Source organism: Paenibacillus algorifonticola, assembly GCF_000971975.1.
Classification (GTDB): domain Bacteria; phylum Bacillota; class Bacilli; order Paenibacillales; family Paenibacillaceae; genus Pristimantibacillus; species Pristimantibacillus algorifonticola.
Map to the genome: position 1 here is coordinate 461371 of NZ_LAQO01000001.1, position 111614 is coordinate 572984.

The 111614-nt window shown below is 47.4% G+C and carries 141 protein-coding genes, 2 tRNA genes and 1 pseudogene (2 of these 144 only partly in view); 23 read left to right on the forward strand and 121 right to left on the reverse strand.

What is annotated here, in order from left to right; genetic code table 11:
* Positions 1–309: the 5' portion of a winged helix-turn-helix domain-containing protein gene (locus tag WH37_RS08815; RefSeq protein ID WP_046230151.1), read on the reverse strand. Its footprint begins 2256 nt before the window's first position; the window shows 309 of its 2565 coding nt (coding positions 1–309); its start codon is at positions 307–309; its stop codon lies off the left edge, out of view.
* Between the two features lie 362 nt (positions 310–671).
* Entirely contained in the window at positions 672–1382 is a 711-nt protein-coding gene (locus tag WH37_RS37235; RefSeq protein ID WP_046230152.1) for a tautomerase family protein, read from the reverse strand.
* Between the two features lie 131 nt (positions 1383–1513).
* Here WH37_RS37235 and WH37_RS08825 point away from each other — a divergent pair, with 131 nt between their 5' ends.
* Both WH37_RS08825 and WH37_RS08830 read left to right on the forward strand, forming a co-directional pair.
* Complete coding sequence (locus tag WH37_RS08825) at positions 1514–2389, forward strand: LysR family transcriptional regulator (RefSeq protein ID WP_046230153.1); 876 nt, start codon at positions 1514–1516, stop codon at positions 2387–2389.
* Between the two features lie 130 nt (positions 2390–2519).
* Positions 2520–2981, forward strand: coding sequence for an Lrp/AsnC family transcriptional regulator (locus WH37_RS08830; protein WP_046230154.1), 462 nt, complete (start codon positions 2520–2522; stop codon positions 2979–2981).
* Between the two features lie 6 nt (positions 2982–2987).
* Here WH37_RS08830 and WH37_RS08835 read toward each other — a convergent pair whose 3' ends face one another.
* Positions 2988–4199, reverse strand: coding sequence for an MFS transporter (locus tag WH37_RS08835; RefSeq protein WP_046230155.1), 1212 nt, complete (start codon positions 4197–4199; stop codon positions 2988–2990).
* Between the two features lie 265 nt (positions 4200–4464).
* A complete protein-coding gene (locus WH37_RS37025; RefSeq protein WP_269431286.1) occupies positions 4465–4596 on the reverse strand; it encodes a hypothetical protein in 132 nt (43 codons plus the stop codon).
* Positions 4597–4626: 30 nt separating this feature from the next.
* Here WH37_RS37025 and WH37_RS08840 point away from each other — a divergent pair, with 30 nt between their 5' ends.
* A complete protein-coding gene (locus WH37_RS08840; protein WP_231594174.1) occupies positions 4627–5004 on the forward strand; it encodes an EcsC family protein in 378 nt (125 codons plus the stop codon).
* A gap of 314 nt (positions 5005–5318) precedes the next feature.
* A complete protein-coding gene (locus tag WH37_RS08845) occupies positions 5319–6170 on the forward strand; it encodes an aldo/keto reductase (RefSeq protein ID WP_046230156.1) in 852 nt (283 codons plus the stop codon).
* 92 nt (positions 6171–6262) lie between these two features.
* Here WH37_RS08845 and ppsA read toward each other — a convergent pair whose 3' ends face one another.
* The 42 genes from ppsA to WH37_RS09055 form a co-directional block, all read right to left on the reverse strand.
* Entirely contained in the window at positions 6263–8857 is a 2595-nt protein-coding gene (gene ppsA, locus WH37_RS08850) for a phosphoenolpyruvate synthase (RefSeq protein WP_046230157.1), read from the reverse strand.
* A gap of 92 nt (positions 8858–8949) precedes the next feature.
* A complete protein-coding gene (gene helD, locus WH37_RS08855) occupies positions 8950–11367 on the reverse strand; it encodes an RNA polymerase recycling motor HelD (protein WP_046230158.1) in 2418 nt (805 codons plus the stop codon).
* Between the two features lie 407 nt (positions 11368–11774).
* Positions 11775–11987, reverse strand: coding sequence for a helix-turn-helix domain-containing protein (locus WH37_RS08860; protein ID WP_046230159.1), 213 nt, complete (start codon positions 11985–11987; stop codon positions 11775–11777).
* Between the two features lie 10 nt (positions 11988–11997).
* Positions 11998–12480 carry a DUF2975 domain-containing protein gene (locus WH37_RS08865; protein WP_046230160.1) on the reverse strand — a complete coding sequence of 161 codons (483 nt, stop codon included), beginning with the start codon at positions 12478–12480 and terminating at the stop codon, positions 11998–12000.
* A gap of 176 nt (positions 12481–12656) precedes the next feature.
* The gene (locus WH37_RS08870; RefSeq protein WP_046230161.1) at positions 12657–13124 is read right to left on the reverse strand and encodes a DMT family transporter; all 468 of its coding nucleotides are present in this window, start codon (positions 13122–13124) and stop codon (positions 12657–12659) included.
* Positions 13121–13843 (reverse strand): Crp/Fnr family transcriptional regulator, encoded by a 723-nt coding sequence (locus tag WH37_RS08875; RefSeq protein ID WP_046230162.1) that lies wholly within the window; start codon positions 13841–13843, stop codon positions 13121–13123. Before WH37_RS08875 ends, WH37_RS08870 begins: the two co-directional genes overlap by 4 nt.
* A 37-nt stretch (positions 13844–13880) precedes the next feature.
* Positions 13881–14306, reverse strand: coding sequence for a DMT family transporter (locus tag WH37_RS08880; protein ID WP_046230163.1), 426 nt, complete (start codon positions 14304–14306; stop codon positions 13881–13883).
* A gap of 278 nt (positions 14307–14584) precedes the next feature.
* Entirely contained in the window at positions 14585–15193 is a 609-nt protein-coding gene (locus tag WH37_RS08885; RefSeq protein ID WP_046230164.1) for an ABC transporter substrate-binding protein, read from the reverse strand.
* 90 nt (positions 15194–15283) lie between these two features.
* Complete coding sequence (locus WH37_RS08890; RefSeq protein ID WP_052736889.1) at positions 15284–15847, reverse strand: helix-turn-helix domain-containing protein; 564 nt, start codon at positions 15845–15847, stop codon at positions 15284–15286.
* A 159-nt stretch (positions 15848–16006) separates the two neighbouring features.
* Positions 16007–17191 (reverse strand): NAD(P)/FAD-dependent oxidoreductase, encoded by a 1185-nt coding sequence (locus tag WH37_RS08895; RefSeq protein WP_046230165.1) that lies wholly within the window; start codon positions 17189–17191, stop codon positions 16007–16009.
* Between the two features lie 209 nt (positions 17192–17400).
* Positions 17401–18441: an ABC transporter substrate-binding protein gene (locus WH37_RS08900; RefSeq protein ID WP_074904680.1), complete on the reverse strand. Its 1041-nt coding sequence runs from the start codon at positions 18439–18441 to the stop codon at positions 17401–17403.
* Positions 18442–18525: 84 nt separating this feature from the next.
* The gene (locus WH37_RS08905) at positions 18526–19725 is read right to left on the reverse strand and encodes a helix-turn-helix domain-containing protein (protein WP_046230166.1); all 1200 of its coding nucleotides are present in this window, start codon (positions 19723–19725) and stop codon (positions 18526–18528) included.
* Between the two features lie 585 nt (positions 19726–20310).
* Positions 20311–20847 carry a sigma-70 family RNA polymerase sigma factor gene (locus WH37_RS08915; RefSeq protein WP_082110715.1) on the reverse strand — a complete coding sequence of 179 codons (537 nt, stop codon included), beginning with the start codon at positions 20845–20847 and terminating at the stop codon, positions 20311–20313.
* 135 nt (positions 20848–20982) lie between these two features.
* Positions 20983–21735: a putative metallopeptidase gene (locus WH37_RS08920; RefSeq protein ID WP_046230168.1), complete on the reverse strand. Its 753-nt coding sequence runs from the start codon at positions 21733–21735 to the stop codon at positions 20983–20985.
* Positions 21736–21738: 3 nt separating this feature from the next.
* On the reverse strand, positions 21739–22188 hold the full coding sequence (locus tag WH37_RS08925) for a winged helix DNA-binding protein (protein ID WP_046230169.1): 450 nt from the start codon (positions 22186–22188) through the stop codon (positions 21739–21741).
* Positions 22185–22652: a hypothetical protein gene (locus tag WH37_RS08930; protein ID WP_046230170.1), complete on the reverse strand. Its 468-nt coding sequence runs from the start codon at positions 22650–22652 to the stop codon at positions 22185–22187. Before WH37_RS08930 ends, WH37_RS08925 begins: the two co-directional genes overlap by 4 nt.
* Positions 22645–23121: a YopX family protein gene (locus tag WH37_RS33450; RefSeq protein ID WP_052736890.1), complete on the reverse strand. Its 477-nt coding sequence runs from the start codon at positions 23119–23121 to the stop codon at positions 22645–22647. Before WH37_RS33450 ends, WH37_RS08930 begins: the two co-directional genes overlap by 8 nt.
* Before the next feature lie 2 nt (positions 23122–23123).
* Positions 23124–23303, reverse strand: coding sequence for a hypothetical protein (locus tag WH37_RS08940; protein WP_046230171.1), 180 nt, complete (start codon positions 23301–23303; stop codon positions 23124–23126).
* Between the two features lie 12 nt (positions 23304–23315).
* Positions 23316–23468 carry a hypothetical protein gene (locus WH37_RS35440; RefSeq protein WP_156182269.1) on the reverse strand — a complete coding sequence of 51 codons (153 nt, stop codon included), beginning with the start codon at positions 23466–23468 and terminating at the stop codon, positions 23316–23318.
* Positions 23469–23562: 94 nt separating this feature from the next.
* Positions 23563–24006: an XF1762 family protein gene (locus tag WH37_RS08945; protein WP_046230172.1), complete on the reverse strand. Its 444-nt coding sequence runs from the start codon at positions 24004–24006 to the stop codon at positions 23563–23565.
* A 396-nt stretch (positions 24007–24402) separates the two neighbouring features.
* Positions 24403–24663: a hypothetical protein gene (locus WH37_RS08955; protein ID WP_046230174.1), complete on the reverse strand. Its 261-nt coding sequence runs from the start codon at positions 24661–24663 to the stop codon at positions 24403–24405.
* A 12-nt stretch (positions 24664–24675) separates the two neighbouring features.
* A complete protein-coding gene (locus WH37_RS08960) occupies positions 24676–25359 on the reverse strand; it encodes a dUTP diphosphatase (protein WP_046230175.1) in 684 nt (227 codons plus the stop codon).
* A gap of 42 nt (positions 25360–25401) precedes the next feature.
* Complete coding sequence (locus WH37_RS08965; RefSeq protein WP_046230176.1) at positions 25402–25638, reverse strand: hypothetical protein; 237 nt, start codon at positions 25636–25638, stop codon at positions 25402–25404.
* 33 nt (positions 25639–25671) lie between these two features.
* Positions 25672–26469: a DNA adenine methylase gene (locus tag WH37_RS08970; protein ID WP_046230177.1), complete on the reverse strand. Its 798-nt coding sequence runs from the start codon at positions 26467–26469 to the stop codon at positions 25672–25674.
* 29 nt (positions 26470–26498) lie between these two features.
* Positions 26499–26678, reverse strand: a complete 180-nt coding sequence (locus WH37_RS08975) for a hypothetical protein (RefSeq protein ID WP_046230178.1) — start codon at positions 26676–26678, stop codon at positions 26499–26501.
* A gap of 44 nt (positions 26679–26722) precedes the next feature.
* Positions 26723–27094 carry a hypothetical protein gene (locus WH37_RS08980; protein ID WP_046230179.1) on the reverse strand — a complete coding sequence of 124 codons (372 nt, stop codon included), beginning with the start codon at positions 27092–27094 and terminating at the stop codon, positions 26723–26725.
* Between the two features lie 58 nt (positions 27095–27152).
* Positions 27153–28862, reverse strand: coding sequence for a DNA cytosine methyltransferase (locus WH37_RS08985; RefSeq protein ID WP_046230180.1), 1710 nt, complete (start codon positions 28860–28862; stop codon positions 27153–27155).
* A 166-nt stretch (positions 28863–29028) separates the two neighbouring features.
* Positions 29029–29208: a hypothetical protein gene (locus WH37_RS35450; RefSeq protein WP_074904682.1), complete on the reverse strand. Its 180-nt coding sequence runs from the start codon at positions 29206–29208 to the stop codon at positions 29029–29031.
* Positions 29209–29286: 78 nt separating this feature from the next.
* Positions 29287–29832 carry a DUF1064 domain-containing protein gene (locus WH37_RS08990; RefSeq protein ID WP_052736891.1) on the reverse strand — a complete coding sequence of 182 codons (546 nt, stop codon included), beginning with the start codon at positions 29830–29832 and terminating at the stop codon, positions 29287–29289.
* A complete protein-coding gene (locus WH37_RS35960) occupies positions 29825–30253 on the reverse strand; it encodes a hypothetical protein (RefSeq protein WP_063838007.1) in 429 nt (142 codons plus the stop codon). Before WH37_RS35960 ends, WH37_RS08990 begins: the two co-directional genes overlap by 8 nt.
* The gene (locus WH37_RS09000) at positions 30250–30645 is read right to left on the reverse strand and encodes a hypothetical protein (protein WP_046230181.1); all 396 of its coding nucleotides are present in this window, start codon (positions 30643–30645) and stop codon (positions 30250–30252) included. The genes WH37_RS35960 and WH37_RS09000 overlap by 4 nt, the downstream gene beginning before the upstream one ends.
* Before the next feature lie 12 nt (positions 30646–30657).
* Positions 30658–32067: a replicative DNA helicase gene (gene dnaB, locus WH37_RS09005; RefSeq protein WP_082110717.1), complete on the reverse strand. Its 1410-nt coding sequence runs from the start codon at positions 32065–32067 to the stop codon at positions 30658–30660.
* Positions 32064–32339, reverse strand: coding sequence for a hypothetical protein (locus WH37_RS09010; RefSeq protein ID WP_046230182.1), 276 nt, complete (start codon positions 32337–32339; stop codon positions 32064–32066). Before WH37_RS09010 ends, dnaB begins: the two co-directional genes overlap by 4 nt.
* 28 nt (positions 32340–32367) lie before the next feature.
* Positions 32368–33261 (reverse strand): replication protein, encoded by an 894-nt coding sequence (locus tag WH37_RS09015; RefSeq protein WP_046230183.1) that lies wholly within the window; start codon positions 33259–33261, stop codon positions 32368–32370.
* A 12-nt stretch (positions 33262–33273) separates the two neighbouring features.
* Entirely contained in the window at positions 33274–33921 is a 648-nt protein-coding gene (locus WH37_RS09020; RefSeq protein WP_046230184.1) for a hypothetical protein, read from the reverse strand.
* Positions 33922–34680, reverse strand: coding sequence for an MBL fold metallo-hydrolase (locus tag WH37_RS09025; protein WP_046230185.1), 759 nt, complete (start codon positions 34678–34680; stop codon positions 33922–33924).
* Entirely contained in the window at positions 34680–35579 is a 900-nt protein-coding gene (locus WH37_RS09030) for a RecT family recombinase (RefSeq protein WP_052736892.1), read from the reverse strand. The genes WH37_RS09025 and WH37_RS09030 overlap by 1 nt, the downstream gene beginning before the upstream one ends.
* The gene (locus WH37_RS09035) at positions 35579–37159 is read right to left on the reverse strand and encodes a hypothetical protein (RefSeq protein ID WP_046230186.1); all 1581 of its coding nucleotides are present in this window, start codon (positions 37157–37159) and stop codon (positions 35579–35581) included. Before WH37_RS09035 ends, WH37_RS09030 begins: the two co-directional genes overlap by 1 nt.
* A gap of 63 nt (positions 37160–37222) precedes the next feature.
* Positions 37223–37495 carry a hypothetical protein gene (locus WH37_RS09040; protein ID WP_046230187.1) on the reverse strand — a complete coding sequence of 91 codons (273 nt, stop codon included), beginning with the start codon at positions 37493–37495 and terminating at the stop codon, positions 37223–37225.
* A 104-nt stretch (positions 37496–37599) separates the two neighbouring features.
* Positions 37600–37854 (reverse strand): hypothetical protein, encoded by a 255-nt coding sequence (locus tag WH37_RS09045; protein ID WP_046230188.1) that lies wholly within the window; start codon positions 37852–37854, stop codon positions 37600–37602.
* A 45-nt stretch (positions 37855–37899) separates the two neighbouring features.
* On the reverse strand, positions 37900–38100 hold the full coding sequence (locus tag WH37_RS09050) for a hypothetical protein (protein WP_046230189.1): 201 nt from the start codon (positions 38098–38100) through the stop codon (positions 37900–37902).
* Positions 38097–38414, reverse strand: coding sequence for a hypothetical protein (locus WH37_RS09055; RefSeq protein ID WP_046230190.1), 318 nt, complete (start codon positions 38412–38414; stop codon positions 38097–38099). The genes WH37_RS09050 and WH37_RS09055 overlap by 4 nt, the downstream gene beginning before the upstream one ends.
* A gap of 90 nt (positions 38415–38504) precedes the next feature.
* Between WH37_RS09055 and WH37_RS09060 the strand changes: the two genes are divergently transcribed.
* The gene (locus WH37_RS09060; protein WP_052736893.1) at positions 38505–39122 is read left to right on the forward strand and encodes a hypothetical protein; all 618 of its coding nucleotides are present in this window, start codon (positions 38505–38507) and stop codon (positions 39120–39122) included.
* Here WH37_RS09060 and WH37_RS09065 read toward each other — a convergent pair.
* The 5 genes from WH37_RS09065 to WH37_RS09085 all read right to left on the reverse strand — a co-directional run bounded on the left by WH37_RS09065 (position 39119) and on the right by WH37_RS09085 (position 41299).
* Entirely contained in the window at positions 39119–39448 is a 330-nt protein-coding gene (locus WH37_RS09065; RefSeq protein ID WP_046230191.1) for a hypothetical protein, read from the reverse strand. The genes WH37_RS09060 and WH37_RS09065 overlap by 4 nt on opposite strands.
* Positions 39445–39765, reverse strand: coding sequence for a hypothetical protein (locus WH37_RS09070; protein ID WP_046230192.1), 321 nt, complete (start codon positions 39763–39765; stop codon positions 39445–39447). The genes WH37_RS09065 and WH37_RS09070 overlap by 4 nt, the downstream gene beginning before the upstream one ends.
* Positions 39755–40135 carry an ORF6C domain-containing protein gene (locus WH37_RS09075; protein ID WP_082110718.1) on the reverse strand — a complete coding sequence of 127 codons (381 nt, stop codon included), beginning with the start codon at positions 40133–40135 and terminating at the stop codon, positions 39755–39757. The genes WH37_RS09070 and WH37_RS09075 overlap by 11 nt, the downstream gene beginning before the upstream one ends.
* Positions 40071–41006, reverse strand: coding sequence for a DUF3102 domain-containing protein (locus WH37_RS09080; RefSeq protein ID WP_052736894.1), 936 nt, complete (start codon positions 41004–41006; stop codon positions 40071–40073). The genes WH37_RS09075 and WH37_RS09080 overlap by 65 nt, the downstream gene beginning before the upstream one ends.
* Before the next feature lie 62 nt (positions 41007–41068).
* Complete coding sequence (locus WH37_RS09085) at positions 41069–41299, reverse strand: helix-turn-helix transcriptional regulator (protein ID WP_046230194.1); 231 nt, start codon at positions 41297–41299, stop codon at positions 41069–41071.
* Positions 41300–41466: 167 nt separating this feature from the next.
* On the opposite strand from WH37_RS09085, the gene WH37_RS09090 reads away from it, so the two are divergent.
* Positions 41467–42117, forward strand: coding sequence for a LexA family protein (locus tag WH37_RS09090; RefSeq protein WP_052736895.1), 651 nt, complete (start codon positions 41467–41469; stop codon positions 42115–42117).
* A 38-nt stretch (positions 42118–42155) separates the two neighbouring features.
* Here the strand turns inward: WH37_RS09090 and WH37_RS09095 are convergent, their stop codons facing one another.
* A complete protein-coding gene (locus WH37_RS09095; protein ID WP_046230195.1) occupies positions 42156–42422 on the reverse strand; it encodes a LexA family protein in 267 nt (88 codons plus the stop codon).
* A gap of 43 nt (positions 42423–42465) precedes the next feature.
* On the opposite strand from WH37_RS09095, the gene WH37_RS37360 reads away from it, so the two are divergent.
* Positions 42466–42702: a helix-turn-helix domain-containing protein gene (locus WH37_RS37360; protein ID WP_046230196.1), complete on the forward strand. Its 237-nt coding sequence runs from the start codon at positions 42466–42468 to the stop codon at positions 42700–42702.
* Positions 42703–42923: 221 nt separating this feature from the next.
* On the opposite strand, the gene WH37_RS09105 is transcribed toward WH37_RS37360, so the two are convergent.
* From WH37_RS09105 to WH37_RS09125, 6 genes are all read right to left on the reverse strand, one after another.
* Positions 42924–43322, reverse strand: coding sequence for a hypothetical protein (locus WH37_RS09105; RefSeq protein WP_046230197.1), 399 nt, complete (start codon positions 43320–43322; stop codon positions 42924–42926).
* 171 nt (positions 43323–43493) lie between these two features.
* Positions 43494–43883: a LytTR family transcriptional regulator DNA-binding domain-containing protein gene (locus WH37_RS09110; protein ID WP_046230198.1), complete on the reverse strand. Its 390-nt coding sequence runs from the start codon at positions 43881–43883 to the stop codon at positions 43494–43496.
* A 12-nt stretch (positions 43884–43895) separates the two neighbouring features.
* A complete protein-coding gene (locus WH37_RS34540) occupies positions 43896–44027 on the reverse strand; it encodes a cyclic lactone autoinducer peptide (protein WP_074904683.1) in 132 nt (43 codons plus the stop codon).
* Positions 44024–44551, reverse strand: a complete 528-nt coding sequence (locus tag WH37_RS09115; protein WP_231594170.1) for an accessory gene regulator ArgB-like protein — start codon at positions 44549–44551, stop codon at positions 44024–44026. Before WH37_RS09115 ends, WH37_RS34540 begins: the two co-directional genes overlap by 4 nt.
* Entirely contained in the window at positions 44514–45173 is a 660-nt protein-coding gene (locus WH37_RS09120; RefSeq protein WP_046230200.1) for a hypothetical protein, read from the reverse strand. The genes WH37_RS09115 and WH37_RS09120 overlap by 38 nt, the downstream gene beginning before the upstream one ends.
* Positions 45174–45332: 159 nt before the next feature.
* Positions 45333–45548 (reverse strand): helix-turn-helix domain-containing protein, encoded by a 216-nt coding sequence (locus tag WH37_RS09125; RefSeq protein ID WP_046230201.1) that lies wholly within the window; start codon positions 45546–45548, stop codon positions 45333–45335.
* Between the two features lie 355 nt (positions 45549–45903).
* On the opposite strand from WH37_RS09125, the gene WH37_RS09130 reads away from it, so the two are divergent.
* The 4 genes from WH37_RS09130 (at position 45904) to WH37_RS09140 (ending at position 47273) form a co-directional block, all read left to right on the forward strand.
* The gene (locus WH37_RS09130) at positions 45904–46137 is read left to right on the forward strand and encodes a hypothetical protein (RefSeq protein WP_046230202.1); all 234 of its coding nucleotides are present in this window, start codon (positions 45904–45906) and stop codon (positions 46135–46137) included.
* Between the two features lie 45 nt (positions 46138–46182).
* Entirely contained in the window at positions 46183–46359 is a 177-nt protein-coding gene (locus WH37_RS35455) for a hypothetical protein (protein WP_156182273.1), read from the forward strand.
* A gap of 66 nt (positions 46360–46425) precedes the next feature.
* On the forward strand, positions 46426–46674 hold the full coding sequence (locus WH37_RS09135) for a hypothetical protein (protein WP_046230203.1): 249 nt from the start codon (positions 46426–46428) through the stop codon (positions 46672–46674).
* Positions 46675–46886: 212 nt separating this feature from the next.
* Positions 46887–47273 (forward strand): hypothetical protein, encoded by a 387-nt coding sequence (locus WH37_RS09140; protein ID WP_046230204.1) that lies wholly within the window; start codon positions 46887–46889, stop codon positions 47271–47273.
* 328 nt (positions 47274–47601) lie between these two features.
* Here the strand turns inward: WH37_RS09140 and WH37_RS09145 are convergent, their stop codons facing one another.
* The 13 genes from WH37_RS09145 to WH37_RS09205 all read right to left on the reverse strand — a co-directional run bounded on the left by WH37_RS09145 (position 47602) and on the right by WH37_RS09205 (position 58299).
* Positions 47602–48267: a M15 family metallopeptidase gene (locus tag WH37_RS09145; RefSeq protein ID WP_046230205.1), complete on the reverse strand. Its 666-nt coding sequence runs from the start codon at positions 48265–48267 to the stop codon at positions 47602–47604.
* Positions 48239–48730 (reverse strand): phage holin family protein, encoded by a 492-nt coding sequence (locus WH37_RS09150; protein ID WP_231594171.1) that lies wholly within the window; start codon positions 48728–48730, stop codon positions 48239–48241. Before WH37_RS09150 ends, WH37_RS09145 begins: the two co-directional genes overlap by 29 nt.
* A 57-nt stretch (positions 48731–48787) precedes the next feature.
* Positions 48788–49012, reverse strand: coding sequence for a hypothetical protein (locus WH37_RS09155; protein WP_046230207.1), 225 nt, complete (start codon positions 49010–49012; stop codon positions 48788–48790).
* Positions 49013–49080: 68 nt separating this feature from the next.
* Positions 49081–50730: a hypothetical protein gene (locus tag WH37_RS33455; RefSeq protein ID WP_052736897.1), complete on the reverse strand. Its 1650-nt coding sequence runs from the start codon at positions 50728–50730 to the stop codon at positions 49081–49083.
* Positions 50731–50754: 24 nt separating this feature from the next.
* On the reverse strand, positions 50755–51321 hold the full coding sequence (locus WH37_RS09165; RefSeq protein WP_046230361.1) for a baseplate wedge 1 family protein: 567 nt from the start codon (positions 51319–51321) through the stop codon (positions 50755–50757).
* An 18-nt stretch (positions 51322–51339) separates the two neighbouring features.
* Positions 51340–52515: a baseplate J/gp47 family protein gene (locus WH37_RS09170; protein WP_046230208.1), complete on the reverse strand. Its 1176-nt coding sequence runs from the start codon at positions 52513–52515 to the stop codon at positions 51340–51342.
* Complete coding sequence (locus tag WH37_RS09175; RefSeq protein WP_046230209.1) at positions 52515–52874, reverse strand: contractile injection system sheath initiator; 360 nt, start codon at positions 52872–52874, stop codon at positions 52515–52517. Before WH37_RS09175 ends, WH37_RS09170 begins: the two co-directional genes overlap by 1 nt.
* A 14-nt stretch (positions 52875–52888) precedes the next feature.
* Positions 52889–53431, reverse strand: coding sequence for a Gp138 family membrane-puncturing spike protein (locus tag WH37_RS09180; protein WP_046230210.1), 543 nt, complete (start codon positions 53429–53431; stop codon positions 52889–52891).
* A gap of 13 nt (positions 53432–53444) precedes the next feature.
* A complete protein-coding gene (locus WH37_RS33460; RefSeq protein WP_052736898.1) occupies positions 53445–54926 on the reverse strand; it encodes a phage protein in 1482 nt (493 codons plus the stop codon).
* A gap of 12 nt (positions 54927–54938) precedes the next feature.
* Positions 54939–55283, reverse strand: a complete 345-nt coding sequence (locus WH37_RS09190; RefSeq protein WP_046230211.1) for a phage baseplate plug family protein — start codon at positions 55281–55283, stop codon at positions 54939–54941.
* Between the two features lie 15 nt (positions 55284–55298).
* Entirely contained in the window at positions 55299–55901 is a 603-nt protein-coding gene (locus WH37_RS09195) for a phage baseplate protein (protein ID WP_143088424.1), read from the reverse strand.
* Between the two features lie 21 nt (positions 55902–55922).
* Positions 55923–57674 (reverse strand): phage tail tape measure protein, encoded by a 1752-nt coding sequence (locus WH37_RS09200; protein WP_156182275.1) that lies wholly within the window; start codon positions 57672–57674, stop codon positions 55923–55925.
* A gap of 172 nt (positions 57675–57846) precedes the next feature.
* Positions 57847–58299, reverse strand: coding sequence for a phage tail assembly chaperone (locus tag WH37_RS09205; protein ID WP_046230213.1), 453 nt, complete (start codon positions 58297–58299; stop codon positions 57847–57849).
* Between the two features lie 67 nt (positions 58300–58366).
* Between WH37_RS09205 and WH37_RS09210 the strand changes: the two genes are divergently transcribed.
* Positions 58367–58894: a stalk domain-containing protein gene (locus tag WH37_RS09210; protein WP_046230214.1), complete on the forward strand. Its 528-nt coding sequence runs from the start codon at positions 58367–58369 to the stop codon at positions 58892–58894.
* Positions 58895–58928: 34 nt separating this feature from the next.
* Here the strand turns inward: WH37_RS09210 and WH37_RS09215 are convergent, their stop codons facing one another.
* The 25 genes and pseudogenes from WH37_RS09215 to WH37_RS09325 all read right to left on the reverse strand — a co-directional run bounded on the left by WH37_RS09215 (position 58929) and on the right by WH37_RS09325 (position 75939).
* A complete protein-coding gene (locus WH37_RS09215; RefSeq protein WP_046230215.1) occupies positions 58929–59366 on the reverse strand; it encodes a tail tube family protein in 438 nt (145 codons plus the stop codon).
* An 18-nt stretch (positions 59367–59384) separates the two neighbouring features.
* Positions 59385–60497, reverse strand: a complete 1113-nt coding sequence (locus tag WH37_RS09220) for a DUF3383 family protein (RefSeq protein WP_046230216.1) — start codon at positions 60495–60497, stop codon at positions 59385–59387.
* A 15-nt stretch (positions 60498–60512) separates the two neighbouring features.
* On the reverse strand, positions 60513–61037 hold the full coding sequence (locus WH37_RS09225; RefSeq protein WP_046230217.1) for a phage neck terminator protein: 525 nt from the start codon (positions 61035–61037) through the stop codon (positions 60513–60515).
* Positions 61038–61041: 4 nt separating this feature from the next.
* The gene (locus WH37_RS09230) at positions 61042–61401 is read right to left on the reverse strand and encodes a hypothetical protein (RefSeq protein WP_046230218.1); all 360 of its coding nucleotides are present in this window, start codon (positions 61399–61401) and stop codon (positions 61042–61044) included.
* Positions 61398–61976 (reverse strand): hypothetical protein, encoded by a 579-nt coding sequence (locus WH37_RS09235; protein WP_052736899.1) that lies wholly within the window; start codon positions 61974–61976, stop codon positions 61398–61400. The genes WH37_RS09230 and WH37_RS09235 overlap by 4 nt, the downstream gene beginning before the upstream one ends.
* A gap of 15 nt (positions 61977–61991) precedes the next feature.
* Complete coding sequence (locus tag WH37_RS09240) at positions 61992–62486, reverse strand: DUF4054 domain-containing protein (RefSeq protein ID WP_197091353.1); 495 nt, start codon at positions 62484–62486, stop codon at positions 61992–61994.
* Positions 62486–62734: a hypothetical protein gene (locus WH37_RS09245; protein ID WP_143088426.1), complete on the reverse strand. Its 249-nt coding sequence runs from the start codon at positions 62732–62734 to the stop codon at positions 62486–62488. Before WH37_RS09245 ends, WH37_RS09240 begins: the two co-directional genes overlap by 1 nt.
* A 63-nt stretch (positions 62735–62797) precedes the next feature.
* Positions 62798–63751, reverse strand: coding sequence for a DUF2184 domain-containing protein (locus WH37_RS09250; protein WP_197091354.1), 954 nt, complete (start codon positions 63749–63751; stop codon positions 62798–62800).
* Between the two features lie 78 nt (positions 63752–63829).
* Positions 63830–64348 (reverse strand): structural cement protein Gp24, encoded by a 519-nt coding sequence (locus tag WH37_RS09255; protein WP_046230221.1) that lies wholly within the window; start codon positions 64346–64348, stop codon positions 63830–63832.
* Between the two features lie 15 nt (positions 64349–64363).
* Complete coding sequence (locus WH37_RS09260; protein ID WP_156182277.1) at positions 64364–65713, reverse strand: DUF2213 domain-containing protein; 1350 nt, start codon at positions 65711–65713, stop codon at positions 64364–64366.
* 40 nt (positions 65714–65753) lie between these two features.
* Positions 65754–65849, reverse strand: a pseudogene (locus WH37_RS37635) (head fiber protein); the annotation flags it as partial.
* Between the two features lie 539 nt (positions 65850–66388).
* The gene (locus WH37_RS09270) at positions 66389–66931 is read right to left on the reverse strand and encodes a hypothetical protein (protein ID WP_046230224.1); all 543 of its coding nucleotides are present in this window, start codon (positions 66929–66931) and stop codon (positions 66389–66391) included.
* Positions 66932–66970: 39 nt separating this feature from the next.
* On the reverse strand, positions 66971–67102 hold the full coding sequence (locus WH37_RS37030; protein ID WP_269431287.1) for a hypothetical protein: 132 nt from the start codon (positions 67100–67102) through the stop codon (positions 66971–66973).
* Positions 67103–67117: 15 nt separating this feature from the next.
* Entirely contained in the window at positions 67118–67885 is a 768-nt protein-coding gene (locus tag WH37_RS37240) for a phage minor head protein (protein WP_331458041.1), read from the reverse strand.
* Positions 67821–69383, reverse strand: a complete 1563-nt coding sequence (locus WH37_RS34545) for a phage portal protein (RefSeq protein ID WP_074904685.1) — start codon at positions 69381–69383, stop codon at positions 67821–67823. The genes WH37_RS37240 and WH37_RS34545 overlap by 65 nt, the downstream gene beginning before the upstream one ends.
* Before the next feature lie 16 nt (positions 69384–69399).
* The gene (locus WH37_RS09285; protein WP_046230226.1) at positions 69400–70683 is read right to left on the reverse strand and encodes a PBSX family phage terminase large subunit; all 1284 of its coding nucleotides are present in this window, start codon (positions 70681–70683) and stop codon (positions 69400–69402) included.
* A 157-nt stretch (positions 70684–70840) separates the two neighbouring features.
* Positions 70841–71065: a hypothetical protein gene (locus tag WH37_RS09290; protein ID WP_046230227.1), complete on the reverse strand. Its 225-nt coding sequence runs from the start codon at positions 71063–71065 to the stop codon at positions 70841–70843.
* Positions 71034–71870, reverse strand: a complete 837-nt coding sequence (locus WH37_RS09295; protein WP_046230228.1) for a terminase small subunit — start codon at positions 71868–71870, stop codon at positions 71034–71036. Before WH37_RS09295 ends, WH37_RS09290 begins: the two co-directional genes overlap by 32 nt.
* 117 nt (positions 71871–71987) lie before the next feature.
* Positions 71988–72128: a hypothetical protein gene (locus WH37_RS35465; RefSeq protein WP_156182279.1), complete on the reverse strand. Its 141-nt coding sequence runs from the start codon at positions 72126–72128 to the stop codon at positions 71988–71990.
* 422 nt (positions 72129–72550) lie between these two features.
* Positions 72551–72799, reverse strand: a complete 249-nt coding sequence (locus WH37_RS09300; RefSeq protein ID WP_046230229.1) for a hypothetical protein — start codon at positions 72797–72799, stop codon at positions 72551–72553.
* A 153-nt stretch (positions 72800–72952) separates the two neighbouring features.
* A complete protein-coding gene (locus WH37_RS09305; protein WP_046230230.1) occupies positions 72953–73417 on the reverse strand; it encodes a hypothetical protein in 465 nt (154 codons plus the stop codon).
* A 9-nt stretch (positions 73418–73426) separates the two neighbouring features.
* A complete protein-coding gene (locus tag WH37_RS09310; RefSeq protein ID WP_046230231.1) occupies positions 73427–74836 on the reverse strand; it encodes a polysaccharide deacetylase family protein in 1410 nt (469 codons plus the stop codon).
* Positions 74833–75312: a hypothetical protein gene (locus WH37_RS09315; protein ID WP_046230232.1), complete on the reverse strand. Its 480-nt coding sequence runs from the start codon at positions 75310–75312 to the stop codon at positions 74833–74835. The genes WH37_RS09310 and WH37_RS09315 overlap by 4 nt, the downstream gene beginning before the upstream one ends.
* Positions 75313–75366: 54 nt before the next feature.
* Positions 75367–75439: transfer RNA gene (locus WH37_RS09320), tRNA-Lys, on the reverse strand.
* Between the two features lie 185 nt (positions 75440–75624).
* Entirely contained in the window at positions 75625–75939 is a 315-nt protein-coding gene (locus WH37_RS09325; protein WP_046230233.1) for an ECF-type sigma factor, read from the reverse strand.
* Between the two features lie 108 nt (positions 75940–76047).
* Here WH37_RS09325 and WH37_RS35470 point away from each other — a divergent pair, with 108 nt between their 5' ends.
* On the forward strand, positions 76048–76212 hold the full coding sequence (locus WH37_RS35470) for a hypothetical protein (protein ID WP_156182281.1): 165 nt from the start codon (positions 76048–76050) through the stop codon (positions 76210–76212).
* Between the two features lie 167 nt (positions 76213–76379).
* Here WH37_RS35470 and WH37_RS09330 read toward each other — a convergent pair.
* Positions 76380–76451, reverse strand: a tRNA-Ala gene (locus tag WH37_RS09330).
* Positions 76452–76570: 119 nt separating this feature from the next.
* Between WH37_RS09330 and WH37_RS35475 the strand changes: the two genes are divergently transcribed.
* Complete coding sequence (locus WH37_RS35475; RefSeq protein WP_177217918.1) at positions 76571–78277, forward strand: recombinase family protein; 1707 nt, start codon at positions 76571–76573, stop codon at positions 78275–78277.
* Between the two features lie 357 nt (positions 78278–78634).
* Here the strand turns inward: WH37_RS35475 and WH37_RS09340 are convergent, their stop codons facing one another.
* Positions 78635–79306, reverse strand: coding sequence for a TetR/AcrR family transcriptional regulator (locus WH37_RS09340; protein ID WP_046230234.1), 672 nt, complete (start codon positions 79304–79306; stop codon positions 78635–78637).
* Positions 79307–79475: 169 nt separating this feature from the next.
* Here WH37_RS09340 and WH37_RS09345 point away from each other — a divergent pair, with 169 nt between their 5' ends.
* Together WH37_RS09345 and WH37_RS09350 are read left to right on the forward strand one after the other, a co-directional pair.
* Positions 79476–80444 carry an aldo/keto reductase gene (locus tag WH37_RS09345; protein ID WP_046230235.1) on the forward strand — a complete coding sequence of 323 codons (969 nt, stop codon included), beginning with the start codon at positions 79476–79478 and terminating at the stop codon, positions 80442–80444.
* Between the two features lie 29 nt (positions 80445–80473).
* Positions 80474–81379, forward strand: a complete 906-nt coding sequence (locus tag WH37_RS09350) for a nuclear transport factor 2 family protein (protein WP_046230236.1) — start codon at positions 80474–80476, stop codon at positions 81377–81379.
* A 94-nt stretch (positions 81380–81473) separates the two neighbouring features.
* Here the strand turns inward: WH37_RS09350 and WH37_RS09355 are convergent, their stop codons facing one another.
* The 7 genes from WH37_RS09355 to nrdR all read right to left on the reverse strand — a co-directional run bounded on the left by WH37_RS09355 (position 81474) and on the right by nrdR (position 85673).
* On the reverse strand, positions 81474–82010 hold the full coding sequence (locus WH37_RS09355) for an NAD(P)H-dependent oxidoreductase (protein ID WP_046230237.1): 537 nt from the start codon (positions 82008–82010) through the stop codon (positions 81474–81476).
* Positions 82011–82248: 238 nt separating this feature from the next.
* A complete protein-coding gene (locus WH37_RS09360; protein ID WP_046230238.1) occupies positions 82249–82647 on the reverse strand; it encodes a winged helix-turn-helix transcriptional regulator in 399 nt (132 codons plus the stop codon).
* A 180-nt stretch (positions 82648–82827) separates the two neighbouring features.
* Complete coding sequence (locus WH37_RS09365; protein WP_046230239.1) at positions 82828–83181, reverse strand: winged helix-turn-helix transcriptional regulator; 354 nt, start codon at positions 83179–83181, stop codon at positions 82828–82830.
* Positions 83182–83246: 65 nt separating this feature from the next.
* Positions 83247–83804, reverse strand: a complete 558-nt coding sequence (gene hxlB, locus WH37_RS09370) for a 6-phospho-3-hexuloisomerase (RefSeq protein ID WP_046230240.1) — start codon at positions 83802–83804, stop codon at positions 83247–83249.
* Between the two features lie 5 nt (positions 83805–83809).
* Positions 83810–84442, reverse strand: a complete 633-nt coding sequence (hxlA, locus tag WH37_RS09375; protein WP_046230241.1) for a 3-hexulose-6-phosphate synthase — start codon at positions 84440–84442, stop codon at positions 83810–83812.
* 144 nt (positions 84443–84586) lie between these two features.
* Complete coding sequence (locus tag WH37_RS09380) at positions 84587–85033, reverse strand: GNAT family N-acetyltransferase (protein WP_046230242.1); 447 nt, start codon at positions 85031–85033, stop codon at positions 84587–84589.
* Between the two features lie 160 nt (positions 85034–85193).
* Entirely contained in the window at positions 85194–85673 is a 480-nt protein-coding gene (gene nrdR, locus WH37_RS09385; protein WP_046230243.1) for a transcriptional regulator NrdR, read from the reverse strand.
* A gap of 110 nt (positions 85674–85783) precedes the next feature.
* Between nrdR and WH37_RS09390 the strand changes: the two genes are divergently transcribed.
* The gene (locus tag WH37_RS09390; protein WP_046230244.1) at positions 85784–86002 is read left to right on the forward strand and encodes an alpha/beta-type small acid-soluble spore protein; all 219 of its coding nucleotides are present in this window, start codon (positions 85784–85786) and stop codon (positions 86000–86002) included.
* A 76-nt stretch (positions 86003–86078) separates the two neighbouring features.
* Here WH37_RS09390 and WH37_RS09395 read toward each other — a convergent pair whose 3' ends face one another.
* From WH37_RS09395 to WH37_RS09465, 15 genes are all read right to left on the reverse strand, one after another.
* The gene (locus WH37_RS09395; RefSeq protein WP_331458039.1) at positions 86079–86621 is read right to left on the reverse strand and encodes a lytic transglycosylase domain-containing protein; all 543 of its coding nucleotides are present in this window, start codon (positions 86619–86621) and stop codon (positions 86079–86081) included.
* Between the two features lie 38 nt (positions 86622–86659).
* Positions 86660–87259 carry a dephospho-CoA kinase gene (coaE, locus tag WH37_RS09400; RefSeq protein WP_046230246.1) on the reverse strand — a complete coding sequence of 200 codons (600 nt, stop codon included), beginning with the start codon at positions 87257–87259 and terminating at the stop codon, positions 86660–86662.
* Positions 87260–87276: 17 nt separating this feature from the next.
* Positions 87277–88068, reverse strand: a complete 792-nt coding sequence (locus tag WH37_RS09405; RefSeq protein WP_046230247.1) for an MntP/YtaF family protein — start codon at positions 88066–88068, stop codon at positions 87277–87279.
* Between the two features lie 144 nt (positions 88069–88212).
* Positions 88213–89070 carry a DNA-formamidopyrimidine glycosylase gene (gene mutM, locus WH37_RS09410; protein WP_046230248.1) on the reverse strand — a complete coding sequence of 286 codons (858 nt, stop codon included), beginning with the start codon at positions 89068–89070 and terminating at the stop codon, positions 88213–88215.
* Between the two features lie 48 nt (positions 89071–89118).
* Positions 89119–91794 (reverse strand): DNA polymerase I, encoded by a 2676-nt coding sequence (polA, locus tag WH37_RS09415; RefSeq protein WP_046230249.1) that lies wholly within the window; start codon positions 91792–91794, stop codon positions 89119–89121.
* A gap of 216 nt (positions 91795–92010) precedes the next feature.
* Positions 92011–93246 (reverse strand): EAL domain-containing protein, encoded by a 1236-nt coding sequence (locus WH37_RS09420; protein ID WP_143088427.1) that lies wholly within the window; start codon positions 93244–93246, stop codon positions 92011–92013.
* On the reverse strand, positions 93197–94744 hold the full coding sequence (locus tag WH37_RS33465) for a GGDEF domain-containing protein (RefSeq protein WP_052736901.1): 1548 nt from the start codon (positions 94742–94744) through the stop codon (positions 93197–93199). The genes WH37_RS09420 and WH37_RS33465 overlap by 50 nt, the downstream gene beginning before the upstream one ends.
* 154 nt (positions 94745–94898) lie before the next feature.
* Positions 94899–95558: a phosphate signaling complex protein PhoU gene (gene phoU, locus WH37_RS09430; RefSeq protein WP_046230369.1), complete on the reverse strand. Its 660-nt coding sequence runs from the start codon at positions 95556–95558 to the stop codon at positions 94899–94901.
* 75 nt (positions 95559–95633) lie between these two features.
* Positions 95634–96389 carry a phosphate ABC transporter ATP-binding protein PstB gene (gene pstB / locus WH37_RS09435; RefSeq protein WP_046230250.1) on the reverse strand — a complete coding sequence of 252 codons (756 nt, stop codon included), beginning with the start codon at positions 96387–96389 and terminating at the stop codon, positions 95634–95636.
* A 30-nt stretch (positions 96390–96419) separates the two neighbouring features.
* Positions 96420–97295 (reverse strand): phosphate ABC transporter permease PstA, encoded by an 876-nt coding sequence (gene pstA, locus WH37_RS09440; protein WP_046230251.1) that lies wholly within the window; start codon positions 97293–97295, stop codon positions 96420–96422.
* A 1-nt stretch (position 97296) separates the two neighbouring features.
* A complete protein-coding gene (pstC, locus tag WH37_RS09445; RefSeq protein ID WP_231594176.1) occupies positions 97297–98160 on the reverse strand; it encodes a phosphate ABC transporter permease subunit PstC in 864 nt (287 codons plus the stop codon).
* A 210-nt stretch (positions 98161–98370) separates the two neighbouring features.
* On the reverse strand, positions 98371–99375 hold the full coding sequence (locus tag WH37_RS09450) for a PstS family phosphate ABC transporter substrate-binding protein (RefSeq protein WP_046230252.1): 1005 nt from the start codon (positions 99373–99375) through the stop codon (positions 98371–98373).
* A gap of 101 nt (positions 99376–99476) precedes the next feature.
* Entirely contained in the window at positions 99477–100664 is a 1188-nt protein-coding gene (locus tag WH37_RS09455) for a methyl-accepting chemotaxis protein (protein ID WP_046230253.1), read from the reverse strand.
* 289 nt (positions 100665–100953) lie between these two features.
* On the reverse strand, positions 100954–103065 hold the full coding sequence (locus WH37_RS09460; RefSeq protein ID WP_046230254.1) for a methyl-accepting chemotaxis protein: 2112 nt from the start codon (positions 103063–103065) through the stop codon (positions 100954–100956).
* A 176-nt stretch (positions 103066–103241) separates the two neighbouring features.
* Positions 103242–105308 (reverse strand): beta-galactosidase, encoded by a 2067-nt coding sequence (locus tag WH37_RS09465; protein ID WP_046230255.1) that lies wholly within the window; start codon positions 105306–105308, stop codon positions 103242–103244.
* 142 nt (positions 105309–105450) lie between these two features.
* Between WH37_RS09465 and WH37_RS09470 the strand changes: the two genes are divergently transcribed.
* From WH37_RS09470 to WH37_RS09490, 5 genes are all read left to right on the forward strand, one after another.
* Positions 105451–106278, forward strand: a complete 828-nt coding sequence (locus WH37_RS09470; RefSeq protein WP_046230256.1) for an AraC family transcriptional regulator — start codon at positions 105451–105453, stop codon at positions 106276–106278.
* Between the two features lie 124 nt (positions 106279–106402).
* Complete coding sequence (locus WH37_RS09475; protein WP_046230257.1) at positions 106403–107578, forward strand: M20 family metallopeptidase; 1176 nt, start codon at positions 106403–106405, stop codon at positions 107576–107578.
* 570 nt (positions 107579–108148) lie between these two features.
* Entirely contained in the window at positions 108149–108649 is a 501-nt protein-coding gene (locus WH37_RS09480; RefSeq protein WP_143088429.1) for a GNAT family N-acetyltransferase, read from the forward strand.
* A 242-nt stretch (positions 108650–108891) separates the two neighbouring features.
* Positions 108892–109338 (forward strand): hypothetical protein, encoded by a 447-nt coding sequence (locus WH37_RS09485; RefSeq protein ID WP_046230259.1) that lies wholly within the window; start codon positions 108892–108894, stop codon positions 109336–109338.
* A gap of 1 nt (position 109339) precedes the next feature.
* Positions 109340–109564: a helix-turn-helix transcriptional regulator gene (locus tag WH37_RS09490; protein WP_046230260.1), complete on the forward strand. Its 225-nt coding sequence runs from the start codon at positions 109340–109342 to the stop codon at positions 109562–109564.
* A gap of 202 nt (positions 109565–109766) precedes the next feature.
* Here the strand turns inward: WH37_RS09490 and WH37_RS09495 are convergent, their stop codons facing one another.
* Entirely contained in the window at positions 109767–110735 is a 969-nt protein-coding gene (locus tag WH37_RS09495) for a 2-hydroxyacid dehydrogenase (RefSeq protein WP_046230261.1), read from the reverse strand.
* Between the two features lie 136 nt (positions 110736–110871).
* Between WH37_RS09495 and WH37_RS09500 the strand changes: the two genes are divergently transcribed.
* On the forward strand, positions 110872–111614 hold the 5' portion of the coding sequence (locus WH37_RS09500) for an AraC family transcriptional regulator (protein WP_046230262.1). The gene runs 124 nt beyond the window's last position; only the first 743 of its 867 coding nucleotides appear in the window; its start codon is at positions 110872–110874; the stop codon falls past the right edge of the window.

Sequence of the window (111614 nt, forward strand, 5' to 3'; positions counted from 1 at the left end):
CACCGATGGCCCTTTTTCGATCAAGGATCGAAGGGACGGAGCAAAGCCGGCAATACGGGCCTGAATGGAAGCTGTCACATAGCTCCAAAATGTAATCCAATCATTGTCATGCACATCCAGTGAAACCCATGCCACTGGCGAGCTGCATAATTTTGCCCACCCGCTTAAGGCTGTCGTTTTCCCATAGCCAGCTTGCGCTGCAACTACGGTCAACTTCGCTTTCATTCCCTCGTCGAGCTTGCTCATCAGCTTCGGCCGAAATAGCAAAGAGCTGCGAATGGGAGGAACATGAAGTTTAATGCTTGCCATTACTAATGGACACCTCCGAAAATGCCTATGTATCGATACTCATTATTTCAGGCCACGCCCTAGTATAGCAGAAAATTGGGCAATAAAAATACGGCCCATACTGTTTGACCAGTACCCGCCGTATTTGATAGGTTAGCGTATGAAATAACGATTGTTGAGGTGTCCCACAGATGGACAGCGCCTCCAAGCGGAAGCGTTGCCGCCATCTGTAGTATAGGCTGGCACCATTGGAGCTGGGCAGCTCGGCTGATGCCTTGAGAGGCAAAATGCGTCATATTGTGTCACTAAAAAAAACAGTGCTGTATTCTTGTTTATCATAATATGAAGCAAGCGATTAGAAAATCCCCCGTTTGGGGGGGGAATCAATTCGTTTCTTGAAACAGCTGCTTCGCTGCTTGAATAGCAGCTGCGGCACGCGGCCAGCCCGCGTAAAAAGCAAGATGGGTTAATGCCTCCACGATCTGCTCCTCCGTCAGGCCATGCTGCCTCCCTAGACGAATATGGAAGGGCAGCTGCTCCGTCGATCCGCCGGCCACTAATGCGGATATCGTAAGCAGGCTGCGATCCCGAAGCGACAGCTGCTCTCTTTTCCAAACCTCTCCGAAGAGCACCTCCTCCGAATATTGGACAAATGCGGGCGCTATATCTCCGAACGTTTGCCGGACATTTGAAGCGATAGCTTCTGGAGGGTTAATCATTTGGGCGATCCCGCTGCCGAACGTCCAATCCGCAAGCTCCGTCCCGACGAGCATGATGAATACATCTTCCTCGCGAATGGTCAGCTCGCTCGCCAAACGCTGCGCTACCCTTTTATAAAAATGCTGCTTTTGCACCGTGCTTCTACCAGATTTCAAAGTAATTTGGATAAAAAGCAACTCATCGGTCCGCCTAATATTTAGATAATGGGGACTATAATAAAATTCGCTTGCCCGATGCCCATGGAATACTTGAAAAAAATCATCCTCCGGCACATGGAAATGCTCCATAAGTGCACCCATAATGACCTGACTAATGGCTGACAGCTGTGGCTCATCATATTTATTTTCCAAATAACTGACTCTGACGAATGGCATGCTGGCTTCCTCCTTCAATTGGATGCCCTCATTGTACGCCTTCCCCATTTATTTGTATAATTGAATAAAATCATATTCTTATTCAGTTTTATCGAATAAGATTATTAGCTATAAACAAGGAGCTGTTCAGCATGGATTTGAAGGAGTTAACAACGTTTCAAACGATTGTTCAAGAAGGAAACTTTTCCAAAGCCGCCCTCAAGCTGCATTATGCCCAGTCTACCGTCACTAATCAGGTTCAGCGGCTGGAGAAAGAGCTTGGCATTCAACTGTTCAAACGGGGCTGGGACGCCGAGCTTACGGCCTCAGGGCAGCTGTTCGCCGCCGAGGTAGGCAAGCTAATTGGACATTGGCATTATGTAGCGGAGCAGGCGAAGGCTTTGCAGCAAGAAGAAATCGGGACGGTCAGCGTAGGAGCGTTAGAATCGCTCGCAAAGCAGGTACTGCCTGCTTCACTCCGGCGCTTCCAAGCGCATAAGCCTCGTGTTTCCTGCCATTTTGTTATAGGCAACACCGATACTTTGTCTCACGCAGTGCTGCAAGGTAGGCTCGACTTTGCCATTTGCGGGGAACCTGCTGATTCGACTTCCTTTCGCTTTGAGCCCTTGTTCGAGGAAAAAATCGTCTTTGTGGCAGCGAATGACCATCCATTAGCAGAAAGGGGAGGCATAGATTTTGCTGAGCTGCTTGCTTATCCTCTTCTCATTGGAGGGGCTACATGCCTTTATTATTTGCGATTATCCAAGCAGTTTTCACGCTATGACGAATCCCCCCTCCTGCATACGGTCAGCCAAATTTCTGCGATTCCGGCATTTATCCAGCAGACAGACGGTATAGGCGTTGTTCTTGCTTCGACACAGCTGGCTCCAAATCTTGTTGCCCTTAATGTACAGCTCAAGGATGCTTCCATTCCCATTGGCTTGCTGCAGTTGCGAAATGAGACCTATGCGGCCACATCGAAGCATCAATTGATGCAATATATCAAAGAGGAGCTGCCACTTGCTTAAAGTAAGCTTATAGGTTTATGATAGTCATATAAATGGCTTACTCACCTATAATTATTAAGCAAAAATTCATATATCTTATAAATTCATTGTTTCTACTTATAATAACTTTAAAAATAAAGGAGGCATTTTCGTGGATCATGTGGACAAACAAATTTTATTCCATTTGCAAAATCAAGCGAGAATTTCCATGACGGAGCTTGGCAAAAGTGTGGGCCTGTCCCAACCCGCTGTAACGGAAAGAGTCAGGCGGCTGGAGGAAAAAGGCATTATCGAGGAGTACCGCACGATCATTTCTCCGGAAGAAATTGGCAAGCAATCCGTCGCCTATATGCTGTTTCAGACGCGGGATTGCCATGCCTTTCTTGATTTTGTCCATTCCTCTCCCGATGTCATGGAGTGCCACCGCATCAGCGGCCAGCACAATTACTTATTGAAAGTGATGACCGACTCCACCCGCTCTCTTGAAGAGTTCGGCAATCAATGCGATAAATATGGCACCTATACCATTTTGATCGTGATGTCGTCACCCATTGATCATAGGCATCTTATCCCTGCTCTTGCGGAGGCACCGTACCTCACGGATTTAGGCTGATACAGCTCAGCTTCTGTTCGAACGAAAACCATGTTCCTTGGCAAGCCACGCGATGAGCAGAGCTACGATTACCAGCAGGAACAGTGCCCATGGGAAGGTAATAACACCAAGCGTTTCGAGCAAAATCGCACCGATTAATCCGCCACCGCCAATCGCCAAATTCCAGGCCGTCACCAGCATCGATTGCGCTACATCTGCGTGATCGCCAGCGGCTTCGGCCACCGCTGTCTGCAGCAGCGTCGCCGCCCCGCCGAATGTCACCCCCCACAAAGCAATGGCTATATAAATGATCATCGGCTCGCTGCTGCCTATGCCCAGAAGTACGGATGCGATGGCGAAACCCGCAAGGCTTATTAAGACCATAGTCCGCAGCATGCGGTCAATCAACAGGCCAATGAGTACGATGCCTGCAACCGATGCCACTCCAAAAACAAGTAAAATGACATCAACGCGCTCCACAAGCCCGACCACAGCCAAATAAGGCGCTATATACGTATAAAGAATGTTATGTGCAAGCATCCAAGCCAGAACGACGGCTAAGACGGGCCTTACTCCCGGGATTAGCATTACGCTGTAGAGGGAACGTCTCTTGGCAGAAGGTTGCCCTGCAAAGTCGGGCATCTTCCACATAATCCACAAGATTAGCAGCACGGCAAGCAGCGACATCATTCCAAAAACAAACCGCCAGCCCGCAAACACTCCAAGGAAAGTACCTGCCGGAACACCAAGTGCAAGCGCGATCGGTGCACCGAGCATCGCTACAGCCATGGCACGGCCCTTCAGCGCATCAGGCACCATGCGGCGAGCATAGCCTGCTGACATGCCCCATAATATGCCGGAGCTAACACCCGCCATAAAACGGGCAATTATGGTCAGCCCATAACTGGAGGAAAACGCCGTTACGCTGTTGAACAGCAAAAAGCCGAACATACATAGCAGAAGCAGAGGCCGCCTACGCCAGTTGCTCGTAGCCGCGGTCAAAGGAATGGCTGTCAATAAGGTGCCCAGCGCGTACGAGGTGACCAGTTGACCCGCAAGCGCCTCTGAAATATGGAGTCCCTGACCGATTTGCGGCAGCAGGCCTGCGGGAATCGTCTCCGTCAGAATACATATAAATCCTGCCATAGCGAGCGCCAATAATGCGCCCCAAGGCAGACGATCAGATGCTGGAGCACTGGCTGCCGCACTGCGAGCAGAAGTAAGATGATGCTTGTTCAATGTAAAACCACTCCCTTAATAAAATGTTAACTCGCCAGCAAAGCCATCCATCGTTTTGCTGCTTTAAGTTTACATAAACAGGAGCGTGATTTACATGCACCGAACAAGGTATATGAGTCATTTTTCAATGGAATTACATGTAGATGTCCATCTATACCGTTAATTTAAAAGTTCATTTAATCCAGCTTTTAATAAAAACGCTGCATGCGATTAAATTGGTCAAGCTGCAAAAACAGCTCCTTCATAAATGCCTCGCTTGCTGCGGTCAGCTTTTTTTCTGATGCACCCAATATAAATGCACGACGGGCTTTTCTTTAATCGGTATCGGAATGATTTGTCCTGTAGCCACATAAGGGTCCATTTTCAGCGACATATCCATATAAAAGCAAATAGCCATTCCTTCCGCAGCTACACATTTTGCTTGGTCATGAGTCTCCTGCTCATTGGCGGGCTAAGATTTCGTGTCTATGGGTATGACACGAAGCATTTTTCCGAGCGAGTTTTCATTCTTAAGGTATTCCAAATGGCATTCTCCGGAGCCGAGCAACGTGCCAAGCTGTTAAACTCGATTAAATGCTGGGATACTGAAAAAGAGCTGTTCTTCTCAGAAACCGAGTACTCCAAAAACATGGACTGGGAAACGTTCCAGAAGGAATACCGCGACTCCATCGACTTTAGGAAAATGCTGCAAATGGTGCCGGGGATTGGAGCAGTGGCGGGTGCTTGGGCGAATTACACCATTCTTGAGGAGTTAGGCGAAGCCGCAATGAACGCTTATCGGTTGCGAAGATTGAACGATGGCTAGTGAAGCTTGGGTTATATGTTTCCTTCTGTCGTTTTATATCTGCCTCAGTGGCATCCAGTGATGCCTTTATAACCTGCACGATCACCGGAAGGTTCATCGATGTTATTAGGTTATTTGGATGGACCATATTCTAGACGTTCCTCACAGCGAGAGGAATAGGCAATCATTTAAGACAAATTAGATATCCGTTTTATGATTAGGAATGCATAATAAAGTTATGCCGCAGAGTACTCCTGTTAAAACTCAGCTTATTTTTCGGAGAAAATACAGATGTATTAAAGAGACGTCCAATTATAAAAACTGGAGGGTTTTAAATGCAGAAGGTCATTTTGAACAATGGTGTTGAGATGCCTATATTGGGCTTTGGTGTATTTCAAATTGCAGATCAAACGGAGTGTGAACAAAGCGTTTATGATGCTATTACGGCAGGCTACCGGCTGATTGATACGGCTGCCTCATATTTAAATGAAGAAGCAGTTGGCAGAGCGATTAAACGGAGTGGCGTAGCAAGAGAGGAATTGTTTATTACTACGAAGCTTTGGGTTCAGGATGCTGGTTATGAACGTACAAAAAGAGCATTCGAAAAGTCACTGGAAAGATTGCAATTGGATTATTTGGACTTGTATTTAATTCATCAGCCATTTGGCGATGTGCATGGCTCATGGCGTGCTATGGAGGAATTAAATCGTGAAGGTAAAATTAGAGCAATTGGCGTAAGCAATTTCCACCCGGACCGTTTGATCGATTTAATGATTCATAATGAAGTAGCTCCTGCCGTTAACCAGGTTGAAACGCACCCTTTCAACCAGCAAATCGAAAGTGCAAAATTCATGAAAGAGAACAATGTGCAGATTCAATCCTGGGCCCCATTTGCTGAAGGGAAAAATAACTTGTTCCAGAATGAGGTATTGGTATCTATAGGCGAAAAATATAATAAATCCGTTGCTCAGGTGGTTTTACGTTGGTTGACACAAAGAGAAGTTGTTGTGATTCCAAAGTCTGTTCGCAAAGAAAGAATAATCGAAAACTTTAATATCTTTGACTTCGAATTAAGACAAGAGGATATGGAATCGATAAGTATGTTGGACACAAAACAGAGCCTGTTCTTTTCACATCGCGATCCTGAGATGGTGAAATGGCTCGCTACCCGTAAACTAGATATTTAATGGATACGAACATGAGGCTGCAGCAACAAACTAGCTGCAGCCTTTTTTTCCATTCAATTAGCGTATTCTCACCATTACTTTAATCTCAGCAATTACAATATTTCGATATACCCTTCTGTTCCATGCACCCGAATTCGCTGCCCATCTTTTATCAGTTTGGTAGCATTCTCCACCCCGACAACTGCTGGCAAGCCATATTCACGTGCGATAACTGCACCATGGGTCATCAGTCCACCAACTTCGGTGACTAGTCCTTTAATGGATACAAACAATGGTGTCCAGCCAGGGTCGGTAAAGGCGGTGACTAATATATCTCCATCTTCTAGATCAGCATCTTCCATTCGTAAGATGACACGTGCGCGTCCCTCAATCATACCGGAAGAAACAGGAAGACCTACAATAGCTTCGGCTGGGAGATTTTCTCGTTTGTACTTACCCGAAATGATTTCACCATCAGACGTAATAACACGTGGAGGAGTAAGTTTTTCATATAAGTTGTACTCGTCTTTTCGTCTGCTGATGATTGGGTAATCCAGTTTATTTGTGCGTATGACATCGCGAAGCTCTTCAAAAGTGAGAAAGTATATATCTTCTTTTTCATGAATAACGCCCGCTTGTACGAGCTGTTCGGCTTCTTTCAGTAAAGCTTGCTTATATACGAAGTAGCGATTAATCATGCCGTATTTTGGATATTCACGATAACCGATAAAATTCCGAATGAGGCTGATCATTCGTTTTGTCTCTTTGGCTTTTCGTTCACCATCCGGCAATTGTTTCAATCGGTCTAATAACTCTTGTTCTTTTTCTAAAGCTTCCTGTCGCCCTTGCTCAAATTTCCGCTTGCCAGCATCAGGCTCAAAGTTTTTGATGTTACCCAGAATCATCGGGATAAGTGTAATTGGTTTTTCACTCCAACGCGTTTTAGTCATATCGATTTCTCCGGCACATCTCATTCCGTATTTATGGAGATAAGCATAGATAGCATCTAGCGTTTCCTGTCCACCATTAAACTTAACGAGTTCATCCAAAAAGTTATCCTCTTTTACATGCTGTAAATAAGCAATTACTTCTGGATAAGGACGAATCGCATCTGCGACATCCATTAGCTCCAGGCCCATTTCCGAAGTAATATTGTTTGGTACAGATTGAGAAAGTATATCTGCTACGTTTTTTTCACCTAACCACTCGCTCATTTTTTCATTGATCCATGATGAAGCATTCATAGCAGCCATAAACACACTCGAACTTTGTGGGTCAAATAAAATCTTCTTTAATTCTAGGATATCTTCTAGAATAAAATCAAACAAATCCGATCCCGATTTCGCTTGGATGTTTTGTTTTAACTCTTCTATCGATGTTTGACTTCGCTTAATCAAATCAGAAACGATTGCCCAATCGTTCTCGAATTGTGCCAGCATATCTGTATGACTTCTGCCCAGAATCGGTGCTGTTTGATCATTTGGTAACAATTTTATAAAATCCCGCTCTATTAGGGTCATGAGTGCGCCTTTTATGAGCGGATCGGATCCCAAGGCATTTAATAAGGTTTCCCGGCCGACAGGTGTAGCCATCCTAGGTGCAATATCAACAAACAACCTTCCACCAGCTGTACGCATGGGTGCAGGAGTCGTTAACAGATAAAAAGACAAGCCTAATGGTCTTATCGGATCGGTCATCATTTGTTGATGACCGACCGATACATAGATGTGATTTTCTTGATCATTCGCTTCAGGGATCGGGTATAAAGTAGTGATTGGCCGGCTCTGGACAATATAGAAGGTATCCTGGTCCAAGCACCATTCGATGTCCTGAGGGCAGCCGAAATGTTGTTCGAGCTTTCTTCCTAAGCGTGCAAGTTGTAAAATTTGCTGATCAGTAAGGGTTTGAGTCTTTTGCTGATCAGGATCGAGCTGCTGTGTCTCTGTTCCGCCTGCTTTTAGTCCATAGATAGCCAGTTTTTTGGTTGCTATCTGCTTTTCGACGATTTTCTCTTCCTGTACTTTATAACTATCGGCAGATACTAAGCCAGAGACCAGTGCTTCTCCAAGTCCAAAACTGGCATCGATGGATAGCAGCTTTCGGTTGGAAGTGATCGGATCAGCGGTAAATAAAATTCCTGACGCCTGTGGGAAAACCATCCTTTGAACGATAACGGATAAATAAACTTGGCTGTGGTCAAATTTGTTTTGCATGCGGTAGATTATCGCACGCTCCGTAAAAAGGGAAGCCCAGCATTTGCTGATATGCTGCAAGATGGCTTCTTTGCCGATGATATTTAAATAAGTGTCATGTTGACCCGCAAAAGAGGCATAGGGTAAATCTTCAGCAGTCGCACTAGAACGCACTGCATAAGCATGTTCATCACCAAATTTGGACAGATAGTGAGTAATAGCCTTCACAACATCAGAAGGAATTTCTACTTCCCTAATAATTTGTCGAATCATTCGGCTGATTTCACTAATTTGATCTCGATCTTCTACTTTGAGCATCGCTAGTCGATTGAGCAAAGCATGATACGTTTTGTTTTGCCCGATGGCTTTTTGATATCCCGCAGTTGTAACACAAAACCCTTCTGGTACTTGAATCCCTTCCATTTTTGATAATTCCCCTAAATTCAACCCTTTGCCGCCAACGAGCAACAGCTGCGTTTTTTCCGATTCCTTAAAACCGAGAACGAAAGAACTCATACCCACCTCTCCTAACCATTAAATTGAGAAAAAACAATTGACCAATGCTATTTGCACACGAGCGAATCGGAGTCGAAGTCACCCCCGACCTGTCAATATGGCGCTTTCTCGTACAAATTCGCAGGCAATGCCTGCACGAACGGCGACCAATTGCCCGTCGTGTAAAGATGAAGCCGGTGCATCGCCCGCGTACAAGCCGTATAAAGAAGCTTGCGTTCGTTGTCCCGGCCGTAAGCTTCGGGCGAAGCGTCATAGACCAAAACTGCATCGAACTCGACACCTTTGGCGAGATACACAGGAATAACCATCTCCGCTTTTTCAAAGCGCAGCGTCTCCTTCGTGATGAGCTGCAGAGCTTTGCCTCCTTGAATCCGTAACGCTTCATAGGCCTCCCGGCTTTCGGCTGCTGTCTTCGTAATGACGGCGATGGAATCGAAGCCCTCGGCCTTGAGCGCCGCAATGTCTGCCACAATTTGCGTAGCACGCTTCTCCCCGCTGTCCAGTCTCGTCAGAAGAGGCTTTTGGCCTCCCCTTTCAAAAGGCACAATCGCTTCTCCGCCCGGAAGCATCGATTTCGCAAATTCAACAATCTCCCTCGTTGAACGATAACTGCTTACAAGGCAGAAAAGGCTTGTTTCGGCTTCACCGAAAAGCTGGACCAGCGGCGAATTGGATGCAGCCAAACTTGTAGCCTGCATGAAGATCGCCTGCCCGAAATCGCCTAGCACCGTCATCCGGGCACGGGGAAACAGCTTTTTTAAATATTCATATTGAAACATCGAATAATCCTGACCTTCATCAACGAAGACATACCGGATTTCCGTGTTCTTCCGGACGCCTTCGATCATTTCTTTTACATACAAATACGGAGTCGCATCCTCATGAAACAACTCGCTTCGAAGCAGCCTTTCCTTAGTTTGCCTGCATATTTCTGGCCATAGCGAGGGGATATCGGCCCCATTCGTTTTCTCCTGATAAGCGGCTTCGTCAACAAACAGTTGGCCGTATATGCCTTTGACATCTACAAACGAGAATTTCTTCACACTTTTCCTTAGCGGTTTAAAGCTTTCTTTCACGATCCTTCGGCGAAGCAGCTCTTCCTCCCTCTGCGCGAAGTCAAAGTCTCCTTCATCTTCCCGCCTCTTGTTGTTCATTTTCTCGCGAACTGCGGCTATTTGTTCCGTAAGGTCAAATACTTCCTTCTCCTTATGCAGCATTTCGAAAACTTCCGCGTAATGCTCGGTGTCTAGATAATTCATTTCTTCCTGCACCCAAGGCGCTTGCCGTTCCATGCGTTCCAGCGAGGCCAGTTCATCGAGCAGCCATTCCTGCAAGAGAGCGACACGATTGAATAGCGGCAGGGAACGGTCATAACCGTAAAATTCCGCTCTCATTCGCTCCGCGGTGATTAACCCGCTGTCCCGAATCCGAATACCGTTGAATTGTATGCCCTCCCTTCCCAACCACATTCCATAGTTCTGCAGGGCTTGCAGGAAAGCCTCAGAAGCTTTATACTCGATCCCCTGAAGACGAGCCTCATACCCCCGCGATCCTTGTGCGGTCAGTACAAATTCGATCTGATCAAAGGCATCCTCCGGTCGTAACGAGGAACCTAGCCAATAGTCGAGATATTCTTGAAAAGTCGTCTGCTGCATATTCTCTTCACCGAGCTCCGGAAGGACGGTGGAAATATAACTGGTAAACATCGGATTCGGTGAGAAAAGTACGATTTGATCGGCCCTGATTGTCTGGCGATGTTTGTACAGCAAGTACGCCACCCGCTGCAATGCCGCAGAAGTCTTACCGCTGCCGACCGCCCCCTGAACGATAAGCATCTGGCTTTTATCATCGCGAATGATGGCGTTTTGTTCCTTCTGGATGGTTGCCACGATACTCTTCATTTGCGAGTCCGCAGCTTTACCAAGCACTTGCTGCAGCAATTCGTCTCCAATCGTTTCGCTTGTGTCAAACATGTTGAGAATTTGCCCATTTTGAATCTGAAACTGCCGTTTAAGCTCCATCGTCCCTTCGACTCGTCCGGTCGGCGTGACATAAGATGCCTGTCCGGGGGAGTGATCGTAGTATAAGCTTGCGATTGGCGTACGCCAGTCATAAACCAGGAAGGTTAATCCGTCATTGTCAACGAAGGAAGATACGCCTATATAGATTTGCTCACTGAGGCTCAGGCCGTCTTCTTGAAAGTCGATGCGTCCAAAATAAGGAGACGGAAGCAGACGGTTCATGCTTTTCCATTGCTGCGTCAACAGCTTGTATCCGCGCTCCCGTTCGGCCAATACCGCTGACTGCTGGTTAATCGTGTAGAAGGTCTCTTCGAAATCTTCATACGTGCTTGTATTGATCGTAACCTCCTCCCAAAATCGCTTCCGGATGTCCGCTGCCTGATCGTACAGTCCGGCAACCTCTGGCTCCAGTTCATCGATTCTCGCCTGCAGCTTGTTCCTGACCTGTTCCATCTGCTCCTGTTCTTGTCGCCAAAGCTTCGCTTCCATCTTTTCAGAACACACTCCTTTTTCCGTTTTTTAGGAATAAAAAGAGCATTGACAAATCAAAGTTCCAGATGTACAATTAAAGTGGGAATGAAAATGAATATACTCTTTGATTAAATTTATCAATAGCGCTATCGATTATATCATAGTGTTATTTTTCGTTCAATTTATTTTTTTGCCCTCCGGTAAAGTTGAACATTGCCCCGGATTGTAGACAGATTTATACAAATTACTTTGGCGTTAAGCTATTAGGAGATGGCTCTTGGATTTAACAGCGTTCATCTTTTTTTATACCTGCCCATTGCTTCAACGCAAAACAGCCGATCATTTCGATCGGCTGTTTTGCTGCGTCCTTATGGTTCAACTATAGCTTCCCCTTAGTTCGACACGGTCGATTATTCCATTACTCCTTAAGTTTCGTCGCTTTTATATTCTAAAATATCTCCAGGCTGACATTCTAAAGCCTTACAAATCGCCTCTAAAGTCGATATCCGAATCGCTTTTGCCTTTCCATTTTTCAGTATAGAAAGGTTAGCCATCGTTATTCCAACCCTCTCCGAAAGCTCTGTTACGCTCATTTTCCTCTTCGCCAGCATTACATCAATATTAATGATTATCGCCATTTCATTCACCTCAGACCGTCAAATCATTTTCTGATTTTATATCAATAGCCTCTTGCAAAAGCCTCTGGAGAACTGCAGCAAACACAGCAATCACCAATGAGGCAAAAATGATGACCAGTCCGATTACCATGATGCCTGGGGCATCGACTTTTTGCGTTATCAGATAGAAGAATGGCATGCCTGCCACATACAGGCAGCTGATTAGGATTGCACAAAATTTTATGTTCTTTAAGACACGTACAGATAATTCCGAGAAAGCTTTATTGTGGTCAATATAGCTTAAAAGTTTTAAAGCTTGAAACAGTGCAAAGTAAAAAGGGATCGCTGCTGCATATAAATCGATGAAAAAGAGATATTTCAAATAAGCATGATCTGGATATGACTCTGCTATAAAATTCGCAATTTCTGGCACCAAAAATACGCATAAAGCAAGAACTGGAATGCCCATAAAAATAACCGCTGCCTTTAAAAAGAGTGTTGTTCCACGTTCCATAAAAAGCCCCTCGCTTAGAATTAAATTTAATTCGACTTTAACACGAAATTTATCGTTTTACAATAAAAATTTCATCTTATTTAATATATTATTGTTGTTGTGTAGAAATCCATTTTCAATTGAAAAAGAGCATTCTTCTATGCAGAGAAACGCTCTTTCAATCCTATTGCAGGAGGCTAAGCCGCCTCACTCACTTTCTGACGTTCACGCTTACCACCAAATTTCAATACAAATATGCCGCCGATAATGACCAGCACGCCCAGAAGCTTGTTGATCGTAAACGGAACCTGTTCCAGCCCCATCCAGCCAAGCGAATCCCATAATAGGGCAAATAAAACCTCCGACGTCATGACAATGGCAATTGCAATCGTCGGGCTAAGCCGCTTCATCGCCTGCACCAGGCTCATGACTACACCTACCCCGATCAAACCGCTGAACCAAAACCATGGCTGCATCTCCTGCCACGCAAACAGCTGCTTCCCTTCTAAAATAAAGCCAATCGTCAGGGAAGCCAGAAACCCGAGTCCCAATACGAGCGTCGTTGTCGCCCACGTTCCTGCCCGTTCATTTACCTTGCTGTTAAAAATCGCTTGTATGCTGACGAGCGAGCCCGCCATAAGCGAAAACAATATGCCTGTCATCATTGGCCCTGCTCTCCCTTCTGATCCGTATAAATATGATGATTGGCCCGTTTGCTTAAGGCGTCCTTATTTTTAATGACAATCCATTGCTTCGTACGCTCGACGAGGCCTTCCTCACAAAACTGCCGAATAACCCGGTTCAGGTGTCGATAGCTTGTGCCAATCAAATTAGCGACATCCTTCAAATTGTCCGTGCTGAGCTCCCCTTTAAATTGCGCATCGGATTCGTCGTAGGAGACCGACAGCAAATAGCTTGCCAGGCGTACTTCCACAGGCTGCATTACATTCAAGCTCATGGAATTGGATTTAAAATAAAACTTCCGCGTAATTTTCTCCAATAAAAACCGCAGCAGCGGCGCATAGTCCCTTCCATGCTTATCTAGCCAGCGATGCTGAACCCCTATCATTATAACGGGAGATACAGCCTCCACTGTATTGAGAAACTCCGTCCCACGTATATATTCCACATCGCCAATGACCTCAAGGGGCGTCTTAAAGGAAATAATGAGCGTCTTTCCCTCCGGCGAGTTCGTATATACTTTAATTTTCCCCTTCACCAGCACGTACATATGCTGAGGCGTTTCCCCCTGGCCGCATATGAGCTCCTCTTGTTCAAAGCTGTACAAGGTCAAATGAGGAAGCAGCGGCTCATTAAATACAGACTCCAGCTGGTGCAGCTGCAAATAATGACCCAGCAGCTCGCGGTCCTTTATTTCAATCATTTCTCCACTTCTTTCATGGCTTTGTTCGCCTTCGGCATCAACCTTTTAATAAAAACACACCACTAATCATCATGCCAATGCCGATCAATTGCGCCCCGCTTATTTTTTGCTTCTTCAAGCCGAAAAAGCCATTCGTCTCCATTATGACCGTCATGCCGAGCTGGGCAATCAGCAGCATCGATACCATAAGCGTGACGCCAATCTGTTGAATAGCTGTTACATTGCTGAAAATAATAATAGCTGCAAAAGAGCCGCCTGCCAAATATAAAGGCTTCACCTGCTGAAATTCACGCCATTTTCCGGCACCTACGCACATCAAAATAATCAAGGCCACGATAAAGCCGGTAAATTGGGTAAGCGTAGCCGCCTGCCACGTTCCGATGCTTCCGCTAATTCGGGTATTCGCTATTCCCTGCAGCGTAATACATGCCCCGCCTAATATCGCAAACAAAATGCCTTTCATAAGTCCTCTCCGTCCTCTTCGTTTCCTTAATTAAACGGCACAACGCCGCATATTGGGAAGGACATATGTCCCGAGCGAGAAAAAGACCGATTTTTGCATAGAGGTTATAACAGTCAAAAATAATAAAAGGCCCGTCCTCAATGAGGAACGGGCCAAGCTTACTGCTGCAAGTATTTTCACTTGTTGTTATTAAGAAGCATTTCCGTCATCAGCTCAAGCTGCTTCGTTACAGCTACCGGATCACTTTGCAAAAATAAATCGTAATCGAGCATGTACACCTAATTACTTTTCACAGCCTCCAGCTGATCCCATATGGCCGTACCTTTAAAGCTTTCAAAGGCTTCATTGTTGTCAGCATTTGTTGTTACTACAAGATGATCACCAACAAAATCAGGAATAACCTCGGCCGAAATTTCCATATATGGCGCAGTCTGTGCTTCGTTATTAATAAAATCGCTTACTATTCTTTCCTGAGGTTTTAATCCTAAATACTTATAAAGGACATTGCCTCCCATATTCTGATCTTTATAAACCCGGGTAGCTTTATCGAATACGCTCATAATGGTGAACGTTTCATCCGGCGCAATGACTTCACTTACTTTTTGTTTTGAAACAGCAACCTTCTCTTCGAAATTCTTGATCCATTGCTGTGCTTCGTCTACTTTCCCCAAAATATCACCCATTAGTTTAATATCCTTCACTGGGTCATAATAAGGCTCAATGACGATAGTAGGCGCTATTTTGGCAAAAGCATCATAACCGCCGCTTATCTCTACATACGCATCGATCAAAATAATTAAATCCGGCTCCAGCTCCAAAATTTTCTCCAAATCATGTTCAGCTGATTTCCCCCCGTCTGGCAAGCACTGATTAATAAGGTCAAACATAACAGCATGACTGCGGCAAAAGATAGCTTCGTGTTTCTTGACATAGCTGAATGTACCTCTCCTCTTTCGCAATAATGATTTTCATTATCACTATAGAGGAATCGATTTCCTGGAACAATAGACATCGTCATAGCCTACAGACTGGGCAATGCTCTGCAAGCTCAATTCTGACGAGCTGAGCCTTTTTTTCGCCTGCTCCACACGCACCTGAATTAAATAATCATGGGGGCTCGTCCCCACCTTCGCCTTAAATATCCGGGATATATAACTAATGCTGCAATCGAGCAATTGGGCCAGACTCTCCATCGTTATGGCTTCCTGGTAATGCTCATGCAAATAGCGAATCGTTTGTTTGACGAGATCTGGGCTGCTCTCCAGCGATCCATTGACGGACAGCTGCCGCAATAGCTCATGAACAAAATCATAAAACAACGATTTCACCTTAAGCTGATCCAAGGCTTGCCCATTATGCCATAGACGGTTCATTTGATTTAATTTGTCGTACAATGACAGCGGTTCATGGGGAACTGCGTGGAAAGGAGAGTGAAACGGCTTTCGCTCATCTGCTAAACGGTGAAGAGCATTGCCAATTGGAAATGGAAGAATCGCCTTATAGAAAACCAGATAAAATGCGAATTCTCCTGCAGCAGGCATAATCTCCAGGTTCGCTCCTTTGCCGCCGTGCAGCACATGAAACTGGTGGAGCCTGATTCCATAGTAAAACGTATTCGTTCCAGTTCATCATGAGACCCTCTTCCAAATCATTTGTACCGTTTGGTTATACTTTCATTATACCACGTACCCGGCACAAGCCTACTTAATGGAGCTGGCTAAATTCCATGTTAACTGTTTGATCCGATAACCCATTTTGCCAGTTATCATAAAATCAATCCCCCATTTGTGTACCCATGTTAACCCTTTCTCCGGTCCTAGGCCAATGCTGAAGCTATCCATATAGCCCGTATGCAGAGGAGCAGGCTTCCCTTCAAGATCAGCTGCTATAACTTTGCCGAGTCTAACCGCTTGCGGAATAGCCTCCTTGCAGGTCATGCCATCTGAACGGCCAGTATCCGGATCAATCACTTTCGCACAATCCCCAATACTGTATATGCCGCTAGCAGCCTTAACCCGATAGCTTGCATCAATTTTTACAAACCCGTCCTCTGTTGTCGGCAAGCCCAGCTGTCTTAAAGCCGGGTTTGGCATAAGACCTAATGTCCAAATGCACAAGCCAGCGGGCACCTCCTCTCCGCTGGACAAACGCAGGCGCCCGGCTGCTTCCGACAGCACTCGGCTTCCATGAACGACTGCTACTCCATTATCCGTTAGCATCTGCTCTAATTTCGAGGCCACTTTGCCTGGCCCATCCAAAAATAATCTTTCATGCGCATTAAACAAGCGAATGTGTACTTCATTCGGATTTAATCCCAGCTGCTTCGCATCTGTCCGAACATAATGGGCTAATTCGGCGGCCGTTTCAATGCCGCTAATACCAGCTCCCGCTACAGCTATCGTCATGAGGCGCTCTCTTTCGACCGGATTGGCTTCGATTGCAGCTTGCTGTAAATTGGCACGCCATGCTTTCCTAATGTTCATCGCATCCTCCAGCGTAGCAAGCGGCAATCCGCCTTTTTCCTCGCCGAGACGCCGTATGATACTACCAATAGCCACTACAAGCACATCGTAACTTATCGCCTGTTCATCTCCATTCGCATTCCGCAGCAGCAGCTGTTTTTCTGCTTTCTTAATTTCTGTAACGGTCGCCTGAAGCAGCTCAACACCTTCAGGAAACAATTGGTTAAGAGGTATGCAAATATTTTCGTCCGTTACCGCTGGCTTGAACAAGATAACCTTACGCAAGTGATAGCTATTTTTGTCGATTAGTACGAATCGGATAGGCTGGCTTCTTTTTCCGATATTTAAATTTTTGCGTAATTCTTTCATAGCATGGATACCAGCATATCCCGCTCCAATTACGATATAGGTCAACGTTTCCATTACATCCACTCCCTTTAAGTTCATTTGCTTATTTGTCTGTATGACGATAAAGGAGTGTTTTCTGTGACAGTGCCGTACCTTCAAGTACCTGACTGTAAAAAAAAGCCCCTCATGATGTAAATCCATCGTAAGGAGCCGTTTATTCATGCATCATTAAAAATGTCCCATAACTTTTTTAACGTTCAATATATGAGCCTCGCCCTAGGCGATCATTGTATTTTGCCGCCTGTAAGCATCTTTAATGTTTCCTTCATTGTCTCACGAATAGTCGTAATATCTGAGCCATAATACTTTTCTGTCTCCAGCTTGTGAACACGTTTATTTTTGACTGCAGGCAGGCTTCTCCACAGCTCCAGCTGTTCGATTTCCTCCATTGCACTCTTGTCGTCTCCCTCATCACGAACGATGAGCAGCATATGGTCAGCCGCATATTCCGGAAGCATCTCAAGCGAAATTTCGATGGCAGAGCTGAATGGATTTTTCTCAATTTCAGCCTTTACAGTTTCAGGAGCATTGGCTTGCAGTCCACTGTGGAGCATATAACCAGCGAAATTACGGTTTAAGTAAATACGCAGGCGGCCTTTTTCCACACGGAAAATGGAGACCGTCTCTTCACCTAACGACTCCTTTAATTGCGCCCTTGCTGTATTAGCTTCTTCCTCATAGCCCTTAATCCATGTATCGGCTTCCTGCTCCTTGCCTACCAGGCTGGCCAGTTTGGTAAAAATGCCGTAGATCGGATCTTGCTCAAAAGAAAGATAAAAGACTGGCGCAATTTTATTCATTTGCTCCATTTGCTCTGGGTAAATTTCAAAAAAAACAGTTGGTGCTACGATGAGATCCGGCTGCAAATCTAATATTTTCTCAATATTCGGCGGATCTCCAATCGGCTCTACGCCTTCCATTTGATCGAGCGTATACACGATTTTAAAGCTGTTGTCGCCTGCTCCAATCGGTTTCAAGCCAACCGCAAGCAGTTCACTTGCAAACTCGCCCGCAATAATTCGCTGCGGATCAACAGGCACTTCTACTTCTCTTCCTAAATCATCTGTCACCTTCTTGGTCGTTGCCGATTCGGATGCCTCAGCGCTTTCAGCTTTATTGTTCTCCGTCTGCTGCGTATTCGCTGGTTTATTTTCCCCCGCCTGTTCTTGCACATTCGTGCCGCCACATGCCGAAATGATTAGCAGCACCAGCAATACAGCACTCACAAGCAGCATTGCCTTAAAATTTTTAAATAGCTGTACCATTTTATCCTCCCGCCATATCTTTGATAATGATAATTAAGATCATTACAAATTGTATCCTAGTCCTGCTGCTGCCTCCATAGGCCATTATTGCATCCATGATGGATAATTCCGACGCCGACTCCCCTTCATTAGCAGCTCTGCTGCTTCATGCATCTGCTTCAGGATCGAAATGGGATCATTGTTGAGCCAATTTGCCACATCAATGTGATGAACATTACCCATGCGGACCGCGGGAAAATTATGCCATGCCTCCGTTTGCGTAATTTCCTGCCACTCGCTGCGGGCCCCGTTGTCTGGCTGAACAACAACAAGCAGATGCTCCGCCTCATAGAAAGGCAATTCCTCAATAGAGATGACACTGGAATGAAAATGTGCATTAAAAATGCTTTGCATTGAAATTTTATCAGGGGGTGCCAGCTGCAAGGAGTGATAAATGGGATAGCCCATATTAAGCATGCCGTATACTTGCAATAATTGCTCCCTCACACGCAAAATCGCAACCCGTTCACCACCAATACTGCCAAATAAACGTGACCGCAGCTCCGTACACTGCGCCTCATAGCTCTTTACCCAAGCAGCAGCCTCTTTCTCGCGGCCAAGTGCAGCAGCCACTGCAAATAATTGCGTATAGATAGGGTCTTCCAGTACATCAAGCTTAATCGTCGTAGCCACCGTGCTCAGCTGCTGCTCCAGCTCTGAATTTGCGGTCACAATCATCTGGGGATGCAGCGCTATAAGCTGTTCGAGATCCGCTTTCGGGGTCACTAAAGGGCCGATATTCAGAAGCTGATTTGATGCAGATACATGCACATAACCTCCTGCTCTATCCAAATCGGCCGCAATTGGCTCCATACCAAGAGCTTGGCAGTGGCCCAGTCCGTCCAAAGCTACTATTCGAGGTAAATCCTGTTCCTTAAAATGAGTAGGCGCCACGCCAATCAGTTGCTTAAAACGACGGCTAAAATGATAGGGATCTGAATAGCCAACCAGTCTGGCGATCTCCGCGATTGAATAGTGTGAATGCTTTAGAAGCGTCTTAGCCTTCTCCATTCGCAAACCCGTCAAATAGCCTATGGGACTGGTCCCTTTATATTTACGGAACATGCGAGAGTAATGATCGGGGTTAAGCTCTGCAATTTCTGCAAGCTGCTCGCGTGAAATGGTATGCTGAAAATGATCTTCCATATGGATGACCGTTTTATCGATTTTATCCTTGGAGTCCTGAACATATTGGGTACGAACACGTGCCTGCTCAAGGGGTTTTTGTGTGGATTGCCTTTGCATGAATGATCTCTCCGCCTTAATTGAGAATAATTATCAATAACAATATTATTATAGCATAATTAGTTGAATTCTTTGCTTCTAGTGTTGAGGGATCTATGCTTTTTTATAACGGGGCTTCTGATGACTTATATATTTGTTTCTAATCATCTTGCGCGGAATGCTGGTTCTATGTATAATAATAAAAGTGTCACTCGGGGCCTTAGCTCAGCTGGGAGAGCGCATCGCTCATCTTCACTACCATATAAAATTATTGAGACGCGTCTTGAATACCGCCAAGGAAAAGCTTCGTCTCCACAAAATTCATAATATAAAAACCCCGTAGAATAATATCTACGGGGTTACTTTTTTTATTTGAACGAATTCAGGAACTCGACCGATAGCATTTGTGTGACGCGCTCATTTACATCGAATTCGCTGCATCCTGTTACCTCGGAAAAATTTATTGTAACCCACATCTTCGCTTTTTCGTTAAACCGTCGTAACGAGACGATTTCTCCTGTATCATTTTTGAATCCATCATATTTATTACCGTTTATAATAATTTCGTTTCCCATAATGTCACCTCAGTTATGCTTGCACAATCACTCAAAACAATGTCCCTTCCCAGCCACGGGATACCTTTTCATGTGCCCGCTTAATGTATGTGGAAACCGTACCTTCTGAAAGCTTAAGCATCCGAGCAATCTGCTGATGCGGTATCGCATGCCCGTGAGCCATTACATAACACTCACGCTCCTGCGGGCTTAAAATCTCCAATACTTCCTCCAGCGCCTTTTTCTCATCCTCAGTGAGTGACGAACCGCTCCGACTGTTAACCGGATTTGCAAAGCTCTGCATAATCATCGGGTCCAGCAGCACGGTGTTTTGATACACGCTGCGCCGTTCGATGCCTCTGCGAGTGCCTGGCTGCTTGCCTGTATGCAGCCACATGATTGCATAGTTGACATCGGATATGGCCTCTTTGATCGTCTTGTAATCAGGATGCTGTTCGCCGGCATCTATCAATGAGCGCCGCAGCAGCCAGTAAGTGTTGCGATAGGACTGTTTGAGCTCCCTGAGATCGGTAAGAAATCCGTCAGTGCCAATTTCGGGAACTTTGCCTGCCCGTTGTGACTTGCCCACCCTCTCACGTCCCTTCTATTAGTAGCCCCAGCCGAAGCCGGGGCATTGATTAAATCCTGCTAAGCAGCACGATGAGCGTTACCCAAAATGCTGCACATGCTGCCAGCGCTGCGATGAGCCACCAGTTGAGGCGCATTAAAAGTCGTCCTCGCCGCCTGACTCTTCATGCTCATCGTGCTCCTCGTCCTCTTCTGGATCAGTGAATAGCAGACCGCCTTCTCGCTTCATGTCGTGCATCGGATCATCCTGCCTAGCTGCTTCCTCCGCCAACGCTGCAGCATGCGCCTCTTCAAGCGTCATTTGGTTCTTTTCGTCATATTCTTCAACTGTTTCAACTACTCCATCCTGTCCGACCGTTACCTTAACACCTTCATGTGGCTGTTCTGGCGGTTGCTCCTGAATATCGTCAATGGTAAGCTGATTCATTTCTTTCATCGACTTCGCCAGCCGCTTCACGTCCTCCGTAACAGCTCCGTGACGTTTGATTACTTCGGCATAAGCTTCAATGTCCGGCGGCACTGTCGTAAGCAATGGGCGACCGTCAGCAGCTTCCTTGACGTCTTTGTGGCGGTCGTATTTGAAGTCGAGCCCGAACAGCGCGTGGTCGAGAACATACACCTTTTGTGCTGGGGCCATCTGCTTCCACATGTCAGCGTTGAGGTACAAAATCGCATCTTTCCCCCATGTGCTGCGGAGGTCATCGCCGAGAACCTTGAACTTGCCGAAAACCACCTTCCCCTTCGACTTCCAGCCGCCATGCTTGAACAGGATCAAGAATTCCGAGTCCGCAAAGTCCCTATGATGCTTATTAATGATGTCATTCAACTGCTCGTAATCCTCTTCCCTGCCTACGCTATGAAACTTTTCTGCCGCTTTTGCTTTTGCCATGGATTATTTCCCCTTTGGTTTTGGATTTTTAATGCGATCAATCGCTAGATTCAGGTCAAACTTGCTTATTTTTAAGAGCCTCGCCAGCTGCGTGCGGGGCATGCCCGGATTAGCCGCAATCGTGTCCCATTGCTCCTGCGTCAACTCCAGAGTCGTTGCATGCTCGAGCAGCAAATCAGGTTCGCGGACTATGAACCCCTTTGCGTAATCCTCTGGAGTGGCGCGCCCGGTCTTATATGCTTTGTCCGTGGCATGCAGGAAGTGACCTTGCGGCGCCTGCTCTTTGCGGATCAAACCTAGATCGCACAGTATGGATATCACGTTGCTCGCGCTATTATGGTTGAGACTCATGTTCTGAATGATCGAGTTTTTAGTCACCTTATCGTTAGCACGGATATGCTCCAGCACTAAAGCCTGCTGTGGTGATATCTTGACAGGCTTGATTGTGGTCATGTCGCTTCCCCCTTACCCCCGTATAGGACTATAAGGTCAAGACAAGCTTTACCAGCGGTATTTAGCACCCGCTTGAGGCTATCAGCGTTACTGTAAAACCCTGACATGGCGATTGTATGTTTTATGTCTTGTAGCCCTTCCAGCAGCGCGGCGTTGGCTGCCATTGCTTCGTTCAGTTCTGAACGTGCTTCGTCTCCCTCGACTGATATCCCATACACACTATCTCTGCTTGCTTGAAGTTTTTTGCTCAACTTTGTGTTATCCTGTTGCAGCCTCTCTACCTCTGCCAGCAGCTGCTCCGTATTGCCGCTAGGCTCAACGTCAAACTTGCCTGCCTTAATCGCATCTCTGATGTATTGATGAGCCACTACAGCAGCAGGTATCAAGCCACCTTTGTATTTGGAAAAGTCGGCATCCGGACCCAGCCAGTCCAATAGTTTAGCGCGGTCCAAATGTTTAGTCATTACCGCTCACCCCTTCCAACAGTTCTGGATTATCCCAAACATTGCCCACGATGACCATACGCTCGTTATCAGGCACACCATGCTCGTCCACAAGCGGAAACAGTTTGAATCCCTGCCACTCAAAATAAACGCCTGTAATGGATGCTCGCGCCGTCTCATCCGTAAATGATGGATGACTGACGATATCACGTACTACCGTTCCAACTTTAACGACAAAGCGCCGAATCTCTCCGTCCACTTCCAACTCGGTAATGTCGCCGCCGAACATTTCTAAACCTTTTCCATCCGGAAGGCCCGTACATTGTCTGACTGTCTCTGGGCGAACCTGGAAAGCAAAAGGCAATCCTGCCTTATTCGAAATATAGCAACCCTTCTTAACATCTTTAACGTCAACTTGGAGAACGGTGAGATTCCCACTGTGCCAGTTGCCGTTTACGTCCTTGCCTTTAAATCTGTTTCTTTTTCTCATGCTCACACGCCCTCCTTAAGGTTAACAAGTCGTCCTGTCGTATCGCTGACATGATCTACGTCAAACCCCGAATCCGCTGCTCTCTGCTTAAGTTCTGCTTCGGTGAATTTCTGGTACCACTCCGCGCGCCATACTGCTACGCCATTTTCATAAAATGTGTGAACTACGATATTTTTGCTCATGTTCATCTCTCCCTATCGAGTTTTAATCGCTACAACTCTTTGACCATAATCATTCGTAGTTAATTCAACCTCTAAGATTTCCAAAAACTCATCGCCTACTTTGATGACTGCATCTTTATTCATGTCATGCTCCATAAGTTCTTTAATCAATAGTTGTAAATTCATCTATCATCTCTCCCTAATGGTTAATCCACGAACTGACGTTCTATCGAAAGGCGTGACAGGCCGCCAGCTCGTGGGTACGGCTGTATGGGTGGTACTATTCAGCGAGTATCTCCCAGATTGTTTTCTGTCCGGTTGGATGCTTGTCCAGACGCGGGCGAGACTCGCAATTCCAACTTCCGCCCTGCGTTTGGTAGAGTGACCTCCAACCCGAAGCTCTCAGGCTTGTGCCCGGTTCCTGTGCCAGTGTATAGGTGACAAGCCTGCGGTATCCCATAGCTTTCGCTGCTTGCCAGGCAGCTGCGTAAAGCTTGCTTGGCGCGTTTCGCGTCCCGTCCGTGCAGCAGCGAGTGACCTCTAACGTCCTACCGTTATCCAAATGCCTCGCTACCGGACGACCGACCATGACCACACCTACAACTTTGTGCTCGTCAGCCACCGCGATGCTAAATTTGTGACCCTGTGGTGCTGGGTGATGCCGATGATACTGCTCCACATAAGCGCAGGCGTCTGCATACGTTATCGGTTGCGTTTCTAGCACTGTCGTCCCTCCTCCGTTTTGTATGGGTGGTTATATGGGGTGATGCCTAACCCCAAATCAGCCAGCCTACGAATATGCCAAGCGAAAATGCTGGTCCGCAGATGATGAGCACAAACCTTAGCAACAATGATGCGTAAAAGTTATGACCGAACATGTCGTTCCCTCCCATGTATTCAGACCTAATCGACATCTGTAATTCCGTCAATTTCTTCCCCGCATGACGGACAAACATGGATGCAACAATCTCTGTAATCAGGATCAGATATACTACCGATGTTGCTTCCTGTAAAAACATTCCTTGTCGCTTTATCCCAATCTCGATTCCAATTATTAACTCCACATTTTGGGCATTTTGCTTTGAGTTTCACTTTATATCCCTCCCATGTATTTCTGTATTCAAAATTGAAAATACGCTATTTTCAAATATATTTTCCCATCATCACAAGTCCAATTTTTCAAAAATTCAGCTACTTCGTCCACTTTTGAAATATCTTTTGTAGTGGCGGTGGCATGATTGACGGGTTCTCTTTTCATCGCTGTTCTGGTCTTGCAACCTGGACAATCGCAATATTTATGCAATTCATAAATCTTTGTACCTGTAGCCGCGTTCCCATTGTCGTAACAGACCCTGTAATTTTGATACTTGGGTTTTTTCATATATATCCCCTCCTAGTACCCGTTAGCCTGACGCTCATGGTTAACGGCGTTCTTGGCTGCGTAGGCTGCTGAGACGTCCTCAAAGGTGAAGCCTAAACGTTGCTCGCCTAAAGCATGGAAAATGAACAAAGCTGCCCTGAAACACTCCCGTTTAAATGCTTGTACATCCTCGAAATCTCGTGTAAGCATCTTGTCTGCATGAATCATTCCCACATTATGCATTATTTCGGAGAAGAGAATTGTCGTTTCCCCTTCGACACCATCTTCCCAGCTATAGAGGTCTGATGCCGGAAGGTCAAGCTGCCGCGCAATGCTCAGGAAGAAATGCAGGCAGTCTACGTATTCCTCAAGGAGGGGATTGCTATAGCCTGTCATTCCTTTGCCATCGCATTCACTGCATTTTTTATATGGCTCACCACTGCCGCCATCTAGCAAATTTTGAATATTAGCTTCGCTATTCTCGTCCCCTGTACCGTTACAATAAGAGCATGTGATTTCCTTCTTCGTCCGCTTCTGCCGGTCATTACTCCAATGCTTAAACCCGCGCCATTCGTTCGCCAGCTCGGCAATTTCAACCTGTAACGCCAGCACCGTGTTTGGCAGCAGGTCTTTGCCTTCCAGCCCCTTCTCAACGATGATCTTGGCGTCCAGCGCCTTCTGCATTTCGTACATTTGTTCCAAAGTTAAAGTTGACATGTTTGTTCCCTCCTGTATTGGATGGCAGACCCCGAAGGGCGCCTAAAATAGCTTGAGTTGCTCCGAATCTTTTTCCCGAACCCACCCATTATCAACCCAATGCTTAGGAGCTTTTTTTCTCCATTGCTTATCAACCGGCTTCTTTAGTCCAAATTGATTTACAGCATTGTCGGTATAAACCCATTCCGATTCTGCCTCTACAGTAGGAGGATGTTCGTTAACATAAATAGTCGCGTTTTCTCTCTCTGGCTGGAATGGCACGTAAATGAGTGTTGCCATCGTGTGTCCGCCTCCTTTCCCCTCTATAGGGGGTTAAAATAAACTCTGCTGCCCATATTGAGCTGCTATTGGGTTTATCCAAAGGACTTCGATACGAGAACGACCCGCTTCTGCCGTTACAGCCTTTGTTTCTCGGCTCCAATCTCGCAATTTGTCGTTATACATCGGATGGTCATACCCCGATAGGAGTACCGGACCAGGATGAGCAATCAACGCTTCGAGCAATTCCTCGTGGTCAGCATCGTTCATTTCGTGCTTGTACATCCGTTTACTTCGAGTTGAGAGCAAGTAAGGCGGATCAGCGTAAAGCAGAACCTCGGGCCGCTTGTATCGTTCCAACAACTTCCCCGCAGGCTGACACTCAATCTGCACATTACGTAGCCGGTCTGTCACCTGCATTATTTTGTCCGGAAGCTTCTGCCAATCCTTCGCTGGATGTGGTGCATTTAAGTCGATAATATGTCGCCATCCGGTTCGGTCACTCGTTTTCCCGCCTCTTGCCATCCAACAGCGGACTAGAAAACGGCGGGCTCTCTCTATGTCTGAACCTTCCGAATCATAGCCTTTGTAGTATTCAGCCCTTGCATATGGAGTCCAGTGAATAAGTCTGGCCAGTTCCTCTGGTTGATCTCTAATTATTCGAAAAAGGTTTGAAACTTCTCCGTCCAGGTCGTTCACCGTCTCCAATATGGAACGGTCTTTGTTGAACAACACCGCCCCGCTGCCAAAGTACGGCTCCAGATACGTCGTATGCGGCGGCATATGGCTGATAATCCAGTCCGCCATACTCCATTTGCTGCCGGGGTAGTGTAAGATGCGCGGTGCGCTCATGTGTGTCCTCCTCTCCTCTATAAGGGGGTTTACTCAACCTCTACAGTGCCTTTAATCACTGGAAGCAGCCTTTCCAGCTTGTCGATAAGATGATCATAGTCCTTGATGTCAAAAGACCCGTTTTCATCTACCGCTAAATCGTCGTGTACATTCTCAAGTCCGAGCCTAATTCCAGTTAACAGGCGACTTAGTTCTGCTTTTGTAATCATTTTGGTGTGTCCTCCTCTCTGTATGGAGCTATACCAGCCCACGATTATTCAGATTCCCTGCAATCAGCGCACAGTTCCTGAGCAGTCAGCACAGTGCAGCGGACGCATCTTCTAATTGCCCCCATTATCTTAGCGTCCTCAAGGATGCTGCAAAATTCTATCTCTAACTGCTCAATCTCCTTTTCCAGCTCCATAGCCTTATGTGCCGTTAAAAGCGCGACCTGCTTCACAGGTGTTTCATATTCCATAAACACACTGCGGTCTTCTTTTTTCTGGGAAATCAACTGCGCCCACAAATGAAAATTATCCAAAACGATCTGTTTCGGCTCTGTACGATTCTCATAGACTGGCGTAGTGTAGCGAGCGTCTACCTTTTCTGCTCCAACAGTTTCTTGTTGCTTCATTTTTCCCGTCATCTAAAACACTCTCCTCATATTTGGGTATGGAGCTATAGGGGTTATCATCCCTATAGCCCTAAATCGACAATTGAAGCTGCCCTGCCGGCTGCTCGGCGTATCTTTCAAACGTCAGCACCTTGCCTGCTCCCACGCATAATTCCGGCAGATTAGCCCGTACCAGCTCCGTTGCCATCGGTGGCGAAACTGAGTTTCCGCAGCGGGCCACCTGCGCTGATTTCGAGACCTTACTGCCATCACCGTATTTGTCGATAACATAATTTTCTGGGAAGCCCTGTGCTGCGAATAGTTCGTGCGGCTCGAGCATCCGCATGCCGATATCAACGATCTGATAGTCGACACCGTGCACCGTTACCAGCCCAAAGCGGTCATGCGTCGGCACCGTATTAAGTGGCTGCCGAACGTCCTGCCCTACGCTTGTCCCGTTGTACTGCGTGAGGAATGCCCGCACCTCGCCGACATGCAACCCGCCCGCCGTAATTGTTGGCATAGGCTCCGTTACTGGTTGCCCGTCCTGACAAGTGCCGCGTAGCTTAACCAAGTGACTCGTAACAATGGCGTTATGATCTACCGTTGTCACGGTCGGCAGCGGATCATCCAAGCTTGCGCCTGGTCCGTTGTAATTTCCGCCGTAATGCTTCGCGAGGAATGCAGCCACAACAGCGTGCTTCCTGCCGCCGGACACCACTGTTCCCAGCGGCTTATGCAAGCCTGGTACTCGCGGCGCTTGCCCCGGCCCCTCCCCATAACCAATCTCAATCAAAGTCGGGTTAATCAGAAGATGCTCGGCCTTGGTCGTGATGGTCGTAAGCGGCTTGTCCATGTCATAGGAAAGGCGGTCGCCTCCGAATCCAGTCTGACCAATGCGGGCTATGCAAGGTGTTACAATTCCCCAGCCATTTTTTGCTGTTATGGTTTGCAAAGGCTCATCGAGCGGCTGGCCCCTAAACTGCTCGCCGTGATGATTGACCTTGATAATGTATGGAGCGATGTACGGCTGATCCGCCTCAATGACATATCGCTGTATGCCGCGGGCGATCCGCCGCAGCGTGTTATCTGCCAATGGTTTTTTGCGCTCGAAGATGCTTGGGCACGGAATGGACCAGTCAATTATTTCAGCTGCCGTGCGCCAAGGCTGCAGCTTCCCAGCCAATACCTCCGGGCTATCCGGTGCGCCATGGGTCGGCTCAGGCCAAACAATAGGCTGCCCATCGCAGCGCGCTATGAGGAACAGCCGCTTGCGGATCGTCGGCGCTCCATAATCACAAGCCCGCAGCTCACGCCACTCAACAACGTATCCCAGCCGCCGTAAGGCATTTACAAAGCTTCGGAATGTCCGCCCCTTCTGCGCGGGATCAGGATACCAACCTCGCTGGTCTAACTTGAGCGGCCCCCATGTCGTAAATTCCTCCACGTTTTCCAGCATTATCACGCGGGGTTTAACCGTAGCAGCCCAGCGTACAGCAACCCAAGCAAGGCCACGAATCGTCTTTTCGACTGGCTTGCTCCCTTTTGCTTTGCTGAAATGTTTGCAGTCTGGAGAAAACCATGCCAGACCAACTGGTCTACCAGCGCATACAACACGGGGATCGACTTTCCATACATCATCTTGGTAATGAACCGTATCAGGATGATTAGCTTCATGCATCGCAATGGCAGCTGGGTCATGGTTAATTGCAATATCCACGCTGCGGCCTGTCGCCAACTCAATTCCCGTACTGGCTCCCCCGCCGCCCGCAAAATTATCTATTATGATTTCAGTGTTCAATGGTCCACCTCTTTCCTTTTAGCCGGCCCCCACGTCATCATGTCCCGCTCCCTCGGCGCTGGCATCCGCTCAAACTCCTCGGCTGTCATTTGCCGCGTTACTATCTCTCCCGCTCCTTTGTCTGCCTTGTCCGTTTTATGTCGCGGTACGGGGCGTAAGCGGCGGGTCATCGTGGGTACACTCGCTTTATCTGTTGCTGCAGCCTGCTGTGCAATTGCTTATCCGGGCGAAGTTGCTGGTTCTGCTCAGCTGCCCTTGCAATGTCTGACAACCGCGCCTGGCTGTCATGGTAGATGATCGTCAGCAGCTCCGTTTCGCTGGCCTTCGACATGTCTATTGGCTTCATATTGACCACCCTTTCGGAGCTGGCACCCTGAAAAATGGCAGCACGAGGCCACTAACCGAGCGCCAGCGCGGTTATTTTCTAATTAGCAGCAGCCTTTTTGAGTTTGTTTTCCTCTCGCTTCTTAATGGCGTATTCTTCAATCGTGATCCATCCACCGAACTTGACAACGTATTTCATGACCACCAACGGCGGAAGGTCGGGGTTGGTGTAATCAAACATTTTCCGCTTGATTGGGAATTTTTGATCCTCAGCCCCTTTGACGTCGAACAACACAACCTTGCCGCTGAAATACGTAACCTTGAAGTCAGGGGAATAAGTGATTTCCCGATGCTTCATTCCTTCTTTCTCGAATTTCGGTTGCAACACATATTTCGGCTGAAATTCAACGAATACCGATTGTTCCTCTACCAGCGGCAGCAATTGATCTCGGTAAAACCGAGCTTCTAGCGATGAGTCGAAAATGATGAATGATTCCTTGTCATACCCGAATTCCTTCATATCTTTTACTTGCTGGCTTGTAAGCTTGACTATCGTTTTCTTTCCCAGATCAAGCAGCGCCTTCGTTGCGTTGTATTTGCTCTTAGGTTCACTGTTTGCAGCAGCCTTTGTCCCGAATCTAGCCACGAGCATCAGCCTCCTTTTCGCCAATCCATGGGCAAGTAGATTCAATCCAAGCAACAAGCCCCTGCGCGCTGCTGTCAAACATCGGCTCATAGTCGCGAATCGCTTCTTCTAACGCTGAAAGCTTCCGTTCAGCGCTCGTGAATTCCGTCAGCTTGCTTTCTATGTCAGCCTCAATGCGGGCAATGTCCTCGTGCAGCCCCGTTAACGTTGTAGCTTCGGATTGCATGATCTTTATCCTAATCAAGCGATTCAACGCTGATTTTATGTCGGTGAAATACCCGATGTTCTTGCTAATTTCGACGCCCTTTTCACTTACTTTCCCGTTGTATTCCCGAATGATGAACTGCATTGAGTCCGATTCAAGGAAAAGCTTACCCTTTACCTCGCCGTCCGCGATTGTTTCGCCGATGAATACTTTCATTGCGAAGACGCCTCCTTCTCAGCCCGTTTATACTCCCTGATAAACTGCTTCACAACGCTGGTATGTGCCTCTCCGAAGCTTAAATGCTGCGTCCGGCTATTGCCATGAATCAGCATAAGAAAACCATCCTTGCGGGCCCGTATGACCTCATCAGGGCCTTTGGTGGGGTGTAGCTCCCACCCCGTTGCTTGCAGCCACGTTTTAAATTGTTCAAGTCGCGATTTATGCAGCATGTTTCTATTTGCCATTCCGGCACCTCCATATTTTTTATGTGTAGTCATCCGAGCTGGCAGCGTGAACACCTCGCCGATCACTTTGCCCCGCTCGTCGTGAATAATCTCCCAAGGCGTGTCTTGATAATAGGGATCGGGGTCCAGCTTGCGTTTATGCATGGTCACCCCTCCCTACCAGTTGTCGTCAACGGTCTGCTGCCGATCAAGATTGACCATTTTGCCGATATTTTTGAGATTCACCAACTCGACCGTTCCGACCGGTCCGTTACGCTGCTTCGCGATTATGACCTCTATGATGTTTTTCTGACTTGTTTCCTTATCGTAATAATCAGCACGATAAAGGAAAGCGATAATGTCAGCGTCTTGCTCAATAGAGCCGGATTCCCGAAGATCGGACATCATCGGACGTTTGTTCTGCCGCTGCTCTACGCCACGACTGAGCTGCGACAGGGCGATTACTGGCACTTCCAGTTCGCGAGCTATTTGTTTCAATGTGCGAGAGATTTCTGAAACTTCCTGCTGGCGATCCTTTCCTTTCCCGTTACCCTCTATAAGTTGCAGGTAGTCAATCAGGATCATGCTCAGGCCCTCTTCTTGTTTCAGCTTGCGGCATTTTGCTCGAATGTCTTGGGCTGTAACGGAAGGATCATCGAAAATTCGAATTTTCAAGTCGGCTATTTTACTAGCTGCCATGCCGAGTTTTTCCCAGTCATCCCCTTCGAAAAGACCTGACTTGATTTTTTCGGCATCAATTCCAGCCTCGGAAGAGATCATCCTACCTGTCAATTGATCGTCCGGCATTTCCAACGAGAACACAGCAATGTAATCTTTCACTACCGCTGCTGCATTTCTCGCAATATTCAGCATGAATGCCGTCTTACCAACCGAAGGGCGAGCGGCGACAATAATCAAGTCGCTTTTCTGAAATCCAGAGGTCATCTTATCTAAATCAACGAAGCCCGATGGGATACCGGTTGTCCCTTTGCTTTCGTGTCTTGAAGCGTAACGACCCTCCAACTGCTCCCAAACCTTAAGGACGGATTCCTTCATTGTGATGGAAACTTTCTCAGGTTTATGTTCAGCCGTCAGCTTGCTCATGCGCTGTTCTACGAGAGCCACGAAGCCCGCCACGTCTTTGTTAAGGCTTGCGTGTTCCGCTAAATCCTTTGCAATCTGGAGCGTCTCACGGCGTAAATGCAACTCGCGCACCTTTTCAGCGTAAAACGTGATGTTTGCAGCAGTTGGCACAGCGCTCGCCAGCGATGACAAGTGAGATACGCCGCCCACCTTATCCAAAGTCTGAGACTCTTGGAGTTGCCCGACGACTGTTACAAGGTCAATAGGAACAGGAGGCTCTGTATTTGCGACTGCCTCTATTGCTTTGAAAATCAGCCTGTTCGGCTTAATGTAGAAGGAATCAGCCTGTAGCCTGCCGCGAACCTCATCGTATGCCTCGCTTTTAAGCAGTAGCGCCCCAAGTACGGCGTTTTCCATCTCGTAGCTATGCGGTACAGCAGGTTCGTCCGGAGGAACTGGGAAAGGCGCTTCCGCTGGAGGAGCATCGTCGTAAGGCCAACTCATGCACCGTCACCACCCTTTGCTATTAGCCGCATAATATCTTGCCAGTAGCCTTCCGGCGGCTCCTTGGTGCTGCGTAGCCATTCATCACGGAGCGCGAATTGATGAGCCGCCTCCAGTTGCAGGTATCTTTCATTCGTGCTCTGCAAATCGTTCCTGATTAAATCAGCTGGAACGGGGAAACGGAAACGCTCATTGTCAATATGAATGTTCAGGTTCCGCAGCGCCCTCCCTGCATCAATAGGTGCCAGGCGCTCAACCCATACCTCGAACACTCCGGGGTCCTGCTTTAAATCCGGCGCTCTATTCGGGTAGGCGTTCGCCGCCTTCGCGAAGAGTAAGCCCACTTGCTTCCTGTCCACCAAAACCACCGCCAATCTGCTGCTGCAGGAAGTCCATTGTCGAACCAAGTTTCGATTGTCCCACCGCCGCCAACCCTTCCGGATCGACTCGCGGGTAATCTTCATATTTCTTTTGATTGATATAGGTAGAAGGGTGAGGAATATATGATGTCTTTGTTTTTAATAGAATGCATGTATCTGCAAAATGCTTTGTATTGGTAATAACAAGATCGGGGTCAAAGGTTTCATCTTTGCATTTCCTAATCCATATCGTTTTGGCATAAGGTTTTGCAATCTTTCTGGGGTATAAAGAATAGAAGGTTTCAAACATCATCTCTTTTTCTTTAATACTTTTATTTAAAGAAAGATCTTTTTCTTTATATAGGGGTGGAAAAGCACCCCCCGAAACACTACTTGGAGGGGTGGAATCGTACCCCTCGGAGGGGTGGAATCCCAACCCCCTACCTTGATCATCTTGAGGGGTGGAATCCTGCCCCCCGAATAAGTCCAGTTGCTCTGTCATCGACTCACCACTTTTCTGAATGGTCCATTCCTCGTAATTTTTATTGAAGGCGAGCTTTCTCCCGTCCGTGCTGGTTTCCTTTTGGGTCACGATCAAAACTTTGTTCTTAATGAGTGCTGTCACTTCCGTTTTGACCGTACTTTCCGAGAGGCCCGTCACTTCTTGGAGGAAGGTTCTCGCAAATTCGTGATCCTTGCGACTGTATCCGTATGTCAGCCGCCAAACCTTCATAATGATTCGCAACTGCGAGCCATTGAATTTGTACTGGCATATCTCATCCAGAATCTCGTTGGCGACCGCTGTAAATCCGTTTTCCTTCTGGGGTGCTGCCATCCCCTCACCTGCTTATCGTTTATAAAGCTTGTCAAGCGCTTTGGCTTTGTCTACAGCGTTACCGGGACCCGTGAGGATTTTAATAGCGCCATCCCATAGCGCCTTACTTTTGTTATCTATGGTGTAGCCATTTACAAGGGCTGACATCAGCTTGTCATAGTGGTCAGCGGCGTAGTCCCTAAGCGCTTCTCTCCATAAAGGGACATGCGTGCCTAAATCATCATTCATAATGTCGCGGTTGCTGTATAACATATTTCTCGCGTGATTGATTCCATCTGCGACAAGCCAAGGCAATTTCACTTTGTTGGACTCCATCGCTATTTCATGATGGCGATACGTCCATTCGTGTTTCTTCTGCCAGCTCTGGATTTCCTGTGCAGCAATTGCAAGCCGGTCCGCAGTGTTATGCAATTCCCCGCGCAGCTGCTCGTTGTCTTCCTGCGCCTGCTGCAAGTCTGCTTGGAGCGCGTTGTACTCCTCGGCGCTGTAGGTTGGGGCGTCGGGAAGAATGATTGCCATGCTAATCGGCAGTTCTTTACCCGCATGCTCCCCGTTAGTAATTTGATAGAAACGCTCATTATCTGGATGGATGCGTGCTTCGTGAACGCTGGCATTAGGAATGAATGAATTAGGTTTTGGCGATAGAATGCGTATTTTCAATTAAATGACCTCCAATTTATAATGCTTGCCTTTGATATAGCCTTTTGAATGAAGGGCCAGCTTGACCGTCCGTTCCGCTAGTGCTGCCGTGTTATTGTTTTTGCTCATATGCGTCAGATAGATTTGCTCGCCGCGCCCCTGTATGAGCTTTGCCAGTGCTTCTGCTGCAGCATCATTAGACATATGCCCAATGTCAGACAGGATACGGCTTTTAAGATAATCGCCATAGCTGCCGTTCGTGAGCATATCAACATCGTGATTGCATTCGAATACATAAACGTCGCTGTGAGCCATAGCCGCGAGCATCCCGTCATTGACGCATCCTGTGTCCATCAAGACACTGACCTTTTTATCCTCCGTCCGGATGACGTAACCGAAAGGCTCCGCCGCGTCATGCGAAATGTTAAAGGCGCTGATAATCATGTGATGGGGCGAAAAAGCATGGAATCCGATACCTCCATTCGCCTTCATCACTTTTCCGCTATCAAGTCTACTGATCGACTTGAGCGTACCCTCGCTGGCGTAAATCGGAATTTTGAATTTGTCTGCGAATCCGATGCCGTCCACATGATCCCCGTGTTCATGGCTAATAAATATGGCTTCGATTTTAGTAGGATCATAGTTTTGAGCAAGCAGCAGCTTTTCAATTTTTGTTTTGGACGGCCCAACATCAATTAAGATGCTGAGCCCTTCCGTTGCCACGTAGATGCAGCTGCCCTTTTCAGAGCCGGTTGAAAGAACCTGGACCGTGGTCGTCATTATTCAAGCTCATCGCTGCCGGCTGCTTTCTCGGCAATTTCCATTTCGATAAATTGGATAAGTTTTTTCAACTCATCCGCCGCAGCGTTTTCGCCTTTAATCTTGAGATTATCCTGTAAATATTTCGCCTTCGCCGTTTTAGACGCATGACCGAGTTCGTCCAATTTAGCGCCGACTACCTTCCAAAGATTATCTACTTCGCTTTCGTTTTTAGGCTGGGTCGAAGGCTCTTGCGGATTTTCTGCTTTCGGTGGAGTGCTGTAATTGCCCGCTTCTTCCGTAATGTCCTTGCGAACAAACGAATCAGGAGCATCCACAGGCTGGCTTGTTTCATCGTCACCAAACTCAAGCCCGTATTGCTTTTTGAGCGCCCGCTGCTCGACATGCTTCCCGAACATGTCCGTTGTCCATTTATTCCAGTTATCTTTATTCTGACCAGTGAACATATGCTCGACCTCTGAACGATCCATAATAACCGTTACAGGGCGCTTGTTATCGCGATAGGCAATGGAGTAAGCTCCAATAATCTTCCCGCGCGGAAAACCGATTTCGTGAATCGAGACCTCCATTTCCTTTGTATCCGAGCTTTTCACCATTCGAAACTCATCGTTTTCGCATACCATCTGTGTGTCTGGCGGCTGGAATCCCTCTTTCTCACGAGCCTTGGACAGGTAAGCCTCAGCAGCAAATTGAATACGCGCAGCGTTGCCATATTTAATAAAGAAGATTTCGTTTTTGAACGGGTCCAGCTTATAAGAAGCAGCTTTGTGCGCGAACAGCAGGAATTCAGGATCAGTTGCTGTAGGGCAAAGCGAAGTACGAATAACGTCCAGAACCTCCATAGGGAATGCCTCTCTGATTTCCGGTGTCATAACTGCCAATGCTTGATTTTTACTCATTATTGAATCACTCCATCTGCTTCGATTTGTAAATCTTGATTCAGAACTGCTCGTCCCGTGATTACCTGGTCATAGGCTGCGATAGGGCCTGTATACTCGCCGATCCCATCAATAAAGACAGGCGTAATCAAATCCGATTGCTTGAACAGTACTTCTGTAAGTTCCAGCCCTGCTTCGATCTTCTCACCGACTGACAATGAGATATAATCCTTGCCGTCCATTTGAACGCTGAAATCAGGGTCATACTCTCCTCGTGATGCTACGAATTTAAACAGCCTGATTGATAGCCTGGTGAACTTGGATTGAATCTCAGCAGCCTGCAGCTCAGCTTCCTTGGCGCGGAATGCTTTGATTGCATCCAATATGAACGTTGTTTCCCGTAGGCTGGCGAGCGTTGAAGCTTCTGCCTCCTCCGTCGCAGCTACCTCGGCCTCGTACTTGGCACGCTCCTTGCTCTCGCGAAGCTTAGTGAGAACAACATCGAGTTTATCCTCAATGCTCCTGACCTTCGCCTGCTGCTCTGAAACGTCGATTTGTTCAGCACCTTTGAAAAGCTCAAGAGCGTTGTCACGCTTCTTTATTAATGCGGTGTGCTTTGCACGGTATTCCAGTATGCGGCGTTCCTTGTCGGCCTTAACAGCTTCGACTGCCTCATTTTGTAGGTGCTGCTTACAGGTTCGGCATGTGTCCTGTATTGGCTCATCCTTGAGTGCAGGCCAAGCCGCGACTGAATCCTTCACCTGCTTGTCGAGCTGCTGCCAATCGTATTTAAATTCGTTGTAGAGGTTATTAACCGCCCAAGCATCAGCGACGATCTTGTCCTCGCGCTCTATGTCTGCCCTCAAAGAAGCAACCTCAGCTTCTAGCGCTACAATGTCGCCTGCCTCTGGCAACCTGTCTAGCATTTCCCTAACCTTCTTAGCCGCGCCTACCGCTTCCGTATGGGCCTTGTCCAGCTTAGGCCTTTGATCCTTGTGCATTGCTTCAAGATCATTAATGGAGTGCTTCTTGACCAACTCCGCCAGCTTGGCAGCCTGTGGGTTAAGCTCAATTTCCTTTGCAGCCTGCTCCGGCGATGTTCGCGACATTTCAATAAAGACTGTTTTGTTAAGTGGAGCCGGTACGCCCTTCATTAGCAGCTCACGCTGCTTTGTCCAGTGGAGCCCGAAGAAGTAGGCTGGGAAGTATAAGGCCATGAATTCATCCTGCGAGAATAGCGCAGCGACAGCAGCCTCAAATTCCTTCGCAGGCTTGGGAACGTCGTTTACATAGAAGCTGTTTGTCTTGCCCACAATCTCCCGAGCGAATTTATACTCTACGCCATCCACCGAAAGCAGCAGCGATGCGTACACACGATCATATTTATAATTGCTAGGACGCGGACTGTTTTTTGCTGATGTGTAATCAGACCCGAGAAGATCCTTACCCCACAGCACCCATACCGGCATCGTGCCGATTGAAGTTTTACCTTGACCATTGCGACCGGACAGCGCCGTCACATTGCCGTATTTGACCTGCTTGCTGCGTAAGCCTGTGTAGTTAACGGCTTCCGTTTCAATGAAGCGAACAACCTTTGCCAACTTGATTCCTCCTAACGATTTATTTAGCCTCTCACTACTAATGCGGAGAGGAAGAGTTTTTCATTACAATTCCGCAAGCTCTTGCTCAAGCAAGGCGATTTCTTCGGCGATCAAGATTTCCATTGAAGCAGCGATCTTGTCAACCAGACGCGGCGTTTCGATTTTTGCGTGTTTTGCAGACAAAGAGAAAAGGCTACAGTTAGTAGTGTCGAATGCTTGAAACCCTCTTGCCTGCATTACCTTTTCGGAATACGACAGCAAAGCATCAATTTTCTTAACAATTGCCTCCGCTTTAGCGGTTCTATCTTGATAATGTTTCAATGTTATACGGTCCATGTTATGACCTTCCTCCTTGCCAGCTTCGCAGCTCTGTGCTAAACTGACCGTGAATTGTTTACTCGTGACCCTAAACGGCTCCTACCCCGTTTTAGGGTCTTTTGCTATCCTGCTGGTGCATCAACTGCTATTTTTTTATAAGTGCGATAAATGAAGGCTCCCTGCGGGCAAGTAATCCAAGTGAACGTTTCGTCTTCGAAAATCACTTTGATTTCCTTGTTATCCGCGAACTCCCATGCCTCCAAGGCGATAACAACTTTGTTTTCAAACTCCTCGCTCAGGCTGATAATCATCGTTTTATGCAGCGACCTTATCTCGACTTTCACGAGAATATTATTATTTGTGACTGTTCTATTCATCGTTTCCACCCCCTCTCAAGCGTTTTTGGCAAAAAAAATAATAAGCTACTCGTCAAACTGCTCTGCCTCTTCGTTTGCCTCCCGTATGCAACGCCTGCATGCTTCGACTCCGTTCCACTCCTCGGCGAATCGGCGGTTTATATCCCGTCCGCAAATGTGGCACCGTACCGAATCATCTTGCGGTCTCTGCTCCTCGCGCTCGCTCGGCAATGGGCGGCTGAAACGATCCAAGTTAGGCTCCATCATAAAACGATGCCCTTTCCCGCTAGCTGCCTGTCCCGCCACTCTTCGAACGGCGTTTCCCTTACCCATGGTTGATGAATCTTCACGTATTCGGAATGATAAAACGTTGCCAGCCTGTCCACTAAATGACCAACGGTACCAGGCTTAGCCGCTGCTATGATGCGATTATGGTCGGCCCTGATGTTTTCCTGTGCTTTGAAGTCGGCAACCGCACGCGCTGCCTCCCAGCCTTTCATAAGAGGACTGGCGAACACCATGCCAGATTTAAGACCCTCGGCTGCAAGTAAATCGGCGAATCGAATGTCACCTGTTCGCATGTAATGCCTCCTTCCAAATATTTGTTTTCTTTACCAACTTTTCTGCTAGAATGGAATTTGTCGAGAATTACCATTTCGTAAGGAAAGGAGGTGAAAATTATCGAAAAAATTTCAATTAGCTTAACTCAATTTATAGACTTTTCCCTCAAACCAAGTGGTCCCGGAAAAGTAACATCCGTTCGTAAAATAAAGTACGACACTTACAATGTCGCAACTGACTTTTGGAAAGCCTTACGAGAAGCTATTCCAAAATTCCACGAAGGGGAAATGAGTTTTGATTATCTGGAGCACGTTGCCCTCCAAGCACACGATAACCGCCGGGCTCGATATATTGCAGCTGTAAAAGCTTACAAAAAGTTTTTAGGCAAGAAAGAGATTGAGTGGTTTGATCCCGGCAAATCATTCTGGACCTTTGAAAATCTATCCGTTAAATCTGCCGCAGAAATCGGGCTTTATATTAACGATGAACCTAAACTAATAAAGCTGTATTTCAAACAAGATCCGATTGATAAAAGAAGATCAAAAACTGCACTAGCTTTAATGGGTTCTTCAACAAGAACTGATACAATTTCCGATGCAGCACAATCAATTCTCGACGTAAATAAAGGGAAATTATATATTGGTTCTGACAACAAAGGTGAAGAAGATATTCTTCTTGCTTTGAAAGGTGAAGCGGCGCAATTTATTCAAATCTGGAATAGCATTTAAGGAGCTAACTCATTCTGAATTTGAGCACAATTATCACAAATCCAGTTCTCATCATCTATTTGTAAGGTGCCTAGATTCTCACAAAGGTTAATGCAGCAAACTGATTCCGTCGCCCCCAAAGCGGCGGTTTCTTTGCTTCCCCCGTGAGCTGAGTCGTACATTTCTGCGAACAGTGCATCAATTGCCGCCCCATAAATCTCGTTTGCATTACTTTCCACAGCCATCGAAGCGCAGTAAGCGCTAATGTGCGCCATTGCCTCTTTAAATGTTACCGTGCCTTTTTTGGCGCTTGCGATCATTTGGCTCGCTTGCTCTTGTATGGTCATGGCGCCACCGGAAGCGAACGGTCTTTCTCAGCTGCGAGCAGGCCGACTAAGATAGCGTTGAACCTGTCCAGCACGCCGTCACGCACCATGACGTCGATGCCGTTAACCTTGCTCTTGAGCGTGCTTTCCGAATAACGCTTGCCCTTCTTGGAATAATGCTCAGCGTTGATCCGCTCCCGCTCGTTTGCCACCCGCTGCCGGACGTCGATGCCGTGCTGCTTGAGCAGAATGTCATAAACCTTGTGATGAACGTCGCTCTGGCTGATCATCGTCAACCGTGAATAATCGTTTACTAGAGAAACAGCCTCATTCTTCATGTTCCTTCAACTCCAATTCAATTTGCTCAGCGCTAATTCTAAGAGGACCCCGCGCCTGCCATGTGCCAATCCACAAAACCGCATTATCGAAGTCGCTTTCCCTTGTGTCCCGAAAAGAACGAACATTGAATTTATCTCGGTACCCATTCCACATGCTGGAGAAATACTTTCGACTGAACCGACGGTAAATTGCCGAATCTCTGCCTCCAAGAAGCAGCTTTACGCGTTCCCTGCCTGCCCGCTGAATCAGTTTTTGTTCGGGGCTGCGAATGATAACCCTAGCCCTGAGTTCGGCAATTAGCTTGTCACGCTCCGCTATCATGTTCGATAATGACCGTCTGTCTGGAATGACTTGTTTGCTTTTTCCCATCGCCTAGCACCTCCAGTTCTATTTTCATTGCAGCTGACCATTGCTGCCGCATTCTGTTTAAAGTGTCATTCAGATTAGCCCAAAACAGTTCAGCAGCTTCAACAGCTTCACGCTGATCCGATACAGCCAAGAAGTGATTCAGTGCCGTGGACATATCCACCTCAACGTAGGCTCGTGTCTTGCTCAATGACTCCTTCATCTTACGAAGGTCATAAGTCCGCTTCTCCGTTGCCGCATCCCGCTCGAGCATTTCTTGCTTGAGTGTATTGATAGCGTTCATCAAGCGGACGTTCTCCTCTGTCAACTCTCGAAGATGAGATTCATCCTCTTCCGAACGTGATGGATTTTGTTCCAATGCCTTTATTTGAGCGAGAAGCTTATTTTGCTGAACCATATGATTGCGAGCCGCTTCCTGTTGAGTTGCCTCTGATTGCCGAGCGCGTTGCTCTGCTGCTGCGTTTTCCTTCTCAGCCGCCTTTAATGCCTGCTTGACCTCTCGAAGCTCCCGAACCGTCATTTCATCAACCGTCTTGCTTTCGCCCGTTGACGGAACCGTGTGGGGCTCTTGGATGAACGTCGAGCGTTCTACAGATTCAGGTAGGGAAAGCATTTCGAAGAGTTTACCTGTTGGCAAATCGCTCGACATCGCGCGATTTCCAAACTGCTCGTACGCTTGAACAAACTTACGTGCCGTTTGGGGCACAAGGTCGATCTTGTTAAGCCATGATTCCCATTGCCCGTGTGCTAAGTCATTCTCTTTCACATGCTTCAATCTCTTTCCGATCTCGAATAAGGACTGACCAGCAACCTGCTTGTAACTGTTAATCTCAGCTGTGATGATGTTCAGGTCGTTCGATAAAACGATATTCAATGCGGCGCCTCCTTTCTTATTATGTGATGGTATTCAGTTGTCAATGTGCGTACAGCGGAGTGTCAAGCTTCATCTTGTGTCTTAATAAGACACCCCGCATCAAAAAAATTTTCGTATGGAACTTTGAACAACTCACTGAGCTTGGCTGCTTCATCTGCATAAAATCTTCCGTGATTGTTTTCTTTTCTGGAATACGTAGCAAGAGATAAACCCAGATGCTTAGCAACATCTTTGCTGAGTAATCCACAATTCACACGGAGCGCCTTAACGCTGAGTTTCGTTGGTGTTTGCATGTCCTCACCCCGCTTTCGTTCTTTCGTGTCTTATTGAGACACCCATAGAATAGCACCTCGTTTTTGCATCGTCAACCCCATAAATGACACGAAATAATAAAATACTTGAATAACGTGTCATTTTATGGTTATAATGTGAGCAAGCCATTAATGAAGGGGAATTTGAAATGACGCTTAAAGAGGACTCGAAAATATTTTACATAGCAACAGGAAAAAACATAAAAAAATATCGCACATTGCGAAACTATAGCCTTCAAGTACTAGCTGAAAAAGTGGGATTGACCAAAAAAACAATCCATCGCTATGAAAATGGCGAGATAAAAATTGACGTTAATCGTTTGAAGGATCTATCTGTCGCACTTGATGTGACAGTTACCCAACTAACCGAAGGTGCTTACGAAAAACTCGGTGAAGTAGTTGAAGAATCCGAAAACATTAGCCTGCCAATCGTAGGTAAAATATCTTGCGGTGAAGGCGCGCTTGCATACGAACACATTGAAGGTTACGAGCTCACACCACGTACTTGGCTAAACGGCGGGGAATACTTTTACTTAAGAGCTAAAGGGGACAGCATGACCGGCGCACGTATCCATGACGGCGACTTGCTGCTGATCCGCAAGCAAGAAGAGATTGAAGACGGGGAAATAGCTGCCGTTATGATCGACGAAGAAGCTGTTCTAAAGCGTGTATTTCGTCAAGGCGACATGCTGGTGCTTCAATCCGAAAACCCTGCTTACCCGCCAATCATCTGCGGAGCTAATAATAACCAAAACATTCAGATCATCGGCAGACTCCGCAAAATCATCGTGAATTTATAATAAAAAACCGCTCCTACCAAAAGGCAAGAGCGGTTTTTCTATGCGTCAATTATTACGTCAATTACCTTTCCGATGATAAATATGTCATCTCTTAATTCGGGCGACATTAGCACATCGGAAGGCGTGAGTATGTATGCATGGCCGCACTTCTCAATCCTACGCAGCGTCAACACCCCATCCAGAATAATTGCGGCAATATCATTAGGATTTACATCGCTATCTATTTGTATCAAGACTGTATCTCCAGACATAATTCTGTCAGCTGACATGCTATTATCTGTTACCTTGACATATGTTTTTTTCATACCTTGACCCACCCCTGCGATGTTATAATTTGTTTATTGAAATATGGAAAGGAGTATCAAATTGCACTATTCCCTAGGGAAGTGCCGTTTGAAATTCCACTTATCCGAGAGAGGTATGACACAAGCCGAATTCGCCCGCCGTATGGGCTATGATGTGCGCTTGGTATCCTTTTACGCGACTGGCGACAGGACAATGCCTCAAGACGTCATGTATAGCGTCTCTCGCTTCCTTGGCTGCACCATGGAAGAGTTGTACGAGTGGGATATTAAACGGGACTGAGACGGATTGCCGTCCTCCCTAGGGATTTTAGGTACATTTTTGTACCGAAAGATACCTGTTTATTTTAGCACAAATGTTCTTGTGCCATCCCTCTCAATTTAACCCCACTTAGCAAGAAAGCCGACACAAAGTACGCTTATTAGGCGTCTAAGTGTCGGCTTGGTCCGGCGTCACATATATCATAAAGCGATATAGCTGTCCTTTGCAGTCCCAACGGGATATTAAGCTAGTACCTGGCGCATGTCTATTTGATCGTTCACGACGAGCTGCCGCAGATTTTTGTTAAACCGGATTGTGACAATCTGATTCCGGCAGTGTTCCCCTTCAACCTCGCTCGTCATTTCTTCTATTTTCAACCCCGGATACATTGATTCAAACACAGGGTCAAAATCGTTTTTCATGACCGCCGTAACATCCTCCAAGAAAAAATCAAACTTATTTGCGCGTCCCAGTAAATCAAGCAAGTATTGCTCGAAGCTTGTAAACTCCGCCTCGTATATTAGCGTGGCCGTTGACGTATGGAGATTGAACGTTGTTTTTATCGCCCCTCTTCCCGACCACTCTTTTTTCGATTTTATAAATCTGCTAATCATGATTGATTCAAAATCTGCTACATGCATCCTCGCGTCCCCCTGTTGTTTTTGGTTTATACCTGTATTATTAGGGGATCGCTGGGAAAAGTAAATGATAATTGGCGGATGGGAAATATGTCGTACCATGTCGAATAGGTCTTGACAAAATAGGAATGTTAATTTGGCGCAGAAAAATAGCCCTTTCCGGTAGTGGAAGGGCTAAATCAGTTGGATATTGGGGTTGTAATTCGACATGTATTCGACAAAATCTTTGATCCGGTGAAAAACAGGTCCGGATTTCTTTGATTTTTTGTCAATCTCTTTTTCGAAATAAGCGTCCCCTGTCCTTCTGTTAATTACTTGAATACTATCTTTATTGATTAACACGCCGCGGCCTAAATCGAGGAAGTTACAGTTGCTATTCATTATAGCCGCTTCCCAATACACTTGCGTCCCCATCATGTAGTAAACTTCTGTGACCGTATGAAATTCAACATATCTCTTTTCAGATATGCCCTTAAAGTAGACGATATCCTTTATCGGAATCAAGAAAAGACCGGAAGTCCCTAATACATCTTTTGTAAGTGTTAAAAACTCAATTTTTTGCATGTGTGTTCACCACTATTTCAACAATTCTTCTGGAGTTTCTGGCTGATTCACGTAAAGGAAGCTTGCGGTTGTCACAACGAGAACTGCCGCAGCTCCGAGGACTGTTGCCAATTGAAACGCAATTCTTTTTTTGAGAGTGTTCATGGATTTTTCACCACCTTTGCCAGTATTAAAGTCATGCACTGCACTAGCAGCGTTACTGCAATTATAGACGATCCGATTAATAGATTGCTACATACAATTGCAGCTGATATAAGCTTGAGTAATGGGTAAAACCGCCTTGGAATACGTGACTGCTTTTCGATGTCCGTCGGTGCAAAAATAAGCACTAGCGCCAGGTTCAAAAGATTGATCGCGAGAAGCACTTCCCTCGACATGTCCGGGGTGAACGACAACGCCGTTGCAACTCCGATAGACACTATAACGCACGTTGTGCCTGATTTAAGGTGTATGCCGCCTGATGCCTGTCTGAGTATCGCAAACGATACCAGAGCCGCTATGACGCCGCCTGTGCGTCCTGAGAACGCTGATATGAGCAAAGCTCCGACGATGATAAAGACAGCGTTAAGAATAAAGGATAATGCGTACTGTAGCCTTGCCACCGAAGCAGGATGCTCCGGAACAATTGATTTAATGTTTTCTGCTAATTTCCTCGAAATAATTTCCACTATGCCCCTTTGTCTCCTTTACATACGAGTAAATAAAGAAAAATAGTGCTGCTGCAAAGTAATAAATGATATTGAGCAATTCGCTACGCAGGTGGAGTATCATTCCGAACCCCAGCAAGATAACGATGATAAGGCCGCCTACTACCCATTTTTCATGAGGGAAACGCATCTTGTTCGAAATCTCCTCCATGAAGCCTATACGTAGCCTGTTTAATAAGAATGCCAACGAAAAATTAATAATCGCCGTAACGACTTGCAGAACATAACCATTGTACGGATTAGCTGCTATTGCATCCTGTGAAAAGTAAGGAATTGTATTCACCATTGCTCCTTGCAATAAGGCAAAGATGAAGTAACCAAAACCTGTAATTATCATGGATGCAAACAGCGGAATCTTAATTACAACATTCATGAAAAACACGAAGACCAAAATATTCACAACTGGCGCTATGCTTTCTAGTGACAGTTCTTCCCGCAGAAAATAACTCTGCAAGCTCATGAGCGTGATAACCAACAGAGCTGGGTAAAAGCTGGCAGCATCATAGCGGTAAATCTTGAGCATCAAGTACATAATGCCAAAACCTTCGATAATTGAAAAAATCATAAATAATGCAAATTCCATAACATTGTCTCCCTTACGGCCTTGAAGCGTCTAAGCTGCGTTTGGCTGGGTGTGCGCTGCCGCTTTCTCTTTTTCATCATCATTGCATGACGTCAACTCTATTTGCAAGATGCGTTATGAATAATAAGTCCTAATAAACGACAAAAAGAGCCGTTGGAATTAAATCTCCTTCGGCTCTTTTACGTACTCGATAACGTCTCCTGGTTGAACATCGAAATGGGCGCAAATTTTATCAATAAGTTCCAACGCTATATACTCGCCCTTCCCCATTTTGGCAAGCTGGGTTGTACCCATACCAATTGCTTCCCTAAACTGACTCTTCGTCAATTCTCTCTCTGTTAGCAACCGAAACAACGGTTTGTATGATATCGCCATACTTCCATCTCCATTCAGCTTTTCTCACATTATAAGCGTGATATCTCACAAAGTAAATATATTATCTCATAAGCGTTGCATTAATATCTCATATATGGTATATTATATTCAGGAAGTGAGATAAATAAGCTTCCGAAGGAGGTGAACAACTTGAAAGAATGGATTGGGCTCCTAACCGTAATCATCCAACTAGTAACAGCGACTATGCTGTTCCGGTTAGCGGTAAAGGACAAAAAGAAAGGAACCCCACGTAAGCGCCCACGCAAACGTAAATAGGTTCCCTCGGAGGGAGTTAACGGCTCCCTCCTCCCAATCTTAGCATAAGGCAAGGATAAAATAAACGGGAGGTATCTATATGTCCAAAACAAAATATTACGGCGCTCATCAGGTCGTAACAAATCCGGATGGCGAGATCGATTTGGTATATACATCTGGAAGAGTCGAAACTTGGTACACCCAGCGCGGAAATCGTTACTACCGCGAGGAAGAGAGCACCAACGTTCGCAGTGCTGCAAATGCCCTCAGACGTATCAGCCGTGCGGAGTTTGAGGAGATTCACCGTTTAATCGTTGCGGTAACGGGAGCCTAGCGCTCCCTTCAATATGCTGGCGAGCTTACGCAGGGAGGGCTGTACATGCAAAAGCGTCTCGGAGTAAAGGTTTTCTACAATGACGGAGATACAAGTCATACGCGGTTCAACGGGACGGCCGAAGAAGCAGAGGAGTATTTTGTCGGCACACCCTTCAACTTCGGATGGTGTGACGGCAAGGAAATTTTTAAGACTTGCGTCAAAATCGAGACTTACGAGTAGGTAAGATTTGCTCGAAGCTGGAAAATAAATAACGCAGGCCCTTCCGGGCCCTCAGGAGGAATTACGATGAACAACACTTGTGAAAATGATCGCGTGACGGGATTGATAGGGATGTTAAGAGGCGAAGCGATGTTGCAGGATGGCAAAAATAACGTTGCTAGAGATGAAATTGAAGACTTGGCTGACGATCTGGAGCGAGTCGTCAAGAAAGTGAAATACGGTTGTGCTGATGACGATGATAAATCATCATTTCATAAAGCTGCTATGTCAAAAAGCCTGCATGACATTTTAAGTGCTTTCGATATCGCATATTAGGAGGTGTTCTCATGGAAACAGCAACTCTCATTATTGGCATAGCTGCTCTGGTAATCAGCCTGGCAGCTTTCGCAAGGACTTACCGGAAATGATGAACGAGCGCAGCCCGCAGCCGATGTGGGCTTTTTTATTTCCATAAAAACAGTTGACGTTCGCTGCTGGGCATGCTATATTTGTTTTACAAAGTTAAACAAATGAGAGGCGGAATGAAAATGGAATACGTAGTACAGTGCAGAAACACAACATGGGGTACGGAGATGACAATCGAGGGAAACAACCTTGTCGAAGCAATCAAAAGGAATTTTTCACGGATACTCGAAAGATCGACGAGGGGACATATTAGTTTTGGATATCCAATGACAGCCAAACTTAAATATGTACAAACACTGCCCGATGGAGCCCAAAGTTTTAAAGTCGCACCTGACGGCACTACAACTGTAGATAACGACACGCCAAGGGGGCACATTGAATTAAGACTCGAATGGACAAAACCGCATTACCGCACGAAGCTTGAAGAAGCATTTAGTCATACGGTATACATTAACGGTGATGCTTCTTATATCGAAGATGAGTCTTCATTTGTAATTCTGGGAAACTAATACCGCCCCTTGTGGGGCTATCGGAAGCTGGCGGTATACTTGGGTGGTCAAAGCAACAGGTTTCCGTTTATATCAAAAGAGGACAGTTTCCGCAGCCTGAGCAAATACTCGCAAGCGGGCCATTATGGACAGTTAAACAAATCGAGGATTATAAAGACACACGATCAAAACGTGGAAAACAATAAATAAAAAAAGCCCTGCCGACCTAATGGTTAGCAGGGCTTTCACGTTCCGGAATATATTCCGGAATAATTCACGTCAGTTTTGCCAAACTTTGAGTTTGGTTGTATTTTATTCGGTTTTCTAGCAATTTGGTTGTAATGATAAATTACTGCTCTTTCTGCCCGCTGGCTTTCCGCAGCACGTTCGCCAACCGGTTAGCCTCTTTCATGCCTGCAGCATTGTTTTTCCCTTTCGCTACCGCCCACGCTGCTTTTAAATACTGGATAATGTCGTTGGCATCCTCTACTTTAATCACAATATCACCCGCCTCTATTTTTGATGTTGCTGCCGCGAGTTGCGCCGCTGTTGGACGCTGCCCAGCTCTATATTGCCCAGTTGAAATTCCGAACGTCATTTCAAAATGGGGATAATCCTTAAATGAAGTCCAATCCCCGCCCCAAGCGAAGCCAAGCGCCTTAGCCTCCTGCACCACCTCTGACCAGTCCGCCGTGCCGTCTCCGTCACCGTCACGCTTCGTATCCCAGTGCACCTGCTTCCCATCAGAGGAAAGCAGCGCGAAGTCGATGGCCACGCCAAAATTATGATAGCTGTAGCCGGCGCGTGCATTGGTGACGATGCTTCCTGGCTTGGTGCGTCCCTGCGCGTAGAGCGCGTCCTGCTCCGCTGCTGAACGGTATCCTTGCGTAATGACAATTGATACACCGCGAGCATAGCAGCGCTCTATCAGGCGTTCTGACGCCGCTGCGACGACGGGAAGCAATCCCGCCAGCCGTGCCGCTGACTTATTTTTTACCTGCGTCAGTGTCAGCATCAACACCACCCCCTACAACGCCGCCGCGTTCGGCAGCTCTATTAATCTTTTTATCCAGCTCCGAACCTACCCATTTGAGCAGCGTCTCTAACACGTTAATTGGCAGCCACTCCCCCCAGCCAGCTCGCAGTGAGTTAGCTACCATGGATTGTATAACGTGGTACAGGAGCCCCGCTGTGAGCGCTCCGAACAGGATGCCGGGCAGATTAAACATTTTATCAATTAAATGCCCCCCAGCTGGCAGCAGCAGCATAAACATCGTCCGAAATATCCCATCAATGCCGTATTTACTGCTGTAGCTAAAGTCTTTTTTTGCCGCCCGCACTCCGCTGAGCCAATCCATTAATATAAAAAATGTGAGTGCAACCATTGCTGTAATCACTGCTTCGCCTGCCCCATACATGTATTCAAAAACGGGCACCGCTACGGCGCCGATGGCTCCAAAAATTGTTTTCCCTGTCATCATTATTCCTCCCAAAAAAATAAACCCTATTTTAGTAGGGTATGATTATGGACGACATTATACGGTTTTAGGCCTAAAACTAAGCGTCAATCCATCGAGATATGTTTCAACTACTTTCATTGTGCCGGACTCCACATCGATTTCATACACGTTTTGTATCGTTGTCTCTGGGTGATTACCGATAACAACATTACCGATAAATTGTAGCGCCTGTTTTTCGGTATCAAGTTTTACAATGCGCGGTATTGATTTTTCCGTGGCATATACTAACCAAGTTACCATAATCAATCACCTCTCTAAATTAAAATAGATCCCGATTGCACCATGCCGCATCTTTTCATAAGACCCTCCTATTTCCCGACGACAATGTATTTGTGAGCTATACTTGCACCGAATGTGGGCATACAAATGTAATTTGCAGTTAAAGACTTACCTACCGAAGCTTGCGTCCAGTATTTGTTGCCAGCAGATGCAGTAGGATTTTCCGTATAATAGTCATATCCAGCTTGGCCGTCTTGTGTTGTCAACGGCGAATACAGAGATACAATACCAGTAGCATCATTTGCTTGACTAAATACCATAGCTATTGAAGCCATATTAAAACCTGTTATTTCGATATATTGCAAGAATTGATCTCCGTTTTTAGTGGGAAAAAAAATGCCGCTACTTGACGATAATGCATTGCCAGAAACTACGCGATACCCTTCTGGCATCGTTCCGACAAGCCCGAACACGTCAACGCCCTGCCGAATGTTTGAAGCAATATAATCAGGGTCATCAGCAAAGATACCCATGTAGCCAGCACCATCCCCTCCGCCGTCAAGGTAGGCTCCCAATGGAGAGCGCAAATGTATCCTCCCCGCTGCTCCTAATACAGGTCCCATTTCCGCCCTTACCCATCCAGGATACTCTTCTCCTCCGCGAAGGGGCATCGCGCCTTGCTTGCCCGCAATGGTAGTGTCGGCAGCAACCTTCGCAGCGTCAAACAAAACAGCTGAGACGCTTCCTGAGCCGTTGTGGTATCCTTCCGCTATCGTTTGCACGGTCTGTCCGGGCGTGATCGTTACAGCACCCCTATTGGGCATTGTGCCCGCCATTACTCCGGCCTCAGTGCCAAATGTATTGGGCGCAAGAACTTGCGGCGCTATTGCATTTCCGTATTCACCCCCCTCACCCTGTAAGATAAAAGACGTTCCGTCGTATACAAGCGAATAAACGGAATTCAATTTTAGATTTCCAGCCGATAATGGATTGCCATTAGATTTCAGCATCGGCTTGGCTCCAAGTCCATTTACATTTACAGTAGCAGCGCCCGTGTTAGCCATATGAATCTTAACCGTGATCCTAGTCCCCGGAACGAGTGCGGTGTAGGCAGGCGAGAACGTTGCAACATATGCCGCGCCCGTCCCTGTCGTGGTCACAAATGGCGGTGATTCGATTTCGGCTTTCCGCGCTGCATCATTGGCAACAACAGGAGCCGCAGCCTTGACCTGTCCGCCCGAAGTACGCCGTACTATCGTGTTAGGGTCTGGGTCAACGGATGCCTCTGATTCGGGAATATATGCACCCGGTGGGATCGTTGCCGTAACGGTCGTCGTATTACCCACCGCAACATTCATTCGGAATTGAAGCGAATACGGACCCGATGAAATAGGCGGAAATGTATCCCCTTGCGTCTCTGCATTTGCATAAGCGTACAGGATTTCGCCTAAATCCGGGTCTTGGGCAAAAACCCCGATCTCGCATGTATACGTCGAGGTAGGGAGCCCTGCATTTTCGAAAATGCCTAGCACACTGGCCGTATTCGCATTTACCGCGATTGAATTAATATTAAAATAAGCAATCGGCGTTATTAGCGCTGTCCTGGATGCTGGGTTTCCTCCGCCAAGTTGGCCGGAGCCGATCTGCATACGTGTGAAATTGATCGCTGCACCAGCTTGCCCTTTAGCAATCAAAGCCTGTCCAAGTGTTGTAACTGCTGACTCTGTATAGTTTGCCATCTGCTTAACCCCTCTCTACTCCGGTTAATTTGCTGTTATATTGGTTACTCCTGTTCCGGTGACTAGGACTCCGGTGTACAGGTTTGTATTGATATCCGTTGACTCGATTATCTTGTAGCCGACCGCCATAGGCTTTGGGATTATCATTCCGGCTGCGATCATCTCGCGCGCGATTGTTGACAGCGGGCCTGTGACAATGGCTTGCATGGACATGTCCTGATTGTCGATGATCTGCAAATTAGCGTTAGGAAATGTTGCATCCCATACGGCATACATGCCCGGTATGGTACCGTCCCAGTTGTTAATTGCAATTTTAGCCTTAAGCGCAATCCGGTAATCGTCATCGCCCAAGATAGATGAGCCGCCGCTGGCGGGATTAAACGGCAGGCGCCTGCTACGTCCGATGATCGTCCCTAATAGATCGAGCTGGACGCCTACAGCAGTATCAATGCCAAAATCACTCGGCAATCCATCAGTAGTAATCATGCCATCGTTAATCATGTTTAGCGTATCGGATAGCCACGCAATAAACCGATTTTTCAGGCGGTATTGACTGGTTATCAAATCCAGATACTCTTTAATCTCAGCCATACTATCACTCCTTAAGCGCTAGGACACATTGACAGTTACGTTAGCAGGGTCTCCTTTTGCCACCTGCGAATAAGATATCGGGATGTCCGTAGTGCCTTGTATATCGCCACTCTTTGCAGCTGTTACGGATGTGACGGCAAAGGTTGGGTTTGCAGGAATTGCATTAACAGATAATGCAGCTCCCCAAATTGAAGATATGTGCAGATCGTTTCCAATGTCCAGACTGCTGCAAAATTCCGCTACTGACGCCTTTATCTGATCCGTTGTATCTGTCGTATATCCATTAAGCTGCTTAACATTAATCACTGAAACGATATCAACATCAGTCGGTCGGTCAAATCGGATCGTAGACTGCACGCCGTATTGATCTGTTACGGTTACCGCGACAGCACCATTTGTGTAGGCCCCCGGCGTCTTGCGACTAAAAATAACATCCGCAATATCTTGATCTGTGCCACCCTCTACAACGCATGTAATGCTATGTGGAGGCAACCCGTCGCTGTCTACGACATTTGTATCGTTTTCGTAGACTATAAACCTCGTAACAGCAGCGAGAGCCGCTATACCACCGTCTAGCCCCTCTATGACCGTACGGCTAGGTTGTGCTGTGCTGATTGCTTGACGCGCTCTAAGTTCGGCGTCTGACTCTGGGAAAGACCCTATAGTAGCATCAGCCGGATTAGTTACCGATGTCCAGCCCAATGTAGGAGTTATAATTTTGTTGATCTCTCCAGCAAAGGCTACGACATCGCCAGCAGTTAAGCATGTCGCTAATGATGTTGCCGATCCTGCTTGACCTATGATGGTCGGATTTGTAAGCGACCATCGATTTCCGTTGTTGTCCTCAACTATGCCGCTATTTATTGCCGTACCTGCTGTCCCGGTTACCGTTACTATTGCGCTGGAAGCGACTCCTGGTCTTCGCGAAATACCATTGATGCCAACAATAATATCAAGTCCCGTTCCAATCGCCGTCGCAGGCCCCCGGCTGTTATAGGCACTCTGAACGCATAAAAAAGAGTCGAAAACCATGCTTGCAACCGATGATATCCATTGATAATCTGCGCTATCCGGCTCCAAATAGACTTCAGGTCCGAATATGGATTCGGCGTCCGCAATAAGTTTATTGCGAATATCTTCGTACGTCGGGGTAGTTAGGCCGCTTGCGGTTACCGTCGGAGCGGAATACGTCATTAAAAAATCACCTCATTCACTTGTACGCTTCCATATATCGTTTCTACAGTGCAATTTAAAACGTATTTTCGATTCTCGTAGAGGCTTTCGAAGTCTTCAATGCCCCTCACGCCTTCGACATTTGATATAATCCCTTGCACAAGCAAGTCAACGGCCTGTACATTTTCAGGGGTGCCCGGCTGACCTAGTATATTTTGAAAGAGAGGTAGTCCTATTTGTGTATCTTCCCACCATTCATCTTCAAGCAATTTTAAGCTAGTGGATATTGCTTGTGCTACTGCTCCCACATCGACGAGAAAATCGTTTTTGTTGCGACCAAACTGATAGTCTCCGGTTGGATCCAGCTTCCTGTATCTCATGGCAATCGCCCCCTTTAGAGCGGATTTCCATTAACCCGTACATTACCTACGAGGTTAACGGCATTGTCTGATATCTCCACATATTGCGTTCCGTTTAAATTCCTTAATTGCGCCGATGTCGTCGAATAATTTTCGATTACATTCGGTTGACTCCACATGCCTATGATGGCAATCCCATCCGAAAGGTCATGCCGTCTTTTTTCAATTTGGTTTTGGATGCCTCCATTGCTAAAAAATGCGTCGTAGCACATATCCGCGAATATCACTAAACACTCGTCGCCTGCCGCGATAGGCATCGTCATCACCATATTTCCAGCGCGAGGCAGCACTATAGGCACGTCCAAAAGCAAGGGGAGGTTAACCCAACTAGATTGTAATTTCCCGTCTTGTACGCGCTCGCGTATTGCTGGCTGCACCGTGACTGTCTGCTCAACAGGGTCAAATGATTGAATGATTCCCGGCATCGCTACACGCAGGTTTGATGAAAATGCGTCGAACATGCTGCGATACATATCTTCCTGGTTATTTGGTATGCGTTCGCTTATCGGAACAGCCATAAAAACCCTCCTATCAAAAAGGATTAGCACCTGGTGAAGTCATGAGATTCGGAATTCCGCCTGCCTGACTTACTGTAGTTGCTTCCGTGAAAAAATCGTCCCCGCGTGTATCCCCGATGTGATCAACGCTAATAACCCGGTAAAGCCCGTCTCCGTCAAGTGACCGCTGAACTTGTCCAAGTTGAAATACTTGAGCGCGTATTAAGCTGCTATCCAGGTGCACCATACCGCTAATTTTTATGCTCGGATTTAGCAGGCAACGGAATGTTATGCCTAAGTCGGCTTGTTGCGGCGTGCCGATAAGGCCAGAGTCCGGCGTAAGGCTTATAACCTCGCCTTCGGGGAGATCGGACATTTTAACGATGTTGACTTTACCATCCTCCAGATAAAAACTCGCTTCACTTGTTTGTGATAGCTGCCGGAGATAATCCTTCATCATGCCGAACATCACTTTTCCACGTGTTAATTTTTGCTTAGATAAATCATCGGAGATTGAGTTTAATTGTGTGGATACAGTTGAGTTTTTAACGACGCTCTCAACGACCTCACGCTGACTTTGTCCCTTAGTCAACGAAAAATTAATGAATCCCTGATTATACCCGCGATCCCCGTCCAGCGCATACAACGTCAGACGATAAGTAACGGAATCCTCTTTGTCTCGTATGGTTTGCACTACATCCCCGTCAAATAATAGGCCGTATTGATTACCTTCATAGCCCGCCTCGATAATCACACGGTTACCCTCTTGGATAATAGCATTTTCGGTCGCTGCGTTAAGATTGTATATGACAATCTCCGAAAAGTTAGGAGACTGGTTGATTGTTTTTTTGATTCGGAATGTGCAGCGGAGCTGAGAAACATCAAGCGCTACCCCAGAAGGGCTGCTGACGAGAACCCTATAACGGCGACCGTATAGGACGTTTCCTGTGCGTTCGCTTCCCGCTACAACCCCGAAATTTGTAGGTGGGAAGTCAATTGAATTGATCTCTTGATTGCCTGCGTTTAGAGTGTTTCCAAGCGTTAATGATACGTCTCCTGCGCCAGGTGAAGCATTAACCTCAAGCGACCCCGTTCCCTGATATTTGAGCCAGATGTTATATCGGCGGTTATAATCGCTATCTGGTATTTTGGGGCCTACATAAGCCAACGAAAACCGCCTGAAATCCTTTCTGGCACTATTCCAAATCTTGCCTATCACTCTAACTGCGACCGCTGTAGCAAATTGGTTGTTAGACAACACAAACTTTTGTCTATCCTCCAATGTGGTTGGCCAATTCAGCCGCATCCGATTAGCAATGTATATAAAATCGGCGTTATGCCACTTACTCCAGACCTGGCCCGGTCCGAGCGCGTTACCACTGTCGCCTAGAATATTGCGAAATGATGTCTCGGCTTCTAGCGTGGCTAGCACTATATTCAAATCCACACCTTGCAGTTGCGCCTCTGATACGCCAATGTTTTTTATGTTTTGTTGTTCCTGCGATAACCCCGCCATGAAATCACCTCGTTACTCCGTATCCGACCACATTAAATAAAAATCCGTACCTAAATTATCGAAATTAGGTATATCTCTTATGAAATTATCATTTGCAGGTACGATAAAAGCACTGCCGATCTCCATGTATGAAAATTGTCGCAGGAGATTGCCAGCCGGAAAAAAACCTACAACCAGCGGAGCCGAATCTAATAACAATACTTTTGATGGCATCTCAATAACGGAAAACCACCAATATTTACCGATGTGATTGTACGTAAAGCTGAATTGGAGCGTTATATTTTGATCGTCCACCGGAAGCGTGCATACGAGAGTTTGGTTTGTGGACGGAATCAAGGGAATTACCTTTGTCGCCATTTACATATCATCTCCCTATGAGGATATCGCAGAATTTCCCGTTATCTGCTCTAGCCAGATACTCAGAAGGGATTGGTTAGGCTGCTGGCTCTCCTGGACACCACGATTGGCGTCAGATGTAACAGTAGGACGAGCGCTAATTTTGACCGTCTTGACCTGTGCCACAAGTAATTCTCGCATGGTCACGGTACACCGCAAACCGAACATTGTCTTGTAATCATCAGGAGCTGATATGACTTCGATCAGCATGTTTTGATATGTGCCTAGACGTGTGTGGACTTGGATAGGCACTCTGCTCGCCTGCAAGGCTTTTAAAACCTTAAAAGCTTGGACAGAGCGTGAATATCCTCCGGTAAATTGACCTTTTATAATGCTTTTAGCAACGTCCGTCATACCCACTTCCATGACCAACTCCCGTGGTTCCAAATAGGCATGATCCGTGACGTTAGCCCCCACCTGTGTTGGATGACTTGTAATCTTTAGCCGGCTTGTATGCGTCGAACGAATAAAGGCGTCCATAAACCAGCCTCCGATATTCGTCTTTAAGTAAACGAGCCTTCTGATATTCGGCGCGTTAAGGTCAAGTATCGGATTTATTTTTTGGTCTTTGTCTGCCATCGGTTTCCACCTCCATCATTTTTAGACGCTCCAGCTCTTAGTGTTTCTGAGTATTATCTCCGTTTTGCCAACAACGGAATCAGCAGTTGCTTGTGGATCGCTACCGTATATATTGTTATTTTGATTGAGTGTAACCAATTGAGGACTAGAACCGTCAGATTGTGGGTATGTCGCATACATAGCGCCATATGATCCTTTTGTTAAAAAATCCATTGTTGATAACGCCGCTACAATGTTCATGGCGGATGAAATATTTGATAAATACTTACTATCATCAGCAATCTTATCAAGCGTCTTATTTCCGACTTTTGTATCTATCCCAAGTTTTTTGATTTGATCTACACCTGCAGATGTTTGGATAGCATTTCCGCCAGTGTTTGCATCACTGTTATTAATGGTGGAGGATGTTTCTTTTTTTTGCGGAAATAATGCCTCTACCCATGCCCCGATACCCATATCAATTTGTTTAGACCCGGTGCCGCCGAAAGTAAACATATCCTTTGGATTGAAAAACTCTTTTGCATCGCGCCAGATATTCCCCCAATATCCGCGATCTTCAAAGTCGGCCCCTTCTTCAAGCAGCTCTTTTTCAGCGGTTTTTCCGCGCTCTATTAAAAACTCACCCGTTTTACCTTGTATGATACTGTCGATTATACCTAAAATGTCGGCAATCGATTTTAATACGCCTTCCAAGGTTTTGAGACCGAATAAGAGAGACTCAAACGATATTTTAGCGAGTTTATCAAACGCTTCTTCGATGCTGTCACTACCCGTCAATGTTAATAGGATTTTACCTAACGAGGTAATCACTTCATCCAATGCGTCCATCAATCCGGTAAAAGATTGTTTTAAACGTTCCAGGTCGCCCGTTTCGGAGAGTTTGTCTTTAAACTCAAGCAACTTATCCCACATTGGTCCAAGTGCAGATTTACCGCCCTCCATGTGCGTGTAAAAGTCATCGATTAACAGGATAGCCATGGTTAGCATAGCGATGATCATGCCAAAAGGGCCCGTACTAAGCAACATGGCTATACCGCTTACCGCCGCCGCGACACCTTTGACGTTGTTAGGGATCGCATCAAGCAGACTGCCAATACGCTCTTTCATATCTCCGAAAAATTCAAGCAAATGTCGTCCCGCATTAACAAAGGAAGTGAGGAATCTAGCGGCTCGTTCCGTCCATTTTGGCATGTCCTCAATAAACTGCTTATTAAAATCTTGCATCCGCTTTTTTAGATCATTCAGCGGGCCAGACAAGTTTTTTATCAGATAGTGACCTATCCACTGGAGCGCATACTGAGCCGATAATTTTAAACGGGTAAATTCAAACTGGATATCCCGAATAAATTTCATTTGATTCCGAAATTCAGGAGGAGGTCGCATGCCCTCTATTTGAGACCGCAATTCGCGGAACCCTGACGCCAATTCCGGGCTCAAATAAAGCTGCTCCAGCGTGACTCCCATTGCGTCCAGTGTCTTTTTAAAGGATTCAGCTGAATCGCGCGAAGTCCACAGTTGACGGGCGAGCATCTCCGATTGCAAATCAGCAGCAGCTAGATTTGACACCAACTTTGCGATACCGACATTAGCGGCCACCATAAAAGCCGATACCGCCGCACCAGCTGCTATAAAATGCTTCGCTGATTTGGCCGCTAGGTCAGATAAGTTTTTCTCGGTTTCGGATATTGTCTTTTTTGTTTCGTCGTATGATTTTTTATCAACGTCAAAACCGAGGGAAATCAAGTAACTTTTAATAGTATCCATCATTTTCAATCACCCCGTCTCATCCTTGCCGCCTCTGATGCTCGCCGCTGATTTTCTGATTTAATTTGTAAAATCTCATGCGCGTCTAGCAAATCATCAATCGTAAACACATCGGTAACAATGTCTCGGTGCGTCCAAAAACCCGCAATAACTGGAGCAAAAAGAAAGTCGTCTACGTTGACTAGTCGCGCGGGGATGAAGTCGATATTGTTTGGAGAATCGAACCCAAGCCCGCCCCTTGAAAAAGCGGTGAAAGATTGAAAATAAGAGTGTGCGAAATCAACGCCAAAACAGACATCGTATCGTCATCGAAATCAATAACGCCGAACGTTCCATTTTCATTCATGACTGGAGCTAGACCGCCCGGCAATACTTCGCTGCAAACCCCTAAACATTTATCTTGCAGGTAATTAAAATCACTTTCGGAGATAGCACAAATCTTTTCTATCATTCCGGCAACATCAAGGCTTCCGGATAAGGACTTAATGTCTTTCAAGGATTCGGCGTTTATGCTTTTAAAAATAGGGGCCAGCATCCCAGTCACTTTGACAATAACAAAAGCTCCAGTACGAGCTGGGAATTTATTAATTCGGAATGTGCGCTCATTAATTTTCACGTCTTTATACTTTTCCATACTTTACCTCCATGTAATCATCTGATAAAATAACCCCAAATATAAAATGTCAAAGGGGCGAATTGTCTTGAAAAAATTAACCATCATTACTGCAATTATCGTTTCACTTTTCTCCTTAACGTCTGTTGCCTGGAGCGGACAAGGAAAGCTCAAGTCCGCTTATGTGACCGATACTGTTAAAGTAAAAGTACTCGGTAAAACGCTGGAAACAGACGTTATCGCCGCCCAGCAACACGGCGAAAAAGGATACCGGAATTATGTTTCTGCTGCCGATCTGGCCTCAGCTCTCGGTTATAATGTTAAATGGGATCAAAAAACACAAACGGTATTAATCAGTTCATCTTCGGGATACGACGGTGAGCTAAATGTTGAAAAAGTGAAAAAATTTAAAGATCTATATTACAACAATGAAGCCAATCTATTGGAAGGCGTAAGCAATGAACAATTAGATTGGCTTCATAATATTGCGATTTATTCCAATGAAGCCGGACTCCCTGATTATGCTCCATTTTTATTCGTACTCGACGATTACAAAATGTATAGTCGGGGTTCTAAAGCCGCATTTTCAGACTATTGGTCAACTTGGGCACAATAAAATAATTAGCCGCCTCTTATGGCGGCTTTTTTGTTTAAATTGTTTGTTGCGAGATATTCGCGGCCATAAGAGTCCAGTTAACTTGCTGCCCTTGTTGCTGGTAAGGTCGGTCAGGTAGCTTTTGAAACGACACACCCGTCGAGGTAATCATTTCCCCCATTTGTGGCGCTCGCATTGTAATCGTGATCCTTGCCCATTGCGCAGTAGATTGGGAATCCAAAAAGTTAAACAGCCGGAGCAACCATCTATTGAGCTCTGATGTTTGTTGAGCTGAAATAGCATGTGTTCCGTTGCGCGCTTTAATCCGGGAAACCATTACCACACCATCCGCTGCGAGATCATGCGCCGACCTATCCGTTGTCATGACTGTCGAAATGGAGCCGATCCCCGTACCATTTGCCACAAATTGCCCAAATTGCGGATGCGATATTGTGCAGCTAATATCCTCAAAACTATAAGTAGAGTATGCCATTTATATGTCCTCTCCTCTCTATCGATTGACGATAACGCCGATGACTACAAACTCAATAGCCCCGGCCATCTTGACAGCGATGTATATTGGCGGAGACTTACGTGCTTCCCGGTCAGCTTGGGATTGAGTAGCTAATGACTCGGCCTGAATCAGATAGCCATTAGGCAAGCCATCGCCCGTCTGCAACCCTAGTATTGGAGCTGCAGTCCATACGCCGGGGCCGATTGCGCCTCGTGTAAGTGCATCCTCGCATGGTACGGTAATCGCCTGTATGAGCTGGCTCATCCCGCTTTCTGTTTGCGGTATTTTTGGAGAGCTGACAAGCAGATTCATCGCAGCGATTTGAATTTCGGCCACGAGCATGTCGAGATTGATAACCTCGTCAAAATGTGTACCATCTGCCATTGTACCTTGTACAAGCAATTGATATTTACCGCCATATCCGGTATAAGCGTTGCCGTTGTAATTTAGGATATTTGTCAATTGCGTGGTTGTAAGGTCATCCGGATCGATGCCCACCTCTGACTTATACGCCATCGTAAAAGATGAGTTTGCAAGTCCTGTATTAGCGCCCATGGCATAACCCATAGCCGCGACTGAACCGAAAGGATCAACGCCCCATTGCCCAAATGTGCGCTTGAGTTTAGCTGATTTAAGTGTGTCCATGATATTAGGAGCCGTGGCCGTTAAAATATCATTGTTGCTTGTCCCGTAAAAATAAACGGAGGAAGTCGCAGCGGACTCAATGTACATCGCCACGGCTTGAATCTCGGCATCAGTGAGTACGCCTGTAACAAAGCAAGCGTACCATTCGCCATTCGCCATGCGGCAGGCTGTAACGGCTTGTACGGGCGTCTCTGGCACCGTTTCGTCTTGGCGACCTACAGCTAACATAGTAGGACGTGGGGACTGTGCAAAGTACACCTGAGCCGCTAGATACTCCGCCTCAGACCCTATCCACCCATCGGATGTCATCTCCTCTAAGCTACGATAGAGCTTAACGCGCTCGGACGGCGATATAATAGTGGAGCTACCCACAATCAGCCCGACATTAAAATTAGGTGCAGATGCTAGTGTGGGCGATACGGTGACGGTCACCTGTACAATGCTATCTAATGATTGGTCAGACAAAATAACACCTTCTTTCTATCGATTCGGTATAACGACAATATCCGCAGTTTCTAAATGCGGGATTGCCTCTTTGATTTCCGTTTTGATGTTAAAACGCGCGAATAGATTTGACCGATCCCACCATTGCCCATTAAATAACTCTGGGCTGCGCACAGGCTCCGGCACATCAGTGACGAGATAGGTGTCCTGCAATGATAACGTCTCGAATGTGCTTGGCTTGAATAAGCCTGCACGGATTTTACGCGAATCATCAAAGCTGCTTGGCCCGTAAAAAATCCACGATACAGCTGCAACCTCCGTAAAACTTTGTATCAGGAGTCCTTGCGGCGAGTATGTGGATTCAATTTGTTGCGTGTATTGATCGGGCGACAAGGTCACCTGCATAAAGCAGACATCATCTGTCCTCTCCCAAGCTGGAGCGCCTACAGCAGGCCATGCCGTCCTCACCCGGTCTTGTTTGGTCGGGTCATCAGGATCAAACCCAAGCAGCGTCATGGTTAATGCATAAAACATATCTGTTATTTGATTTAGCGTTAGCATTTGATCACACCCCTAGCATGCGGACGCCGATAGCTTTGTAATAACCAAAGTCCTCCCATGGCGCTACGTGATAGATGCGATACCGTTCCCCGCGCCAGTCGATTTGATCGGACGTTCCAGTTTCTCTCGTAACATATATCTGTTGCGGAGAGTAGAACGCCATTGCACCTTTCACGCGGTCGCCCTCCGGCACTTGCTCCAGGTCGTCGGCTGTCGCTACAATAATCGTCCCAGATAAAGTTATAGGCGCCTCTTCGACCGATTGCCATGTCCCGCGAACCCATGATCCGGTTTGGCGATGGACAATAAAACCTTTAGGCTGGGCGAAATTACGGGACAGTACAACATTTTTTACGTTAATCATGAGTTACCATCCTCAATTACAAATTGGATTGATTTGCGTAATTCCCCAGTTGAGATGAGTGGACGGTCGCTGCCTTTTTTAGCGACAGTCAATGGCGAGTTGGGCTCCCAGCCGTTTCGAGGGTCAACAAACCAACCACGCGCAATGTTTTGGCCCATCATACCTACCTTGTGCAATTCAGGACCGATATCATTCCCATCTAATGCAGCTTGTGCGGCTCGCTGCATCTGTTTGGATATTTTGTCCTTATTGGCTTCAATGGCAGGCTCCAGCACAGGTCTAGGCGGTATATGCCACAATGGAGAGCCATGAGATTGGATATACATCTCATAGGCTTGGCTGTATGTTTTGCGGCCGCTCTCAATGTCGGGATTCATTTCCTCGCGCATCGACTTGGATCGTACGCCGTGGGATTGGATGTATAGTAGTTCTGCGTTAGATATGCCGCCGCCATGGTCGCCGCCGCCTTCTGGAACGCCAACATAAACCTGTACGTCGGCCAATCCGTCCAGAATCTTCTTCAAATCGCCCGTGTTGTCCGCTGTGGTCGTCACCCTTGCAAAAGCGCCGAACATATCCAGACCCTCCTCTCAATAAACGTACATGCCGCCTTTGCCGTATAGCTTACCCATTGTAGCAAGCTGCTGTCCATATATCGTTAATTTCCACGCCGCCCACCCGTCTAGGTCTTGTCCGATTGATCCATAATCCATGCTTACAGACACATCGCCGACCGCCTCCGACGTATTCAGGCCCTTTGCTTGTCCGACAGCCATCACTTGCCCTGCGTCACTTCCCGGGTCTGCCGCTCCCTGCAGGTAAAGCGTCAAGAAGTGTGCGACAAACCACCCAATAGCGATTTTCCACGCGCTTTTCCAGCGCACTTGCAGGATACAGGCGTTCGCCAAATCGATATACATCTGGATGACCGGATCAGGCACAATCCCATCAAACTGCGGATATATCCCTTTAAAATCCGCTAATGTGTATGGAGGATTTGTTCCAATCTTTACGTTTGCCGCTTCCGCGATAAGTCCGTTTACGACGCTTTGTGGCATGTGACCATAATACGGATCGCCGTTCATTATTCGCTATCCGGAGCGCTTCTTTTGCCTATAACTGACTTTTGTTTAGTCTCAGGAGTCTCGGCGGCGATCTCTTGAGCTTTGCTATCAACAAGCATGACCGTTCCGTCTTTCGACGCCAGTTTAAACATGACTGAATCTTCCACCCAATCCGGAACGTCTTTAAATTCGCCCGGTCGAACCGACGCTTTCACGCTGAAATCTTTCGGGTGATCGAATTGCAATGCTGCTTTGGAAAAAATACGCAATTTAAATGCTCCTCTCTGAATAAGAAAAAGACGGAGCATTCGCCCCGCCTTACGTTGATTTTTTTAAATGCCGTCAAGGTAGCGCATAGTAGTAGGGTACAAGATTTTACATTGACCGAGCTGGGCTGCATAGGCGGTTAAATAACTCATTTGTTGTACGTTCGGCTGCGTCATAACACGGCTAAGCGGTACAGGCAAGTCAAAGTTAACGCGGTTTTCGCGGTTGACGTAAGCGACCACACGGTCTGTGGAACCTGCACCTGCACCCACGCACCAACGCGACGGCACGATGACAAGGTCGATTCCTTGGTTACGCGCAATGTTGTTGTCAATAAGGAACTGCAAGATGGACACGCTGCCCGCATCGCTTACTTTACGACCAACAAGCAATGCGTACTGCTGCGGTGGGATTAGGATATGGTTTGCCATACCTGTAAGGTCATATTCCGACGCTTCCCACGTCGCGTTGATGATGAAATTGACGTCATCTAGGATCTCATCCGGAGTCTTAGTAGCCCATGTAGCAGTACCGCTGAGGCCGTTAGGAGCTACCGACGATGTTACGAGCGGACTGTTAACAAGACCAGTTACGCCAAGGCTTGCATATCCTGTGTATACGATGTTATCGATTGACTTGTTATAGTTCAACCGAATACCCTCATCGAGGATATTGTCCAAGCTACGGCCGATTGTTTGCAATTTGGCTTGATCCACGAAAGGCACCTTCAAGATGTTCGCGAAATCAAACACTTTGAATACGTCCTTTGTAATGTTGGCTTGCATGATCGGAATATCAGTAGTTTCGCCGCCGATAATGCCGGCATCATTGCCGCCCGTCGTGCCGTAGTCGGAGAAGTAGTTGGATGTGAACTCTACCCAGCCTCCGCCTGTCTTGGCGACAATATCACGCTGCCATGTCACGGATTGCAACGGCTCCAGCAAACGAGGATCTCGCTTTTCAAGCTCCCCATTTAGGAAAGCCATGCCCGTTCCGATGGCGGAGTCAGTCATTAGCATACCTGCGCCCTGCATAGGGATGGCGTATTCTTTGCGTTGTAGTGTTGGAATTGTCATGATTATTCTGTCCCCTCCCTATTAAGGCATGTTGCGCGTCAAGATTGTAAGTTCTGCAATCTTATTCGCGTCAAGTTTGCCAGTTTTCCATTTTGCGTTCGTGATTTCAATCGTGTTCGTACCGTCGGCAACAGCCTCAAATTGACCTACTTTACCGTTCGGAATAGCGACATTAGCCAAAATGCGAAGGAATACCGCGCCACCCGCTGTTGGTGTGCCGTTATTACAAAATACCGTAACGCTACCGCGCTCGATGACGTCAGTAGGGTCGTTACCTACGTATCCTGCGGATGTTGCTTGTGCGAGGTAGTTAACGCTTTGCTTGACTTCACGCACCGCTACGCCCGCGAACTCTGCCGCTGTTGACGCACCAGTGATCGAGCCCCATGTATTATCTGCTTGCAAGATAACGGCATCACCAAATGCAACGTTATTAGACCCCGCTTTGAGTACGCGATTTGTGATAATTGTATCGTCGCCACGCGAAACACCGCCCGCATATCCGAGATTAAGAACTTTACCAATTACTGCTCCTGGCATTATGGGTCAACTCCCTTATTGTTGTTTTTTGTAGTGCGGATTGTGCATTTCTGCGATTTTACGGCCAAGTTCAGAGTGGTCAACTGACTTAGCGCCACTGTCACCTGTCTGTTTTGGCTTCTGGCGTTTTTGCATCATACCTGCGTAAGCTTTGTTGTCCGGACGGCCCTTGATGCTTGCAATGGCAGCGTCAGCGGCCAGCTTTCTTTCGGCCGGGTCTTTGATAGCTGCGAGGATCGGTTTAATGGCTTTCAAAGCTTGGAGCATGTACGCATTGTCAAGCGCCGACTCTGGGCGATCTTCGGGATCTTGTACAGGACCCGGCTCGTTGTCATCGACCATTTCAGACGCCGGAATAGTCATGCTGCCCTCTGGATCATCATCGTCACCTTGCAGGCGCTGTATTTCGCTTTCGAGCGCGTCTAGTGGGTCGGCAGGCTCTTCTTTCTTGCCTATAGCCTCAACGATAGACGTCAGTTTAGCGACCTGCTCAGCAAGCGCAGCGAGCGCAGGATCGGCGTCTTTCGCCTCTTCCTTTTCTTTCTCTTCCTCGCGACCTTCTTCTCTTTCGTCGGCCATTGTTTCAACGGCATCCATGATTTCTTCCGGCTCTGCGTCTGCCGCGAACTGTTTCAGGCCGATAGCGGCAAGAATATCAGTGACGCGGGAACGCTGTTTACGTGGCAATACAATCTTTTTATTCATTTTGTCTTTTTCCTCCTTTGTTTGTTCGGGCTTATTTCGCCCGCCTGCATATTCAAAGCTTCCGTTCGGAAGGCTGTCGGCAGCTTGATTATTTCGTTTCTCTGGATCGATTTCGGCGTCGTTTATCCGAACCCTATCCCCGGCCCTTCCAGCGCTCACCACAGCGACGTGATTTCCGCGGATATCATTTTGGCTATACGTTCCGTCACCATTGTCGACGTAGTTGCATGTATAACCTGCAGACACTTCGCGCTTGCCGTCTTTTATTTCCTTAATCAGAGTTTCATCGTGAATAACCAAATCAGCTATAAGCAAGTCGGCGTCAACTCCTTTGCCTTGTCTAACGTCCTGCACGACGCCTCTGCTGTATCGCGTGGCATTGTTGGACGTTACAGCTTCGGAGGGATGATCGTCGGTCACTGGTGCAGCGGTGAAGCTTGCCATAGCCGCAGGGCTAAACACTTCTTCCGGGCTACGAAAAACCTTAACGATATCGTTTCCGCTTCCGCCGATCTCGCTGGCAAGGTATTCGTAATATCCCGTTCGAGCAATCGGAACCCCATGCGCTATAAGGAATCCGTTAGGCGTCATGGTCATGTTCGGCGAGAAGCGCGACCCGTAGTAAACTTGCCTATCCATCGCTATTTTCGTTGTAATCACCCCCTTTCGGGCAAAATAAAAACGCCTGTTAAGGCGTCCGTTAAGTTGCTATAATCCCAGCCGTTCTAAGCTTTGCGAGTAGTGCGTTAAAGTCTGCCACAAGTCCTGCAACGTCTGTTGCGGTGCTATCCGCTTGTGCAGCGCCTTGTGTGGCCGTTAATTTAGGTGCAACTTGTGCATCGACATAAGTTTTATTTACAACCGATTTGCCACTTGCCGGAGCATATGCAGCATTTTCCAACTCAACTTGACCGTTTGCGCGAACTCTAAACTGAGTAGTTGGTGCTGTGTCCGTAGTTACATTTCTAGTTGCCACAAGAAAATCACCGCTTGTATGACCGCTTCTCGAAGCTTCCTGATAACCAAATACAACAGGAGCATGATTAGAATCACTTTGTCTGAACCCGGCCCCTACAAGGCGGTAAGAGCCTGCGCCATACTCAGTTCCGCCCAATTGAATATAAATACTCCCTATATCAAGGTTTGTCGGCGCGTCCTGATGACCGTTATAGTTACCATCGTTGTACATAGCGGCAATAATCTTGGAATGCTGCACAGGATCAGCAATGACAAGTTGTCCTGCCATCGTATCACCGGATTTGCTTACCCTCTTGGCATCTTCGCCATCTACATACGTCTTTGATGTGCCTGGAGGATTAAATAGGTCCATCTCTTTTACACCCCCGCATGGTAATTTACCGTCGCCGTTCCTGTCGCTGCTTTAACAAAAACCTTAGCTAAATCGTCAACCTCAATTTTTTCACTCGCACCCGGTACGAGAACAATACTCTGAGACGTCGCATTACCAACAAGTATGTTTACTGTATTGCCCGGGTCGCTCTGAACGAGCACCGTCTTAATAGCCGTAGACGAAGCGAGTGCCGCCGCTGTCGTTCCCTGCGACTTCGCGCCATCGAGTAACGTTGCAGAGGGCGCAGCCGTAATAAAAAGGTTGCCAAACTCATCCGCACGAATAGGCACCGCATTCCCACCGAATGAACCCAGTACCCGCGCGTTCGTATCGAGACCGGTGGTGGTCGCTGCTTTTTGCATGTATTGATCTGTTGAAACATCCCCGCCCGAACCAGTGATATCTACTTTTTGCGAACCGCCGCCCCCGCCTGTTGGATCTATCGGCATCTTGTCCGTTAGCGTGCCATCGGGCAAAAGCCACTTAGCCGGGATCGGATCAAGGTTGTTATATCCTGGTACTGTCATGTGTGGTAACCTCCTCTGCATAATTATCGTGAAATTTTATTATTCCGCTTTGTTTTCCGCATCTATTTCTATAGAGTATGGATTCAATGTTCGTATTAAAGACGCAATTTCTTCTGGGGTGTCAGCTTCATATGTCTGTTCTATCTCACCTACGCGTTCCGTATATTTCATGCAAAATCTCCTCCTTTACATAATCCGTTCAAATTGCTTGCGCGTCATTCGCTGGACGCTCCCGCCGTAGAACACTCTTGCAGGCCATTGCACATCGTCCAGATCGAGCAAAACAGAAGGAAAACAACGGCAGTTAAACGTTCCTCCTGCTGGGTATGTGCCGTAGTTTCTTTCACCAACCAACGCTTCCGGGCTCGGAGGATCGCTCCAACGGACGAGTACACCGTCCATATTCGCATGCGATTCACGCACTCGCTGATCTTCCGAGCTGTTCCACACATACCATGCGGCCCCGATATACTCACTCCGTGCCTCTGTGAGCGCCGTGGAAGTCTTGCTTGTCTCTGTGCGGGCTATCAGATTAGCTTTAACCCACGTCATATGCGGAAAGTCTTTACGGATCATCTCCGCGATGTCTGACGCTCGTGTGCCTTTTAAACTCTCTTCCAGCACCTTTTTATTAACCTCTTGAGCCAAATGCAACGGCATTGATTTGATATATTCCGCATTGCGTTTAGTTAAGAGCCTCACCTGAGAGCCTACAGGCCCTTGCATTTCCTTTTGGAGCGCTTCGTATATGATTCTCCCTTTGCTGTTCTCGCGAGCTGCTTGTCGCCACGTACGACCGCTATCGCGAAATAAATGTGTGACCATCTGCATAGCTGCTGCGTCGGCGTACTCATTAAACTGCTCGCTCACGAAATAAGCACGTATCGCCTTAAGGATGTCTTCTAAACTTTCGGAGCCAGCCACGGAACGTTCCAGGTCGCGAGTCGCCCGCATAATGGCGGTTTTGTATTGTTGCTCGATCCGGAGAGTAGGCGCCCACAGGCTCTTGTTCTTCTTCGCCATAAGGATTCACCCCCATGCCGCCAAATCCCTCAATCTCGCCTGCAGACAGATCGTTGTCAGCCTCTTCGATATCCTCATCCGTAATGTTGGTATACATGCCCGTTGACTCTCCAAGCTGCTTGAGCTCCTTGAGTGCTATCTTGCGGCCAAACAAACCCGCGTTATATACCTCAAGGATCGATTGTGTTTTCTTTTCTGACAGTTCCGCAATTTCCTTGTCTGACGGCGTGCGGATCGGGTTAAAGGTGTAATCAAAATCGTCCGGCACCGCGCCTAACTCAGACACAAACATAATCGGCAGTAACTTATCAAGGATTGGCGCTATGACAGATTCTTGTTCCTGCTGGATGACCTCGTAATAGTTCTCCATATCGGATTCGCCTGTCGCATTCATTCCTGCTGGAGCGCGTCCGAATAGCTTTGTAACAGGTATCTGAGCGGCTCCAGCTATATCTAGCATAAAGCTCTCGTATATGTCGTTAAGCCCCGCAAATGAATACTGGTGCGTCTCAAACGCATCCTCCTTGTCCATTACATGGATACCCATATTGGACATCAACCAGTTTTGCGCCTGCAGCGTATTATATAGATCGCTCTGCCCTTGCTGATCCTGGACAGCTAGCAGTTGTCCGAGGTCGCCCATCTTCATCACTCGCAGGTTGGCCAGGAAGACCAGTGACGAAATGTTAAAACTCGTATTGTCGCGCTTCTTGAGCTCGTCAAATATAACCTCTACTTCCGACTCTCCCCAATGTACTTCCGCCAGCTTTTCCCAATATGGGAGTTGCCGCCCTGTAAATCGGATGATGCGGGAATGATGGACGCGCCATGATCCAGCATCGGTCGTGACTTGATAGTATTCAGGCAGTCCAAAATCAGCATCATTGATATCCGAAATGACCTCTTCGTCCGGATAAATGCCGCTCCATCGATCAAGGATTTGTAAGCCTTTAAACGTTCCCGGCATAACCATATCCAGTTCGAGCGGTTGATCGAGTATATCGTCGTGACCCTCGATCATAATGACGCCGCCAGCTCCACCATAGAGCCTCCCCCAGCGCAAGCCCTCAAGCACTTTTGCTTTAAGTTTCCGCGTCCTCCATAGTTTTTCCACCTTGCGTATCTGCTCCGGGTCAAGCTGCGATGTTATGGTTATCCAGTTGCGGCAAGCATCTTGCGGTATCGTGTCGATGATCTTGCGTATGATCCAGTGATTACGGTACAGGCTGTTCATTAGGTTAAACTGTTGCGTCAGTCTCGTGAGTGGATATTCGGTGCCCTCCATCAGATTCGCCGTGTTGAACCCCAATCGCGCCATGACGTTGGAGAAGGTGTCCGTTGTTAATCCGGTCGGCTTACCCTGCTTCGGTGCTGCGACGTCTGTGGTAGGCGATACGGTTGTTACAGGCCGTCGTTTCCGTCTGCTCAAATTGCTCCCCTCCTCTCTATGCCGCTGCGATCCTTCGCGGCTTAATGATTGTCTTCACGAAATAGCGTCCACCGTCCATCGCATGATCAAGTTGCTTAACTGGTTTCTCTATGCCCCGCTCACCAGCCTTCTTATCCCATACGTAGCTAGCACGTTCCTTCAAAAAGTTCGGGCAATTCGTTCGGTGAACACGTATCTTTCGCTTGGCGATCATGGTAGCCATCATCCTAATGCCGTCCTCTACTTCGTTATCCGCATCCTTTACACGGTATCCTCTGTTCCGTAAGGCTACTTTAAAGCTAGCCGCAGAGGGATCGAGCACCGTAAAAATAGGGGGATGCTCGATCCCGACAAATGTCTCGAAGTCTCCCGCATATTGGCTATCGTCTTTCTGGATACCTTTCGCCCGGCTGTCATAGTAATATTCGTGCAGGATCCAACACACGTCTCCGTCGTCCCATATATCCAGGTACACCATTGGGTTGCTTGTCCCATAGTCGATCGCAATATATCTACGCGCCAAGTGTTTGAAACCTGGAACGAGATCATCGTCGTCAAAGGTGTTCTCGTCATCGTCCCACATATCGTAGATGATGCCATCTGCAAGCACCCACAACCCAAGCACAAACCGTTTGTAAAAGACCCCTGAATAATCCCGTCTATAACGCGCTTTGACGCGTTCGGACAGGCTCGGGTTGTCATCCATCGTGAAATGGATATGGAGTGCATGCTTTTTGATAATCTGATCCAGCCACTCAAGCTTGAACCAGTGAAATGGTCCTGCTGGGTTGCAGTTAAACCAAATCTTGGAATCATCCACTGAGCATCGAGCTGTCGCCTGGTTAACGAACGATTGCGGCATAAGCGCTACTTCATCAAAAAACATGCCTGCCAGCGTAACACCCTGTATCAAGTCCTGTGATCGTTCATCACGTCCGCCGAACAGGTAAAACGTATTTATCGCTTTGCTGCTCGTTACGGTCATCGTGTTTTCGGAGCGGCTTTCAAAAACCTTGTAGCCTCGGCTCACAAGCATCAACTTGAGCGGAATAATTACGTTACGCCGAAGCGATCCAATCGTCTTGCCTGACATCCCGAGTTGTTGCCCGTTGAAAGTCTCCATGGCCCATACAATATAGCTGAAGGACATGGAAGCCGTCTTGCCTGCCCTTACCGATCCGTCGCAGATAATCGCATCCTTGTCATGATGTGGGCTTTCAGGCATCCACCACGTAAGAACTTGGAGTTGTTTCCGGCTAAATGGCTTCCAGCGGAAAGTTGGTTTTAAGAGTTTAGCCATACCGCAACACCCCTACTTGTGTACAAAATATTTCATTTTGTGAATATGTCTGGCATTCAGTCTGCCGAATTTGGTCAAATACGGCCTTGAGCGTCGATTTTCGTTCCGTGGAACAATGGAAAAAACAGAGCTTTTGGCAAGTAACACGATCTCTCGTTTACTCGTTATTGCTCTGTTTATCTGTGTCATCCGAATCAAAGGGATAGCCTAAAAAGTTAAGGGCTATTTTGATCTTTTGGCGAATGTGAAGACCGTCGTCAAGCACGAGGGCTTCGTATAACGTATGAGCTGCCATGCTTATTTCAATTTCACGCTTTTCGTTAGGGGCGTCCCACGACAACGTGCGCGCCTTAACCGTCGTTGTCTTCTTTTGGTTCGTCATCGTTCCACGCCTCCGACACCGTTCCTTTCAGTGCATCAATAAAGCCGTCATCGCCTTCTTCTTTGCCATCACCGCCACCATTAAGGATGGCGATCTCAGCTCGCATCTTATCTATCTTCAAGCGTTCCTCTTCCGTCATGTAGTTCACGTAGCGTTCCAGCTTTTCGAGAGCTTTTGTCTTGTCGTGGAGTTTGATGCTCACGCCTGATCTGTTTTGCCTTACCTCGCTAATGACGGAAGTATCTACCTCTGTGCTGCTCTTTAGCGTTAGCAGATCTCCCTTGAACACGAGCAGGTCCGAAATGTCCGCGAAAGCTATTTTCAGGTATTCATCAACGATTCGGCGCACGTCAATATTAATCTCTTGCGATCGCGAATCTATAAGCCGCTTAAGCTCTGCCTGTACTTCGTCCTTTTTGAGCAACCTATATCCGGCATTATAAGCTATCGTTTTTTTATACCCAACCACCATCGCAGCTCTGGTTGCATTGTAGTCCCTGAAATATTCTCGCGCGAAAAGTATATATTTATCTGTCTTATTTGTATCACTCGAATCAACATCGTCCGCCTGAACGCTCTGCTCCTTCTTACCTGCGGAACGTTTCGCATGCTTTGGAGCGTTCCGTTCTTTTGATCGGAGCGTTCCGTTCTTTTTCGTATCCCATTTATCTTTTGATTTCCACCCTCGAACGGTTCCCGAAGAGACGCCAAGTTGTTCAGCTATCTTCACGAGGTCGATGTCGCCACTATGCTCTTTCCATATTTCAAATGCCCTGTCTCGATTAGGGTCTCTTGCTCTTGCCATTACATCATCACCACCGCCGTCTTGTTGTTTTTACAAACAAAAAAGCCACTTCTTTTGAAGTGACTCATTAATCGTATAAACTATATTGTCGCAATGATCTCATTATCTTCACCATTATTACTTTTTGCATGGTTCATCTAGTTCTTCCATATGCGCTAATATTGATTCCAATTGTTTTTCCAAAATCGATTCATGATTATCTCTTGCATCTTTCAATTCAAGATCAATGAAGTTTTTCAACGACTCCCATTTATCCAATCTAACGAAGCCTCCTTATGTTGGCGTCATCCATCTTATCAAAGTCATTCATGTTGTCCAATGTTTATCTTGAGGGGTCTTATTGTACCCCTCTATATACTTTAGAGCACGTATTCTACATCGACGGTTTTTAAAGAAACACCTTAAAGAAAAATGGAGAAAGAAAAAAGGGCTCCTCGCCCTCTGCCTAACGGCATTCACCCGGGTCATCCGCTGAATAAACCGCGGCCTGACCGTATATTTTAAATGATCTCTCAATTCGCTTAAAAATTAAAGATCAAGTGCAGCGTGTGCGCTATAGCTCACGCCTAACGTGCGAGCACGTATTAAAGATCTTAAAAGCATACGAGCTTTGTAACTTTAGAGCGTATAAGGTCGAGATCATTATACATATATACTCAGACTCATGTCAATAGTGATCTTCATTCAATAAAAACACCTGCTGCTTTTTCGAGAACACGCTTGAAATTATCTGTTTCAAGAGAAGGATTCCTCCAATATTCCCCGCACAACAAAATCTTTGTTTTCTTCGGAGACAAACCGCTCCATGCGCATTTCACACCCGTAAAATTAATTTTTCTGTATTCGGAATGGTTGATATAACGATGTTTGATACTCGGCCAAATTCGTTTAACTTGTTCGATGTCTGCTGCTACGACATAAAGATCCACTTATTCACCATCTCTCACCATTAATTAGATCAATCAACCATTCAAATGACCAACTTGGAACGGAACTTGGAACACCTTGAGCCCTTGCTGTATAAGGGATTTCAGGCACACGCGGAACAGGACTTGGAACACTAAATCTTTACGATATTCTGCTCAGATCCTTACCCCATCCTCAGTTATTGTTATATACCCGACAAAAACCGTCGAGATATTACCCGATAAGTCCGTTATTTCTGCGGCATGGTAATACAGTCCGCTTAATCCTTCGGTATCTTCGGGCTCGAGGAATAAGGTGAATTGTCCCGGTGTGTTATCAGATACCTCGATGCCGTTATTAAGTTCCTTATCAACAAGGTTGCCGACAGTCCAGCGGTTTTCCTTTAGCACCCACTGTACGTTCGAGCCTTCAATGTTCGCTGGTGTGCCGCCGCAACCCGTAACCGATACAATGACCTTTTTCGATTCGCCTGCGAACATTGAAAAATTTTGATTTTTCTCGGCCACGGTAGTGTCACCTCTTAGACACAAGGTGAGCGCGATGCTCCCGCTAAGCCGGATGCAGCCCATAACAAGACTGTCATCGCCCGCCGCCTCTGTTAGAGCTAGATTACCGCGCATACGCTCACCTCATATCCTTTTTATTTTTATATCCGCCCACTCTAAACCGTTGCCCGAACCTGCTGCGCCTTGCCCGCGTCCGATCTCCACGCGTAACCAGGTTGTGTCCTTCGGCATCGTAAAGGGTAGACGAACCGTCATACCATCTCCAGTAGGAGCCATTATAGCCCCCCATGAACCGCCGGACTGGATGCTGATAAAAGCGCCGTTCTGAGCGGTCAAAATAAGGCGTATGGACTGCGCGGTTGCCCCGGTCGAGCGAACTTTGCAGGAAAATTCAAATGTTTCGCCCGGAAACGCGAACAAATTACTTAGTTGTCCGCGAAGTGCGTTCGTTCCGCTGTTGCTCTGACTATTGTCTTGGAGCATCGACGGCGTACCCCAATGCCCAACCGCCGGAAATGTCTTGTCGCTCCAAACGGTGGTCAATGACCAAAATCCTGGGCTCCCTTGCGAAATGCCGGCGAATCCAATTCCGTTTTCGGCGGCCAGATCGGCGCGGCGCGTTGTGTACGGGTCCGCAAACTCAAGCCCGCTCAATGTCAGCACCTCAAGTTGTTCATTGTCGCGATTTGTCTTGATTGCATCGTAAATCAATTGCAGATCAGATAAATTCATGTAGTTACTGAAGCTTGTATTGTTATAATCTATCCATTGCGGATGTATCAGTAAGGCAAGTCCGTATTTGAGTGCAGCACACAGATTGATTTGCGCGATTACATTGGCGCGGTGTTGCGCGCTTGTCTGTCCAACTGGCAGCGGGCTCACCGTCATGCGTGAAGCACCGAATAAAGACCCCGTCGGAATCCTCCGCAAGATACTACCGATGTACGCAGAATAATGCGCGTATGTTTCCCGTAGCATCCGACCGGCCGGCGAAAAGAAGTTTGTTATCTCCTTGTCCTTGTCCAGATTGTTATACAAGCCAGACGGCGTAACACCAGGCTGAATAAATCCCGCTACCTTAAGTCCGTATAATTGCTCAATCAACGCCTTAGAGTCAACAATTTCCACTTGCAGATCGGCCTCTGTATTCGGCGTCGTGTGGGTCATGGAATGGCTCCAAAGCTCCATGCCATAGCGCCAACTCCAACGCTGGAGGTCGCCCGGATTATTCGGATCCATCCCATTAGTAATGTTGCTATTATTCGGGTTATTTGGGTCAGCGATTAGGCCAAGCGAAAAAGGAAAATTTCTGCTTGTCAACTCCGGCAGCATGTTGGATTTGATGAAATTCGGGCTATCGTCAAATGTAAGGGCGACCGCACCTTTTCCGTTGGTGCCGATTACGCCGCCATGCGCCCGGTTTGATTCTTCCAGACGGGACCGGATAAGTGCATCCGATTGTCCGTAAATCTCCTGAAGTTCTTTTCCCAACGCCGCTGCGGCCATCGCCCGAGCAATAAAATCAATGCTCACCCAATCACCGCCTTGCCTTCGGCCGTTACGTTTCCTCCCGAAACGGCCGAAATACTGGCGCGAAATGACCACCCCGCAGGAACTTGCACCTGCCAAAAAGTCGGAGCCGTGTCGTCGCCGTCCGTTGTTGTCGGCCCGAATATCGTCGGATTTGTGAGGCTATATGCCGTACAAGCCATGTATACACCGGATGCATCCGCAGTCTCGAAATTAATCTCTCTCGCCGTGCTAGTACCGCGCACCGAAAAAGTCAAAACTGCATTACCATCTGATGGAGCATATGACGTCCCGCCGCCAATTTGATCTGAATTATCCTGCAGTACAACGTCTACTGGCGGCTGAGCGCCCCCGAAATCAACAGGCGTTTCGCCGTCCGGCATAAATAATACAGTTGGGACATAATATTCTTGGCCGTCAGGAGTTAATCTAACGGCTCCAGCACGTTTTTTTGTATCCTCGGGAAAAGTGAAAGTCACCTTTTTAACTCCTCTCTATATAAAAAATAGCCCGAAGGCTCGCTGTAAAATATATACTCCTTACTGGACTCGAACCAGCGACCGCGGCTGTAAAAAAACCGAACTCTAACCACTGAGTTAAAGGAGTGTGTTATATAAGCCCGACGATTATCAACGCTCGTCGGATGCGCTCCCGAGCCGTATCTTAGCCGCTGGGATCGCGGCGCGAAAAGGGGGGGGCAAAGAGCTGGGGGCTATGTCAGACCCAGCAGCTCCAGAAACGGCGTGTTCGTTGCTTATGTGCCATTCCGTTGAGTTCAACGATATGGTTAATCATCCAATACAACGCAGGTCGGCATATCGTCCTAAAGCTTGCTGCTTCCAACGCCTGAATGTCCTATCACACACATGTAGGCTGTCAGCCACGAAATCAGCTTTCTTTCCATCTATATAGCGCAGTCGGAGAAGTTTGGCGTAATCAGGGAACAACGACTCCATGCCTTGGATAGCTTCGTCAATCTGCGATTTCAGCTTTGTTAAATTTCGAGTTTCAGAAGAGCACGGCGTTGAAAGCGAAAGCCTATTTACTTTGTGAGCCAATATCTTGTAGCCTTTCAGCTCCTTGATAATTTCAGTTTCCGTTTTCAACTGCCTACCGCCTTCCTAATGATGTCCCGTAAAGTCGTGTTACCTGAATGAAGGCTCTCGCCTCCTCATGCAGTATCCGGTTGCTATCCGGCAGTACGGGTAAGCTGTTTGACGCCCACAATCGCGATTTACGGAGAACGAAACTTCGCCGCTGACTTGCTGAGGATCAACGGCTATAATCCGCTTGCGGGCGATTGTGAGCGTCTGAGCAAAGAAAAGAGCAGTCTGCCCGCTTGTCCTACCCTTGCGCTGCGCGGAATGGGTATCGGTTAGTGTCGGGTGCTGCTCTTTATCTCTCTATCTATAGGTGGCATTCACATGACAAGAATTAGCACTTTTGACTTTAAATTTCCATTAATGAACCATTACTAACAAATGCTTGAAATAAGTATTTAAACAAAAAAAAGGCCCTTCAATTAAGAAGGACCTTTTTTGATATATGGAGCGTAGGGGGGTCGAACCCCTGACCTCTTCGCTGCCAGCGAAGCGTTCTCCCACTGAACTAACGCCCCAGATTGAAACAACTTTATTTAGTATACATTTTTGAATTAAAAAATACAAGATTACTTTTTTCTGAAATAACTGATATGATTTCATGGTAGTGAAACAGACACAACCGGAGGTCGTATCCATGGGAGCGATAAATAAGAATTCATTTAAACAATTACGCGTTGCATGCCTATATAGAGTGTCGAGCAAAAAGCAGCTTACTGATGACGAGATACCTATGCAACGGCGAGCTTGTTCCGATTTTATCCAAAGCAAACCCGAGTGGGTTTTTGTGAAAGAATACATAGAAGGAGCAGTCTCGGGGTTCCGGGTTTCCGCCAGCAAGCGGGACGTACTCCAAGAGGCTAAGAGTGATGCAGAAAAAGGCCTATATGATGTATTGCTAGTATTTATGTTTGACAGGTTGGGAAGGAAAGAGGATGAAACCCCCTTCGTTTTAAAGTGGTTCGTCAAACAAGGGATTGAAATGTGGTCTGTACTGGAGGGCCAGCAAAAATTCGAGGACCACACTGATGATTTAACTAATTATATTCGCTTTTGGCAGTCAAGTGGCGAGAGTAAGAAAACCTCGATGCGCGTAAACGAAAATCATGAGCAAATGGCCGAAGATGGTTTGTTTAGAGGCGGAACTGCGGGATATGGGTATAAGCTAGTTCCATCAGGAAAATTCAATAAGAAAGGCAAAGAAGTATTCAAACGAGAAATTTTACCGGAGCAATCTGAAATTGTTGACGAACTATATGGCTACGGCGAGAATGGATTAGGCGGAAAAAGAATTGCCAAGTTAATGAATTTAGAAAGAAACCCGTTCATACCTTCGCCAACAGGCGGTGAATGGACGGCCAGAGCAATCAATTTCATCCTAAGCAATCCGCTTTATAAAGGGTATCCTGCATACGGGAAAAGAAGAAGTGAAATGGGAGTCTTCACAATGCAAAAACCTGAGGACTGGGTTGAATCAAAGAAACAAATTCCTGAACTGGTTATTATTCAGGAGGAGCGCTGGGATCGCTTGCAATTACAGAGGGGAATGAGAGCGCCTAAAAAGAAATCCACGGTTGAACGCGGATATCATATTAATACAAGTAAGAGCCCCTTGCTGCTTGTCGGCATGGTCAATTGCGGTTATTGCGGCGCCCCCTTAACAACAACATATAATCAAAAAAAATATAAACTGGCGAATGGAACAATGCAAGTGTGGAAGGCTCCAAAATATAGATGTAGTGGCAAGGCGAGCGGCAAGGATTGCGTCGGTCAAACGCTCTATGCTCAAAGCAAAATAGAAACAGTGGTGCTAGATGAAATTGACCAGTATTTAGAGCAGCTCAAACAAGTTGATTTTGCAAAAGAGATTAATTCATTTCTCAAGAAAAACGTTAGCAGCGACATGAAAGAATTAAAGAAATTTCAAAGTGAACTCATTCAGAAGCAGAGTGAGTTGGAAGCTCTGACTGCAGAAGTCACTAAATCCATAATGGGACAAAGCTCGTTTAAACCTGATCTGCTAAACGCATTGATGGATCAGAAAAACAATGAACTAAACGAATTAACCTTATCTATAGCTAAAATTGAGGATAAACTATTAGCAAAGAAAATAGAGACAAGCGAGATGGAATTATTAAGAAAAACTATTCCATCATGGAAAGAAGTATTTGATTCAGCCCCGCTAGAAAAAAAGAAGATGCTGCTAGCGGCCATGATTGATCGAGTTATTGTTAAAAAGGGTGATATTGATATTACCGTGAAGCTGCATATCACGCAATTCTGCAATTCGATAAATGGTAGTGAAACAGACACACTCGGGAGAGCGCATCGCTGGCAGCGATGAGGTCAGGGGTTCGATCCCCCTAGGCTCCATATAAAAGAAACGCCACCACATAATGTGGTGGCGTTTCTTTTATATGGAATGCCGGGGGCGAACCCCGGGGGTTCAGTCCGCGCGCACGGAGCGAATGCGGAGGAGCACGGCGTCTGAATCTACCTCTAAAAGTCCTCACCCGAGTCCGCTTCGTCAGCTATTTAATCAAAGATTCGGACATCCCATGATGGATTTGCGAGTTAGACGAGTCAAATCCCCTAGGCTCCATACCAAAAAACGTCACCACATAACATTGGTGGCGTTTTTTTCATATATAATGCCGGGGGCGAACCCCGGGGCTCAGTCCGCGCGCGGAGCCTCCCTTCCCTATTGCCTCGATAATTTTTGAACCATTTGATTCAAAAATAAATCCATCTCAGAACTATTTTCTATGTTAATGAATTCAGACTTCATTATTTGGTGTCTCATGACTTGGTAATAATCGGATAATGCCTGTTTCAACGACAAATGATGGAGCATCAGCAGCTTGGGATCAATCATTTTCCTGAGCATCGTGTCCATTTGAATGAGGAGAATAACGGGATTCAGACGCTGAAACACATCATTTTTCATCCCCAAATCAAAAAACTCCCTCACCTGTTCATTGCGTACCTCAACCTCATTTGAAAGCCTATCATATAAGTGTGGATACAGGTTTCCTAACTCCTGCAAGAAAATATCGGACAAGTAAACCGCCATAAGCAAAGACTGCTGAAACACTTTATCAAAGGATTTGACATAGGACATATTATCGGTCAGGGACCAATCCTGCACCATTTCCGAAATATAGTCCACGTAACGACCTACAATCGCATCAATAATCTCATCCTTGGAAGCAAAATACTTATACATTGTCGCCTTGCTAATATCCATATACTTAGCTGCATCATCCATTTTCAGCGTAGAAAATCCGTTTTTTTGAATCACGGGTATTATCTTTATAATAAGCTTTTGGATCGTTTTATTTCTCTTATCCAATGCCTGGGATTTCGTATCCATGGGGTAAAGCCTCCTATTTCTTCATACCTAGAATTATAACTCAATTACTCAAAAATACGAACATTTTATACTATTTGAACTTTTTTTGATTATTTAGTTTACTTCTTGGCATTTTGCGTGGTATTGTTATTTTCATGAAATTTAAAAATAAAAAGGAGGCTTGAACACCATGGAAACTTTGGCATTGGGTAATCAAGGACTGCAAGTATCCCGTTTGGGATTAGGATGTATGGGAATGTCCGAATTTTATGGGGAAACGGATGAGTTAGAGTCTTTAAGCACGTTGAACCACGCTCTAGAATTAGGAATTACGTTTTTTGATACTGCGGATATTTACGGTTATGACGAGGATGGCATCGGTGCGAATGAAAAATTAGTTGGTAAAGGGTTAAGGCAGCACCGTCAAGCCGTGCAGATCGCCACGAAATTTGGCTCCATACGCAATAAAACACAGCATCTAGGATACAATGGAAAGCCGCAATATGTGAAGCAAGCCTGTGAGGCTAGTTTGCATCGCTTAGGCACGGACTATATCGATCTATATTACTTGCATAGGGCAGATCCTGATGTTCCGATTACAGAGACGGTTGGAGCCATGGCTGAGCTGGTGAAAGAAGGAAAGGTCCGCTATTTGGGTCTTTCAGAAGTAACCCCTCAACAATTGGCCGATGCTCACGCTGTCTTTCCCATTACAGCTGTTCAAACGGAATATTCTTTATGGTCCAGAGAGCCTGAACGGGGTCTATTGAATGCTTGCAGAAAATTGGGGGTTGGATTTGTCCCCTACAGCCCGCTAGGAAGAGGATTTTTGACGGGAACCATCTCAAGTCGAAGCCAACTGACACAAGGCGACTGGCGCATGTATAACCCCCGGTTTTCTGAAGAGGCTTTCGAACAAAATATTAATATCGTCCATGGGATTCAGCAGCTCGCTCAGCAAAAAGGAGTTGCACCCGCCCAAGTCGCGCTGGCATGGGTAACCGCACAAGGTAACGATATTGTTCCGATTCCGGGTACAAAGAGAGTGAAGTATTTGCAACAAAATGTGGCCGCTTTATCCATCCGTTTAACACCTGAAGAGTTATCCAGATTGAATGAAATTGCACCTGTCGGCAGTACCTTCGGAAGCCGTTATTAAACATTAAATAAATAGAGGAGGAGAAAACAATGCAGCAACCATTTCAGGAAACCGCAAAAACACATGCTGCTCGCGCTATTGCTCATCGTTGGTATGCGTTTTATGAGAACAATCATCAAAATGCAGAGGATTTAAAAGAGATTCTAACCGAAGATATTAGCCTAATTAACAAGGGACGTAATTCAACTATAGCGGGATGGCAAGAGGCTTTGCTCCGACTTAACGATCTCCCCAAGGATGAAAGGAATTCACATCGCATTGAAAAATTCTTTATTGAAGCTACTGGAAACAGCAAATCCGAGGCTAAGCTGGATATTATTTACCAGAATCAAAAATCGGATGGAACGTTAGTCAGCTATAATCTGCATTATGATGCAACCGTTGTTTATGAGAATATAACGACTGCCAAATTTAATGAAATTATCATTACACCGATGTCTGCCTTAGAGGAGCCTTTATTTATAAATGCTTACCGAGAAAATCGTGTGAGTGCATTGTTTTATCGGTGGCTCTCTTTGTTTGAAACTTTCCAAGAGGATGGTTTTGAGGAGCTTTTGGCGGAGAATGTTCAGCTACACGGCACCGCAAGCAAACAACCTATGACCACTTTTTCTGCCTGGAAGCAGTATATCCAGCAGTTTGCGAAGCAAATTAATAAAAGCAGCCATACTGTTGAAAGTTTAACCATAACACCGATAGACGAATCCCATTCCAGTGTAACAGCTGATTTGATTTGGCAAGGCCTTCTAACAAATGGTACCAGAATGATTTCTAAAACACGCCATGAATGGAAGGTCATCGATACGGGAAAACGTTACCCGCAAATGGTAGAATATCGGGTTCATCAAGTTGAGGCATATCGCTCCACTAGCAGCGATGAGGTCAGGGGTTCAGTCCGCGCGGACGGAGCGCATGCGGAGGAGCACGGCGTCTGATGCTACCGCTAAAACTCCACACCAGAATGCGCTGCGTCAACCATTAGATCAGAATTCGGACATCCCCCCACGCTCCACCAAACCGACACTTTCTTTATTTAGCTACAGCTGCAACGGTTGTAATATGATTTACGTAAGCCATTTTGCTCTGCTCTAATTGCTCTTCGGTAACATGGAATATATCGCCGAGCGTGAAAGGCGGCAAGTAGGATGCACCGATAAAATGAGCAAGTGCTTCAACTGGCCTCATGAGTTCCCGGATAGTGAACCGATTGGCGCCTTCAGGCTCATAAGATTGTAACGATCCGCCCGTTGAGATGGCTACCCCTATTTCTTTGCCTTGCATGTTATCGCCGCCCTCGCCGTAAGCCCAACCGTGTTGGAGTACGGCATCAAACCATTTCTTTAGCAATGGTGGAGAGCTGTACCAATACAGCGGGTATTGAAAAATGATACGATCATGCGCCTTCAGAAGCGATTGCTCACGGGCCGTATCAATCTCTTCAGCGGGATATTCCTCATACAACGAATGAATGGTAATATTGTCGTGCTTCCGCAATTCATTAATCCACGCTTTATTTATACGGGATGACAATAGGTCCGGGTGGGTCACAATAACTAAGGTTTTCATTTAAATCACTCCAATACTGTATTTTATTTTCTCACTTATGTGAGCCGATTACATTTCTAATCATATACAACTAACTTATCAAAAGTAAGTACGCACTTTTTAGGTCAATACTAACCAAAAGGAAAGTGTTTCATGAATGCAATGGGTATTTTTCAATAGAAAAAAGCCCCCTCACAGTAGCAGGTTATATCATTTCACCTGTCTTCCATAAAGGGAGCCTATCAAAGTATCGAATCTATTATGGCTGTTCTGCCAGTTCCTTCAGCCCTTCTGAAACAGGCTCAGCTTCGGTCATATCCGTCAATCGGAATTGTTTACCCCATTGCTGCAAATGCTCGATTGCTGGAATTAACCCCTCGCCAAGAGTGGTTAATTCGTATTCAACCTTTGGGGGAACAACCGGATAAACCTGTCTTTTGATGATACCCACTTCCTCCAGATCACGTAATTGTTCAGCAAGCATTTTATGATTAACGCCATCGATCAACTTTTTGAGCTCCCCATATCGCTTCTTTCCTTCCATCAGCTTATAGAGGATGCTTATTTTCCATTTGCCGGCAAACAGGGAAACAGAAAGCTCGATAGGACAATGATATTTTTTTCCATTCAGTTCATATACAGCTTTAGAGGATGTCATATCTCTACTTCCCTTCTGGTAAGTATTATACGAATAAGTGCGTACTTTTATTTTGTTAGTATATTATTTATGATCAGTATTGTAAACATATCAGCATATGAGGAGAATTCAATACAAAAAAAGGCCGAAACCAGAAGCATCATCTGCCCCTAATCCCAGCCTATTTCGGCTCTAAAGCTGCTATTTCCATACGACTTCCTCGCCGTAGTTTTTGCCCCAATCATACATCATGCGCAGCACGGGCATCAGGCTTTCGCCGTAAGCTGTTAACGTATATTCCACTCGCGGCGGAACCTCCGCATACACTTTGCGCTCAACCAGCAAATCCTCCTCCAGCTCGCGGAGCTGATTCGTCAGCATTTTCTGGGTGATGTGGGGAATCATTTTCTTCAGCTCACTGAAACGTTTTGTTCCTTCTAGACCAAGATGCCATAATATAATCAGCTTCCACTTGCCCCCAATGACGGCCAGCGTAAGCTCCTTCTCGCAGTTGATTTCACGTAAATTAATACGTTCCTTTAATTCCTGAGCCATAACCATTCCCCCTCCTTCCCAGTATACATGATGAAGCAGCTTCCAGCCATGCTGCCCGCCACCTGCTACTCCAGATTTGCGTGATTGCTGTACATCGTATTGCCGCTAAGGCCCTTCTTCTCCATCAAGCTTAAGATAACCGCATCATAGAATATAAGGAGACCCTGCTCAAAAAGAGAAGCCATCGGCTGCACGGTCTGCTTGGCACCATCCTGCTCTTCCTTCGCCGCAGCCTGCAGCGGTACGACGATATGCGCCACACGTCCAAGCGCCGACTCTGGGTTCGTCGTAATGACGGCCAGCTTGCCGCCGAGCGCCGCCGCCTTTTGTGCCATCGCAATGAGGCTGCTCGTCCCGCCGGAGCCTGAGCCTAGCACGAGTACGTCGTCTTTGCCCAGTGCACGCGTCACCGTCTCGCCAGCCACATAAGCGTCAAAGCCCATATGCACAAGCCGCATGGCAAAAGCTTTGCCCATCAGGCCAGAACGCCCGGCGCCTGAGACGAAAACACGCGGAGCGCGCATAATCGCATCTGCCAGCTCGCCTGCGGCCTCATCCGGAATGAGCTGAGTCAGCCGCTCCAGCTCCTGTACGATTTCTCCTGCAAGCTGACTGATACGCATCAGCTTTAGGCCTGTTTGATCCACTGCTGCATTTGCGATGCAGTTGCGGATTTATTTTCAGCACCCGTAATACCGCCGCCTACGATAACAAGATCAGGCTTCGCCGAGATAACCTCTTGCAGCGTATCGATTTTGATGCCGCCTGCGATTGCTGTTTTTGCTTGTTTTACAACACGCTTGATCGCCGCCAGCTCTTCGAAGGAGTTTTTGCCTTCAGCCTGGTGATCATAGCCGGAATGGACACAAATATAGTCTACCCCAAGCGCATCAATTTCCGCTGCACGGGTTTCAATATTTTTCACATTGATCATATCGACCATAATTTTATTGCCTTGCTTGCGTGCTTCTTCAACCGCGCCTCTAATGGTGGAATCGTCAGAAACACCAAGAACCGTAATGATGTCAGCACCCGCTTCGGAAGCTTTCATCACTTCATAGCCGCCAGCGTCCATAATTTTCAGATCGGCCAGCACTTTGAGGTTAGGGAAAGCTTCTTTAATGGCTTTTACGGCATGCAGACCCTCGTTAATGACGATAGGTGTTCCGATTTCAACGATATCGATAAACGACTCGACCTCTTTGACCAAAACCTTTGCTTCCTCAATGTTCACCAAATCTAGCGCCAATTGCAATTCCATGTATACGCACACTCCTTCATCAAATGTTGGAAAATGTTAATCTTGCTACAGGCTCTAGTCTAGCCCCTTTCCGACATTTGAGGAAGTACGCACTTGAAAGTGGTGTAGTTACTTGAAGGATACTATTGTGATTTATCAAGCCTTCTAGACAATGGAATAGTTCATCCAGTTGCCTTGAACCGCGTCCATTTTAGCAAAAAAATGTTGAGCCCGCTTATTTTGCGGGGCCGTTATCCAGAACATATGAGCAAAGCCTTGCTCCTGTGTGTACGTTCTGCATGTCAAAAATAGCTCTTCTTCCACTTCCGTATCCCGGTACGGCTCCAGCACAAAAAAATCATTCATCAGCGTAATCCGAGCTGCTTTCATTGTACTAATCGTAAAATATAAAGTAGCGAAGCCAATCAACTGCTGCTCCTTCTCTACAATAAACTGGATACCGTTTTGTTTCTCCAGCAGCTGCTCAATCAATTTATGAATTTCTGGCGTGCCCGGCCAAGGGTTTTGATAAAATCCTACGATATAGTCGTGCATTAATTCGGTCAAGCTGCTGATATCCTTATTTTCCGCCAGCCTAATGTTAAATGACATATAAAAAGCCTCCCTTTCATCAATGAATAATTATACATTTAAATGTTTTTATATTCAATAGTACTATTGTGAAATGCGTTCTAACGCAAAAAAACAACGCCTTGATTGGCGCTGTTTCCTCCTGCCTATTCATCCAATTAAATCGGATGCAGCATTCGATTTAATCTTTCATTCCATTCGGTGAGCTGTCCTTTGACAGCAGGCTGCTGAGCTCCTTCATGAACATATCGATGTCCTTGAACTGCCGATATACAGAAGCAAAACGGACATAGGCTACTTCATCGACTGGATACAGCTGTCCCATCACCAGCTCGCCAATGACACGGCTCTCCACCTCAGCGTGTGCAGTTGTGCGCAGCTCCTTCTCCACCTCGGAGACAACTACCTCCAGCCTTTCAGCGGGAACTGGGCGCTTCTCGCAAGCGCGGATTAAACCACGCAAAATTTTATCACGGCTGAACTCTTCGCGGCTGCCATCCTTTTTGATGACGACCAGCGGCGTTTCCTCAATCATCTCGAACGTCGTGAAGCGGCTTTTGCATTTCTCACATTCCCGGCGGCGACGGATGGACTTGTTCTCATTAGCAGGTCGCGAGTCCAGCACCTTCGTTCCAGAGTAATCGCAATATGGACATTTCATTCTCTTTTCCTCCCTTCTAAGCTCTCCCTAAAAATTACCATACAATTCCTGTAATGAAGTTCGGATTTTCGCACATAATACTTTTACCAACCGCGAGGAGGTGAACACACATGAGCGCAAACCGCAGCAGCAACCAACTGGTTGTACCACAAGCGACAGCAGCTCTCGACCAAATGAAATTCGAGGTTGCTCAAGAGCTTGGAATCGCGATTCCACAAGACGGTTACTACGGTAACATGGCTACAAAGGACGCTGGTTCCATCGGAGGGTACATTACCCGCCGCCTGGTACAAATCGCTGAGCAATCCCTTGCAGGGGGCTCCCATTAATAAATAGCTCTTGTAATAACAGACAGCTTTGGCTGCTTAAGTCCTGAAGTGACGAGCAGCCAAAGCTTCTTCCTGTTTACGGTTCAAGTTCCGGATACAAGTCTTTGTACTTATTATAATACTTCACGACCTTTTGTACATAATCGCGTGTTTCTTTATATGGAATTTTAGCGGCTTCTTCAAACGTGCCGTCCCATTCCCCCGAATCGAGCCATTGCCGGACTTTGCCTGGTCCTGCATTATAGGCAGCAATGACAACGATATTATTTTCGTCAAATTGTTTGTGCAGCGAAGCCAAATACCATACTCCCAGCTCGATGCTCACGTCAGCGCGATTGCGCAGCGTCTCCTCTGTAACCTGCTCGAAGCCTGCCTTCTCGACAATCCATTTGGCGGTGGTCGGCATAATTTGCATAAGTCCGAGCGCACCCTTCTTCGAAACTTTACCCGTCTGGAAATTCGTCTCCGCCTTTATAATGGCCGCCACCAAATGTGGATCTACCTGATAGCTAATAGCACTTGCCCGAATATCGGCCTTATAATCAATGGGATAGAGCTTCTTGAGCATCCATGCGGGTTGAGCGACAATAATGACAACAATAATAATAAATAATAGCAAAAACAGCCTTCTCCGAGCGACCTTTCTTCTCTTAGCCCTCAGCATGTATGAACCTTGCTCTGCCAAAACTCCTGAACCTGCTGCCTCGTCTGCGCTAACGATCCACTGTTATCAATGACCCATGTAGCTCTGCGCTTCTTCTCTTCCATGCCCATTTGCAGTCCCATGCGCCGCCTTGCTTCCTGCTCATCTACGTTATTTCGCGCCATCAGGCGCTCCAGCTGGATTTGCTCAGGAACGTACACAACGAGCACGCCTTCGTATAAATGCTCTTGCTCCGTCTCATATAACAGCGGAATATCAGCAACGACCAGCTTGCCTGGGTGCTGCCGTTCATAATCAGCCATTCGCTGCTGCATCGTAGCTCTAATCGCCGGATGTAAAATCGCTTCAAGCTGCCCTAGCTTCGCTTTGTTATTAAATACGATTTGGCCGAGCGCTGCCCGATCAAGTGTACCGTCCTTATGTAACACAGCTTGTCCGAACGCAGAGGCGACCGCTGCTAAAGCGGGCTCCCCTGGCAAAACGACTTCCCTTGCTACCTGATCGGCATCCACCAGCAGCGCTCCAAGCTCCACTAATAGGTGGGCAACGGTGCTTTTTCCAGTAGCGATGCCGCCGGTTAATCCGATCCTCATGCCCTTCCACCTCATCTTTACAGCAGCTTTGATATTCCAATCATAATAAGCAGAATGCCTGGCAGTACCGCCAGCGCCTGCATGCCCTTCCAATGCGAGAAGCGAAAGCCGAAGCTAATGCCCCCTAGCAAAAATAGTGCGCTAGCCGCAGCGATCACAATCGCTGTCAGCAAAGCAGGCAAACCAATCATCGCGGCCCCAATTCCCGCGCCGAATGCATCAAGCGACAGCGCTACGCCGAGCATAATCGCCTCAGAGGCGGAAATCGTGCCCGACTTATCAACGTCCGCAGCCTGCGGCGTCCGTAAAATCTGAATGACAAGCCCAATGCGCTTGAGCTCAACAATCACAACGAGCACCGGATGGCTGGCCTCTGCCTCTTCGCCAGAGGCAGCCGAAGCTGTGGATACGGCTGCCTTCTCAGCATTCGCTGCATTAATCTCTACAGCTGGCAGGCTTGAGCGCTTCTCTGACAGCGGGCTGCTATTACCAGAAGCCGCAGACGCATTTTCCGCATCCCCCTTCTTGCTTTCATGGCGATTTCGCCGCAGCTGGAGCAGCGCCCAACAGCCAATGCCCATCAGCACGATGGCGCCAATCAGGCTCGCCGTGCCTGGCGACAAATATTTTGCAATAACATTGCCAAGCTGCATGGACAATAAAATGATCAGGCCTGAGCAGCAGGCGATAATCAGCACAGACAGCAACGGGATGCGAATGCGGCGCAAGCCATACGTAATCCCAACGCCGAAGCCGTCCACGCTCACAGCAAAAGCGAGCACGATCAACGAAACCAGATGCAAAGCCAACCCTAGTCACTCCCTGCATACACAGGTGCCCCGATTTCACCCTACAGGGCATCTGCCTATTGTTCTTCACAATAAACAGCATATGCAGCTACCTGCCTAGGGTGAATGGCTTCATCATGGATGGTCTGGCTTTAGTTTTCGCTATTAGCCTGTGCTTTGCTTGCCTGCTTGCCCAGGCGCCTTCTGGCAGCTAGGGCAAATATGCGTGCCTCTGCCTCCAACGACAAACTTCTCAATGGCTTCTCCGCAAGTATGGCAAGGCTCATCCTTTCGGCCATAAACGAGCAGCTGGTGCTGAAACATGCCCATCTCGCCTTGCCCGTTTACATAAGATTTAATGGATGAGCCTCCCGCTTCCACCGCTTTCCCAAGCGTAGAACAAATCGCTGCATGAAGCTTATCCCACTCTCCGGCAGCAAGCGAGCTGGCGGTCCGCTCGGGATGAATGCCGGCTTGAAACAGCGCCTCATCTACATAGATATTGCCTAATCCCACCACATATTCCTGATTGAGCAGCAGCGGCTTGATTTTCGCCAGGCGCCTCGCCAGCTTGGCAAACAGCACATCGCGCGTAAAATCAGGCTCCAGCGGCTCAAGGCCAAGCTTATTCAGCGGGGGCAGCTCAAACTCCGTTCCCGGCGTGAACAAATGCATCGTGCCAAACTGCCGGACATCTTTATATCTTAAATCCGTTCCATCTTCAAAATGGAATAGGACATGTGTATGAAGCTCTATTGGTTCTTCACTTTGAAATAATCCATAGCGGCCTTCCATGCGCAAATGCGACACGAGCACAAGCCCGTCCATCACGATACGCAAAAATTTTCCGCGCCGCTCAACTGTCTCGATCGTCATGCCAACGAGCGCATCCTCAAATTGCTCCGGCACAGCCGGACGCTGAATGATGCGGGGCAGCCGCACCGTAACCGATTTGATCTTTTTTCCTGCAACAAGCTCAATTAATGTTCGTCTAACCGTTTCTACCTCTGGAAGTTCCGGCATTGCATCTCACCTCAACGTCTATTATACCTGATTTCCGCTCCCAGCGGGTTATTTCGCTTCATACCAGTTCGCCCCAAAACTAACGTCCGCCTTAAGCGGAACATCGAGCTTGATTGCGGCTTCCATCACTTCGGGAAGGAGCTTTTTCATCTGCTCTAGCTCATCTTCCGGCACCTCAAATACCAATTCATCATGTACCTGAAGCAGCATGCGGCTTCTTAGCTTCAGCTCGCCCAGCTTCTTATTCATATTCACCATCGCCAGCTTAATAATGTCCGCTGCTGTGCCTTGGATAGGCGAATTCATTGCTGTTCGCTCTGCGAATGAGCGTTTATTGAAGTTCGAATGGTTAATATCCGGCAAATACCGCCTGCGCCCCAGCAAAGTCGTCACGTAGCCCTGCTTCGCCGCTTCGACTTTAATGCTATCCATAAACGACTTCACGCCTTTGAAGACGCCGAGATATTGCTCAATAAACCGTCCGGCTTCATTTCTCGTAATGTTCAAGTTGTTGGAGAGACCAAAGTCACTAATACCATACACAATGCCGAAATTGACCGCTTTTGCCGAGCGGCGCATATTGGAATCCACCTGATCCTCGGTTACGCCAAATACGTCCATCGCTGTTTTCGTATGAATGTCCATGTCCTTAATGAACGCTTCCTTCATATTTTCATCGCCGGAAATATGGGCGAGCACACGCAGCTCGATTTGTGAATAATCGGCAGCGAGAATCGTCCAGCCCGGCTCAGATGGCACAAATGCTTTACGAATTTTGCGGCCTTCCTCCAGACGGATCGGAATGTTTTGCAAATTCGGGAATTGGCTGCTCAAGCGGCCTGTTGCCGCAATCGTCTGCCGGAAATACGTATGGATTTTGCCTGTCTGCTCGCGAATCTCTTTGAGCAGCCCTTCCACATAAGTGGATTGCAGCTTCGCAAGCGTACGATAATGCAAAATCAGCGGAACAATTTCACTGTACGGCGCCAGCTCCTCCAATACCTCGGCATCTGTCGAGTAGCCTGTCTTCGTCTTTTTCCTTGCGGGCAGGCCCAGCTTCTCAAACAGCACCTCACCGAGTTGCTTCGGAGAATTCAAATTAAACTCCATGCCCGCCTGCTTGTAAATTTCTGTCACCAGTGTCGTAAGCTGACGCTCCAGCTCACTGCCTAGTGTCTCAAGCTCTGCCTTCTCTACGCTGATGCCCTGATGCTCCATGCCCGCCAATATAACGGAGAGCGGCAGCTCCAGCTCATCATACAGGCCGAGCATGCCCGTTTCCTTTAGCTCGTCGCGCTGCAAAGGCGCCACTCTGCGCACGGCATCGGCTTTCGTTGCCAGATGCTGATACAGCACTGCGGCAGCAGGAACTTTAAGTTTTGCGCCTTTTCCATAGACCGACTCATCACTAGGCACAGCTGGCTGTTCGTAGCGATGGACAATGCCGGAGAGCAATAAGCTCGATTCCGTCGGATCAATAACATAAGCGGCTAGCTGGACATCAAAGCTCACGCCGCTCAGCGTTATGCCCGCCCACTTCAAAGCCAGCTCGACTTTATGCGTATCAAATCCGATCTTCTTCTTGTTCGGATCGGCGAGCCAGCTCCGCAGCGGCTCTGTGAAAGCTTCCTTCAGCGCGGCGAAAGGAAGCGTATAGGCCGCTTCGGCGCCCGCCAGCGCCAGCCCAACCAGCTCCGCCTGATGCGGATTTTCGCCGATCGCCTCTACATAAAGGCCGAAGCCGCTCTCCTCCTCTTCAAGCGCCTTCATTAGTTCATCGAGCTTCTTCGCATCCTCAGCCGACTCGATCGGGGTCAGGTTCAGCTCGGCAGCTTCACCTGCTGAACCACTTCCTTCGCCGCTCAGTCCGAGCCGTTCCTGAACGGATCTGAATTCCAGCCGGCGCAGCACATCCGCAAGCGCCGGCCCATTAAAGCCGCTGTAGCGAATCGCCTCCGGCTCCTGCTCAGGGGCAAGCGGCACCTCGCGGTGAATCGTCGCGAGCTTCTTGCTCATCACTGCATCGTCTTTATGCTGCTCCACCTTTTCCTTCATCTTGCCCTTCAGGCTGGCTGTGTTGGCAAGCACTTCTTCAACCGTGCCGAATTCATGCAGCATCTTCAGCGCTGTTTTCTCGCCAACGCCCGGAATACCCGGAATATTGTCGGAGGTATCGCCCATCAGCCCTTTCAAATCAATGATTTGATGCGGCGTCAGTCCGTATTTTTCCTTAATATCCGCAGGCGAATATCGCTCCTGCTCACTCACCCCTTTGCGCGTTAGCGCTACGGTCACATGCTCCGATACGAGCTGGAGCATATCCTTGTCACCCGTGACGACAAGCGTCTCGACCTTCTGCTCGTCCGCAAGCCGGGTGAGCGTGCCGATAATATCGTCCGCTTCAAAGCCATTCAGCTCAAACTGCGCAATTTGAAAAGCCTGCAGCAGCTCCTTGAGCACCGGAAACTGTTCCGATAGCTCTGGCGGCGTTTTTTCCCGCCCGCCTTTATATTCCGCATAACCTTCATGGCGAAAGGTTGCCTTCCCTGCATCAAATGCAACGAGCACATGCGTCGGTTTTTCGTCTTCCAGCAGCTTAAGCAGCATCGTCGTAAAACCATATATCGCATTCGTATGTAAACCAGCCGAATTCGTAAGCGGAGGCATCGCAAAAAATGCCCGGTACGCAATACTATTGCCATCTAATAACATCCATTTATCCATCATTGACACCTCATTTATCGGTTCTAATGGTTATCATACCACAACTGCAAATGCCTTTGCTCCCTTCTCGCGCGGGGTTTGCAACATTCCTGAAAACCTGCCCTCGGGGCTAGCTTAAACGAGGTTGTCGTCCTTTGGAGGCATTGCCCGTTTTACCAAAAAAAGCTCTCTCCAAGCTCCATATGGATCGCTCAGAAAAAGCTTTTCTCATCCCGACTATCGCCGCTGGACTAGAACGGAAATTTCACCCGGGCGCCCTAGCAAATAGCCTTGCGCATAATGCACGCCCATCGCCTTTACTTTGTCCAGCTCCTCTTGATGTTCAATGCCTTCGGCAATGATGCCAATTGCCATTTTGTCGGCCAGCTGGACAAGCGTATGCACAATATGCTCCTTCATTTCGTGCTCATGTATCCCCATAATGAGAGAGCAGTCTACTTTAATATAATCCGGCTTCAGCTCAATGATGGCCTGCAGCGACGAGTAACCGGCGCCAACATCGTCGATTGCAATTTGAAAGCCTTGGCGGCGGTACTCCGCAAGTGTAGCAAGCGCGGCGCCATAATCCTGAATAGCCGAACGCTCGGTAATTTCAAATACGATATGGTGAGGCGACAAGCCCCGCTGCTCCATCATTTTGGCGAGCCTTGCAGGGTAGAAGCTTCCTTCATTTAGCAATTGTGCCGTCATATTTATAAACAGCTTCTGATGAGACTGGAGACCGGTACTGCCCTCCACTGCCTGCTCTCGCGCCGACTGGTCCAGCCTTGCAACCTCTCCCGACTCTTCTGCGAAGGCAAATAAATCCAACGGACTGGAAAACCATTTATTTTTAGGGAACCGCGTGAGTGCCTCATATCCGAATGTTGTCAGCTCGCTGTCGGTTCCTTGAATCGACATAATCGGCTGATAGACCGACATGAGAAGCTTGCCGCGAATAAGCCCGTTCATATATTGCAGCCGCATGGCCTGTGTTAAAGATTCCTTTTGCTGCCCATATAATAGCGCTCGCTTTGAAGCTTCATACAGGCGGGAGACTGGGCTTCCAGTATCGCTGCGCTCGACCAATCCTACACCTGCATGCAGACGCATATCCGACATAAGTCCAAGCTCGGTTCCACTAAACCCACGCTCCGCTTCCTCCTGCCATTTGCCTGCGGCTTGCAGCAAATTTCCCTGCAGCTCCTGCTGCTGCAAGTCTGGCAAAGCCATCACAATATACAAATCATCACCCATCCAAAACTTGTCCCGTACATGGGCAGCCGTCTCCGGGTTCGCATAAAGCATCATCTCTATGTATAGCTTCCAGCTCCTCCTAAACGAGGAGGGCAGCTGCTGCCAAGTGCCTGCCGACTGCTCACTATGCCAGGATAGATAGATAACGCCAATATTTTCTGGCTTATCATCCATTATAAGGCTGCTTCGCTGCAATATCGCTTGATGATGTCCCACGTCTCACTTCGATCCCCTCTGTAGCATTGCGTTCTTGTGTGCAAGAGGTCATATCTTCCATGACATACACACTGCCTTTTTGCATCTTGGCACGTTTCTTGAGCTTCGCTGTTAGAGTCGATATAAGGCTTGGCGTCGTCCCGCCTGCAGCAAGCATTAATGAGAGAGACAAGGTAACCCCCTCTTGCTCCACTGTGTTGCCGTGACGATCCTCCACCATGCTGACCTCCACTCCACCGTAATACCTTTTCACCTCGCCGTCGAAACGCTCAATCAGCCTGGTGCAAACTTTTTCAGCATAAGAGGCCTCCGTTACCATAATGAAATCATCACCACCAATATGCCCGATAAAATCGCTGGCCAGCCCGTATTCTTCCTTAATCCCAACTAGCGTATCCGCCAAAAAACGAATGAGCGCGTCGCCTTGGCTAAACCCAAAGCAATCATTAAACCATTTGAAATAGTCCAAGTCCGCATAGATGACGGCGAACGGCTTGTGGCTGCTGCTCCTGCGGGCCAGCTCCAGTTGAATGCCCTCATTGCCGGGCAGACCCGTCAGCGGGTTGGCCGATCTTGCCGCCTCCATACGCAGCGTCGTAATGCGCTCCAAAATATCACGAACCGTCGTTGCGCCGAGCAGTTGACCTCCAGCTGTAATAATAACGACATCGTATAAATGAGAAATATCCCGCGCCATCGCCAGCTGGGACACATGCTCGATCGGCATGTCCGCATCCACGATTAATGGAGAAGCATTCATAATTTTCTCAACAGGTCGAGTGGAATAAAGCGGAAGCCCATATTTCCCCGCCAGCAGCTCATGCAGCTCCTCTTTCATTAATAATCCGACCGGCTGCCCCTCATCTGCTATCACAACGCCCTGCTCCTTGCGGTTTATTTCGAAGAAATGGGCAATATCCGCCACCTTTGCTTCTGAAGGGAAAATAGGGAACGGGACTGCGAGCTGACCAATGCTAAAGCCCGGGAGGGCATGATAAACCCCCACCTTTCTCTGCTCCGTTCTGTTGCTAGCTGCAGCCGTTTCGACCTCCATTGCAGCAGCACCCTCCGCCGCCATCCACGCCTCCTTAATCGCTTTCAAAATCGTGCGCTCCGCGGCCTGTATAAAGGAAGGCTCACTATCCGGTTTCGGCGAATTTGCAAAGGCTACCCCTAATCGAATTCCCTCCTGCTTGGCCAAGCTCTTCCGTAGCACAGCAACGCTGTTAGCAACGGCTATGTTCACGGATAATCCCGCTTCAACAGCACCGATCATATAGTAATGCTCATTCTCCAAGTCCTGCTTCCATACCAGCCTGAACCCGTCCCCCTGCTCCCATCTCTGCAGAAGCTTGCTCAACATGCCGTCTTCCTCATCACTTCTTATGTATAGCACGCCGACTCCGCCCAACTTCCAGCTTTTTTTTACGGCATGGATCATCACTCTATTTAATAAACCGATTGCAATCTCATCCATATGAATCCCCTCAATGGTCACATTTCGATTTTCCACCTAAAATTAACTTACATATAAAGTGTGAGCAGAGTAACAGAAGAATGTAAAACACATGTCAAAATCACTGCTTTCAACCTACTTTTCTATACAAAAAGATGCCCTACGAACCAAATGATTCGTGTGGGCACCTCGTTTGCTATACATTCAAATCCGGTCGATTCCCCGTCACCAGATATACGACACTTTCTCCGATGTTCGTCGCATGATCACCAAAACGCTCGATATAACGACTTACAAAGCTCAGCAGCGACGCTTGCGAGATCGTTCGCGGATTCTCCATCATCAGCGAGAACAACTCCCGCTGTACTTGACTGAACAAGGCATCAACCTGATCGTCGTCCTTGGCCATTTTGTAGGCAAGATCGACATTTTCCTGTACGAAGGCCTGTATGGATTCATAAGTCATCACCTGAACAATATCGGCCATTCTCGGCAAATCGAGCAGCGGCTTGATTAAGGTCTGACCCTCCATCCTCAGCACTACCTTGGCAATGTCTACAGATAGATCCCCCATCCGCTCCAGATCAGAAGCGATTTTGAAGGCGGATAGAATCCGACGCAAGTCCTTGGCTACCGGCTGCTGTGTAGCAATTAGCCTGGAGCCGATCTCCGTAATTTTCTCTTCCATTTGATTGAGCATGGGATCTTCGCTAATAATGCGCTTTGCTTCCTCTACATTAATCGTCTTGAGCGACTGCATGGACTCTACAAGCGCCTTCTCCACAAACGTTCCCATCTCAACTAGCAAATTATGGAGCTGCTCCAATCCATGATCGAACTCTTTTCTTACCGTCATCATCGCTCTATTCCTCCTAAAGGTTTTACGAATATTGCCTCCGTAGCACGCAGCAACGGGAATATGCCATGCCTGTTAGCCGAAACGGCCGCTAATGTAATCCTCCGTCCGTTGGTCGGTCGGGTTGGAGAACAGCTTCTCCGTATCTGAATATTCAATAACCTCGCCACTGAGGAAAAATACAGTCTGGTTCGATACACGAGCCGCTTGATGCATATTGTGTGTAACCATTACAATCGTATAGCGATCCTTCAGCTCCTGAACAAGCTCCTCAATTTTAAGCGTCGAGATCGGATCAAGCGCAGATGTCGCTTCATCCATAAGCAGAATGTCAGGGTTAACTGCCAAAGCGCGAGCGATACACAGGCGCTGCTGCTGTCCACCGGAGATGCTGAGCGCGGATCGCTTAAGGTGATCCTTGACCTCATCCCAGAGAGCTGCCGACTTCAAGCTCGTCTCTACAATTTCATCGAGCTTCTGCTTGCTGCGAATCCCGTGTAAGCGCGGGCCATAGGCAATGTTGTCATAAATCGATTTCGGGAAAGGATTCGGCTGCTGGAATACCATTCCAACCTTCTTGCGCAGCGTCTCCACATCAACCTCATTGGAATACAGCTCGGTGCCGCCAATGGCAATGCTGCCCTCGATACGAGTGCCAGGAATCATATCGTTCATTCGGTTGAGTGTACGAAGCAGAGTTGATTTTCCACAGCCGGAAGGACCGATAAAAGCAGTAATGGCTTTTTCGGGAATGGTAAGCGTCACATCCTTAAGCGCATGAAAGGATGTGTAGAACAAATTCAATTTATTAATATGAATGAGTGGTTGCATAACATTCATTCTCCTTCAATCGTTTTATCTTTACACGTTCTTCTGGTATTTGTTGCGAAGCATAATCGCCGAGAAGTTCATAATCAACAGCAGGGCTAGGAGAACGAGAATACCGCTTGCTGCCAGCTCCTTGAATTCAAGCTGCGGCTTGGAAATCCAGTTATAGATTTGGATAGGCATAACCGTAAACGAGTCCATCAGGCTGTTCGGCAGAAACGCCACGTAAGTAAGCGCGCCGATCATGACTAGCGGAGCCGTCTCACCGATAGCGCGGGACATCGCCAATATAACGCCGGTCAAAATTCCTGCGAGGGAAGACGGAATGACCGAACGGGATACGGTCTGCCATTTTGTCGCGCCAAGAGCAAAGGAAGCATCACGCCGCGACTTCGGAACCGCGCGAATCGCTTCCTGCGCCGATACGATTATAATCGGAAGCACAAGCAGCGTCATCGTAAACGCGCCCGCGATCAGGCTGCGATCCAGCGACATCAGCCGCACAAAAATCGTCAAGCCGAGAATACCGTATACAATGGATGGCACACCCGCAAGTGTACTAATATTAAGCTGAATAAGTCGGGTCAGACGATTTTTTCCTGCATATTCCTCCAGATAAATGGCTGCTCCAACTCCAAGCACGAAGGATAAAGGCAGCATAATAAGCAGCATATAAACAGTGCCGACAAGCGCAGATTTCATCCCTGAGCCGTCTGCTTTACGTGAGGGAAATTCGGTAAAAAGCTGGGGCTGCAGGCGGGCTACGCCATCCACAAGCACATCGATTATAAGTGCGCAGAGTGCCAATACACCTACCGATGTGGCAATAACGAATAAAATGTGCAGCAGCCAGTCCACCCTCCGACGATTCGCAATCTGCTTGCGATTGGCATCTTGAAAAATACTCATACTAATACTCCTCCCGGAATCGTCTCGCTATATATTGGGCAAGAATATTTAACAGGAACGTAATGACGAACAGCGTCATGCCAACAGCAAAAATCGAACCGTATTCCAGAGATCCATGCGGGGTATCTCCAAGGCTCACCTGAACAATATAAGCGGTCATCGTCTGGATGCTGTCCAGCGGGTTGGCCGTAAGCGATGGCGTAGCCCCTGCAGCAACGGTCACGATCATCGTTTCCCCGATAGCGCGAGAGAACGCCAGTACAGCGGAAGCTACGATGCCGGAAAAAGCAGCAGGCACGACGATTTTCAAAGCGACCTCGAAGCGTGTAGCTCCAAGCGCATAAGCGCCGTCACGGAGGCTTCTCGGTACTGCCGACATTGCGTCCTCGCTGAGCGAGCAGACCATTGGAATAATCATAATACCGACAACAATACCCGCGCTTAGAGCGTTGAACACGCCAGCATTCGGGAATATATCGCGGATCAGAGGCGTAATCAGGCTAAGGGCAAAGTAGCCGTATACGATTGTCGGCACGCCAGCCAATACTTCAAGAATCGGTTTTACAATTTTGCGTACAATTTTAGGCGCATACTCTGATAAATAAATAGCGCTTGCCAGACCGAATGGAATCGCAACGAGACAAGCAATCAGGGTAATCATAAGCGTGCCGTTCAGCAGAGGCAGAACACCGAAGCTTTTAGGCGTAATAAGCGGTGACCATTTTGTACCGAACAAAAAATCGAATACCGGCACCTTTTGGAAAAAAGCAAAGGTTTCCGAAATTAGAGTAACGACAATACCGATTGTCGTTAATACCGAGATAGACGCACACAAGAATAAAAGCACTGGCATTACTTTATTCATAATGCTCACGCGCTCATTCTTGAATACGTACGCTCCCGCTTTGGATGAAACATTTGTTTGCGGCTGGTTGTTTTCCTGCATCGCTTCGCCTTGCATATCTGCGTCATCTCCTTGCCTTTACAATTCATTAACATATATGGCGAGAAAAATGTGATGCCCCACGAGACACCACATTTTGTCGCCTTCCCTTAGTGTTTGTTTAGGAAGAAATTAAGATTGCAACTTTGCAGCTTCTTCTGCATATTTCTCATCTGGAAGAGCGATGTAGCCTACTTCGTCTGCAAGAGGTCCGATGTTGTTAATGTAATAGTTAGCAAATGCGTTAACTTCTGGACGCTCAAGCTCTTTTTTATTCACATAGATGAAGAGAGGGCGGGACAATGGTGCGTAGGTGCCATCTTTGATCGTTTCATGCGAAGGCGTGATTGCGCCTGTGCCGCCATCAATTGGTACAAGCTTCAGCTTATCCTGGTTCTCTTCGAAGTAAGCGAAGCCGAAGTAGCCAATTCCGCCTTTGCTGCCGGATACACCTTGTACAAGCGTGTTGTCATCTTCACTGAAGCTGATTGCTTTATCGTTACGAATGCCTGCCTTATCTAGAATAGCTTCATTGAAATAGTCATACGTACCGGAATCTGCACCCGGGGAGAAAAATACGATCGGCTCAGCCGGCCATGTATCGCGAACATCCTTCCAAGTCGTTACCGTGCTGCCAGTCATAAACATTTTGTTCAGCTCTTCTACCGTCAAGTGATCAACAAAATCATTGTCTTTGCTCACTACAACGGACAGACCATCATAAGCTACGGTCAGCTCTGTATATTCAATGCCTGCGGTTTTACAATTGGCCGCTTCTTCCTCCTTGATTGGACGGGAAGCATCCGCAATTGCAATTTCATTCGCACAAAACTGTTTGAAGCCGCCGCCTGTGCCGGATACACCAACGGGTACGCGAACATCCGGGTGCTCTTTGTTGAATTCCTCAGCAGCCGCTTCCGTCAGTGGGAATACGGTACTGGAGCCATCGACTTTAATATCGCCCGACAATTTTGCAGCTTCAGAAGCTGCTGGCGCCTCGGATGCCGCCGACGTCGCTGCGGCCGAACTATTCGTTGCGGTGTTGCCGCCTGTATTATTTCCACATGCTGCTGCAAATACTAGCGTCATTACTATTCCCGACATCAAGATCCCCTTAAAGCCTTTAGCTTTCAACAACTCAACCACTCCTCTAATATTATCTACACTTGAATGTTTCCTACGTCTTCTATCCTACTAGCTGTTTGTAAATGCCGTATTCGGTTTTTGTAAAATCCATGTTAAAAATATGAATCTAGCAAATGTTCGATTTCCGCCGCTGCCTGAACCGTCTGGGCGTAGGCCTGCTGTGACAGCTTACCAATGCTTTCCGAGCTGTCGCGGTTATCGGTTGCGGCATGGAACAGACGTGCGAAAGCCTCCCCCGCTTGCATTACATACGTCTCGCTCGATGCCGCATTCGCCCGTCCCTCACGCGCTAGCGCGGTAGCTCCAGCTATAGCCGCAATAATCTTTTGAGTCATCCTCGTAATTTGATCCGCCGACCGTTTCGTCTCGCCAGCCAGCTTCATTACCTCCCCCGCAACGATAGCAAAACCTCTGCCATGGATGCCTGCGCGGGCTGCTTCTATAGAGGCGTTAATCGCTAGCAGATTGCTCTGCTCCGCCAAATCCCCAATAAGTCTCGATATGTGACTGATTGAGCTCGTCTCGCCTTGTAGCTCATTTATCCGCTGCTCCTGCTGCAAGGAATTGGCGGCACTAAGAGAAAAGGCCTCTTTGACCTTATCCAGCTCTTTTTTTCCTTCAAAAGTAAATTCTAGCATTTTGGCGCTTATCGTTTCACCCACACGGGATGATTGCTGCACAACGCCTACAACCTCCTCAATTTCACTGAGGCTTGTGCTCACGCTGTTAATCATCAGCATTTGCCGATTCATCTCTGCCCGCTGAAGCTCGCGCGAGATGCGCAGCAGATCAGGCGCAGTTAATATTCCTGCAAGCTTGCCCTCAGCCGTCACTATTACACAATCACATACCGATTCATCAGGACGACTTAACGCCTCATCAATGAGTTGCTGGGGATTATCGTTTAAATCGGTCATAATCGGGTGGTCATCCATGAAGAGGCCAACGGCTTTGTCATCATACAATTCAGCGCTAAAACGGCTGCTTTGCCTCATAAAAAAACGATTTCGCATCATGAGTCCAACCGGATACTCGTTCGTATTGCAAATCACAATGCATTCGCTGCCCGGATTACGCTTAAAAAGCGCAGCAGCCTCTCTGCAAGTTTGGGTATCCTTTACCATAATCCCCTGCCGCATAAAAACCGCCAACCTAATATCCATATGCTGCAATGAAACGACAGTCGGCTTAGGACTCTCCTTCGGTGCTGCGGATGATTCTAATGGATCAGTTAGTTCGGGTTTCGTATCTATTGGATGCTCTAACTCGGCAATAGCCATTCAATCTCACCCTTCTTTCTTTTATCTTTCTTGACTATAGGTCTTTAGCATCAACTAACATCCGATGCAATGTTAACGCAGTGTCAAATTCGTTCAAGTCAGGTACTTCCCTATTTTAAAATGGAAATAACACCCAATCTTTATAACAGCACAAAAAAGCCAGTTGTTTCACGCTTTGGAGCGCATGAAAACAACTGGCTTTATTTTATAAAATATGATTTTAACATGATTATATCCCAATCCAGATAACGTACTTGTAACGTATGCAGCCGCTATCGCTACGGCAAGACTAAATTTTAAACTGCGACAGTTTATCCAGCAGCTCCTGAACCATATGGTCCAGCGATTCAGCCGCCGCCGATATTTGCTGCATCGACGCGAGCTGCTCCTCGGAGGCCGCCGCGACATTATGGGAATTCGATGCGGTATCGCCAGCTATAACCGCCATTTGCTCAACACTTGCGGTCATTTGCTGCGAGCTTGCATTCATTTGTCCAGCCGCTGCTGAAACCTCTTGAATTTGACCGCTCACCGCGCTCATTTCATTCATAATCGCATGGAAGAGCTCGCCGCTTTCTTCTACGGTTTGCGCGCCGCTCGCCACTTCCTTAGACCCTCTTTGCATCGTTTGCGCCACATGCTCCGTATCGCTGCGGATGCCATCCACAAGCTGTGATACTTGATCCGCTGCCTGCTTCGTTTGCTCTGCCAGCTTGCGCACCTCTTGCGCTACTATCGCAAAGCCTCGGCCATGCTCGCCTACACGCGCAGCCTCAATGCCCGCATTCAGCGCCAGCAGGTTTGTTTGTACGCTGATCGCTGTAATCAAACCTGTCATTTGTCCAATTTGGGCCGAGCGTTCATTAAGCCGTTCAATCGCTGCTTCCGTCTCGGAAACCGAATGCTGAATTTGTCCCATTTGCCGAACAGCTTGCTGCATCAGTTGATAACCATCAGCCGTCTGGAGCGCGATGCCATTCGCAGAGACCGCTACTTGATCGCTCGATTCCGCTATCCTCCGAACATGGCTGGACATCGCCTGCATCTCCTCGGCGGTGCCGCCTGTATGCTGATTTTGCGTCTCGGCATCCATTGCCACCGTCTGAATGGATTCGGCAATCGTTTCGGACGCTTTGCTCGTCTGATCAGCGCTAGCCGTCAGCTGCTCCGACGTTTCACGGACAGCTACTCCGAGATTCGTCACGAGCTGGAACATGCTACTCAGCTTATCGGTCATGCTATTGAAGGAGGCAGCCATATGGCCCAGCTCATCCTGCTGTTTAATGGCAATCGTCTGAGTGAGGTCGCCCTCGGCCATTTTTTCAAGGCCCTTATTAAACAATTGCAGCTTGCGAATGACCATAAAGCGAATCAGGAGAGAAATAATAACACCTAATAAAAGCATTGAACTTATCGCAACGATAAGCAGGCTCGTTTGACTCTCCGTAAATTCTGCAAAAATCGCTGTTTTCGGAATGACGCTTTGGCTGTACCAGAACTGGGTACTTCCTGGCAGTGCGATCGGCTCGAACAGCCGCAGCACTTCGTCTCCGTCTGCATTCGGGGTATAGCCCGATAGGCGCGTTCCTTTCATCACATCATTCAGCAAAGCCTGTTTTTCTGCATTATCGCCAAAAGGCTGATTTAAAGTGGCAGGGTCGTTGGGATTAGCCAAATACATGCCCTTTTCACTTATGAGCGATACATGCCCGCCCATCGGAGTATATTCGGCTGCTGCTTTTTGAAAGCTTTCAATCGATATATCCGCCCCTACGATGCCTAGAAAGCTGCCGCTTTGATCCATGATCGGAACAACTATCGAGGTAATAAGCGTCTGCTCGCCTGCTACTTCATAAAAATACGGATCGACATAAGTCGTTTTTTTCGACTGCTTGGGCAATAAATAATAGTCTCCTGCACCTTCCACCGTATAATCCGTTAGTGGCGTAATCGCTGTTCCACTGCCATTGTGGAAAACATAAGGAATAAAGCGGCCTGTTTTATCATCGTATGTCGTGTAATTAATGTTTTCTTCATCGCTCTGGTCAAAAGCATCCGGCTCCCAGAGCGTATAATAAGCGAGCACTTGCGGATCATTTTCGACCATTGTCTTCAACAGCTCGACGACGGTTTGCCGCGACAGCTGCTGCTCGCTGCGGGTTTCCTGAAGAGTGAGCTTCAATGTCTCTAGCTTCGATTCTACTGACGTCATTTCCCGCTGAATCGCCATCATAAAATCCGTTCCGGCAATTTGCCCCTCCTGCTCGCCTTTCGTCACAGCAAGCGTCCGCAGCTGATTCAAGTTCAGTGTAATCATGACACTGAAGATGGCAAGCAAACACACGATGACACTGGATACCAATTTAACCGTCAAAGATAAATGCCAATGTTTCTTTCTCACGCTTCCCGCTCCCCTCCAAAACAACATGAATCGTTAATCGACAATATTCTCACATTTGTTTATAGGCATATAGAACCATATCATTTATCCTTCGTACCTAATGTGTAATTTAAAGCTTTTTCCAATGCAAAGAACCGCGAATGAAATTCGCGGTTTCTTTACAAACCTTGGAGCGATTAATGAGATTTACGTTTTAAAATCCGAATATCATACGCAGCAAGCGCCAGTGCAGCCCCCACTTGACCACCATTCAAAACATCCTCATAGGAGTGGTCATCGAGCACCACTTGCTGCTCTTGCGGTGTGAAGTTGGATATGAATACATAGTCCGACTCTCCATCGCCGCGCAGCTGCGCGGTCACGCCGTCAGGCAGCTCGGTATCGAGCACTTTGCGAATGCCTTCCTGCTCGACAAGCGTCTTGAAGAAATCTGTGAAAAATGGTTCTTTATTGCGGGAAGCTACATAATATGCTTTCCCCTTACCCAAGCGGTTCACCGTCAAAGCCGGACGGCCAGCATAAAAATCTTCGCCGTATACGGCCAGCGCCTCTGCTCCTTCTAGGTGGATAAGATCGCAAAGCTCATGCGCTTCGTACTCACCGGACAAGCCAAGAGCATTGCCTTCCGCCATGACTACGCGATTCGTCTCGCCGTCATGAAGGGAATCAATTTCCTCTGACCAAATGCCGAGCGTTTTGCGAAGCGGCCCTGGGAAGCCCGTCAAGAAGCATAGATCGCTTTCGTTAACGATGCCTGTCCAGTAAGTCGCAATAAACGTGCCGCCATTTTCAACAAACTTCTCAATAGCCTCGCCAACACCTGGACGCACCATGTACAGCATAGGCGCGATTACGATTTTATATGATTCCAAAATGCATTCGGAATCGATAATGTCTACCGGTATGCCGAGCTCCCAGAACGGACGGTAATGCTTGCGCGCTGTTTCCTCGTAATGAATACCGCAGTTGCGCGGGCCTTGGGAATCTTTGACCGCCCAGCGGTTTTCCCAATCATAAATGATCGCGACTTCCGGCTTAACCGTTGTGCCGACCACATCTTCAAGCTTCGTAAGCGCATGGCCTACGTCGGTCACATCTTTAAATACACGGGTGTGCTCATGTCCGACATGGTCAACGACCGAGCCATGCAGCTTTTCGCTGGAGCCGCGGCTTTTGCGCCATTGGAAATATTGCACGGTATCCGAGCCATGGGCTACGGCCTGCATGGAAGAAAGCAAATGCATGCCCGGCTTCTTCAGCTTGCTGACCGGCTGCCAGTTCGTCATGCTCGGCGTGCTTTCCATCAGCATAAATGGCTTGCCGCCTTTGAGCGAACGGAAAATGTCATGGTTGAAGCCGATCCAAGCGGCCAGCTCGCTGTCGCTCTCCAGGCTGTGCCAAGTCGGGTAAGCGTCCCATGAAATCATATCGAGCAGATCCGCAAACTTCCAATAATTCAGCCCTTCGAAGTCGAGCATAAAATTAGTTGTAATAGGCAGCTCCGGGTTGATCGCGCGAAGCGGCTCCATTTCTTTGCGGCAGAAGTCTACCGTCTGATCGGTAACAAAACGCATCCAGTCCACATTCATGCCGTGAACGGCTCGTTCCCCGCGCCGCGTTGGCGTATCGACTTGGCTCCAATCGGTATAGGTGTGGCTCCAGAACGTCGTCCACCAAGCATCATTCAATGCATCAAGTGTGCCATAACGCTGCTGCAGCCAGCCGCGGAACGCCTCGGCGCATAGGTCGCAATGGCATTCGCCGCCGAATTCATTGGAAATATGCCAGCCAATAACAGCCGGGTGGCTCGAATAACGCTCAGCAAGCTTCGTATTCATCATTTGCACTTTCTCGCGGTACACCGGAGAGGAGAAGCAATGATTATGACGGGCGCCATGCAGATTGCGAATGCCGTTCTCGTCTACACGGAGCACTTCCGGGTACTTAGAGGACATCCATGCTGGTCTCGCTCCGCTCGGCGTTGCAAGCAGCGCATAAATGCCGTTAGCTGCAAAACGATCGAGCAATTGATCCATCCACTCAAAGGTGAAGACGCCTTCCTCTGGTTCAAGGGCAACCCAGCCGAAAATGCCAACCGACATGACATTGCTGTGCGACAGCTTCATTAAACGAATATCTTCCTCTAAAATATGAGGATATTTAAGCCACTGGTCCGGATTATAATCCGCGCCGTGAAGCATTTGGGGAATTTTCGAGCTGATTGGTGGAAATTTGCTGCTCATCTGTTTAACCTCCTGTAATAGCGGCTTTCGTTTGACGAACGCCCATTCTTTAACTATATTCATATTATATATTTCGATTTATCGAAACTAAATCTCACAATATTCTAATCACTATAAAAATATGAAACAGGATGTGCAGCATATGGATACGATTGCATTTCCGCTTGTAACGGATACCGAGCTTGCGCTGCCGCTTTACGTCGACATTATCGGACATTGGGGCAACCAGGAGACGATAGATCGCATGAATGGCTTTCCCCACTATCAATGGCTGCAAGTCGCTTCAGGGGAAGGCGAGCTTATTATCGGTGAAAAAAGCTATTCGGTGAAAAATGGCCAAGGCTTCTGCCTGTTTCCCGGAGTGCCTCATCGTTATTATGCGACCCGCGAGCCGTGGGATGTGCATTTTGTAAGCTTTGGCGGCAGCCTGTGTGAACCGCTGTTTCAGCAGGCTGGCATTACCGAATCCGGCGTATATGCAACAGCAGATGGAGAGGTATTAATTTCACATATGCGCAGCATATATGCCATGTCGCAGTCGGACCGCCCGTTCCTTGGATTGGAATGCTCGAAGCTGCTCTATGCGATGCTGCTTGATCTGATGAAGGTCGTACGTGTCAGCTCTCATTCTGCGCATCAAAGCTTATCGCGGCTCCATCCCGTCATTCAATATATTGAAGCGCACGCTGGCAGCCTCATTACGATTGAGGATTTAGCCGGGACGATTAACGTGACGCCGCAATATTTATGCCTTTTATTTAAAAAAGCGATGCGCATGCGGCCGATGGAATACGTTAACCGCGAGCGAATCAGCCGCAGCAAGCAGCTTATGTTCCGCGAGAGCACGCTGAAAATGCAGGAAATCGCCAAGCTGTCCGGCTTCGACAGCGCCAGCTATTTCAGCTCCGTCTTCAAGCGGCTGGAAGGCGTTGGGCCCGAGCAGTTTAAAAAAATGCATGGCATGCGTTAAGATGGATCAGCCTGAAGCCTGAAAGCCGCTGGCTATCTAGCAGACCGCGCGGCATGTTATAATGCCAGCATCTGCTTTATTTATGATGTCGTTACAAGTGGTTGTTTAGAAAGGAATGAAGAGGATGTTGAATAAACCTACGATTTTTGAGGAAATCGATCGTCATAGCGAGGGATTCAAGGCGATTTCCCGTTCGATTTTTGCAAATCCGGAGCTGGGGCATGAGGAATTTAAAGCATCGGCAGCACTATGCGAGGAGCTTGCTCGTCAAGGCTTTAGCGTTGAGCGGGGCACGCTTGGGCTGGCTACCGCTTTCGTAGCCACCTATGATACGGGCAAGCCCGGCCCCGTCGCCGCTTTTCTCTGCGAATACGATGCCTTGCCAGAAATCGGCCATGCCTGCGGCCATCACCTCATCTGCATGATGAGCATAGGAGCCGCAGTCGGCTTGAAATCGGTTTTAGAAGCGGGAAGCATTCGAGTATACGGTACGCCTGCGGAGGAAACGAGGGGCGCCAAGGTGCCAATGGCAGAAGCTGGCTTGTTTGATGATTGCGATTTCGCCCTGATGGCGCATCCTTATCATACGTTTGAAAAATCCGGCGAATCGCTGGCGATGGACGCCGTACAGTTCGAATTTACGGGCGCAGCCGCTCATGCGGCAGCAAGCCCTTATGAGGGCATTAATGCGCTCGATGCCGTCATCCAGCTGTTCAACAGCGTCAATGCATTGCGTCAGCAGACCCGCAGCGATACGCGCATTCACGGCATTATCGACAATGGGGGCAAGGCGCCCAACATTATACCTGACTATGCCTCTGCGAAATTTTATATTCGCTCGGCTTCGCGCACGTATACGAACGAGCTGACGGCGAAGGTGCTTCGCTGCGCCGAAGGAGCCGCCCTGCAAACGGGCTGCGAGCTGCGCACGAACAATTATGAGCTGTCGTACGATGAGCTGAGGACGAATGAGGCGCTGTCGGAACAGTTTTCCGCGAACCTGCTTGCCTCCGGCGTTCAGCCGGAAGAAATTCAAATCGGCAAGGACCATGGCTCGGTCGATCTCGGCAATGTTTCCACGCACTGCCCAGCTATTCATCCGTATGTGAAAATTGTCGAGGAGCGCCTGCTGCTGCATACGGAAGGGTTTCGTGATGCAGCCATTACAGAACGAGCGCTGGAGCGTATGATCTTCGGGGCTAAAATGCTCGCTGCCACTGCTGCGGATGTATACAATGATCCAGCGTTGCTCGCGCGGATTAGAGCGGAGTTCGAGCAGCAGACGCTAAATTTACAATAAAATTTAATGATTTTATAACATATTCGGATTCATCAATCTGAGACTTGTAATCCTCTTCGGTCTGCTCATCTACTACTTGGTCAGCTTGGCTAGAGCCTACAAAAATTAAGTGCCTTCTTCATTTTATTACAGAGCCAAAACAGGACAGCTGCTCAGCATTGACTCCTTCCAAATGAGTATTTATAATGGAGCCATCTAACCTCAAGGAGAGATTTGTTGTTCTTAACCTACTAACCTTATACCTGGTTGCGAGGAGCCTCTATTCATAGTCGGTTTGACTGTGTGATTGGGGTTAGCTTTCTGCACCATAGAACTGGTTAAGAACAGCGGAGCTCTTTTGAAGCTTGGGGATAGTGTACCCTTGTACGCCAAGATCCGTGCTGATTTCAGCACGTTTTTTATTTAGCGTATCTGGGGTCGGACTATAACATGAAGCGGCAAATGAACTCAGGTTCATTTGTCGTTTTTTTGTTGCCATTAAAAAGGAGTGAGGAATATGGGCTAAACAATCAGTAAATGCCTCGCTATTATATTTGTTAAATTGACTAAAAAGGAATGGTGAATGACTTTATGAAACTAGAAACCGATCGGCTTATTATACAAACCGTTGATCTCCCCCTCCTTGAAGCAGCATCTCGTCGGGATGCATTGGCGATAGAAGCCCTGGGTTTCAAGACGAACGGTGAATGGCCAGCCCCAGACTTTTTCGAAGCTATCCCCTACTTCCGTGAGCTCTTGATTCGAAATAATGGAACAAGAGGCTTTGATTCCTGGATTATTGTCGCGAAGGATACGCGGGAGATCGTTGGAGGCATTGGTTTTCTGGGCAATCCCGGTCCGGACGGCATAATCGAAATTGGTTTTGCTACAAATGAAAGTCAGCGCCGCAAAGGTTATTGCTCCGAGGCCGCATTCGCACTTCTAAATTGGGCCTTGGAGCAGGAGGAGGTTCGGCGTATCGTCGCCAGATGTGAGTCCGACAACATCGAGTCTGCTGGTGTGTTAGCTAAATTAGCATTCGAATTGGTTCAGAAGGATTCGCAATATCATTATTGGAAATATGCACCTTAAGCTTTGCTGGATTAACTTGAAAGTCTAATGGCCCGCTTCGATAGTCGGTCGGAATCCTGAACTGAACGTCAACAAGTAAGGACACCGATCGACACAGCGGCCTCCAGATCGCTCACAGTATCGCCCATTTAGGTACATTTTCATCTACGATGTAAAATAAACTTGACTTAATGTATATTTTTATATACATTAAGTATATCAAACTTAACTTAATAAAAATGAACCGACAGGGGATGTTAGGCATGACCTATCAAGAAAAGAAGAGCATCGTATCGTTAATCAGCACCATTCTCATTTTCGCCTCTTATTGCTCGTACAAGTACTTACAGTATCCGGTGGAGGGGCTGCAGACGATGGAATCGTTCCGTTATTGGGGCTCCTTCATTCTCGTCCTGACTGTGGTTTCAATCGTCGCGCACATCGTGATCAGCATCATTTTCAACATCTTCTTTCGGGTAACAACCGGAGAAAAAGAACCCACATTCGCAGATGAGCTGGATAAACTCATTGACTTGAAAGCAAACCGCATTTCTTTCTTCATATTTATCCTCGGCTTTCTTCTCGCCATGGGATCGCTGGCCATTAATCAGCCAACGCAGGCGATGTTCGTAATCCTGATCGCCTCGGGCTTCATTTCCGACGTTATCGGCTCCGCAACTAAAATTTATCACTATCGGAAAGGAGTTTAAAATGGGTAAAAATCTTGTCGGCAACCATATCCGAAAATTACGCTTCAACCATGATGAAATGACACAGCAGCAATTGGCTGACAAGGTGGGCGTAACCAGGCAAACCATCGTCGCTCTTGAAAAGGGTAATTACTCCCCGTCTCTGGAGCTGGCTTTTCGCATAGCCCTTGCCTTCAATTTGCCTTTGCAAGAGGTATTCTTTTACGGGAATGATACCAACCAGTAAGATCATGGAGGAAACAAGATGAATTCAGCCAATAAAGCATCAAAAGATGCGGGTGTGCTATTTATCTGGCGGCGCTTGCTTCACTCCCTCTAAAAAAACGATAGCTTTTAATTGCGCGCCAAAAAGGCCGGTAGCTGCTCGCAAGAGTGAGCATACCGGCCTTCCTTAGGAAAAGCGAGCTGTTCTGGCAGAAAACAAATAACTATTTCAGCTCCGGAATCACATATTGCGGCTCGCGGCCATACAAGCCGTCCACCAGATTGCGGGCAGCAAGCATTGCCATATTGAATCTCGTCTGATGGGTAGCCGAGCCAATATGCGGCAGCAGCACCGCATTGTCGAGCTGGAGCAGCGGATTGTCCGGCGTAACCGGCTCTTTTTCAAAAACATCCAGTCCTGCGCCGCGTATCGTTCCGCTTCGCAGTGCCTGGGCGAGTGCCGCCTCATCAACCGTCTCCCCGCGTGAGCAGTTAATAAAGATGGCACTGCGCTTCATCATTGCAAACTGCTCCTTGCCGATCATATGCTTCGTTTCCGGTGTCAGCGGTGTCATCAGCACGATAAAATCGGATTCGCGCAGCAGATTTTCAAGCGGGCTGTATTGCACGCCATGCTGCTGCTCGATTTCCGGCTTTCGGGAACGATTATAATAAGAAACTTCCATATCGAAGCCGTATTTTGCACGTCTGGCAATGGTTTCGCCAATGCGGCCCATGCCAATGATGCCAAGCTTGGCGTGATGGACATCAATGCCGAACAAAGACGTACCGATACCGCGCTTCCATTCGCCTGCGCGAACGAGCTTGTCAAGCTCCGCCACCCGGCGTGCCGCAGCCAGCATGAGCGCCATCGTCAAATCTGCCACCGTATCGTCGAGCACGTAGGGCGTATGCGTACCGATAATGCCGCGCTTCTTCATCGCATCCAGATCATTATGGTTGTAGCCAACGGAAATGTTGCTGACTACTTTCAGTTTCGGAGCCGCCGACAGCAGCCGCTCGCTGATCGCATTGCCCGCAGCAAGCAGCCCTTCCACTTCGCTAATTTCTTCCGCCAGCTGCGCGCCGGTAATCGCCTGCTCGCCCTCCCACATTCGGCAATCGCAATGCTCATCGAGGTAGCTTTTCACCTCTTGGGGTATTTTGCTCGAAATAAATACTTTTGGTTTCATGTTATAATCCTCCATTTCCAGATTTCATCATGTTCCTGCTTTCCTGCTCTTGCCTTTCAGACCTATCCCCTCTACAATAAATCATATTGCCTCCGGTTCCAACAATCGATATTCGTTCCCTGAAGGAGGAGCAGCCTTGGAAGCCATTAACGAGCAGGTTCCCTACGAGAACCCGTTGCTTTCTATCCGAATTTTTCGAACACAACGCTCGACCAGCGAATTGATCAAATGGCATTATCACAAACAGCTGGAGCTCATCTATATTATAAAAGGCAGCCTCAAAATCGATATTGAGGACGACAGCTTTGATCTTGAAAGCGGAGACATTGTTGTGCTCGGCTCAAGCCAGCTGCATCGCGACCGTAATGTTGGCAAGCTGGACTATATTGTGCTGCAATTTAATCTCGAGGATTTTTTCGACAACAGCACCATTCCATATATCCGCTATTTTTCTGAGACAGAAAATCCGCTGAGCCGAGCCAATTATATTTTTCGTGAAAATCAAGCCATCCGGCAGCAGGCAAGCCAGGCCATTACTGAGCTGCTGCATGAAGCAACCCACAAGGAAACCGGCTATGAAATCGCCGTCAGCATCCAGATCAAGCAGCTGCTGCTGCTTTTGCTGCGTGGCGACAGCCAGCGCATCCTTGCCAGGCAGGATGATTTCGACCATATACGACTCAAGCCTGTCCTTGACTTTGTCGAGAACAATTTGGGCGAGCGCATCCAGGTGGAGGACATGTGCCGAATTGTGAATATGAGCTACTATTATTTCGTTAAGTTTTTCAAAAAAACGATCGGCCTTTCCTTTACCGAATACGTCAATTACCGCAAAATCAAATGGGCGGAGCGTATTTTGCTCACGAAGGACTTAAGCAT

What these genes read in the sequence shown, in the direction of transcription:
- WH37_RS37235 (WP_046230152.1), bottom strand. Translation starts at nt 1,382, where the DNA reads ATGCCATTCGTCAGAGTCAGTTATTTGGAAAATAAATATGATGAGCCA.
- WH37_RS08825 (WP_046230153.1), top strand. Translation starts at nt 1,514, where the DNA reads ATGGATTTGAAGGAGTTAACAACGTTTCAAACGATTGTTCAAGAAGGA.
- WH37_RS37025 (WP_269431286.1), bottom strand. Translation starts at nt 4,596, where the DNA reads ATGGCTATTTGCTTTTATATGGATATGTCGCTGAAAATGGACCCTTAT.
- WH37_RS08840 (WP_231594174.1), top strand. Translation starts at nt 4,627, where the DNA reads ATGAGTCTCCTGCTCATTGGCGGGCTAAGATTTCGTGTCTATGGGTAT.
- WH37_RS08845 (WP_046230156.1), top strand. Translation starts at nt 5,319, where the DNA reads ATGCAGAAGGTCATTTTGAACAATGGTGTTGAGATGCCTATATTGGGC.
- ppsA (WP_046230157.1), bottom strand. Translation starts at nt 8,857, where the DNA reads ATGAGTTCTTTCGTTCTCGGTTTTAAGGAATCGGAAAAAACGCAGCTG.
- helD (WP_046230158.1), bottom strand. Translation starts at nt 11,367, where the DNA reads ATGGAAGCGAAGCTTTGGCGACAAGAACAGGAGCAGATGGAACAGGTC.
- WH37_RS08860 (WP_046230159.1), bottom strand. Translation starts at nt 11,987, where the DNA reads ATGGCGATAATCATTAATATTGATGTAATGCTGGCGAAGAGGAAAATG.
- WH37_RS08865 (WP_046230160.1), bottom strand. Translation starts at nt 12,480, where the DNA reads ATGGAACGTGGAACAACACTCTTTTTAAAGGCAGCGGTTATTTTTATG.
- WH37_RS08870 (WP_046230161.1), bottom strand. Translation starts at nt 13,124, where the DNA reads ATGATGACAGGCATATTGTTTTCGCTTATGGCGGGCTCGCTCGTCAGC.
- WH37_RS08875 (WP_046230162.1), bottom strand. Translation starts at nt 13,843, where the DNA reads ATGATTGAAATAAAGGACCGCGAGCTGCTGGGTCATTATTTGCAGCTG.
- WH37_RS08880 (WP_046230163.1), bottom strand. Translation starts at nt 14,306, where the DNA reads ATGAAAGGCATTTTGTTTGCGATATTAGGCGGGGCATGTATTACGCTG.
- WH37_RS08885 (WP_046230164.1), bottom strand. Translation starts at nt 15,193, where the DNA reads ATGTTTGACCTTATTAATCAGTGCTTGCCAGACGGGGGGAAATCAGCT.
- WH37_RS08890 (WP_052736889.1), bottom strand. Translation starts at nt 15,847, where the DNA reads ATGCCTGCTGCAGGAGAATTCGCATTTTATCTGGTTTTCTATAAGGCG.
- WH37_RS08895 (WP_046230165.1), bottom strand. Translation starts at nt 17,191, where the DNA reads ATGGAAACGTTGACCTATATCGTAATTGGAGCGGGATATGCTGGTATC.
- WH37_RS08900 (WP_074904680.1), bottom strand. Translation starts at nt 18,441, where the DNA reads ATGGTACAGCTATTTAAAAATTTTAAGGCAATGCTGCTTGTGAGTGCT.
- WH37_RS08905 (WP_046230166.1), bottom strand. Translation starts at nt 19,725, where the DNA reads ATGCAAAGGCAATCCACACAAAAACCCCTTGAGCAGGCACGTGTTCGT.
- WH37_RS08920 (WP_046230168.1), bottom strand. Translation starts at nt 21,735, where the DNA reads ATGGCAAAAGCAAAAGCGGCAGAAAAGTTTCATAGCGTAGGCAGGGAA.
- WH37_RS08925 (WP_046230169.1), bottom strand. Translation starts at nt 22,188, where the DNA reads ATGACCACAATCAAGCCTGTCAAGATATCACCACAGCAGGCTTTAGTG.
- WH37_RS08930 (WP_046230170.1), bottom strand. Translation starts at nt 22,652, where the DNA reads ATGACTAAACATTTGGACCGCGCTAAACTATTGGACTGGCTGGGTCCG.
- WH37_RS33450 (WP_052736890.1), bottom strand. Translation starts at nt 23,121, where the DNA reads ATGAGAAAAAGAAACAGATTTAAAGGCAAGGACGTAAACGGCAACTGG.
- WH37_RS08940 (WP_046230171.1), bottom strand. Translation starts at nt 23,303, where the DNA reads ATGAGCAAAAATATCGTAGTTCACACATTTTATGAAAATGGCGTAGCA.
- WH37_RS35440 (WP_156182269.1), bottom strand. Translation starts at nt 23,468, where the DNA reads ATGAATTTACAACTATTGATTAAAGAACTTATGGAGCATGACATGAAT.
- WH37_RS08955 (WP_046230174.1), bottom strand. Translation starts at nt 24,663, where the DNA reads ATGAAAAAACCCAAGTATCAAAATTACAGGGTCTGTTACGACAATGGG.
- WH37_RS08960 (WP_046230175.1), bottom strand. Translation starts at nt 25,359, where the DNA reads ATGTCAACTTTAACTTTGGAACAAATGTACGAAATGCAGAAGGCGCTG.
- WH37_RS08965 (WP_046230176.1), bottom strand. Translation starts at nt 25,638, where the DNA reads ATGGCAACACTCATTTACGTGCCATTCCAGCCAGAGAGAGAAAACGCG.
- WH37_RS08970 (WP_046230177.1), bottom strand. Translation starts at nt 26,469, where the DNA reads ATGAGCGCACCGCGCATCTTACACTACCCCGGCAGCAAATGGAGTATG.
- WH37_RS08975 (WP_046230178.1), bottom strand. Translation starts at nt 26,678, where the DNA reads ATGATTACAAAAGCAGAACTAAGTCGCCTGTTAACTGGAATTAGGCTC.
- WH37_RS08980 (WP_046230179.1), bottom strand. Translation starts at nt 27,094, where the DNA reads ATGACGGGAAAAATGAAGCAACAAGAAACTGTTGGAGCAGAAAAGGTA.
- WH37_RS35450 (WP_074904682.1), bottom strand. Translation starts at nt 29,208, where the DNA reads ATGAAGCCAATAGACATGTCGAAGGCCAGCGAAACGGAGCTGCTGACG.
- WH37_RS35960 (WP_063838007.1), bottom strand. Translation starts at nt 30,253, where the DNA reads ATGAAAGTATTCATCGGCGAAACAATCGCGGACGGCGAGGTAAAGGGT.
- WH37_RS09000 (WP_046230181.1), bottom strand. Translation starts at nt 30,645, where the DNA reads ATGCATAAACGCAAGCTGGACCCCGATCCCTATTATCAAGACACGCCT.
- dnaB (WP_082110717.1), bottom strand. Translation starts at nt 32,067, where the DNA reads ATGAGTTGGCCTTACGACGATGCTCCTCCAGCGGAAGCGCCTTTCCCA.
- WH37_RS09015 (WP_046230183.1), bottom strand. Translation starts at nt 33,261, where the DNA reads ATGGCAGCACCCCAGAAGGAAAACGGATTTACAGCGGTCGCCAACGAG.
- WH37_RS09025 (WP_046230185.1), bottom strand. Translation starts at nt 34,680, where the DNA reads ATGACGACCACGGTCCAGGTTCTTTCAACCGGCTCTGAAAAGGGCAGC.
- WH37_RS09030 (WP_052736892.1), bottom strand. Translation starts at nt 35,579, where the DNA reads ATGAGTAAAAATCAAGCATTGGCAGTTATGACACCGGAAATCAGAGAG.
- WH37_RS09040 (WP_046230187.1), bottom strand. Translation starts at nt 37,495, where the DNA reads ATGGACCGTATAACATTGAAACATTATCAAGATAGAACCGCTAAAGCG.
- WH37_RS09045 (WP_046230188.1), bottom strand. Translation starts at nt 37,854, where the DNA reads ATGAATAGAACAGTCACAAATAATAATATTCTCGTGAAAGTCGAGATA.
- WH37_RS09050 (WP_046230189.1), bottom strand. Translation starts at nt 38,100, where the DNA reads ATGATGGAGCCTAACTTGGATCGTTTCAGCCGCCCATTGCCGAGCGAG.
- WH37_RS09055 (WP_046230190.1), bottom strand. Translation starts at nt 38,414, where the DNA reads ATGCGAACAGGTGACATTCGATTCGCCGATTTACTTGCAGCCGAGGGT.
- WH37_RS09065 (WP_046230191.1), bottom strand. Translation starts at nt 39,448, where the DNA reads ATGACCATACAAGAGCAAGCGAGCCAAATGATCGCAAGCGCCAAAAAA.
- WH37_RS09070 (WP_046230192.1), bottom strand. Translation starts at nt 39,765, where the DNA reads ATGAAGAATGAGGCTGTTTCTCTAGTAAACGATTATTCACGGTTGACG.
- WH37_RS09075 (WP_082110718.1), bottom strand. Translation starts at nt 40,135, where the DNA reads ATGGGAAAAAGCAAACAAGTCATTCCAGACAGACGGTCATTATCGAAC.
- WH37_RS09085 (WP_046230194.1), bottom strand. Translation starts at nt 41,299, where the DNA reads ATGCAAACACCAACGAAACTCAGCGTTAAGGCGCTCCGTGTGAATTGT.
- WH37_RS09090 (WP_052736895.1), top strand. Translation starts at nt 41,467, where the DNA reads ATGACGCTTAAAGAGGACTCGAAAATATTTTACATAGCAACAGGAAAA.
- WH37_RS09095 (WP_046230195.1), bottom strand. Translation starts at nt 42,422, where the DNA reads ATGAAAAAAACATATGTCAAGGTAACAGATAATAGCATGTCAGCTGAC.
- WH37_RS37360 (WP_046230196.1), top strand. Translation starts at nt 42,466, where the DNA reads ATGGAAAGGAGTATCAAATTGCACTATTCCCTAGGGAAGTGCCGTTTG.
- WH37_RS09105 (WP_046230197.1), bottom strand. Translation starts at nt 43,322, where the DNA reads ATGCATGTAGCAGATTTTGAATCAATCATGATTAGCAGATTTATAAAA.
- WH37_RS09110 (WP_046230198.1), bottom strand. Translation starts at nt 43,883, where the DNA reads ATGCAAAAAATTGAGTTTTTAACACTTACAAAAGATGTATTAGGGACT.
- WH37_RS34540 (WP_074904683.1), bottom strand. Translation starts at nt 44,027, where the DNA reads ATGAACACTCTCAAAAAAAGAATTGCGTTTCAATTGGCAACAGTCCTC.
- WH37_RS09120 (WP_046230200.1), bottom strand. Translation starts at nt 45,173, where the DNA reads ATGGAATTTGCATTATTTATGATTTTTTCAATTATCGAAGGTTTTGGC.
- WH37_RS09125 (WP_046230201.1), bottom strand. Translation starts at nt 45,548, where the DNA reads ATGGCGATATCATACAAACCGTTGTTTCGGTTGCTAACAGAGAGAGAA.
- WH37_RS09130 (WP_046230202.1), top strand. Translation starts at nt 45,904, where the DNA reads ATGTCCAAAACAAAATATTACGGCGCTCATCAGGTCGTAACAAATCCG.
- WH37_RS35455 (WP_156182273.1), top strand. Translation starts at nt 46,183, where the DNA reads ATGCAAAAGCGTCTCGGAGTAAAGGTTTTCTACAATGACGGAGATACA.
- WH37_RS09135 (WP_046230203.1), top strand. Translation starts at nt 46,426, where the DNA reads ATGAACAACACTTGTGAAAATGATCGCGTGACGGGATTGATAGGGATG.
- WH37_RS09140 (WP_046230204.1), top strand. Translation starts at nt 46,887, where the DNA reads ATGGAATACGTAGTACAGTGCAGAAACACAACATGGGGTACGGAGATG.
- WH37_RS09145 (WP_046230205.1), bottom strand. Translation starts at nt 48,267, where the DNA reads ATGCTGACACTGACGCAGGTAAAAAATAAGTCAGCGGCACGGCTGGCG.
- WH37_RS09150 (WP_231594171.1), bottom strand. Translation starts at nt 48,730, where the DNA reads ATGACAGGGAAAACAATTTTTGGAGCCATCGGCGCCGTAGCGGTGCCC.
- WH37_RS09155 (WP_046230207.1), bottom strand. Translation starts at nt 49,012, where the DNA reads ATGGTAACTTGGTTAGTATATGCCACGGAAAAATCAATACCGCGCATT.
- WH37_RS33455 (WP_052736897.1), bottom strand. Translation starts at nt 50,730, where the DNA reads ATGGCAAACTATACAGAGTCAGCAGTTACAACACTTGGACAGGCTTTG.
- WH37_RS09165 (WP_046230361.1), bottom strand. Translation starts at nt 51,321, where the DNA reads ATGGCTGAGATTAAAGAGTATCTGGATTTGATAACCAGTCAATACCGC.
- WH37_RS09170 (WP_046230208.1), bottom strand. Translation starts at nt 52,515, where the DNA reads ATGACGTATTCCGCTCCGACGGTAACCGCAAGCGGCCTAACTACCCCG.
- WH37_RS09175 (WP_046230209.1), bottom strand. Translation starts at nt 52,874, where the DNA reads ATGAGATACAGGAAGCTGGATCCAACCGGAGACTATCAGTTTGGTCGC.
- WH37_RS09180 (WP_046230210.1), bottom strand. Translation starts at nt 53,431, where the DNA reads ATGGCTGTTCCGATAAGCGAACGCATACCAAATAACCAGGAAGATATG.
- WH37_RS33460 (WP_052736898.1), bottom strand. Translation starts at nt 54,926, where the DNA reads ATGGCGGGGTTATCGCAGGAACAACAAAACATAAAAAACATTGGCGTA.
- WH37_RS09190 (WP_046230211.1), bottom strand. Translation starts at nt 55,283, where the DNA reads ATGGCGACAAAGGTAATTCCCTTGATTCCGTCCACAAACCAAACTCTC.
- WH37_RS09195 (WP_143088424.1), bottom strand. Translation starts at nt 55,901, where the DNA reads ATGGCAGACAAAGACCAAAAAATAAATCCGATACTTGACCTTAACGCG.
- WH37_RS09205 (WP_046230213.1), bottom strand. Translation starts at nt 58,299, where the DNA reads ATGGAAAAGTATAAAGACGTGAAAATTAATGAGCGCACATTCCGAATT.
- WH37_RS09215 (WP_046230215.1), bottom strand. Translation starts at nt 59,366, where the DNA reads ATGGCATACTCTACTTATAGTTTTGAGGATATTAGCTGCACAATATCG.
- WH37_RS09225 (WP_046230217.1), bottom strand. Translation starts at nt 61,037, where the DNA reads ATGCTAACGCTAAATCAAATAACAGATATGTTTTATGCATTAACCATG.
- WH37_RS09230 (WP_046230218.1), bottom strand. Translation starts at nt 61,401, where the DNA reads ATGATTAACGTAAAAAATGTTGTACTGTCCCGTAATTTCGCCCAGCCT.
- WH37_RS09235 (WP_052736899.1), bottom strand. Translation starts at nt 61,976, where the DNA reads ATGTTCGGCGCTTTTGCAAGGGTGACGACCACAGCGGACAACACGGGC.
- WH37_RS09240 (WP_197091353.1), bottom strand. Translation starts at nt 62,486, where the DNA reads ATGAACGGCGATCCGTATTATGGTCACATGCCACAAAGCGTCGTAAAC.
- WH37_RS09250 (WP_197091354.1), bottom strand. Translation starts at nt 63,751, where the DNA reads ATGCTAATGACTGACTCCGCCATCGGAACGGGCATGGCTTTCCTAAAT.
- WH37_RS09255 (WP_046230221.1), bottom strand. Translation starts at nt 64,348, where the DNA reads ATGCCAGGAGCAGTAATTGGTAAAGTTCTTAATCTCGGATATGCGGGC.
- WH37_RS09270 (WP_046230224.1), bottom strand. Translation starts at nt 66,931, where the DNA reads ATGACAGTACCAGGATATAACAACCTTGATCCGATCCCGGCTAAGTGG.
- WH37_RS37030 (WP_269431287.1), bottom strand. Translation starts at nt 67,102, where the DNA reads ATGAAATATACGGAACGCGTAGGTGAGATAGAACAGACATATGAAGCT.
- WH37_RS37240 (WP_331458041.1), bottom strand. Translation starts at nt 67,885, where the DNA reads ATGCGGGCGACTCGCGACCTGGAACGTTCCGTGGCTGGCTCCGAAAGT.
- WH37_RS09285 (WP_046230226.1), bottom strand. Translation starts at nt 70,683, where the DNA reads ATGGCTAAACTCTTAAAACCAACTTTCCGCTGGAAGCCATTTAGCCGG.
- WH37_RS09290 (WP_046230227.1), bottom strand. Translation starts at nt 71,065, where the DNA reads ATGACGAACCAAAAGAAGACAACGACGGTTAAGGCGCGCACGTTGTCG.
- WH37_RS09295 (WP_046230228.1), bottom strand. Translation starts at nt 71,870, where the DNA reads ATGGCAAGAGCAAGAGACCCTAATCGAGACAGGGCATTTGAAATATGG.
- WH37_RS09305 (WP_046230230.1), bottom strand. Translation starts at nt 73,417, where the DNA reads ATGCGCGGTAATCTAGCTCTAACAGAGGCGGCGGGCGATGACAGTCTT.
- WH37_RS35475 (WP_177217918.1), top strand. Translation starts at nt 76,571, where the DNA reads ATGGGAGCGATAAATAAGAATTCATTTAAACAATTACGCGTTGCATGC.
- WH37_RS09340 (WP_046230234.1), bottom strand. Translation starts at nt 79,306, where the DNA reads ATGGATACGAAATCCCAGGCATTGGATAAGAGAAATAAAACGATCCAA.
- WH37_RS09345 (WP_046230235.1), top strand. Translation starts at nt 79,476, where the DNA reads ATGGAAACTTTGGCATTGGGTAATCAAGGACTGCAAGTATCCCGTTTG.
- WH37_RS09350 (WP_046230236.1), top strand. Translation starts at nt 80,474, where the DNA reads ATGCAGCAACCATTTCAGGAAACCGCAAAAACACATGCTGCTCGCGCT.
- WH37_RS09355 (WP_046230237.1), bottom strand. Translation starts at nt 82,010, where the DNA reads ATGAAAACCTTAGTTATTGTGACCCACCCGGACCTATTGTCATCCCGT.
- WH37_RS09360 (WP_046230238.1), bottom strand. Translation starts at nt 82,647, where the DNA reads ATGACATCCTCTAAAGCTGTATATGAACTGAATGGAAAAAAATATCAT.
- WH37_RS09365 (WP_046230239.1), bottom strand. Translation starts at nt 83,181, where the DNA reads ATGGCTCAGGAATTAAAGGAACGTATTAATTTACGTGAAATCAACTGC.
- hxlB (WP_046230240.1), bottom strand. Translation starts at nt 83,804, where the DNA reads ATGCGTATCAGTCAGCTTGCAGGAGAAATCGTACAGGAGCTGGAGCGG.
- hxlA (WP_046230241.1), bottom strand. Translation starts at nt 84,442, where the DNA reads ATGGAATTGCAATTGGCGCTAGATTTGGTGAACATTGAGGAAGCAAAG.
- WH37_RS09380 (WP_046230242.1), bottom strand. Translation starts at nt 85,033, where the DNA reads ATGTCATTTAACATTAGGCTGGCGGAAAATAAGGATATCAGCAGCTTG.
- nrdR (WP_046230243.1), bottom strand. Translation starts at nt 85,673, where the DNA reads ATGAAATGTCCATATTGCGATTACTCTGGAACGAAGGTGCTGGACTCG.
- WH37_RS09390 (WP_046230244.1), top strand. Translation starts at nt 85,784, where the DNA reads ATGAGCGCAAACCGCAGCAGCAACCAACTGGTTGTACCACAAGCGACA.
- coaE (WP_046230246.1), bottom strand. Translation starts at nt 87,259, where the DNA reads ATGAGGATCGGATTAACCGGCGGCATCGCTACTGGAAAAAGCACCGTT.
- mutM (WP_046230248.1), bottom strand. Translation starts at nt 89,070, where the DNA reads ATGCCGGAACTTCCAGAGGTAGAAACGGTTAGACGAACATTAATTGAG.
- polA (WP_046230249.1), bottom strand. Translation starts at nt 91,794, where the DNA reads ATGGATAAATGGATGTTATTAGATGGCAATAGTATTGCGTACCGGGCA.
- phoU (WP_046230369.1), bottom strand. Translation starts at nt 95,558, where the DNA reads ATGACGGTAAGAAAAGAGTTCGATCATGGATTGGAGCAGCTCCATAAT.
- pstB (WP_046230250.1), bottom strand. Translation starts at nt 96,389, where the DNA reads ATGCAACCACTCATTCATATTAATAAATTGAATTTGTTCTACACATCC.
- pstA (WP_046230251.1), bottom strand. Translation starts at nt 97,295, where the DNA reads ATGAGTATTTTTCAAGATGCCAATCGCAAGCAGATTGCGAATCGTCGG.
- pstC (WP_231594176.1), bottom strand. Translation starts at nt 98,160, where the DNA reads ATGAATAAAGTAATGCCAGTGCTTTTATTCTTGTGTGCGTCTATCTCG.
- WH37_RS09455 (WP_046230253.1), bottom strand. Translation starts at nt 100,664, where the DNA reads ATGGCTATTGCCGAGTTAGAGCATCCAATAGATACGAAACCCGAACTA.
- WH37_RS09465 (WP_046230255.1), bottom strand. Translation starts at nt 105,308, where the DNA reads ATGAGCAGCAAATTTCCACCAATCAGCTCGAAAATTCCCCAAATGCTT.
- WH37_RS09470 (WP_046230256.1), top strand. Translation starts at nt 105,451, where the DNA reads ATGGATACGATTGCATTTCCGCTTGTAACGGATACCGAGCTTGCGCTG.
- WH37_RS09475 (WP_046230257.1), top strand. Translation starts at nt 106,403, where the DNA reads ATGTTGAATAAACCTACGATTTTTGAGGAAATCGATCGTCATAGCGAG.
- WH37_RS09480 (WP_143088429.1), top strand. Translation starts at nt 108,149, where the DNA reads ATGAAACTAGAAACCGATCGGCTTATTATACAAACCGTTGATCTCCCC.
- WH37_RS09485 (WP_046230259.1), top strand. Translation starts at nt 108,892, where the DNA reads ATGACCTATCAAGAAAAGAAGAGCATCGTATCGTTAATCAGCACCATT.
- WH37_RS09490 (WP_046230260.1), top strand. Translation starts at nt 109,340, where the DNA reads ATGGGTAAAAATCTTGTCGGCAACCATATCCGAAAATTACGCTTCAAC.
- WH37_RS09495 (WP_046230261.1), bottom strand. Translation starts at nt 110,735, where the DNA reads ATGAAACCAAAAGTATTTATTTCGAGCAAAATACCCCAAGAGGTGAAA.